Raw genomic sequence first — 115,343 nt, forward strand, 5'->3', positions numbered from 1 at the left:
CATGCTCCAGACCGCCGAGTACGCCCGCCACGTCTTCACCCGCTACGCCGATCTCCATCAGTCCGTCCGAGACACCGAGGAGGCTGTCCGGGCCCACCTCTTCCAGCTCACACTCCGCCTTCTCCGCGATGATGTTGCGGACGGTCTTCAGTGCTTCTTCAAAGCTCATCTCTGCCATGAGCCGGAAGCTAACCGAAGCACCCCCTACCCCGCAGGGCCTTCAATCGATCTTCCCCCGAACGAGGATCCAGCCCGATCCGAACCAGCCATCACCTCCCCCTGCATCACAACGAACTCCGGCTTGAATCTGAAGGATTCCCCGTACGGCAAGCACGTCGACCACTGCGCTACCCGGCGCCCCCATCATGCACAAGCCACCCCTACCACGGCCCACCAGGGATTCCACACCCGCTGCCCCCAGGTGCCATCACAGTGCATCTCATCATCGACTGTGCTGTGTAGCATCCAGGGAAAAACCCACACCCCGGAACGGCATGTGAGCCTGATCCGCTCTGACGGACATTCGAGATCTGGGGTTCTGCCCCGGGAGGATGTCCATCATGGAGAGCATGGGGAAGAAGAAGCCTCGCCGCCCTCGCCGTTCGTTCACGTCGGAGTTCAAGGCCGAGATCGTCGGGCTGTGCCGACGCGGTGACCGCTCGGTCGGCTAGGTCGCCAGAGACTTCGAACTGACCGAGACCGCGGTGCGGGACCGGGTGAAGCAGGCCGAGGTCGACGCGGGCGAGCGCAGCGGGCTGACCAGCAGTGAGCGCGAGGAACTGGCCGCGTTGCGGCGGGAGAACCGACGGCTGCGCGAGGACGTCGACATCCTCAAGCGGGCCACAGCTTTCTTCACGAAGGAGACCCGGTGACGGTCCACCCGTTCATCGAGGCGGAGAAACGCGCAGGTCACAGCGTCAAACGGGCGTGTGAGCCGATGAAGGTCTCCCGGTCCGCCTTCTATGCCCGTCGCTCCGACCTACCCGGCCCCGGGCGGTGCGGGATGCCGAGCTGACCGAGCAGATCATCGAGGTCCATGCGCGATCGCGCGGGACCTACGGAGCCCCGCGCGTGCATGCCGTGCTCACGCGCGAGGGCGCCGGATGCGGGCGCCGTCGTGTCGCACGACTGATGCAGGCCGCCGGACTGCAAGGCAGGCACCGCCGCCGACGGCAGGTAACCACGATCGCCGGTCCTGAGGCTGTCCACCGTCCCGACCTCATCGTCCGGGACTTTCAGCCCGGCCGCGTCGGGCTCGATGCCCGCTGGTACGGTGACATCACGTACATCCCGACCGACGAGGGCTGGCTCTATCTGGCCACGGTCATCGACATCGCCTCCCGGCGAGTAGTCGGCTGGGCAACCGCCGATCACCTGCGGACCGAGCTGGTGGCCGATGCGCTCACAGCCCCCTGCCGGCAGCGGCGCCCCACCCGTTCCGTGATCTTCCCCTCGGATCGCGGCTGCCAACACACCAGTCAGCAATTCGCCTCCCTGGCCACCGAGTTCGGGGTTCGACTGTCGGTTGGCCGCACCGGTCAATGCTGGGACAACGCGCGCGCCGAGTCGTTCTTCTCGACCATCAAACGCGAACTGCTCGGCACCTCCGCCCGGCCCAGCCGGGCCGCCGCCCACACCGCGATCTTCGATTTCATCGAAGGCTGGTACAACTTGCACCGACTGCACAACACCCTCGGCTACCTCAGCCCCGCCGAATACGAGACCGCACTCGCAGCCTGACCACCACACCAAAGGTGTCTGTCAAAGCGGAACAAGCTCACCCCAAGATCCGTGCCAGAACCGAGTTTTGAGAGCACCTGGATGCTTGCTTCGGGCCTGCCGCCCTGCGCCGTGGGCGTCGGCTGCGACTGCAATCAGCGCGGGTACCCGAAGAGCCAACTCTGGTAGCGGTTGTCGCGGCTCTGGGGGTTGAGGTACACGTTCCCCTTCGTGTCCGAGTCCAGGGCGCTGGAGTTGTTGAGCAGGGCGTTGGTGCGGGCGTCTGTGTTCTGCGCCCAGCTCTGGGGCCCGTAGCCGGAGGCGCAGTCCATGGCGCGGACCGCTGTGTCGCTGATGCGGGTCAGGCACAGTCCGGTGGCGGCGTTCTTAATCATCCAGGACCAGCCACCATTCGGGGTCGAGGAAATCCACTGTTGATAGGTGTTGTTGCTGGTGCAGGGCTTCGTGTAGACCTTGCCCTGAGGATCGGAGTCCAGGCAGAGCGCGGTCTGCTCGTTGCGGATGCTCTGCTTCCTTTCCGGGACGGGATCGGAGGCGTGGGCGGCGGGAGCCGCGAACGTGCCGACCGCCAGGGCCGCCAGGAGACCGGCGGTGCCCAGTCGTACTCTCATCATTGACCTTTCTCGGGTGTGCTGCCGGGCGTTCTTCGGCCTCGGCGACAGGGGCGCGGGTGTCAGGCGCGGTAGAACAGCCAGTTCTGGTACCGGTTGTTCGCAGTGGGCGGCCGCAGGTACACCTTGCCCTTGGCGTCGGAGTCCAGGGTCGTGGTCCCGGTCCACCAGGCGTCGCTACTGTGGTTGTTGCCCCGGGTCCATTGCATGGGGCCGTACCAGCTCGCGGGGCACGGGATCGTACGAACCGACGTCTCGGTGGATTTGATCAGGCACCGAGCCGTCTGAACATTGCGGAGTCGGTACCCCGCCCAGTTGGAGCTGCGCTCGGGCACCCACTGCTGGTAGGTGTTGCCCCAGCGGCACTCCTTCGCATAGACGTTTCCGTCGGTGTCCGAGTCGAGGCAGAGTCCGGTCTCCTCGTTCACGACCACGTTGGGCTGACCGGGGGAGGGCTCGGCGGCCTGGGCCGCGGACGCCAGCGCGATGGTGGCGCATACCGCGGTCAGGACGGCCGCGATGCCGGTTCGCATTCTCATGGGCTGACCTTCTCTCGCCCGGCGGCTGCCGGGGATGTGCTGTTCGATGTGCCCTCAGCCAACCGGCAGCAGCGTGCACAGGCCATGCAGTTCCACCGGCAAAAGACGCGACCAGCTCACTTTTGCGGGCAGGCACCGTGATGACGCGCCGGCCAAGTGTTCTCGTCAGTTCGCGAAGGACCATCGATGGCGTCAGGCAAGCGGCACTTCTCATGACGACTTGGGGACGACTTTCCCGAGGCGTGACCGTTCTCGACGGCGGCGAGGGCGGCCGGGGCTTCGGAGAGCGAATGGACCGCGGTGATGACGGGTGTGAGGACTCCGTCGTGGGCGAGGCGGGCCCCGGCTCCCCACCGTGCGGGGCGAGCCGGGGCCCGTGGGATATCCGGCCGGACTGAACACGTGCACTGCGGCGGCGATCAGTCGGTGGCGCCCGGGGCCGCGAAGGAGGTCATGCACTCCCCGCACAGGATCTTGCGGCTGACGAGCGTGCGTGAGGAGACCCGGATGACGGCCGGCGGATCGCAGGCCGTGCGCGTACTCCTCCCACCCATCGTCGGCGGCCTGGCCTGCGATCCGGTCCGCCGCCCACCCCGCGCCCACCGAGCCCCGCAACGCGGCCCGCACCGACTCGACGTCGGCCGCCTCGACCACCACCCTCGACCACACCCCCTCGCCGACGTCCGCCGGGTGAACCAACCCCGTACCGACCGCCCAGCGCCAGGCCGCGACCGGCACCTTCAACCGGCCCGCCGCCTCGTACACGTCGAACACCTCACCCCGCCGCACCACCATGAAACACACCCCGAACGCACACCGAGCCCGACCCTCGGACACGGGACGAAAAATCATGAAGAGCCTCAAAACCTGTCAAATTCTCAACCGTTGGGGAGAGTTGGGGGCGGACCGCACAAGTCGCGTACGCGTAGGCGGGGCCCGAATTCACCCCGCCGGGTGCACCGGCGGGGCATCCGCCCCGCGCCCCCGACCTGGAGGCACGCGGGCCGCCGGGAAGGGCGGCCCGGGTACCCGCGCGGGGGCGGTCAGGTGTGCGGGCGCCCGCCTCGGCCTCGACCTCGGCGCAGCCCGGCCGTGGCTGTGCGGCCACCGCCAGGACCCGCGCCACGTCGGCCCACTCGGGCGCCCACGCGCTCACCGCGGCCTCCACGATCGCGCGGGCCACCTCGCGGGCCGCCTCACGGGCGACCTGGCAGGCGATCACGCGGGCCGGGGGCGTGCCGGCTGCGTGCCCTCGCGGGGGCGGGCCGGCTCCCGGCCGGACTCCGCACCCATCCGGGGCCAAAAAGGTCGTTGCCAAATTCCTACTCGGCACCCGCCCGGAGGCGCTGACCCACTGAGGTCTATTCCCGAGTTGACGCTCTACTGATCTCTTGTGATGGTTTAGGCCGATACTACAAAGCCTGGGGTGAGAAACGGCAGGAGACAGCCGGATGAGCAGAAGCCGCGACGACGACGCTGGACTCGACAAGCCGTGGAGCAGACCCGGACGTGCGCTATACGCAGTTGCCCGCCTTTCAGGCGTGATGAGGCCCAAGATCTCGGTCTATCGCGCAAACCCCGACAGGATCATTACCGAGAGTGATCAGCCTGTCGTCACGAGAGATGGCACCGTTCTTCGGGTCAACATCTACCGCCCCCGGAGCGACGAGCCTGTACCGGTGATTCTGGCTGCCCACCCCTACGGAAAAGACGACCTGCCGAAGTTCACCGCCTCCGGCCGCGCCAAGGTGTCCTTCCGGTACCGGATCCTGCGGCAGACCGGCCCGGTGAGGTTCTCGTCGCTCACCGGATGGGAGGCGCCGGACCCTGCATGGTGGGTCTCCCAGGGCTACGCCGTGATCAACTGCGACATCCGTGGTGCCGGAACGTCCGATGGAGTCGGGTCGCTGATGTCGCACCAGGAGGGTGAAGACATCTACGACGTCATCGAATGGGCTGCGGCTCAGCCGTGGAGCAGCGGGGCCGTCGGCATGTTGGGTGTCTCCTATCTGGCGATCTCGCAATGGCGCGCGGCCTCGACTCAGCCCCCCTCACTGAAGGCCATCGCGCCATGGGAGGGCTTCACCAATGCCTACCGAGGTTTGCTCCGTCCTGGTGGCGTACCTGAGACCGGCTTCCTCAAGCTATGGAACATCGGGCTCAAGGGTGTAAGGCAGACCTATTCGTTCAAGGAGGAAAGCGCGCGTCGGCCGGTGATCGACGACTGGTACCGGTCGTTGGACCCCGATCTGTCGAAGATCCACGTGCCGGCACTGATCTGCGGGAGCTTCTCCGACAACAACCTCCATGGCCGTGGGTCAGTTGCCGGGTTCGAGAAGATCAACTCCTCCGAGCGGCACCTCTACACCCACCGCAGCGGCAAGTGGGCGGCCTTCTACGACGCGGAGGCGAGCGCTGCCCAGCTACGGTTCTTCGATCGCCATCTGCGCGGGCGGGATGTCCCGCCGCTGCCGCGTGTGCGGCTGGAGGTCCGTGAACGCGGCGATCGCATCGCTGAAATTCGCGAAGAGTCGACTTGGCCTCTGACACGCACCGAGTGGACTCCCCGCTACCTCGATAGGCAGGGGCTCATGTCAGATGCGCCGAACCGACCTGGGTCTCTCTCCTTCAATATCCGCCGCAGCGGGGCTCGATTCGGATGGACGGTAACGGAGGACACCGAACTCACCGGCCCTATGGCCCTGCGCCTCTACCTTGAGGTGCAGGGAGCGAACGACATGGATCTGGTGGTGGGTGTGGAAAAGTGGAGCCAGGGTCGATACGTGCCCTTCGAGGGATCCTATGGCTACGGACGAGACCGCGTGACAACCGGCTGGCAGAATGTCGCACTGCGTGAACTCGACCCCGAGCAATCCCGGCCTTTCGAACCAGTTCCCGCCTGCCTCATCCCCAAGCCCGTCACGGCGGGAGAGATCGTTCCCGTCGACATCGCCCTCGGCTCCTCGTCTACTCTGTTCCGGGCAGGAGAGCAGGTACGTCTCGTCGTTGCCGGCCGCTGGCTTGCTCCTCGCAACCCTCTGACCGGGCAATTTCCGGCCTCGTACAAAACCCGCACGAAGGGCCGCTGCATCCTGCACTGGGGGCCGGAACAGCCCTCGCACCTTCTTCTGCCCGTCATCCCCAAGGCGGAGTAACTCAAAGCCAGGCCTTTTTCATGGTTCAGGCTGAACCATTCCGCCCGGGCTTTCAGCCCGGGCGGAATGGCCTCTACGTAGTTCGGGGTCGGGATCGCACGCGTGCCACACCGGGCGCGAGCGGCGGCCCGCCGCTGCAACCCCTTGAACGAACAGGCCGCCGACCTGCGGGTCCCTCACCACGACCTCGCCGTCCAGGACCATGCTGTGAGGGAGCTGCTCGGCCGCCGCGACCAGGCCGTGGAACGCTGCCTCGACCAGGCCGCGACGGGTCTGGAGCACCACCCGCCCGTTCGGGCCGTCCGGGGTGAAGACGAGCATCCGGTGCCCGTCGAACTTCTGCTCATAGGCCACCGCGGCGGCGCGGGCGCGTACGGGCGGGATCGCCTCGGAGGGCCTGCGCCAACATCGGCTCCACCGGTGGCCGCAACACCATCCCCGCGGCCCTCCCGACCATCGCACCGGGTCAGGTCCCCCGACCGTCCGCGTGCCGGCACCGGGATGCGGGTCCCACCGGATCCCACTCGTCACAGGACCCGGCCGGCATGCGTTCCGGGGCGCCGGCCGGATTGTGTGTGGGCTGTCCGCCGTCGTCGCCGGTTCCCACCCGCACCCTCACACGCCCGCACCCCCCGGCGCGGCCACCGACGGTGGGGCCGTGCCAGGACACCCACCGCCGGTCACACCCCCCGCCGCGCGGCGGGTCAGTGCGACCCGAGGCCCTCACGGAGGTCGAACAGCCCGTCATGTCCAACAGCTTCCGCAGTTGGCCCGGCATCGACCCCGCGAGCACCAGCCGCATGTCCGGCCGCCGGAGCGTCGAGCACCTGCCCGGGGAGGTCCACCGCACCGGGGTGTGGCCGGCCAAGCCCGGCATCCCGGGCGACAGGTCGAACGTTCGCCCAGGCCGCGCAGGATCAGCGTTCGCCGAAGGCTGCTGTTCGACGGGCTGCCCGTCTCCCCACACGAACAGGGCCGGTGCAACACCACCTGCCCTGCGCGCACTGGTGGCCGCCCGCACCTGGTCCGCCTCTACGAAGGTTGGCGGAACTGCTCGATCAGCGCCGTGTAACCGTCGCCACCGCGCCCTTCAGCGGCGGCCCGCTCCGCGAGTGTCTTGATGAACGTTGGGAGCGCGGTGTCGACGCCGAGGAGTTCGCTCTCCTCGACCAGGTGCGTCATGGCCGCCACATGGGTATCGATCGTGGCATCCACAGCGGAATGGGGACCGTTCTGCATCTGCCGGGCGTACTCGGGAAGCCAGCCGTTCACGGTTCCCGCCACCTGCTGGGCGAACGGGGCGAACGCCGAGGCGTCCACACCGGCGGCACCCAGCAGAGCCGCGCCATGGAGGAACCCGTTCAGAATGTTCCACATAAGGCCCAGACCGGCCGCGTCGTACAGCGAGGACAAGCCATGGTCCTCACCGAGGTGCGTCACCGATCCGGCCAGGCTCCCGAGCGCGGCCGCATGCTGGTCGAAGGCCGCGCGGGGCCCGCTGAGAATGACGGCCGCATCCGCCGTGCCGATGGCTGCCGGAGCGGCCATGACCGCGCCGTCCAGGTAGGCGGCGACGCCCCGCTCCGCCGCCAGGGCGGCGCTCTCGCGAGCCTCCTGCGACGTACCGGACGTGAGATTGACCAGCACCCGACCCCGGAGCACCTCGCCGAGAGGAACGAGAAGATCACCGACGGCCAGGTAGTCCGTGACACACAGCACCACAAGAGGCCCGGCGGCGACCGCCTCCTCGACTGAAGGGACGAACCGCGCCCCGAGGGCGACGAGTTCCGTGGCCTTTCCCGGCGTCCGGTTCCACACGGTCGTGGGATGACCGGCGCGCACAAAGGCCCCGGCCAAAGCTCGTCCCATCAGACCCAGGCCGATGACCGACACAGCGGATCGGCCCGTCTCATCGTGATTGTTCGTCATGTGCTCTCTCCGTGGAAGACCCGCGTGGGGTGGCGGGAATCGATGAACGAAGCGTCGACGTTCACACCGGTATGAAGGTCAAGGGGGATGGATTGTGCTGATCGGGGATCTGAGTCGGCGGACCGGAGTGCGCACGCACCAACTGCGCTACTACGAGTCCCAGGGACTGCTGACACCGCAACGCCGCTCCAGCGGCTACCGCGAGTACGGGAACGAAGCCGTCCTGACGGTCGCCCAGATCAGGAAGCTGCTCGATGCCGGACTCTCCACCCAGGAGATCGCATACCTCCTGCCCTGCGTCACCGGCGAGGCCCCGGACCTGGAGGCCTGCCCCGAGCTCTTGGAAACCCTGCGGACGCGCCTGCGCGGAATGGACGATCACATCAAGACCCTGAGCCGGACCCGTCAGGTACTCAACGGTTACATCAAGGCCACCGAACGCAACGTGCCCAAGCACGCGTAGGCGGCGAGGGTGGTCACCATGTCGGGGACGGCGAGGACGCGGGCGACCGAGTGACGCTCCCTGTACCGGGCCGCGGCCATCGGGTTGATCCCGTGGATGGGCCGGCCGGTTGCCCGGAGACAGGCGACCAGCAGTCCCTGGGAGGTCTCGATGGCCACCGGGATCGGCGTGCCCGCGGTGTCGCAGTGTGCGGTGAGCAGGTCGAGAAGTTGTTGCAGGCCCGTGGCGTCGTCGTCGATCCGGGTCCTGCCTATCGGGTTCATTCGTGATCTACCACTGCGACATCGTGATGGTCGCTGGCCCAGTCGATGCCGCAGAACACTTTCACCGGGTTCGGGTCCTCTCGGTCGGGGCGAGTTGCTGCTGGTCGCAGCCGTGGGGGCACGCGTCTCCCTAATGGAAGGGCTCGATGGCCCAGCAGACAATTAGCCGTTCGTGACCCCAGCAATCCGCAGGGCCCTCGGTCTCTGAGGAGCTCCGTCGGCTCCTGGCTCTTTAAGAGGTGACCCCTGTGGATGGCCTTGACCACGAACTTCAACGATTCGATCCTCGGCCTTGGTTCCCCGCGGGCACGGTCGTGGCAGCGGACAGCGCCGGGTGTCGGCTCTTGACCAAGGGATCAGGTCCCAGGGGTGTGTTAGGACTCTCCCGGTACCGACCGCTGCCACCACGAACGGGGTGTGAAGCCGGAGGCCTCGCTCTTTTTCAGGACCTCAAGGGCCGGGTAACGGGTAGCGATCCACCGGCTTCGCTGCCCATTGGGCAATGGGAGGCGCGGGCGAGCGCCCCGGCCGGGGCCGGGGCGCTCGGGGTGGGGATGCCGGTTACCAGGTCGCGAGACCCGGGGCCGCCGTGTCGATCTCCTCGACGATCTGGGCGGCGATCACCTCGATCCGGCCGTCCCAGTAGAAGTGGTTGCCCGGGTAGACGTGCTCGCCGAGCAGTTGGTCGGCCCCGTCGGACCAGGCCGCCAGCTGGGCCGGGGTCACCACGTGGTCCTCCTCCCCGCCGAAGAGCGAGCAGGGCACCGGGATCCGGGAGCGTCCGGCGGGGCGCGGGCGCCAACTCTCCACGAGCTGGAAGTCGGCGCGCAGGCGCGGCTCGTACAGGGCCCAGACGTCGTCGTCCTCCAGGATGGCCCGTGGCAATCCACCCATGGCAGCCAGCGCGGCCCGCAGGTCCGGGCCGGCCATGGTGTGGAGGGGCTCCCCGCCGCCGGGGAGCTCCTCCTCGAAGGGGGCCTCGCATGCGGAGATGCCCAGCCAGACCGGGGGTTCGAGGCCCCGCTCGACGGCCTGGAGCGTCAGTTCGTATCCGACGAGTGCGCCCATGCTGTGTCCGAAGAAGGCGAAAGGCGCGTCCAGCCAGGGGGACAGGTCCTCCAGCAGGTACGCGGCGAGGGCCTCGGTGCTCACCTGTGCCGGGACCCCGCTGAGGGGACCGCGACCGGGTGCCTCGACGAGGCACACGTCCCAGTCGGCGGGGAAGTGGGAAACCCACGGGATGTAGGCCAAGTGGGAACCGCCTGCGTGGTGCAGGACGAACAGGCGCAGGGCCGGATCGTCCACCGGGCGGGGCCGGATGACGGCGGAGACTCGGGTGTTCATCGGGCGGCCCTTTCGGTACGGATCGCACGCAGCATGCGGGTGAGGACGGTGCTGTCCCCCAGTTCCTCGAACACCGTGTCGGGGTCGGTGTCGAGCAGGGCCTCGACGCTCTGCCGCCACAGCACCGGGTGGTCGATCTGCTCCGTCAGTACCACGGCCAGATCCTCGGCGGAGTGCGGGCGGGCGGTGCGGTTCGCGAGGACGGGGAAGGCCGGAGCCTTGAGGGGGGTGCGTCCCAACAGTCGGCCGAACTCCTCGGCCGCGGCGGACATGTGGGCGGTGTGGAACGGAGCGCTGACCGGGAGCCGGCGTACGCTGCGGGCGCCCGCGTCCTTGAGCAGGGCGGCGGCCGTGTCGAGCTTGACGATCGGGCCGCCGATGATGGTCTGGTCGGCGGTGTTGTGGTTGGCCACCGCGACGGTTTCGAGGCCGGCCCGGCGCAGCAGCAGCCGGATCACCGCTTCGTCCATGCCGATGACCGCGCACATGCCGCCGTCGGTGACCCGGGACATGGCCTCGGCCCGGGCCGCGACCAGGCGCAGTCCTTCGGCGAAGCCGAACACCCCGGCCGCCTCAAGGGCGTTGTACTCGCCGAGGCTGTGGCCGACGGCCGCGGTCGGAGCGGGCCTGCCGTCGGCCCGCGCGGCGGCGTAGGAGAGCGCGTTGACCACGTAGACCGCGGGCTGGGTGAAGCTGGTCCGCCCCAGCCTCTCCTGCGGGTCCCGCAGGCACAGTTCGCTGACGGAGTACCCGAGCACCCGGTCGGCTTCGGCGACGCGCTCGGGGAAGCGGGCGAAGAGCTCGCCTCCCATGCCAACGCGCTGCGAGCCCTGGCCCGGAAACATGTACACGAGGGTCACGGCCGGCCCTCCCTCGGAGTGAAGGCGCTGTCGGCGAAGGTGAGCGCGGGTCCGTCGGAGAGCACGCCGAAGGACTCGACGCGGCCCACCAGCAGGGTGTGGTCCCCGGCACGGCGGGCTTCCTCCACGGCGCAGTCGAAGTAGCCGATCCCGTCGAGGAGGATGGGCGCGCCCGAGTACGGGGCAGGCCGCCATGGCCGGCCGGTGAAGGCGTCGGCGCCGGCCGGGCGGGCCGGGTCGGCGAACCAGCGCGCGTCGTCCTCCTGCGTCTCGGCGAGCACGCTGACGGTGAAGGCCGATGAGGCAAGGATCTTGTCGTGCAGCCGGGACCTGTGCCCGAGGGCGACGAGGACCAGCGGGGGGTCCATCGAGACGGTCGTGAAGGAGTTCACGGTCGTGCCGTGGGGCCGGCCCCGGTCGAGCGTGGTGACGACGGTGACTCCGGTCGGGAACCGGCCTGCGGTGCGCCGGAATCGGCGGCCGGGCGCCTCGGAGTCGGGACCGGGCGCTCCGGTTCCCGACGGCGTGGGGCCCGACGGGGCGGGGCCGGATGCGTTCGGGTGCTTGTCGGCCACCGCCGAGAGCGGTCCGTGTGCGCTCATGCGGTGGTCCTCCGGAGTTCGTCGAGAGTGGTGAGCCCGTCGAGGACGACCTTGGCGGGCAGCCCGAAGTCGATGAGGCAGGCGATCTCGTCCACCCCGAGGTCCTTCAGCCGGTCCACGAGCCGTACGGCCTTGGGGACGGTGCCCAGCAGCGCGCCGTCCTCGTAGTAGCGGTCGAAGGCCCGTGCGGCGAGGAAGTCGAGGTCCTTGTCGCGCAGTTTGGCCGGGTCGACGCGGCGGGCACTGCCGTGTGCCTGGGAGCCGAGGAGCAGGTTGACGGAGGTCCGCAGGTAGGCCGTGAGCGGATCGCGTACGAGGAGGCGAGCGGCTTCCTCGTCCTGATCCAGATAGGTGTGGGCCATGACCACCACGTGCCCGGTGGAGCCGTCCGCGCCGGGGCGGGCGGCGTACGCCTCACGGTATGCGGCGATCTTGCCGGCGAGTTCGTCGATGTCCTGGCCCAGGAGGTGGGTCAGGACTCCCGCGCCCAGGGCCCCCGCGTTGCGGAAGGTCTCGACCCCGCCCGCGCTGGTGATCCACACGGGCAGCTCGGGCTGCACCGCGCGGGGGAAGGAGCGCACCCGCTGCGGAGCTCCACTGCCGTCGAGCACCTCCACTTCCTCTCCGCGCCACAGTTCGCGAACCGTGCGGACGCTGTCGAGGAGCACCTCGCGGCGATTCTCGTAGGCCTCGGGGCGCAGGGCGAAGTCGGTGGCGTGCCAGCCGGAGGCGAAGGCGAGGCCCACGCGACCGCCGGAGATGTTGTCGACGACCGACCATTCCTCCGCGATGCGCAGGGGGTGGTGGAGCGGGGCGACGACGCTGCCGGCGCGGATGGCGACGCGGCTGGTGACGGCGGCGATGGCCGCGGAGGTCACGGCCGGGTTGGGGTAGAGGCCGCCGAAGGCGTGGAAGTGCCGTTCGGGCGTCCACACGGCGGTGAAATCGTGGGTGTCGGCGAACCGGGCGCCTTCGAGGACCAGGTCGTACCGGTTCCCGTCGTCGGGTGCCGTGCTGTCATTGCCGAAGTAGAAAAGGCTGAAGTCCATGTTTCTCTCTCTGTACGGGGGCCCGCGCCGGACGCGGTCACCCCCGGGGAGGCTCGGTCAGGCCGGGGAGGGCGCCGACTGCGACGTCTCTTTCGCGGGCTGCGGATCGGGCTGGGATCCGGGCTCGGTGACGCGGGTGCTCTGCGCCCAGCGCGCCACGGCCGGCGTGGCCAGGCCGCCGGCCAACAGGACGGCGCCGAAGAGGACCCATCCCGGCCAGCCCCAGCCGATGATCACGACGGTGGTCAGGCCGGGCGTGACGGCGCCGCCGACGCGCTGGGCCAGGTTGAACATGCCCTGGTACTGGCCGTGGGCGTTCGAGGGCGAGAGCTCGTACGACAGGGCCCAGGATCCGGCCGAGTGCAGCATCTCCCCACATACATGGACCACGGCGCCGACGACCAGGCAGACGGCCGCGACCCAGGCGGGCTGCCCGGCGGACAACGCGAAGCAGGCGCAGCAGACGGCCAGCAGGATGCCGGCCCTGCGCATCGCGCGGGCTCCGCCCGGGACGTCCTCGGAGCCCCGGCTCATGCGCACCTGGAACAGCACGCACATCGCGGTGTTGATGAAGATCAGGGCGGCGAAGAGCGAGACCGGCGCGTCGGTGCGCTCCGCGATCCACAGGGGCAGCGCCACCGTCAGCAGCGCGTCGGTGCCCAGGACCAGTACGGCGTTGAGCACGGCGACCACCACGAAGGGGACGTCGCGCAGGACGTTGCGGCGCTCCTCCCCCTGCTTTCCGCTGCCGGCCCGGGTCCGGGGCAGCGGCAGGCACATCAGCCCGGCGGCGACGAACAGCACGCCGGCGGCGGCGAGCAGGACGCGGTAGAGCGCGGCCGAGTCGGCGGCAAGGGCGGTACCGCCGAGCAGGGTGCCCAGGGACAGGCCGACGTTGATGACGGATTGCAGGTAGGCCCGGGCCGGGACCCGCTCGGCCGGTGGCAGGGCCTCGGCGATCAGCGCGCCGCGGGCGGCGGCCCCGCCGGCATCGGCCATCGAGGCCAGCGCGACGACGACGAGGAATCCGGAGAACCCGCCGGTCAGGGCGTAGCAGCAGACGATGGCGCCCTGGAGCACACCGAACACGACGGAGGTGGTGCGCGAGCCGAACCGGTCGGAGAGCCGGCCCGCCGGGATGCTGACGAGCATGGCCAGCACGGCGGCCACGGTCATGCCGAGGCCGACGCTCGCCGCGGGGATGCCCACGGCGCGCATGAAGTACAGCACGGTGACGGAGAGCAGGAAGCCGTTCGCCACGGTCCGGGCGAGGTTGCTGACGGCCAATACCTTGACCACGGGCGAGGGCGGCTTGAGGTCACGCAGCAGGGTGGAGAGGGACAGGGCCATGGCGGGTCACCGGGTCCCTTCGGGGGTGGCGCGGGTCAATTCCCGGTTCAGGGCCGGGCGGTCGATCTTGCCGTTGGGGTTGAGCGGCATCGTGTCGAGGTGCTCGTAGCGGCGCGGAACCATGTGGACGGGTACCCGCTTGCGCAGCCAGAGCATGACGTCGGTGCCCTTGAGCCGTTCTCCGGTGTAGCAGGCGACGAGTTCGGTCTCGTCGGGGCCGGGGACCGCCAGGACGACGACGTCGCCCAGGGCGGGGTGGCGGCGAAGGGCGGACTCGATCTCGCCGAGCTCGATGCGGTAGCCGCGCACCTTGACCTGGTTGTCGAGCCGTCCGAGGTGGGTGAGGGCACCGTGTTCCAGGCGCACCCGGTCGCCGGTGCGGTACCAGTGGGCCGGGGTGAGCGGGGTCCCGCCCCGGTAGACCTCGGCGGGGCGGCCGTCGGCCTCGTCGTACGCGAGGAACCTGCCGTGGTCGTCGGCCGGGTCGAGGTAGCCGTCGAAGCGCTGCGGGCCGCGGACGCACAGCTCGCCCTCCTCGGCGGGTCGGCCGTCCTCGCCGAGCACGACGTGGTCGAGGAAGCCGTAGACCGGGCCGATGGGGATCGTGCCGTTCGAGGTGGCGGGCCACTGGCCGCTGTCGTCGGCGAGCCTGAACTCGGTGCAGGCAACGGTGAGTTCGGTCGGTCCGTAAACGTTCTCGATACGGGCCTTGGGTGCGGCCCCGGCCCAGAGTCGGGCCTGCCGCTCCGTCAGCTGCTCCCCGATGAAGATCCCGTACCGCAGGTCGGGCGCCGCGCCCTCCGGCAGCTTGCCCAGGCTCGCGGCGACCGAGACGACCGAGGGCACCGAGAACCAGTGGGTGACGGACCGCTCGGCAACGTACCGGACGGGTTCCAGCAGTTCGGTGCGTTGCGGGACCACCAGGGTCGCGCCGCCGCCCCAGGTGACGAACAGGTCGAAGACGGAGGGGTCGAAGGTCAGGTCGAAGGTGTGCGAGACCCGGCAGCCCGGACCCACCTCGAACCGCTCGATGTTGTGCGCGATGTACGGGGCGAGGTTGCGGTGCTTGATAGGCACGCCCTTGGGGCGGCCGGTGGAGCCGGAGGTGAACAGGATGTAGGCGGTGTCCGCGGGCGTGGCGGTGCGCGGCGGCAGCGCGGACACGTCGGCTTCCAGGGCCTCGGTGTCGGCGTCGGTGAGGCGCAGCAGGACCGGACCGGGGGCGGACTCGTCGGCGGCCGCGAGGTCGCCCCCCAGCTGGACCGATCCCCCCTCGTCCGCGAGCAGGACCTCGGCCCGGGCGAGCTCCCACACGGATCGGTTTCGGCTCACCGGATAGCCGGGGTTGAGCGGGGTGAGGGTGGCGCCCAGGCGCAGGGCGGCCAGGTATCCGGCGAAGGCCGTGAGGCTGCGGGAGGCGAGCAGGGCGATCCGGGCGGGCGCGCTGCCGCCGTTGGCGCGCAGCACGGTGGCCGCGACGGCCGCCGCGCGCTCGTCCAGCGAGCGGTAGCTGTAGGTCCTTCCGAGGACCTCAAGGGCGGGTTCGTCGGGGTAGGAGGCCAGCGAGCGAGCGAACCAGTCGTACAGGGTGTGCTCGTGGGGCGGGAGTTCGGTCAGGTCGTTCATCGGGATCCTTGGGACGTGCCGAGCAGGTCCGCGTAGGCGGAGTGGTGGGCGGAGGCGAAGTCGAGGCTGCTGAGGAGGGATCGGGCGGAGGGCTTGGGGTCGTGGCCGCCCCGGCGCAGCCACGACTGCCACGCCTGCGCCTCGACGCTGCCCGTGCCGAGGGTCAGCCGGCCCAAACCCCGCGGTGCCAACGGGTCGAGGGCTTCGTTCTCCCGGTTGAGGGCGCGCAGCGAGACCTCACGCTGCCACTGGCGTTCGGTGACGGCCCGCGTCGGCCGGTCAGCCGCCGTGAGCAGGTCGAACAGGTGCTGCGTGGTGACGGTCTCCTCCCCCACCAGGTGGTAGGCGCGGCCCTCCGAGGAGGGTGAGAAGGCGAGTTGGGCGATGGCGCGGGCCGCGAGGTCCACGGGGCTTACGGCCAGGGGGCGTTCGTCGCGCGGATGCGTGCCGACGGCGAGTCCGCCCGCGATGAGCCGCCACAGCGGGTGCTGGGGGTCGCAGGCTCCGGAGGCGGCGCTGCCGAGCAGCAGGCCCGTACGGAAGACCCGTACCCGCATGCCCTCCTGTTCGGCGCGCTCCACCAGCCGTTCGGCGACCCAGGCGGCGACCGCGCCGCCCGGCATGCCGGGGCGGAGCGGCTGTTCCCGCGTCTCCTCGATGCGCGCTCCGGCACCGAGGCCGGAGCCGCAGGCGCTGAGGGTGGAGAGCAGGGTGAGGTCGTCGACGCCCTCGCCGCGCATCCACGCGAGCAGTCGGGCGAGCGGCAGGACGGTGTCCTCGCGCAGTTGCTCGTAGGAGCCGGTCAGGCCGAACGGCGCCGGGGTGTGGATGACGCGGGCGATCCGGGCGCCGAGGGACACGTCGCGGTGGGCGAGGTCCACGGGGTCCCCGGAGGCCCCGACGGGCAGCACCCGGATCCGCCGCGGGTCGGGTTCGGGCAGGGCGCAGGCGGCGGCGTTGGAGCGCAGCAGTTCCCGGCCCTCGGCTTCGTCGTCGACGGGTACGAGGCAGTGGACGGTGCCGGTGGAGTTCAGCAGCAGTTCGTGCAGGACGAAGGTGTCGAGGAAGCGGGTCACCCCGGTCATCAGGGTGTCAGTGGCCCCCGTACGGGTCCTCGCCGCGACCGGGGTTCCGAGGTCGAGCGCCAGGTCGGTGCCGACGAGGTCCGCTTCGGCCGGCGCCGCCCGGTCCGGGGCTCGCGTGGACGCGGAGCGGACGACGGCCGCCATGCGGCGTACGGTCGCCTCGGCCCCGCCTGCGCGGTAGACGTCGGCGGCGACGCCGAAGGCCTTCTGGACGGCGCCCTCGATCCGCATGGCGGACAGCGATTCGCCGCCGTGCGGTCCGAATTCGTCGTCCAGCCCGAGGCCGGCGTGACCGAGCACCCGACGCCACACCGCGAGGATCTCGCCCTCGAACCGGTCGGCGCCGGCCGGCACTTGTTCCTCGACCGCGTCGGCTCCCTGCGCCGGCTCGGCCGGGGCCGTAGGCGCGGGAGCGGCGGGGGGTGCGGCGAGCGGGGGCAGGGAGTCCAGGGCCCAGTAGCGGTCCCGGGTGAAGGGGTAGGTGGGCAGGGCCGTGCGGCGGCCCGTGTCCCCGGCCACCGCCTCCCAGTCCGCTTCGGCTCCGTGCAGCCAGGCCGCGGTTACGGCCTCCTCGATCCGCTCGGCCTCGTCCGCGGGGCCGTCCAGCGGCAGTACGTGGCGGCCCTCGCCGGGTTCGCCGTGGCCGATCAGGATGGTGAAGCGGTCCGGGCGGGGCGGCTGCGCCGGGTCGGGGGCCATCTCGACGCGCCCCCGGAAGGCCGCGCCGAGCCGGGCGGTGACCGGCAGGTCGGCGCCGCCCGGGGGCGGTACGAGGACGACCCTGCGGCGCGGCGTGGGCGGTGTCCCGGCGGGTGCGCGCAGGGCCGCGGCCAGGGCCCGCGGGTCGCCCGCGGGGGCCGTCACCACGCGCCGGTGGGGCTGCCCGGTGCGGCCGACCCTCAGCGTGTGGGCCGCGTCGGCGGCGGCGGGTGCTCCCGGCGCCTCCAGGGCCGCGGCCAGTTCCGCGGCGACGGAGTCCAGTTCCGAGTCGGTGCGGGCCGACAGGACGAGCCGTACCGTGTCACGGGCCGGGGCCTCGGCCCGGGTGGGCGCCGGCGGCGGTCCGAGCACCGCGGTGGCGTTGGTGCCGCCGAGTCCCATCGAGTTGACCAGGACGTAGGCCGGGTCCCCGCCCGCGTCGGCGCCCTCGGAGGTGATGGTGAAGGGGCTTTCGGCCAGCACGCCGGGGTTGCGCGGCCGCTCGAACAGCGGGTGCGGGGGCAGGGCGCCGGTACGGGCCACGTGGACGGCCTTGATCAGCCCGGCGATGCCCGCGGCGGGGCCGGCGTGCCCGATGTTCGCCTTGACCGAACCCAGGGCGCAGTAGCCGGCCGGTGCGGCGGCCGAGCGGGAGAGTCCCGCCCGGATGCCCGCCGTCAGGCCGCGCAGCTCGATCTGGTCGCCCAGCGGGGTGCCTGAGCCGTGGGCCTCCACGTAGCGCAGTTGTTCGCCCCGGATCCCCGCGACGTCCAGCGCGGCGGCGACGACGTCGGCGAGGCCGCCGGGGCTGGGTGCGGTGAATCCGGAGCGGGCCGATCCGTCGTTGCCCACGGCGGTGCCGTGCAGTACCGCGAGGACCGGGTCCCCGTCGTGCAGGGCGTCGGCGAGACGGCGCAGGACCACCACGCCGACCCCGGAACTGAACGAGGTGCCGGTGGAGCGGGCGTCGAAGGGGCGGCAGTAGCCGTCCCGGGACTGGAGGCCTCCCGCGTGGTAGCGGTAGCCGACCATCGGTTCGTTGACGGAGGCGCCCCCCGCGAGCGCCATGTCGCATTCACCGGACAGCAGGCTGAGGACCGCGTAGTGCACGGCCGTCAGGGAGGAGGAGCAGGCGGTCTGCACCCCGATCGACGGCCCGCGCAACCCGAGCTTGTAGGCGACGCGGGAGGGCAGGAAGTCGCCCAGGCCGCCCAAGTGGAGGGCGACGTCGTCGACGGCGCCCATGACCCCGTCCGCCCATGCCCGGGAGGCCTGGAGGGCGGCCATGTAGGTGCTGGGGCTGCCGCCCGCGAAGACGCCGGTGACCAGGTGGCCGCCGCGGGGCGCGTGGCCCGCCGACTCCAGGGCCTGCCAGCAGGCTTCCAGGAAGATCCGCTGCTGGGGGTCGATGACCGCGGCCTCGGCCGGCGAGTAGCCGAAGAACTCCGCCGCGAAGTCCCCCGCGGCGGGGATGCCCGCCGCCCGCTTCACGTACTCGGGCGAGTCCAGAGCCTCGCGGCTCAGGCCCGCCGCGGTGAGCCGGTCGGTGTCGAGGTCCCTGATGGAGACCCGCCCGTCAGCGATGTTGGCCCAGTACTCCTGGGGGCTCCAGGCGTCGGGGAACCGGCAGCCGGTCCCGATGACGGCGATCGCGTCCTCGCCGCTCACGCGGAGCCCTCCTCGGAGACGACTGCCGGGGCCTGTGCCTGGCCGGTGCCACGGCCCCGGCCGCGCAGTCCGGTGCGGGCGCGAACCACCGGGGCGGGCTGTTCGGAGGCGGGCGCGGCGGTGCCGGTCCCGGCGGTGGCCCCTTCGGCGGGTGCATGCGCGTCCGCCGCGGTGAGGAACTCGGTCTGGGCGTCGATCGTGCTGTGCTCGAAGAGGTCGGCGGCGTCCAGCTCACGGCCTGTGAGCTCGGACAGCCGCTCCATGAGGACGATGAGAAGCAGCGAGTCGCCGCCCGCGTCGAAGAAGTTGACGTCGTGCGCGAGGTCGCCGATTTCGAGCACCTCGCTCCACAGGACCGCGATCCGGTCGGCGAGGTCCGCGGAAGGAACGGTCTCGGTGGGCTGGGTCTGCACGGTGGTCGTGAGCACGGAATTCTCCAGGTCTGCGATGAGGTCGGTGGCGGCCTGCGCCACGTCGGTGAGGAGCCCGTCGACGGTGTCCGCGTCGAACAGGGCCGTGAGGTAGGTGAATGACAGGGCGAACCGGTCCGGACCCGCCGTGACGGTCAGTTCCAGTTCGTACTTGGACTTCAGCCGCGGCGGCGTCGCGAACCTCGTCCGGGTCCGCGCGTCGAGTGCGGGCGGCCGGGCCGCCTCGCTCGCGGCGTTGAGGTACACCGGGGTCACTGCGGGACGGCTGAGGCCACGGTCGGGATGGAGGGCGGCGGCCAGCGTGTCGAACGGCGTGTCGGGGTGCCGGTAGGCGGCCAGCGCCGAGGCGCGGACCCGGGTCAGTGCCTCCCGCCAGCCTGGGTCGCCGCGCAGGTCCGCCCGGACGAGCAGGGTGTTGACGAACATGCCGACCGTGTGGGCCCGGTCCGCGCCGTCGCGGCCCGCCCACGGGAAGGTGAACAGGAAGTCACGCTGGTCCCCGCGTCGCGCGAGCGCCGTGGCGAGCAGCACGGCCGCGACCATGAAGGCGGTGCAGCGTTCCCCGGCGGCGACCTCGGACAGCCGTGCGGCCAGCGCGGGCTCCAGTTCGCGGGTGCGCGTGTCCGCCTCCACGGACTGGCTCTTCCCGCGCGGCCGGTCGTACGGCAGCGCGATGTCGGTGGGTGCGCCACGCAGGCCCGCGAGCAGTTCTTCCAGGGCCGCCTCGTCCAGGGCGTCGGCGTACCGCACCGCGGCCGGGTGTCCGGGGAGGGACAACCCTTCCGGGTCCGCACCCTTGGGGTCGGTCACACCGTCAGGAGCCGTCCCGACCGCGCCGACCGCACCGGTCAGCGACCGGTACAGCGCGGCGACATCACGCAGGACCAGGTCCAGCGACCATCCGTCGGAGACGATGTGGTGCACTCCGTAGACGAGCAGGGTGCGTTCGGGACCCAGCGCGATCACCGCGCCGCGCGCCGGGGCCTCGCGTGCCAGGTCGAACGGCGACCAGCAGAGCTCGGAAAGCCGCTCCTCGCGTTCTTCGGCGCTCCATCCGGTGCCGTCGGCGTGGACCACCTGGGGAGCCGGGCCGTCGGTCCGGTAGAACACCCGGCGGGCCTTCGCGTCCAGCCGGAAGCGGGAGCGCAGCCCCGGATGCCGCTCCAGTGCCCGGGCGAAAGCCGTGCGCAGGGCCTGCCGGTCCACGGGTCCGTCGATCTCGACGATGCTGGGCGCCAGGTAGGAGGTACGCAGGCTCCGGATCCGGTCGATGGCCCACATGCGCTGCTGCACGGGACTGGCCGGGTGCTCGCCCTGTGGGTCGACCTGCTGGGCCGGGGTGGCGGCCGGCTCCGTCCGCGCCTCTTCCAGACAGCGGGCGAGCCCGGCCACAGTGGGGTCGGCGAGGAAGCCGCGCAGGGGTACCGGGATGCCCCAGCGGCGTTCGGCCTCCGCGAGCATCCGTACCGCCAGCAGCGAGTGGCCGCCCAGGGTGAAGAAGTCGGTGTCGGGTCCGAGGGCGTCCGCGTCAATGCGCTGCTCAGGGCCTTGGGGGCCTTGGCTGTGCGGCGGCCGGGCGACGATGTCGGCCATCAGCGCGGCGGCCCGGCGTTGGGCTCCCGTCAGCTCCGCCGGCCGGTCCTCGGCCAGGGTCAGCGGGCGGTCCCGTAGCGCTGACAGGGCGGCGAAGTCGACCTTGTCGTTGGTGGTGCGGGGTACGGAGTCGACGACGTACACCGCTGTCGGGAGCACGGCCGCGGGCAGCCATCGCAGGAGCGGGCGCAGGAGTTCCCCGTGGGACGGCGGTTCGGATCCGGCGGCCTCGCTCAGAGTGACGTAGGCAACGAGCGCCGGCGGGGTTCCGGTGGCGTGGACGGCGGCCGCCGCGACCGCCGGGTCCTCCTCCAACAGGCGCGTGACCTCGCCGGGTTCGATACGGTTGCCGAGGATCTTCACCTGGTCATCGGCGCGGCCCAGGTAGCCGATCCGGCCGTCCTCGCGCAGGACCACGCGGTCGCCCGTCCGGTACATCCGGGCCCCGGCACCCTCGTGGAAGCGGGTGGCGTGCGGATCGGGCAGGAAGGCGGCTTGCGTCAGGTCGGGGCGGCCGAGGTAGCCGATGGCCACACCTGCGCCGGCCACGTACAGCTCGCCGGGAACCCCCGGGGGCAGTTCCTCGCCGTGCGGCCCGAGGATGTAGGCGCGGGTGCCGGGCAGCGGGACACCGATGGCGGGTGCCTGCTCGTCGGCGGGGTCGATGTGGGCGTAGGTGCTGTTGCAGGAGCCCTCGGTGGGGCCGTACACGTTGATGACCTCGGTGCCCCAGCGGTTCGCGCACTGCGCGGCGAGCCGGCGCGCGAGTGCTTCGCCGCCCGAGTACAGGGCCCGCAGGGTGGTGCCCTCGTGGGGTTCCGGGTCCGCCTCAAGCATCGCGTGCAGCAGGCTGGGCGTGAGCGAACCGGCGACGGTTGCTCCGTGCGGGCCGCGCACCAGGCCCAGCAGGGCTCGCGGGTCCCGGCGCTCGACGTCGTCGGCGATGATCAGCCGGGCGCCGGCCAGCAGGGCCTCGACCACGTTGAAGGCGGCCGGGTCGAAGGCCGTTCCGGCGGTGAGCAGCAGCCGGTCCGCCGGTCCGAGGCCGCAGTCGCGGCTCCACCACAGAGCGGTGTTGAGCAGCCCGCGCTGCGGCACGAGCACGCCCTTGGGGCGGCCGGTGGTGCCGGAGGTGTAGATGACCGCCGCGGGGTCGCCCGGCCCGGCCGCGGACCACGAGGCCGCATCGAACTCACCTGGCCACGCGGACAGTTCGTTCAGGGCGAGCGGCTTCGCCGCCGTGTCGATCCCGGCGAGCAGTGCGGCGCCCTCGGGGCACACCAGGACCGCATCGGGCTCGGTCTGCCCGAGGACGTACGCGATCCGGGCGGCCGGGGTGTCCATCGCGAGCGGCACGAAGGCCGCGCCGGCCCGCAGGACGCCGACCCAGGCGGCCACGAGGGCCGGACCCCGGGCTGCCAACACCGGCACGAAGGAACCGGGGCCGGTCCCCGCACCGCGCAGCCGGGCCGCCACGGCCGCGGACCAGCAGTCCAGTTCGCCCCAGGTCAGCCGGGCACCCGCGCATTCGACGGCGACGGTGCCGGGATCGGCGGCGGCCAGTACCCGCTCCAGCGCCTCGGAGGCGGTGTCCGCCGGGTAGGACCCGGGCTCGGCTCCGACGAGCACGCCGTGCGGCGGGGCGGTGTCGGGGCGGGAGGTGACCGGGAGGTCCTTCAGCCGGGTGCCGGGGCGGGCCACCGCCTCGGTGAGCAGGGCCACGTAGCTCTCGGCGAGGTGGCGGGCTGTGTCGGCCGTGTACCGGCCGGTGTCGTACTCGACGGTGGCCCGCAGGCCGCCGCCCGGTTCGCTCTCCAGTACGAGGGACAGGTCCTGCTTGGCGGTTCCGGTCGGCAGCAGTTCGGGCGGCGCCCAGCGGCCCGACACGCCCGCGGCCGGAGCGTTCTGCAGGACGAACCCGATATCGGCGAGCCCGGCGAGGCCGAGCCGGGCGGCCAGCCGGTCGAACGGGAGCCTCTGGTGGGTCAGTACCCGGAAGGACTCGGCCCGGGAAGCGGTGCACAGTGCGTCGAACCCGGCTTCGGGGTCGGGTGCGCAGAGCAGCGGAACCGTGTTCACGAAGAAGCCGACCAGCCCTGCGACGGAGGGGTGCGGACGGTTCGCGGCGACCGTGCCGAGCAGGAACTCCTCGCGCCCGCTCCACCTCTGCACCACCGCTTGGAAGGCGGCGAACAGAACCACGAACGGGGTGACCTTGAGGTTGCGGGCGAGCTCCGCGACGGCCGACTCCACCTCGGCGTCCAGGGCGAAGCGGTGCTGTTCGCCGCGGCGGTCCCCCTCCATGACGCGTTCGCGGGGGGCCGCCGGGGCGAGCACGAGCTCCTCGCCTGCCGCGCGGGCGAGGAGCTCGGCGCGGGAGTCGAGCTGCGTGTCGAGCGCCGGGTCGAGGGAATTCGCCACATCCCAGACCGCAAAGTCGGCGTACTGCACGGGGAGTTGTGGCAGCTCCAGGTCGGGGCCGCCGGCCAGTGCCCGTTCGTAGGCGTGTGCGAGACCGTCGTAGAGCGCGGGCAGTGACCAGCCGTCGACGGCGATGTGGTGGATGTTCAGGAGCAGGGTGCCCGGGTGGCCCGCGCCCCCCGGCCAGATGGTGGCGCGCAGTGGCGGCTCGTCGGTCAGCGCGAACGGCGTCCGGGCGTGGCGCGCCAGTTCGGCCTCGTCGGGTGCGCGGCTCGCGTGGACGACCTCCACGCGGACCGGGCCGGGCTCCGCCACCAGTTGTACCGGCCTGCCGTCCTGGGACGCGTAGGTGGTGCGGAGCACTTCGTGCTGGGCGGTGAGCGCTTCGAGGGCACGGGTCAGGGCGGGTACGTCGATCGGCTCGTGCCACCGGGTGAGGAGGGGAACGTTGTAGACGGGCGAGGTGGGGGCGGTCTGGTGGATGAACCAGAGCCGTTCCTGCGCCGGTGAGAGGGGTGCCGTGGTGGCTCCCCCGCGTGCGGGGGCGGGCGGGCGCGGTGGCGCCATGGGTGACTCTCCTTGCGGGTCTTTCACAGCTGGTTTCACGGCCGGGGGCTTCACGGCCGGAGGTTCGGCACCGGGCGGTTCGACACCGGGTGATCGACTGCCGGGGTGTTCACGGCCGAGGTGTTCGTGGCCGATGGCTTCAGGGAAGGGTCGAGGACTTCCGGACCGGGTCTTGCGGACCGGGGGTTCAGGACCGGGGGTTGGTGCCGCCCGGCTCGGTACGGAGCTGTCCGGCCAGGTCGGCGAGGCTCGGGGCGAGCAGGATGTCGGTCGGGTCAAGCGGGGTGCCGAGCTGTTCGGTGAGCCGGAACGCCGCCTGGGTGGCGAGGATCGAATTGCCACCGAGGCCGATGAAATCGTCGGTGTCCTCGATCGAGGCACCCGGAACTCCGAGAAGTTCGGCCCAGGTCTCGATGATCCGCAGCGTCACCGGATCGTCCCCTCCAGCCCCGTTGAGCGCACCGGCTTCGACGGGGTTCGCAGCGCCGCCGTCCGCCGGGGACGCCGGGGACGCTGCGAACTCGGCCAGCAGTTGCTTGATCCGGGAGCGGTCGGCCTTGCCCGTGGAGCCGTAGGGGATCCCCGTCAAAGGCAGCCAGCGCGCGGGCAGCATGTACGAGGGCAGACGCTCCGCCAAGGCCTCGGCCAGCTCCCGGGCCGGGTCGGAGGCGGAGTCGGAACCGGTTGCGGCGGCAGCGGCCGGCGGCGGAACAAGGAAGGCGCCGACGAGCCTGGCGGTGTGGCTCTCACCATGTTTCTCCACGAACGCGGCCTCGGTCCGGCCCGTGGCGAGGGCCGCCTGCTCCACCTCCTCCAGCTCGATGCGGAAGCCCCGCAGCTTGATCTGCCGATCGGCCCGGCCGACGACCTCGTACGAGCCGTCGGGAAGCAGGCGGACGAGGTCCCCGGTGCGGTAGACCGTCCCGGCGAACCCGGCGCCGTCCTCGTACCGGACGTAGGACCGGTCCGTGCGCTCGGGCTGGTTCAGGTAGCCGCTCGTCACGGAGGGCCCACCCACGCAGAGTTCGGCGGTTTCGCCGGGAGCCGCGGGCCGCAGGGTCTCGTCCAACAGGAACAGCCTGGCCCGGCGCACCGGGCGACCGATCGGGACGCGGGTGCGTCCGGCGAGGGACTCCTCGGTGCACTCGAAGCAGGTGGCGAAGACGGTGGTCTCGGTGGGGCCGTAGATGTTCACCAACTTCCGCGGGCCGCCGGCGGCGAGTACCCGCAGGGTGGCGGCCAGATCCAGCTGTTCGCCGCCGACCAGGAGCTCGCGCAGCGTGCCGAGGGCGGCCGGCGCCTCACGGGCCACCATGTGGAAGAGCGAGGTGGTGAGCAGGGCGGTGCTGACGCGCTCGCTGACGAGCAGGTTCGTCCAGCTCTCCAGATCGACCTCGACGACGGAGGGCATCACGACGAGCGGGGCGCCGGCGGTGAGTGCGCCCCAGACCTCCCAGGTGAAGGCGTCGAAGGCGGGGTTGGCCAGCTGGGCGACCCGGGCCGTGGCGGTGATGGCTCCGTAGCCGGCGTCGGTGACGAGGTCGCGGACGGCGCGGTGCGGTACGACCACGCCCTTGGGGAGCCCGGTCGAGCCCGAGGTGTAGCCGACGCAGAGCGCACTCTCCTCGTCCACCTGGGCGTCCGGGTACCCGTCGTCCGCGGCGGCTCCGGTCGCGCCGGGGCCCTCGTCGGCTTCCGGGACCGTCAGTACGAAGGTGGCCGCGTCGGTGTCGAGCAGGCGGGCCCGGCGGTCGGCGCCCCGGCCCACGAACACGGCCTGGGCCCCGGAGTCCTCAAGGACGCCGGTGACCCGGTCGGCCGGGGCGTGACCGTCGATGGGTAGGTAGGCGGCGCCCGCACGGACGACGCCGAGGATAGCGACGATCAGTTCGGCGCCGCGGTTCAGGTCCACGGCCACCAGTCCGCCCTCGCCGATGCCGTGTCCGGCGAGGAGGGCGGCCGTCCGGCCGGCCCTGTCCCAGAGCTGTCGATACGTCAGCTCCCGTCCGGTACCGGCTTCCCGGACGGCGCAGGCGTGCGGAGAATCCTGGACGCGCTCGGCGACAAGGCGGTGGACTCCCCCGATGCCACGCGACGATGTATCGACGGGCGACGAACCCATGAATCTCCCCCAGTGTTCTCGTACCTGATACCCGAATTTTCCGGGTGCGAAGTAGCAACGAAACGCCCCGGCAGGACCAGGGGAAAGCCATCCGAGAGCGCAGAGATAAATTCGGACATAGTATCCCGACACACGCGCTATGGAGGCTTCGTTTCCACAATGCGGAACTTTTGTTCCGCCTAGCGGTAGACTATGATCGTTTTCCGGATCTTGTCAACGAGCACATCCCCAAGGGGGCTGCAATGAGTGAGAATCGCGTCGCACTGATCACCGGTTCGTCATCGGGAATCGGCGCCGCCATTGCCCGCCGATTCGCCTCGGAAGGAATACGGGTCGTCATCAATTCGAGCCGTAGCGAAGCGACCGGAAAGGCACTGGCCGCGGAACTCCGGGAAGCCGTGTACGTACAGGGAGACGTGGCCGACGCACAGGACGCGAAGCGGATCGTCCAGAACACGGTCGACGCCTATGGACGACTCGACATCCTGGTGAACAACGCCGGCACCACCCGGTTCATCCCGCTCGACGACCTCGAAGGGGCCGACGCCGACGCCTGGCGGGACATCTTCGAGGTCAACGTGATCGGCGCGTGGCAGATGATCACCGCGGCCACCCCGCACCTGCGGGCCTCCGGAGCCGCTTCCATCGTCAACATCAGCTCCGTTTCGGCCACTCGGGCGCTGGGGAGCTCCATCCCCTACGCCGTCAGCAAGGCCTCCGTCAACCACATGACGCGGCTGCTGGCCTCACAGCTCGGCCCCGCGATCCGGGTCAACGCCGTCGCCCCCGGGCTCATCGACACGCCTTGGTACCAGGAGGCGGAGGAGGTCTGGGAGAGCTCGCGCGACTGGATCACCGCCAACACCCCGCTGCGCCGTGTGGGAACTCCGCAGGACGTGGCGGAGGCCACGCTTTATCTGGTGAATGCGGCCTATACAACCGGCGACGTCCTCACCGTCGACGGTGGACGTCACATCGTCTGACATTCCACCAGCCGGTCTCCCGAAAAAGGGGCTGCTCCTTTCGCGTGCATACGCGAGAGGGGTAGCCCCTTTTCTCGCGTTGTGAACATCTCGTGAACGCCGTGAGACACTGATTCGGAGTTCAACATTCCGCACGATGCACGCACATCGGCCATCCGAAATAGCCGGATCAAGCCATTCTCGACACCCATCGATACACCAAAGGGGCTGATGGGATGGTTGGGTGAATTCCGGCCGCGACGGAACGGTCGGCACATCCGTCACCGGACGCAGTCCGCATATGTTCTGCCACCCCGCCCCACATCGGGAGACTTCCGGACAAGCACTCATCGGCCACTCCGGGACCCACGCGGCGACGAGGGTCGCGATGCGTGGCGTACGGCGATCGAGGCCGAGGCCCGGATCGACGACCGCGGTCGAGGTTCGCCACCTCGCCAACCCAATGGCCCCGGAGCAACTTGCAAGACTTCTGGACGAGACAGCTCGCGAACGCGGGCTGCTGCGGCGAGGTTGAGGGTGTGCGCAGCCTCACATCCGGGATCTCAGTACGTCGACCTCGCACCCCGGTGAGAAGGGGTCGAAGCCGTGCTCGGTCAGCCAGCGAACCGCGAGCAGGCTGCGCAACGACCACCACCCCTGGATCACGTCGCGGTCGATGGCGGTGCCATAGCCCGTGATGCGTCGTCGAGGTGCTCCTCGTGTCCGAGGGTGAAGGTGGCGAGGTCGTACAGAGGATCGCCCCGGCCCGCCTCGGACCAGTCGATGATGCCGGTGACCTTGTCACCGTCGAGGAACAGGTGCGCGATCTGCAGGTCGCCGTGCGTGAACGCAGGAGTCCGGGGCCGGACTGCGGCTTGGGCGACCTGGCGGTTGCGGGCGACCAGGTCGGCGGGCAGGAGGCCGTGCCTCACGAGGAGCTCGCATTCGTCGTCGAGTTCCGCCGCCGGCGCGAGGACGTTCCGGCCGGCCCGGCCGAGCCGGGTGCCCCTCGTCGTCCGTCGGGTCCATGCCCTTTCGCTGTCAGGTTCCGCACAGCAGCTTTATGCCGGTCCCTGTCTCACCGGCGGCCCCGGCTCCAGCCTGGTCAGGCCGGCACCGCCGCCAAGGCTGCCGACCCCGCCACGTTCCGCGCTGCGACGCGCGAGCTCCCCTGCCAGAGGGCGGCTCGTGAGGTGGTGTCCGTTTCCGGGTGAGGCTGGTGCGGGTTACTGCTTCCTGGGGAAGCTGCCTGTGTCGGCTTCGGTGAGGATGTCGCGCTTGATCAGGCGTTTCAGCGCTGCGCGTGCCCTCGATGGTTTTTCGGCAGCAGGTCGTGGTCAAGGCTTCGCAGATGTTTCGGGCTCGTAGGGGGCCGGTCGCTGCTGCGCCGTCCGCTACTGACCTTGAAGTCGTCTTGTCGTAGGGGCTGACGGTTGGTGATCGTCGCGGTATGCCGGAGGTATGAGGTATCCGCAGGGTGGGGGGCTGACCGCGGAGAGGCAAGCGTTCCGCGAGCGGGTCCGGATGGAAGCAGTCGCCATGTTTGCCGACGGGCGGGGCAGTACGGAGGTCGCGAAGGAGTTACGGGTCAGCGTCCGGTCGGTGCAGCGGTGGCGGCGGGCCTGGCTGGAGGCCGGTCGGGACGCGGTTCGTTCCCGCGGCCCGGCGTCCCGGCCGAAGCTCAATGACCGGCTGTTCTCGGTGCTGGAGGAGGAGTTGGCCAAGGGCCCGGCCGCTCACGGCCGGCCGGATCAGCGGTGGACGCTCGCCCGGATCAAGACGCTGATCGGCCGACGGTTCCACAAGTCCATGACGTTGTCGGGGATCTCGCAGATGCTGCGCAGGCACGGCTGGAGCCACCAGGTCCCGGCCCGTCGTGCGATCGAGCGTGACGAGGTGGCGGTGGTCGGCCGGGTGAAGGAGGTGTGGCCTCACCTGGCACCACCGCGGCGGCGCTCGGGGCCTGGCTCGTCTTCGAGGACGAGGCGGGGTTCTCGATGACGCCGCCGACCTCCCGCACGTGGTGCAGGCGCGGATCCACCCCGGTCATCCGAGTGAGAGGCCGTTCCCAGCACCGCTTCTCCGTGGCAGCTCTGTGCTGCTACAAGCCCGGCGAGCGATCCCGCCCGATCTGCCGGCCCAAACGGCATACCGACCACAGGAGCGGCGGCCGCAAGAGCTTCGCCTGGACCGAGTACCGCGACCTTCTCATCGCCGCCCACCGGCAGCTCGACGGACCCATCGTCCTCATATGGGACAACCTGAACGTCCACAAGGACCGCCGCATGCGGGCCTTCATCGAAGCACACGACTGGATCACCGCCTACCACCTGCCGCCCTACGCACCCGACTTCAACCCCGTCGAAGGCATCTGGTCGATACTCCGCCGGACCACCCAGGCCAACACCACCTTCACCGACCCTGACCACCTCATCCGCCGGCTACGACACAGCCTCCGCCAGATCCAATACCGCAGCGACATCATCGACGGATGCCTCACCGGGACCGGTCTCACACTGACGACACCACGCCTACAACGTCAGTAACGTGGCCGAGCTACTCATCCGGCTCCCCACAGCACGGTCCATAGGGGACTCGTCCACCGCCTCAGGGACGATCACGAACCGCTCCCAGTCAGCTTCGGCCTTCCGCACGTCGGCCCGCAGGCCCGTCCACGCGCTACCGAGCGGCAGGACGTTCACCGCCGGCCAGGGCCGGCCAGCCCTGGCTCGCGGGGGCGTAGCAGGGATTGCAGGCCCAGCCGAGCGGCCGGCTGGGGCACGGCCGGCAGGTGGTGGGCCTGATCACCGAGGCCGCGACGAGGGCCACGCCCCGACCGCGTAAGAACGTCCAGCCGGAGGCAGATCCCACTCCCTCGTACCGGTATAGCCGGGGCGACCCTACCCCTGAGCGGCTCAGTGGATCTGTGTCGTGGTCGGTTGGCCGCGGGACCGTCCGAAAGCACGGTGGGCCACCGCGTTTCGGCAGGAAGGAGCGCGTTCGCCGCAGCGTTCAATCGCGACGGCCCCTCCGATCCCCCTGCTGACCGGCTGCGCACCAATGGATCATGGAGACTCCCCCCCGACGGGCGCGATGCGCCACCGACCGGAGGGCCACCATCCTGGAACCACACCCTGGTGACCTGCAGCTATTCAGGGCGCAGGACGTTCAGTCGGCAGGCTGTTCCTTCGCCCCGTGCATCCGAACGAGGAGCGGCCAGGCTAGTCAACCGACAGATGACTCATCCGCCCTGTCGCCTGAATGGTTGACGTGGCACTCGGCCCCTCTTGCAAAGATCGAGCGGAAGGCCGGAGCGGAAACGGAGGAGGTGAAGGAGATGGAGCAGGCGGAACGCAATACGCAGCAGATTTTCAGCTGGGTCTACTGAACCTTCAGAGAACGGCATGAGGTGTCGCCCGGCTTCGAGCTTGGCGACACCCTGCAATCTCCTACTGAAGCGCGTGGAGAAAAATGCAACTTCCACAGTCCAGCGAGATCGACTTTTTTGATTCCGGGATCATGAACAATCCGACAGCCATGTATCAGAGGATGCACGCCGAGGGGTCGGTGACCTGGAACCGATCCGTGCAGGCGTGGACCGTTTCTCGGCATTCGGATTGCAGGAGGATTCTGCGGGACCACGAGGGATTCGCTACGGATCCGCGGCGGGCGGACAGGCCGGCACAAAAGGAGGCGGTAACTCTCCAGACGCTGGATCCTCCTGCGCAACAGGATGTCCGCTCATTGCTGTCGGATGGATTTCGCTCCCTCGAATTGGCCGACTTGGTGGAAGATACCGGGTCGTGGATTAAACAGCGACTGGCATCCATCAAAAGGGATGACTCGGTCGACTTCATCGCAGCAGTGGCCCGCCCGGCGTGCCTGCGTCTGAGCGCGCACGCCCTTGGAGTCCCCGAAGAACATGTTGCAGGGATATCCGGACCCTTGCAGGAAATCGACAAGAGCCTAGGATCCGCAGACCCCGATGTGCGTGCGGCAGCCGGGAGAGCCCGAGGCCTGGTAGGTTCCATGCTGGCGGAGTGGACAGCAAATACGGACCGAGGATTGCTCGGTTTCGTCAGAACCGACCCGCGCGCAACCAGAATACCGCCTGAAATCCTGGCAGGTTCCATTCGAGCCATACTCGGGGGCATAAGTACCATGGCTCGCTATTTCATGGGAAACGCCGTAGGTGCCGCACTCTCTCGGCAAGGAACTTTGCGGGAATTCGCACAGAGTGCACGACCCGACCTGGCCGTACAAGAGTTGGCACGCATGCACGGACCGATCCGGATGGTCAGTCGTTTGTGCGTGGAACCCCGCAAAGTCGCCGACTTCGCCATAGAAAAAGGGGACACGGTTCTGATCATGATCGGGGCCGCAAATCGAGATCCCAGGGTCTTCCAAGAACCCGATCGACTGCGTCTGGATCGCTCCCCGAACCCTCATATCGCATTCGGGTTCGGCCCTCACTCCTGTTTTCCGGGGCGCCTTGCTTCCCTCCTGGCGCGCCACACCCTCTCGTCTCTCGCCGACTGGAACGAGAATGCAACGGTAAGCCGCTTCACGAACGGCGAAAGCCTGGTGGCTCGTCACTATATCGACCTCATGATTACGCCAGGGCCTGTCCGGTGAAGACCCCACGGGTGGAGCAGGGCCAAGGGACGCTCGACGTCGTAGCGGAGAGGTGACGGGCAGGATTCCGCGTTGCCGCAGTTCACGGCGGTTGGGTTCGCTGTTGTAGCCCCTGTCGCGGAGCAGGGGTACGGGGGCTTGCGTGGGCGGCCGACGCGGTGGCGACCGGAGGCACGCCGGCGACCAGGGCCAGGATCTGGGTGAGGTTCGAAACGTTGGCTGTAGTGGTGGCATGGAGTGGGGTGCCGCCGCAGATCAGGGGGTACTTGCTGTTCTTGCGGCGGTCGCCGGACGGCGGGCCCGTCGTCGCGCCACTCTTTGCCGTGCAAACGTGGGAGGCGTCCACACGCGTGCGGGTCCAATCCGGCTCACCGACCGCGTCCAGCTCCGACAGCCGCACCCGCTGCAGCTGATCGAAAACGCCGACCGTCGTACGTTCCCCTCGCGGGATCCCAGCGGTTCTGACGAGTCGGCGGACGCCGTCTGGACGTGCCCAGACGAACGCGTGGACATCGGACAGCCAGGTGATGGTTCTCCGCAGGACTGGCCAGCACGGTGGGATTGCCCTCGCATGGAGCGGCGCTGCCGGTGCGCCGGTCGGGGGATTCTTCGAGTGTCCGGGGAGCATCAACCATCGGTACGCGGCCAGGATGGAGGCCTTCGCGCACGGTGACAGTCGGGAGTTGACGATGGGGCCGAATCCAACGGCTGCGAGTGCGGCACGCCTTGTGGCGGCCGGGCGCCGTACCGGTCCGTGGGCTCATCGGTTGAGCGTGCTCACGGCCGCATTCGTCGTCATGGGTCTGGCACCTGCACATGCGGCACCCTTCGTACGGCCGATGGCTCCGGTCACCGCCCCCTCCCTCCATGGTGATCACGACGGAGATGCGAGCCGTGCAGGGCATCACTACGCGGGCAACGCGGACGATGAGCCACGGATGTCACACGCCGAAGAGCATCGGCAGGTCGAGGCGCTGGTACGGGCGGCGGATCAGTACTCGCAGGCCCGCAGAACGGCAAGTCTCAAAGCACTCACCGATTCGCAGGAGAAGGAGAACGCGAAGTATCCAGCGAGGGAGTTCGGGCGTTTCACCGAGTACTTCCAGTCGCCCGACTTCGGTGTACACGCCGCCCAGCTCCCCACGGGAAAGATCCTTCTCTTCTCGTTCTTGAGAGTCGAGACGGACCCGCGCAAGGAGACCGGTCCCACGAACACCATCGGTCCCTCGAACGCCGGACGCGCCTTCCTTTGGGATCCCGCTGCCGGGACGTCACCAGCTGCGTTCAAGGAAGTGGGTCCGCCCAGCGTCCTGGTCCCGGACGGGACGGGCGTCGCACGGCCGGCGCCCTTCTTCTGCTCGGGTCACGCGTTCCTGCCCAACGGGATACTTGCCGTGTTCGGGGGCAACGGCGGCGGCAAGGGCGGCACCGGAGCGAAGTTCTCCTTCGTTTTCGACCCCTGGAAGGAAACCTGGTACCGCAACAAGGACATGGTCGTCGGCCGGTGGTATCCCACGGCCACCGAGGGGCCTGACGGGCGCCTGCTCATCCTGTCGGGGCAGTCCGAGCTGGGCAGCGGAAACCCGACCCCGGTGGTGGAGCTCTTCCCCGAGAAGTCACACCCCGTCCCCGTACGCACGACAGATGTCCCCGAAGGCATCGCGACGCAGCGCCTCAAGGCAGAGGGGCCCTACCGGAACGACTATCCCCATCTGTTCTCCTTGCGCGACGGCCGGTTCTACGGACTGGGCCGTGACGCCGACCAGCAGTGGGTCTTCGATTCCGTACGCGAGACACGATCCGCCCTGCCCCGCAGACCGGGCGACTGGCGCGGCTACGGCTCGGCCGTACCGCTGCCCGCCGGGAAGCGCGGCCCCGACTCGGTCCTCGTCATGGGTGGCGATGCGCGCGACCCCAGCACGTTCCGCTTCTCCCCGAAGGGTTGGGCGAAGGAGCAGCCACGTACCTTCGGCCGGACGCAGGACAACGCCGTCCTGCTCCCCGACGGCCGGCTGCTGACCGTCAACGGATCGGTGGACTCGCGGAACTACGGCAACGGCGCGTTCAACCCGGAAGCCGACCTCAAGTTCCGTCAGATCGAGACACGCGACGCGGGCGGCCGATGGACCTTGGGACCTGCGCAGAGACTGCCGCGGGGCTATCACTCCAACGCCCTGCTGATGCCCGACGGCCGAGTCCTCATCACTGGCGACGACCTGCAGCAGGTGGCCAACGATCCCGACATCGAAGACAATCTGGATGGCAGCATCGAACTGTACGAGCCAGCCTACCTGCACCGCGGCGAACGCCCGGCACTCGACACGATCCGGTCCGGCACCGTCGCATACGGCACCTCGTTCGTCACCACGAGCACAACGGCCGGCAAGATCACTCGCGTGGTCGCCGTGGCCCCGACCGCGGTCACCCACTCGGTGAACACGACGCAGCGGTACCTGGACCTGGAGATCACATCCCGATCCCGGACAGCCCTGACGGTCCTGGCACCACCCACGGCCGCTGACGCACCGCCCGGCTACTACATGATCTTCGCTCTCGACATGAACGGCACACCGAGTCAGGCTCGGTGGGTCCGCTTCGGGGAGAAGGAACCGCTCGACTTCCTCCACGCTCGCTGAGGACAGATCGGATCCGGTGTGCCGCCCTTCGGGAGAGGTGGCCGGCGGTGTGTGGGCTTCCCCGCCCGAGGAGATGAGCACGGCCCCTGTTATCGTGCGCCGATGTCAATGATCAAGCAGTTCCAAGTGACCTTCGACTGCGCGGAGCCTGCGCGCCTCGCCGCCTTCTGGTGCGAGGTTCTGGGGTACGTCGTGCCGCCGGTACCGGAGGGCTTCGCCACGTGGGACGAGTACCACCGTTCGCTGCCGCCCGAGGATGAGATCTACTTCGCGTGTGCTGATCCCTCCGGTGTGGGCCCGCGCGTGCTCTTCCAGCGCGTTCCCGAAGGCAAGGTCGCCAAGAACCGGCTGCATCTCGATGTGCGGGTCGGTACAGGCCTCGTGGGTGACGAGCGCCTGGCCACGCTTGAGGCCGAATGCGCACGGCTGATGGCGCTCGGCGCGACGCACGTACTGACGCAGCGCGCCGATGGGGTCAACGAGTCGTGCATCTCGATGCAGGACATCGAGGGCAACGAGTTCTGCATCGACTGAATCCTGCGGTGCGAGGCCTTGCCTTCCTCCTTCCAGGACGTGACGTCAGGCGGGTTTCGCGGCAATGAGGCTGAGTAGGCCGGCCGCGGTACCCGCCGTCCCCGATCACCGTGGTCTTCCCGACTGCGGCCTTCGCCCGCCGCCGTGGTCACACCAGCCACCGTTTGATCATTCCACTGCTTGAGGTTCTCCCTGCTCGAACGCGATGCGGCAGGGTTCAACCTGGTCGGCCGGCTGTTCCATGAACCAGGGCATGATCTCGTAGGGCAGCACGCGTTCGTCAGGGCTGTGGACATGGACGGTCGGTTCCGGATTCGGGTCCTCGTCCGGGACGAGCGCTACCAGGCAGGCAGGGCCCCCGCCCTCCTGGGCCGTTGTGGACCCCCGAGCCGCTGCGGTGGCGCCTCCTGTTCACGGGATCGCCTCGGCGGACCCGGCCGGGCTCACGCCACCCTCCGTTTCGGACGACGATGCGGAAGGCATGTTGCTCCACCCTGAACAACATGTGGCGCGCCGGTGCTGAGTACGCCTCCAAGACGGCTTCGAGATGTTAGAACCTTTTCGACTTATACCGAAAAAGAGAGGTATCCGATGCGTACACGACTTCTCCGTGTCACTGCCGTGTTCGGCGCCGCCGCGGTGCTTGGCCTGGGTGGCGCCGGCCTGGCCAGCGCCGACGGTATCGGCAGTTCCGGCGTAGGCAACCACGGCGTGGGCAACCACGGTGTGGCGAACGAGGGGCTCGGCAACGCGGGCGCTCTCAACAGCGGCATCGGCAACGCGGGCGTCCTCAACAGCGGCATCGGCAACGCCGGCTTCGCGAACACCGGTTTGGGCTCGGCCGGCATCGGCAACTCGGGCATCGGAACCGCCGGCATCGGAAACTGATCCGGTCTCCTCTGCCACGTCCGCGGGGAGGGAGTCCCTCCCCGCGGGCGGGTCCCGGTCGAGCCGCTGCCTACGTGTGCCCCCGGCTGCAGGTCCCTCGATGGGGCGGTACCCCAAGCCAATCGGTGTCCGCGGGTGTGCTCCGGGCCGGAGGACGAAAATGGGGCCCCTTCCCGCTGTCCCATACGGTCGACGAGGCGTGTCCACCGTGTTCACGGAGCAACCGAATCGAGCCGTGGTGTCTGTCGGGGCGGAACGGACCCGCTCTGTGCGCCGATACCGTCGGGTTCGCTGACGACCCCAGACAGCACTCACCACGGAGGTTGTCCGAGGCATCCGCTGAGGCAAGGGTCTGCGAGGCATAGCTGTCGCGCCGACCGCCACCGGCTGTACCCCGGGGACCTCGACCGACGGACAAGGAACGAGCTCGCAAATGAAGATGAAAATCCAGCTGTTACTGGGCAGCGCACTGGTGCTGACGGCCGCCATGACGTCCATCAGCAGCTCTGCGGCAGCCCAACCGCCGGCGGCAACCGCCCCGGCCGCACACGAGGCCCGGCCGGCAGGTGAATGGACCGAAGCCGTCGACAGGAACAGGCCCGGCATCACCCATTACATCGAGAAGCTGACCCTCACCGCCGACGGCCGCTTCGAGCAGATCAACAACGTGATCTGCAACCTGGACGACTGCCCCGCATTCAAGATCGGTGTCAACAAGGGCACCTACCGCATCGCGGGAAAGACCATCCGCCTCGACGGGAATCTCTCGGACCTCCGCGGCACCGTCCGATCCGGCAACACCATCGTTCTCGGCAAACACGTCCTGCACCGCGCGGTTTCCGACACCTGGCAATAGCCCCCAAGGACCGGCGTACCACGCACCGAGCGTGGGCAAGCCGGTCCTCGGCGCTGTCGGGAGCCGCGGTAAATCCGCGTGCGGGGTTGCGCCGGCTCCTCGGCGATCAGGGAAGGCAAGGCTCGGAGTTGCGGAAGCCTTTGCCGGCCTGCAGCGGGGCATTTTCGTCGGCGCGTCCGCACCGACGTCTTCAACAGCGGCCCCGGGAACCGTCTCCGAGGTCGAGTACGCCGCCGCCTGCTGGGTCGACAGATCGACAACCGACGCCTGAAGTCGAGTCCGGGCACGATCGGCCCTGCCGAGTTCGAGGCGGCCCACGGCACTGACACAGAAGCACGAGCCGACCGATCGCGGGCCGGTAAACACCGGCAGGAAAGTCGGAACGGTTCATGCCTGGGACACCTGGGGCCCGGCCGCGCCTGGGCGCGGGCCGGAGTGCTCTGGCCGTGCCGCGTCTGCCCGGCACGGCACTGGCCGACCAAGCCTCCGCCCCCGCACGCATGGTCGCCGACGGGGGCGGAACCGGGCCCCGGCTTGCTCACCGGGGCCTCGGGCACAGCCCTGGCCCCGGCCGAACACCCGGGCCTGCCGGTCCTGGCGTCCGGGAGGGCTTCCGGCGGATGCCTGCTGCTGACGGCTTAGGAGAGGAGTTCCACCTGCAGCTGGGGGGCGACGTTCTGCGCGGGGTCCGCGCCCCTACCGGGGTAGAGCTCCGCCTCATACCCGGTCGTCTGGAAGACGCTGAGGGAGACGGCGTCGCCCTCGTCGAGCTGCAGGATGGTGGAGACTTCCTGGGTGGGGGTCGTGTAGGTGCCGATGGGCTGGTCGTCCTCGGCGTAGATGCCACCGTTGACGTTGATGCGCACGGACCGGAAGGCGTTGGCCTGGACCCCTTGGGTGACGACGTTCCACAGGACGCGGCTCTTGATGAGGTAGCGGCCGGGCGTGTCGATCGTGAGCGTCGAGTTGGCCGGGTCGAACGTCACGCCGGTGGTGTACACGGACGTGTTGAGGTTGACCTTGGTGGAGGCCGCATGGGGGATGTTCTGGATGGTCGTGTTGAAGACGCTCGCGCCGACCGGGTCGGTGTCACCGATCGGTCCGCCAGGGCCGTTGGGGTGACCGGGGCCCGGGTCCACGCTGTGCGCGGCGACGACGGACCCGTGCGGGGCGGCGACCGCCGAAGCCCCGTTCATGACGGGCAGGGTTACGAACAGCGACGCCACGGCGCAGCCGACGAGCCAGTTTCTCCTTCCGGTGCGCGATCCGAACGCCCGTCGGTGGGTTACTACCGAAGACATGACTCCACCTTTCGTTCACGTGGGGTGACAACTCGTACACCCGTGCTCAGGTGTCATCGGCTGGGGCGATGGTCGGCTTGACGGATCGCGCGCCATTTCATCCGACTGGGCCCGTGCCCCGCCCGGCGAACACGCTCTGCTTCCGCATCGTCGGTCCTAATGACGGTGGCGCGCCCCGTGAGCCGACCCGAACCTGGTCGTCGTCCTCTCCTGATGAACCAGCCGGCGGCGCCGCCGCCCAGCCGAACAGGACACCCCGAAGTCAGTGAGCGGCTTCGGCCGCTGCGTCCGGCAAGACCTCGACGTCAACGACCGCGCAGGCCGCGCGGATGGCGCGGGTGTGTCCTGCCGGAGCTTTCAGACCTGTCCGGCCCGGTGGACGAGCAGGGCGATCCGGACCCGGTTGTTCAGTCCTAGCTTGCTGAAGATGTGGGAGATGTGGGCCTTGACGGTGGGGACGCTCATGTGGAGGGCTTTCGTAATCTGGGCGTTGGTCCTGCCCTCGCCCGCCGCCCGGGCCACTTCCCGCTCCCGACTGCCGAGCAGCCCCAGCTGCGCGAGGGCAGCCGGCGCACCGGCGGGGCCGGGCCGCCGGGTCGTATCGGTGGCCGGGGCCGTCACGGCCCCGCTCAGTTGGCCGAGGGCCTCGGGGGGAGGTGAAGGTCGTCAGCATGACGGCCTCGGGCGCATCGGCGCGGGCGCGGAGCAGACGGGTGGCTTCCAGCCCATCGACGCCCGGCATGCGGATGTCCATCAGTGCTACGCCACGGGCGTCGGGGCGCCCGTGGCACGGTGAGGCCATTCCCACGGGAGGCTTGCCCAGGCTGGACTGAGGCCTGCCCGGGCTGTCAGGCCCGCAACTACTTCAGCAGGGTGCGGAATTCCTCGAAGTCGAGGACCCCGTCCTGGTTCGCGTCGGCCACCATGGCCTTCTTGACCTCTTCAGAGAGGTGCCCCTGGGCGCCCTCCGCCTTGAACCTCTCCGCCAATTCCACGATGCTGATCCGCCCGTCACCATCCGTGTCTATCTCGGCGAAAAGCGCCCTGAGCTCGGCCTCGTTCATGACATACCCATCTCACGTTCTCAGGCCCAAGGGCCACATGCCCCACCACCTTGCCACACCACCAACATCACAACAGCGGCGGAACCTTGGACCTACTGCCGCGCTCTCGTCCGGACGGGAGCAGGCCGCCGGTGCCTCCTTCGCGTGGATGCCGGCACTCCCGCACCCAGAAGGAAGGGAGGCGGTCGAGGGTGAGGCCGAGCAGGTGATCGCGACGCTCGGCGTAGGGATCTCCAACACCACCCCGGAAGCGCGAGAACTCATATGCATGGAGTGCCAGGCTCTGCTCGGCCGCCCCGGGTGTCCGGGGGTGGGTACCCGGGGTACCCACCCCCGGACACCCGGGGCGGCTCTCAAAACGCCGGTCACTCCGGGTCAGCGAAGTGGTCCGATGCGGATTGGCGGGTGACGCCGAGGGCGTCGCCGATACCGGCCGAGGCGATGCCGCGTCGGCACAACTCCCCCATCCAGGGGTGCGGTTCGGCCTGGCACTGGTCAACGTGTGCCGCGATGCACGGGATGTCGCCCAGTAGCTCTTCGTCGGCCATGGGCCCCGGATGGGCACGCGCGGTCCGTTGGCGTCGATGTCGAGGTCGCCGTCGACGATTCGCCCCGCGAACGTCGTGACCCCGGGTTTCGTCGCGTCTCCTGGTGCTGAACGGTGAACGGAGACGTGTGTCGGCGCCGCGACGGACAGGGACCTCCGGTCGTGGTCAGCGCGAGCGCTGACCGGTGACGAGGCGGTAGAGCAGGAGCACGATCACCGAGCCGACGATCGCGGCGATCCACGTGGAAAGGTGGAAGAACCCGTTGATGGAGTGCACGCCGAAGATCACCTTGCCGAGCCAGCCGCCGAGCAGACCACCGACGATGCCGATGAGGATGGTGACGAGGCAGCCCCCAGGGTCCTTCCCGGGCGTGAGTGCCTTGGCGATGGCACCCGCGATGAGGCCGATGAGAATCCAGGCGATGATGCCCACGATGTATGTTCCTTGCTGTAGTCGGTGCTGTGACGAGGCCGACGGATACCAGGCCTGAGCAGCGCGGCGGGTTCTCCGTGCGAACGATCGATGACGTACGGATATCCGCTCGGGAGCGCACCACGCGGGACCAAGGTCCCGTTCCTCCGACTGGCTCATCCGACCTGTTCCGACGGCCGGTCCGATCGACGGCGAGCGGGCCTCTGGCGCGCTCTCATGGCAGTCGGTCCGGGCACGCCGTCGCAGGCCGGTCCCAGCCGGTCGCGGAGGTGGGCCCTGACCCGGACCCCGTGCGCGTGCGCCTCATCGGGCGCAGCGTCGGGCGCAGCGGTTGGCGGAGCGGGCCGCCGCGGTCCACACCCGGTCCGCGCCGACCTCCGTGACCTGTCGGGTCCGGCCGGCAGGAAACGGCCTGCTTGTGGGTTTGCCCGCAGCCTCATCGGCGTTCGAGCCTTCTCGGATTCATCCTCGCCTTCGCGGCGGCTCACGCGGTGGGCGCCCGTACCACGAACTTGCCCCTGTTGTACGCCACTCGGACGGTCGCCGCGCTCACGAACGCAGGATTCCTTGCGGTCGCTCTCACGGCCGCCGCCGCGTTGGTCCCGCCCGACAAGAAGGGCCGCGCGCTGGCCGTGTTGCTGTCGGGCACGACGGTGGCCACGATCGCCGGCGTCCCCGGTGGGTCGGTACTCGGTGCCTTGCTCGGCTGGCGCGCCACGTTCTGGGCCGTCGCCGCTCTCTGCCTGCCTGCGGCTCTGGGCATCCTGAAAGGGATCCCTGCGGGACCTGCGGGAGAAGGGGCGACGGGTGTGCGGGCCTTGCGAGCGGAGCTCGCCCAACTCGCCGGGCCTCGATTGATCGTGATGATGCTGCTCGGTGCGCTGGTGAACGCGGCAACGTTCGCCGGCTTCACCTTCCTCTCCCCCGTGGTGACCGAAATCGCCGCACTGGACGCGATGTGGGTCCCGGTCGTCCTGGTGCTGTTCGGGGCCGGCTTCTTCGTCGGCGTCACCGTCGCCGGCCGATTCTCCGACCAGCGGCCCGGTCTGCTCATCGCGGTCGGTGGTCCGCCTCTGCTCATCGGCCGGCCGATGCTGGCGATGCCGGCCGACGAGCCGTTCGCCCTGTTCATCCTCGTGTTCGTGCAGGGCGCGTTGTCGTTCGCGCTGGGCAGCACACTGATCACGCGGGTTCTGCACGGGCCGCGGGAGCCCCCACCATGGCCGGCTCCTATGCGACCGCGGCATTCAACGTCGGCGCCGTCGTCGGCCCCCTCCTGGCCGCGCTCGCCCTCGGCACGACGTTCGGAACGCTCGGCCCCTTGTGGGTCAGTGGTCTCCTGGTCTCAGTCGCGCTGCTCATCGCGGTTTCCGTCCGCAGTTCACTTGTGGTCGACCGAAGCGTCGAGGTGCTGCTTCAGTGACGCATGCGGATGCTCTGCCGCGAGGACAGGGGCTTCCCCTACCTGCTGCGTACACGGCCGACGCGCCGGCCGCCGGGCATGCGGGCTTGATACGACGATCTTGATCGACTCCGGCTACCAGGCGGTAGATTCTGCCGCGACACTGCCATCCCTGGGGGTTTCCGCCATGCGTCACAGCATCATCCGTCGCACCGTCATGACCGGCACCGCCGTGTCGCTGGTGCTGCTGGCCGCCGCCTGCAGCTCGGACGAGCCGGCAGCCAAGAAGGACGAGTCGAAGGCCGCCGCGTCGTCGTCGGCCCCCGCCGCCGCGCCCGCGGCCAAGGGGAGGACCGACGCCGAGCTCGCCAAGCTGATCGTCACCCAGGCCGACGTGCACGACCGCATGGTCACGGAGGTCACCCCGACTGAGGTCGCCGCCGCCTCCACGATCACCAGCGACAAGCCCGAGTGCAAGGTCCTCGCCCAGGCACAAACCCTGGGCGCCGTCGGGACGCCGACCGGTGCCGCCCGTACCAAGGTCAGCACCCCGGAGAGCGCCGGTGTGGCCGGCCTGGGCCTCACCGGCCTCACCCTCACCTCGTACGACGGGAAGGGTGCCGAGGAGGCACTCGCCTCGGTCAAGGCCGCAGGCACCGCCTGCGCCGGTGGTTACGCGCTGCCCCAGGCGGACGAGAAGATCACCAAGGTTGCTCCCGGGCCCGCGGTCAGGGGCGCCGACGAATCCGTGACCCTCACCCTCACCAGCGACGACATCAACTCCCGGCTGGTCGTCATCCGCAAGGGCAACACCCTGGCCACCGCCTACACCGTCGGCCTCAAGCCCGAGCTGGCGCTGGACGTCCTCGACATCCAGCTCACCAAGCTCGGCTGACCTGCACCGACGCATCAGCGAGCGTGTCATGGGATGCGTCCCGGTGCCTCGATGGTGGCCGGCGCGGGCCCGGACGGCCCGCTCTCGTCAGTCCGGGCCCGCGCCGTGTGATGCGCGATCAAGGAGAAGCGGCACCACCGTTCCAGTGCATCCCGACGGTCGTGCGGCACTTGTCATCCGTCCGGCCGACCCGCAGGAGGAACGCCCTCGTGGGGTGCTGCGGGCCGCACGCCCGATTCCTGGGGCGCCGGACCGGTGGCGAGGGGATTTCGGGGGCGCGGGGGTCGGGGGCAGCCCCGCGTACGTCGCTCTGAGCGCCGGCACCGAGACGGCCCGGCCCCGGCGGTGTGCGCCGGGGCCGGGCGGTCGTGGGGAGGACGGTCATGGAGGGACGGTCAGGAGGTGAAGCAGAGGGTTTGGGCGCCGAAGCCGTAGCAGTCGATGCGGCGCGCCGCCGTCGAGCTGAGGCCACTGTTGTCCGTCACGGTCAGCTCGGCGGTGTAGCTGCGCTGACCCGCCGGGTAGCGGTGGGTGGTGGTGCGGCCGGTGCCGGCCGTGGTGTCCCCGTACTTCCAGCTGTACGAGGCGATCGTGCCGTCGCTGTCGGTGGAGGCCGAGGCGTCGAAGGAGCAGTCCTGGTACCAACACGACACCGTGAACGAGGCGGTCGGCGGGGTGCCCGTCGGCGGCTGTGTGGTCCCCGCGGTCACCTGCTTGGTGGTCGTTCCCGTGCGGCCGCCGTCGTCCGTGACGGTCAGCTTGACGGAGTAGGTGCCGGCCTTCGCGTAGTCGTGGGAGGGCCGCACGCCCTCGCCCTTGGTGCCGTCCCCGAACTCCCAGGCGTACGAGGCGATCGTGCCGTCGGGGTCCTTGGAGGCCGAGGCGTCGAAGGCGCAGGTCGCGGCGGAGGTGGAGCACTGGGCGGTGAAGTCGGCGGTGGGCGAGCCGGGTTGGGTGGGGCCACCCAGCTTGGTGACGTTCAGGAACTTGTTGGGCGAGCCCGAACCGGCGCCCGTGACCACGCCCGACTGTGCGTTGTTCACGAGGGCGTCGCGGACCTGGACGGGGGTGGCGTCGGGGTGGGCGGAGAGGTGGAGCGCCGCTGCTCCGGCGGCGTGCGGTGTCGCCATGGAGGTGCCGCTCATGGTCTGGGTGCCACCGCCCATCTTCGTCGAGACGATGGAGCCGCCGGGGGCGAAGAGGTCGAGGCAGGAGCCGTAGTTGGAGAAGCTGGAGCGGGCGTCGTTGCTGTCGGTGGAGCCCAGGGTGATGGCCGCGGGCAGTCGGGCCGGGCTGGTGGAGCAGGCGTCCTTGCTGTCGTTGCCGGCCGCGACGGCGACCGGTATGCCGGCGTTGATCACCCCCGCGACGGCGTCGTCCAGGGCTCGGTCGGCGCTCCCGCCGAGCGACATGTTGACCACGGCGGGCTTCTTGGCGTTGCGCGCGATCCAGTCCATGCCGGCGGCGATCTGCTCGGTGGTGCCGGAGCCCTGGCAGTTCAGGACGCGTACGCCGACGAGGGCTACGTTCTTCGCCACGCCGTGGTCCTTGCCGCCCACCGTTCCGGCGACGTGCGTGCCGTGGCCGTGGCAGTCGGCGGAGTCGGCGTCGTTGTCGATGAAGTCGTAGCCCGAGGCGGCACGGCCTTCGAAGCCTGGGTGCTGCTTGTACAGACCGGTGTCGGCCACGTAGACCGTCACGCCGCTCGCGTCGTTGGGGTAGGCGTAGGAGGAGTCCTTGGCGCCGTCGATCCGGTCGATGCCCCAGGACGGCGGGTTCGGCTGCGTGCCGATGGCCCGGAAGACCCCGTTCGCCTGGACGTAGCGGACGCCCGGGGCCGCGGCCAACCGGCGGGCCTGCTCGGGGCTCGCCGTGACGGCGAAGCCGCGGAACGCGGCGCTGTAGACCTGACGGACCGCCCCTCCGTGGCGGTCCGTCAGGCTCTTCGCCGCCCCCGAGGTCTCGGCCGTGGCGGTGGCGCGCAGGGAGGGGGCTCCGTCGAGGGCGACGAGGTACTGGCCGGCGACCGTGTCCACCGCGCCCTCCCCGAGGACCCGGCCCTGCGCCGGGTCGGCGTGGGCGGGTACCGTCCCCGCGACCAACCCCAGTACGGTCGCGGCGGCGGCGCCGAGACACAACGCTCCGAGCCGTGTGCTTGCAGCACGTTGTACACGCATCCAAGTGCTCCTACTGTTCGGATTCCTGAGCGCCGCGGCGTGGGGACCGGGGCGCAGGGACCACCCTGGGAGCGGGGGCGGTGCGGAACAATCCGTAGCGGCATCCGTAGGCGTTACCTATTCGCGGAGCTCTCCTCGGTCCCCGTCGCGCCGGCCGTACGTACTTCGGTGCGGGAGGACACCTTGAGCTTGCGCAGCACCTTCGCCACGTGTTGCTCGACCGTGCGCGGCGAAAGGAACAGCAACTCGGCGATCTCGCGGTTGGTCCGCCCCGACGCGACGAGGCCGGCGACCTCCGATTCACGTGGGGACAGCGCGCCGCCGTAGCCGCGCCTGCCGCGCGCCGGTTCGACCGGCACACCGCGCTCACGCAGTGCGCGGCGACACCTGGCGGCGTCCCGTACCGCGCCGAGACGCTCGAATTCCGTTGCCAGGGCGAAAAGTTGGTCGGCGCCTGCGGTCCCTGCGGGATCGCAGGCGAGGCCGGCAGCGGCCGCCCGCGCGGCGGTGTAGGGCCGGCGCAGGGCGGTCAACGCCCCCGCCGCCTCGCCGTACCGGGCGGCTGCCACCGCCCGGCGGCCGTCCGCCCGGGCCAGGAGCCCCGCGCACAGGGGCAGAGCGGCGGCGGCGAGGGGCAGGTCGCGTGCCTCTACCGCCCGGGCGTACGTCTCGACCACCTCGCGGGCCTGCGGGGCGCGGCCGTCGCGCAGGTACGCGGCCACGGCAGCCGGGACGAGGTCTGCGGCCCAACCCCAGAGACCCTTGCGTCGGACCCGCAGGAGGCTCCGGTCCGCCTCCTCCCGGGCTGCGATCACGTCACCCCGCGCCAGGTGGATGCGTATCACCGCAGCCGACGCGGTCGCCAGCACGGGTGTGGCGGCGTTGGCCGGGTCCCGGAGCCCCGACGCGTCCAGGTGCCCGCGGGCGTCCTCCCAGTCGGCGTGGACCGCGGCGAGCAGCCCCAGCACCAGTCGTGCCTCCGATTCGATGCCCGATGCGCCTTGGGCGGCCTCCAGGACCTGCCGGGCACGGTCGGCCAGTCCCTCCCACCGTCCCTGGCTCCAGTCGAGCCGCAGGGCCGTGGCGTCGATGATCCCCCGCAGGAAGGGGGCGCCGCAGTCCGCCGCGATCCGGCCCCCCTCCCGGTGGAAGGACTCGGCGACGGTGTCCTTGCCGAGCCACGCCGCCGCGTCGGCGAGGTTGCCGCACATCCGGGCGAGTTCGAGGCGCACGGCGGGCTCGGTCGTCGCGGCGTCGAGCAGGGCCTGCGCCTCGGGTGCGGCGCACGGGTCGCCCTCGTTCATGCGGAGCACCAGGTGGTTGCCCCGGACGGCGAGGCGCAGGGCCGCGTCTCCGTGTTCCGCGGCCAGCGCCTCGGCGCGTTCGATCCAGGTCCGGTAGCCGGCCAGGGTGTCGTCGCCCCAGGTCGGCATCGCCAGGCCCGCCATGCCGCGGGCGGCGCGGGCGGGGCGGTCCCGCAGCTCGGCCACGGCGCGGACGGTGTCGGTGCGGCCCTGCAGGTGGTCGCCTCCCTGATTGTTGAGGAGCAGCCCGAGGTTCAGCCGGATGTCGCCGCGTACGGCGTCCGGCAGGTCTCCCTCGTCGACGACGCGTCGCAACAGCCGGGCGGTGCGGCGGTGTGTCAGGCCGATGACCGCGGCCCGGCTCAGTTGGAGTGCGAGCCGGGCCCGGTCCGTGGCCGGCAGGCCGGGGTCGTCCAGCAGTCCTTCCAGGAGTTCCACGGCCAGGGCGGTGTCCCCGACCTCCCGGGCCTGCCCGGCGGCCTCCTCGGCGTGCCGGCGCCACCGGTCGAGGTCTCCCGCCTGTCGGGCGTGGTAGGCGAGGCGCACCAACGGCGGAGCGGGAGCGGCCGCGAGGGCGTCGACGGCCCTTCGGTGCAGCCTGCGGCGGTGCGGCCCGAGCAGCAGCGCGTGGACGGCCTGTTGGGCAAGTCCGTGGCGCAGCCCGTAGCGGTCGGCGCCCCAGTCGTGCAGGACGCCCGCGCGCAGCGCCTGCCCGATCGCGTCGGCCGCGGCGTCCTCCGCGATGGACGCCACGGCGGCGATCAGCGATTCGCCCGCGGGGTCCCGCAACACCGCCGCGGCGTGCACCACGGCGAGGGCGTCCGCGCCGAGCGTCGCCGTCCGGTCGGCGATGGCTTCCTGGAGAAGGGCGGGTACCGCTCCGTGGGTGCTCGGTGTCCGGACGAACTCCTCCAGCACGAAAGGGATTCCGGCGGTGCGGCGGTGCAGTTCCGCCGCCCGTCGGTCGGGGATCGGGGCGCCGGTGAGGGCGGCGGCCAGGGTGGCGACCCCGGTGGCGTCGAGGGGGCCCAGGCGCATCATCAGGGAGGTGCTGCCCGGTGGGCGGCGCGAGGCCCGGCCCAACGGCAGGCCGGGTGGGGAGAGGTCCTCCGGTCGGTAGGTGAGGATGACGGCCAGTCCTGCGGGTGCGTCCTCGATGAGGAACCGCACGAGGTCCCGGGTGCCGTCGTCGGCCCAGTGGAGGTCTTCGACGACCAGGACCGCCGGGCCGACCGCGGCCACCAGCGAGCCGACGGCACGGAACAGCCGGTGGGTGGCCGCCGCGTGGTCGTGCAGCGGCTCGCAGGACGGCGGCAGCCACTGCACGAGTTCCGGGAGGTAGGGACGCAGGGCCCCGCACACGGGGTTGAGGCCTGCGGGGACGCTCCCGGCGAGGGTGCGCAGGACGTCGAAGAGCGGTCCGTAGGGGAAGGGCTCCCGCAACGGTGGGCAGGAGCCGGACAGCACCCGCGGGCCACCGGTCCGCGGGAGGCCCGCGAGGGCCTCGCGGACCAGCCGCGTCTTGCCGATGCCCGCCTCGCCTTCGAGGAGCACCACGGAGGGGCGTCCGTTGATCGCCCCCAGCAGCATGCGCAGTTCGTCGTCCCGCCCGACCAGCCTCGCCGCACCCGCTCGTGCCGTCATGCGGCCGGATTCTACGCAGCGCGCCCGGACCCCGAACACCCGTCGTGGGCAGGCGGATGCCCCGCGCGCCGTCCGGAGAGCACCGGTGCGCGCGCTCCCCCGGCGCACACCGGCGAGGGGGGTGGGCTCGTGGCGGGTGGGGGCGGGAAGGCGGGCGGGAACGATTCGGCCGGGACGGTGGTCAGGACGACGGGGACCTCGTCCGTGCCCGTGTCGGACGGCTCACGCAGCGGCCGGCCGCCGGGCCCGTGGCCGGGTGCTCCCGAGTGCCTCGACGTCGGCAGCGAGCGACCGGTTTGCCGCACGGGCCATCGCCGTATGCTCGATCGGGCCGCGGCTGGTCCGATCCGCCGGTCAGCGCCTACTCTCCCGGCATGGCACTCACCGTTGATCAACTGGCCGGATACATCGAGCGGGACCTGGACGCGGACCTCGCGCGCTGGTTCCCCGACGCGCAGCGGACCGCCGTTCCCGATGCCCGCCCGATCGGCCCGTTCCTCGCCCGGCTCCCCCACGCGGCCGCGAGCGCGCTCGCGGCCTTCGACCGCCGGGTCCGCGCGGGGACACTGCCCGCCCTCCTCGACGTCGCCGACTGGTCGTACGCCTTCGAGTTCGCCGCCAACGACTGCCGGATCCTGGACACCGACCACGAGAACGAGCTCTCGGACGAAGACGTCTGGTCCCTCGGCGCCGACGGCGGGGGCAACTACTTCGTCGTACTGGCCGACGGACGCGTCGCGCTCTGGTTCCACGAGGAGGAGGCCATCGAGGCGCACACGCAGTTCGACGACCCCGATGTCTTCCTCTGGACGCTGGTGCGCCACCACGCCATACGGACCGGAGTCCTCGACCCGGACACGATCGAGTCGGACGTCCGGAGCCTGGCCCAGGCCGGCGCGCTCGCCCCCGAGGTCGGACTGCTGGCCGACCTGGGCTGAACGAGGTCCGCCGCCCTGCCGGCCCAGTCCTCGCCTTCGCCGTGCGTCCGATCCCGTTCCTCCTTCCGGCGTTTGGGCCGTCCCGCCATGACGCGGCGCGGGCTGCGTCCCCCCGGGGGGGCGGCGGCCGATCGTGTGCACGGGGTTCGGGTTCGGCGCATCCCCCGTGCGAGCTACGGGCATTGCCCCGGCGCGGGTGATCCGCCGGCGGCGCACGGTTCCTAGCGTGGGGTCCAGGTCGCCGCGGGTGCGGCCGAACCCGGGAGGGCCCACGATGGAAGCGCCGTTCGATGCCACGTACGCGGGGGACAGCGGTCCGGACCGCGGCCCTGCCCCGGGGTCCGATCCCGGTGGCCGGGTGCGGCGGATATCGCGGGCTCCGCTGGGGTGGATGGCGGCCGGGCTGGTCGGCGTCGGTCTGGTCTCCGGTCCGACCGCCTCCGGTCCCGGGCCGGTTCCGCTGCTCGGTGCGGCTGCCGCGGTCGTCGTGTACTGGCTGGTGATGCGCCGACTCGCGCGGCGTGCGACGCCGGAGCTCGCCTGGCGCGGGGCCGGCCGTGAGGTGTTGCTCGGCTGCGCGGTCGGTCTGGGCTTCGTGCTGGTCTCGACGCTGCTGATCGTGTTGTTCGGGGGGTACTCGTTCTCCTGGGCCGGCCACGGCTTCTTCACCGTCCTCCTCGGCACGTTCGTGGTGCAGGCCGCAGCGGCGGTGACGGAGGAGCTCATGTTCCGCGGCCTGGCACTGCAGGCGCTGGAGGAGCTGTGGGGCAGCCGGGTCGCCTTGGTGATCACCGGCCTGTTCTTCGGCGTCGCCCACTGGAGCGCCCCGAACGCGACCCTGTGGAGTTCGGTGGCGATCGCCCTGGAGGCGGGCGTGATGCTGGGTGCGGCGTTCCTGTGGCGGCGCAGCGTCTGGTTCGTCGTGGGGGTGCACTTCGCCTGGAACCTGATCGTGGGGCTGCTCGGCATTCCGGTGTCCGGGCACGCCTCGGAGGGACTGTTCAGCGTCGACGTGCGGGGCGGAACCTGGCTGACCGGCGGTGGCTTCGGCCTTGAGGCGGGTCTGCTGAGCGTGCTGGTGGGTGTGCTGATCGCCGCCCGGCTGTTCTCCCTCGCCGGGGCGAGTGGCAGACTCCTGCCGCGCCGGTCCGCACCCACCCGCGGGCGGTGACCCGAGGAGACAGAAATGACGTTCCGTCAGGCAACCTGGAGACCGGACCTGTTCGTGGCGCCGCGTGGGTTCCGGCGACAGCGTCAGCAGGACGTCCTCGTCACGGACGGCGCCTTGGCCCTCATGGGCGGCCTGCTGGCGCTTCTCGTACCGACCCTCTCCACCGTCGGCGCGCAGATCGGTGACCTTCCACCACGCCCCGTCGGTCCGCTGGGAACCTGTCTGGTCCTGGCCCAGACGTTGCCGCTGACCGTCCGGCGATCGAACCCGGTCGTCTGTCTGACCGTCGTGTCCTGCGCGTTCGCCGTGCACCAGGCGCTCGGTTTCCCGACGACGTTCGCCGGCCTGGGGCTGTACCTGGCCCTGTACTCGGCCGGGGCCCACCAGCGCCACGGTCGTCGCAGCCTGCTGGGGGTGGTGAGTGCGGGCTACGCCGTCCTGGTGGTGGTGTTGGCGGGACGCGGTTCACCGCAGGGCACTGCGGACTTCGCCGCGTTCTACGTGGCCCTGGCCGCCTTCTGGATCGTGGGGAGCACGGTGCGCACACGACGAGCGCGGGAGGAGCGGCGCCACCGCCTGGCCGGTGAAGCGGCCACGGCGGCCGAGCGCGCCCGGATCGCCCGCGAACTGCACGACGTGGTCACCCACCATGTGACGGCCATGGTCATCCAGGCCGACGCCGCGCAGTTCCTCCTCGCGCGCGCGCCCGACAAGGCGGGCGACGGTCTCTCGTCCATCAGTGGGACGGGCCGCCAGGCGCTCACCGAGCTGCGCCACCTCCTCGGTGTCCTGGAGGCGACCGGCGACGCCGCGTCCGTCCGTCCGGAAGAGCCGCACCGGGCGCCCACCCTGGGCCGGGTAGAGGACCTGGTCGCGCAGGCCCGACGGTCCGGTCAGCCCGTCCGCTTCCATGAGCGGGGCACCCCTCGGGGACGGTCCGTCGACGTGGACCCGGCCGCCTACCGGGTCGTCCAGGAGGCCCTCACCAACGCGCTCAAGCACGCGCCCGGATCACCCACCGACGTCGTGGTCGAGCATCACGAGGAACACCTCGACGTCACGGTGACGACGGCCGGACCGACCCGCACCCCGACCGGCGCCCCTCCCCCACCCGGGGCGGACCCGAAGGGCGGCCGCGGACTCGCCGGGATGCGCACGCGGGTACAGCTGGCCGGTGGTCGGCTGCGGGCGGCAGCCCGTCCGGACGGCGGGTTCGAAGTCCACGCCGTCATCCCGTCCAAGGCCGCCCAGGAGTAGACCGTGCCCGAAACGCCCTCCCCCATCCGCGTGCTGGTCTGCGACGACCAGGCGCTCGTACGCACCGGCTACGTCACCATCTTCTCCGCGCAGCCCGACCTCGAAGTCGTCGGCGAGGCCGAGAACGGGCACGAAGCGGTCCGAGCGGCTCGGCTTCTGCGCCCCGACGTGGTGGTGATGGACATCAGGATGCCCCTCCTCGACGGCATCCGGGCAACCCGGCAACTGGCGGGTCCCGACGCCGAGGACCCGCCGAAAGTACTGGTCGTCACCACCTTCAACGTCGATGCCCACGTCTACGACGCCCTGCACGCCGGAGCCAGCGGCTTCCTCCTCAAGGACGCGCCGCCCGCCGAGATGATCCACGGCATCCGGACCGTCGCCCGCGGCGATGCCCTGCTGGCCCCCGCCGTCACCCGCCACCTCATCGGCCATTACGCCTCCCACCTCCGCCCGGCCGGCAGCCACCGCGCGGCCCGGGAGACCGTCGTCGGCTCCCTCACACCGCGCGAGCTCGACGTCCTGCGCCGGCTCGCGGAGGGACTGTCGAACACCGAGATCGCCGAAGCGCTGTTCATCGCTCCCGAGACGGTCAAGACGTACGTGTCCCGGATCCTGACCAAACTGGCCCTGCGCGACCGCGTCCAGGCCGTCGTCCTCGCCCACCGCATCGGACTCGCGCCGAGCGCGGGTTGACGCGTGGTGACCTGCCGGCCCCGCGGACCGGAGTGTCAGCGGTCGTAGGTGAGGCGCAGGATGACCGGGTCCGTGGTGTCCCGTGTGGTGAACGCGGCCTCACCCGTCACCAGAAGGTCCGGCTTGGCCCTGAGTTCGAAGTTCAGGGTTCATTCCCGGTCTGCCCTCGATGCCGAGGTGATCTCCAACGTAGACGGGACGACCAGTCCGTTGCGCGACACGCCGGCCAACACCGTGTCCCTGTCGGCCTCGGAGAGTTGCCGATGATGGACCCGTGCGGTCCCGTCCATCCGACCCGAGCCGGGGTCGATGACGGAAAGGGGGCTGTAGGTGAAGCCGTCCGGTTACCGGGCCCCGCCCGGGAACCAACGCTCAGCCCCGGGGTGGGCCGGATCCGCGGCCAACGTGAGGAAGGAGACGAGCTGCTCACGCAAGGCGACGGCCTCGGGCGGTGGTGACGCCATCGCGGTCGGGGTGGGGGCCCAGGGCGGCGCACCTACGAGCGGCATCAGCTTCCGGGGCGGCTCGTCGACCGCGGCCGTCCCCGGCCCGGTCGCTGTTGCGTCGTCGTTCCGGTGCCGCGTTCAGCTCGGTATGAGTGCGTTCCACTGATCACGTGTCGGACCGTCATGAGCTGGGGTGAAGTCCGGGCGGACGGCGAGCCATCGGGTGACGGCTCGGTCCACTTCGTCGGTGCCGTAGGCATCGCCGGCCGGTTCCAGCAGATGGCGCGCCCGTGCGCGGGCCCGCATGACGACGGGATCGTCGAAGGCACACGCGGCCAGGGCGGCGGCCCGTCGATCCGGGGGTGGCGCGCCCTCCCGGAGGCGTCGCTCATTGGCGCGATCGGCCGCCACCTGCGTGTCGAACAAGGGGCGGAGGTGCTGTGCTGTCCAGGCGTGGTAGCCGGCGGGGTCCGCGGCGATCCGTTCGACGTGGGCGGCGAGGTACTGGGCGGCGCGCAGGCCGAGGGCGACGCCATGGCCCGAGGTGGGGTTGGTGTGGATGAGGCTGTCACCGACGTTGACCAGGCCGGTGACGACAGGTCCGGCATCGTCGGAGAGGGAGGTCCAACGGTTGTCCAGGCCGGCCATCGCCAGGACGGCCGTCTGCGGTTCGGGGGCCAGGTCGAGCCAGGCGGCGGTGGCGGGGAAGAGGCGGGCGATCGCCTCGAACACGGCCGGGTCGGTGAGCGCGCCGCGGGTGGGATCGCTCGTGGGGAGCACCAGGTGCGCCGCGAAGACGTCGTTGTCGGAAGGGAAGACCCCGGCGAGGGCGAAGGGTGCCGCCGAGCCGGTCCTCACCCGTCCGGGGTCGCGTGGGCCGTCGGCGCGCAGGCGGTACCAGCGGCACAGGTAGGCGATCCCGGTGCGGTGGCTGTCGACGACGGGCGGGCGGCAGCCGGCGGCGGTCAGCCAGGCGGGGACCCGTGAGCGGCGGCCGGCCGCGTCGACGACGAGGTCCGCGTGCTGCGTCTCCTGGCCCACTCGCACCCCCGTGACCCGGGTGGGGCTGCCCTCGGCGAAGGTGAGGGCGTCCACCCGGCAGCCTTGCCGCATCTCGACCGAGGGTTCCCGCCTCACGGCGGCGCTCAGGGCGGCCTCCAGCACGATGCGGCGGGTACGCAGGGTCACCAGGTCCTCGTCGCCGGTCCGCTGCGGCGGATGCTCATCGAACCAGTCGAAGTCGTGGTACTCCCGGGCGCCGCGTGCAAGCAGGTCCGAGAAGACATCGGGGGTCTCGGCACGCAGCACGGTACGAACGGGCGCGAGGAACGAGTGGGGATGGTTGGCCTGTGGGACCCGGGGCCTGTTCCAGTGGAAGAAGTCCTCGTCCAAGTCGTCCCGGGCTTGACGTGCGGCCTGCTCGAACAGCGTGACCGCATGGCCTCGTCTGCCCAGCATGAGCGCTGTCCCCAGCCCGCTGATTCCCCCACCGACCACCGCAACCCGCGCCACCGCGTTCCCCCTCGCGTCGTGTTGCGGACGGAGCCTACAGGCGGACGATCTTCAGTTCGACATCGGAGCCGCCCGTTCGAGGGCCGGCTGCGGACACTCCGGCGCCGTCAGGAGTCGGTCTGCTCCCGCCCGGGCCGGCGTGCGGGGCCGACTCGGTGAGCGGTCAACTCGGCGGCCACGGTGCGCAGGAGCGTCAGGAAGGCTGTCGTGGCGGGAGCGGGAGCAGAACCGCGGGGGGTCGCCGCGTACACCGCGCGGCGCGGGGAGTCCTGTGCCCGCAGCGGGACCAGGACGATGTCGGAGCGGGCCGAGGAGGCCGCCAGCTCGGGTACCAGGGTGACGCCCAGGCCGGCCGCCACGAAGCCCTGCTTCGCGATCCAATCGGCGGCCAGAAATCCCATCCGGGGCTGGAAGTCCTCAGCCGGGACACCGGCCATCAAGGTTTCCTCGGGGCGAACGCTCGCCGCGATCCACTCCTCCCCCGCGAACTCGGCCATCCGGGCCGAGCGCCGCCCGGCCAGCGCGTGGCCGCGGTGGACCGCCACGTACATCCGCTCGTCCAGCAGGTGGTGCAGTGCGCACCCCTCCAACGGTCGGCCACAGGCCGTCCCGACCACGCCGAGATCCAGCTCCCCGGCTGCCAGGAGGGCCAGTTGCCGGGCGGATCCTCCCTCGGTACGGGTCACCCGCACGGCGGGGTGCCGCCTCCGGAACGCCGCGAGGGTCCGGGGCAGCAGGGCGGCGTCGGCCGTGGAGAACGAACCGATCCGCAGCCGGCCGCCGTCCAGGGCGCGCAGCGCGTCCAGCTCGGCGCGGGCGGTGCGGAGCCGCTCGTCGATGGCCTCGGCGTGCGGCAGCAGGGCCCGACCGGCTTCGGTGAGCCGGACCCCGCGCGGCAGCCGGTCGAAGAGTGGGGTGCCCCACTCCTCTTCGAGCGTCTGTATCTGACGGGACACCGCGGACTGGGTGTAGCCCAGGACCCCGGCCGCGGCGGTGAAGGATCCGTGGCTCGCCACGCTGCGGAAGACCTCGTAGAGGTCATGCGGTATCGGCATGGCTACCATGCTATTCATTCGCTTGTCGCATGACCGGGGTGGTCCTAGCGTCGATGCCATGGACACCACCACCGGCGACTCGCCGCACATCGCCTTCCTCGGCCTGGGGAGCATGGGCACCCCGATGGCCCGCCGACTGCTCGCCGCCGGCCATCGGCTGACCGTTTGGAACCGCTCCCCGGTCAAGGCCCGCGCGCTCGTCGACGCCGGCGCGGTCCCTGCCGCCACCCCCGCCGAGGCGGTCCGTGAGGCGGACGTCGTGGTCACGATGCTCGCCGACCCGGCGGCCCTGCGCGCAGTCGCCGAGGACCTGCTGCCAACCCTGCGGCCCGGCGTCCACTGGATCGACACCTCCACCGTCGGCCCGGAGGCCGTACGTGACTTGGCGGAGCGGTTGCCCTCCGGGGTCCTGTTCACCGACGCCCCGGTCATGGGCAGCGTGGACCGGGCCGCATCCGGCGAGCTGTGGGTGCTGGCCGGTGGCCCGTTGCCCGGACCGGTCCGGTCGGTCCTGGACACCCTCGGCGAGGTGACCGAGTGCGGTCCGGTGGGCTCCGGCGCCGCGCTCAAGCTGGTACTGATCAACGCGGCCATCGGCGGGGTCGCCCTGGTCACCGAAGTTCTCCGGCTCGGCGCCTCGTTGGGCCTGCCCGAGGAGTTGCTGCGCTCGGAGCTGGCCCGCGGTCCGCTGGCCGGTGCGGTGGCCCGGGCCTACGCCGAGGGCTCCCACTTCCCTGTGGCGCTGGCCGCCAAGGACGTGGCGCTGGCCCTCGACCACGCCGTACTGCCGGTCCTGGAAGCGGTACACACCTCCCTGGCCTCGCGCCCCGAACTCGCCGCCCGCGACCTGGCCGCCCTGCGTCCGGTCCGCTGACGTCGCTGATGGTGCCGACCGGGGTCGGTGCCGCGGCACCGAGACGCGCGGGTCAGCGCCTGCCGACTCCGGTGAGCCGGCGGGCCCGGATGGTGCGGTCCACCCACACGGATCGGCCCCCGTCGCGGGCTGCCCGGGTTGTGGCACACCCGCCCGCAAGAAGTGGGGGATGCAGGGCTACAGTGCGGGGCGGATCATGCTGATCCGTTCGTTCCGGGGGGATCCACATGTTCAGGCGTCGTATGTCTGCCGTTGCGGTGGCCGTCGGCTGCCTCGTCGTCTCCGGGTGCTCCGGTGTCCCGAGCACCGAAGGTGGCGGCTCACCGTCCACGGGGACGCGGGCATCCGGCGCCCCGTCCTCCTCGCAGGCGATGCCACCGTCCTCGCCCCCCGTTGCGGTGGCCCTCCCCACACCCGGGGCTGCGGGCGAGATTCCCGACACCGCCCGACTGCGTCAGCTGGCACTGCAGCCGGGCGAGATCCCCGGGGTGGCGGAGGGGGACCACGGAAGCACCGAACGGCACCCCGGCGAGCTGACGCCACTGTCACCGGCTGAGTTGTCCGCCCCTTGTACCGCCGTATGGGCCCTGTCGAGCCAGCGGGGCGCCCGGGCCGCCGTCACGCAGAGTTTCACCAACACGGAGCCGGGCTCACCGAACGTGAACTTCCTCGCGTCCCATGAGACGGCGGAGACGACGTTCGCCCAACTCCGCTCGGCGGTCGCGGGCTGCCCCACCATCCATGACAACGGCACTCTGACGACCCTGCGGTACGAGGAACTCGACGGTGCCGGCTTTCCCGAGGACACGATCCGCATCCGCTTGACCACCCTCGACGATGGTTCCACAGAGCCCGCCCACGTCATCGACCGCATCGTCACCCGGGTCGGATCGTGCATCTCCGACCTGTCCGGCGCGGGTCCGGAGCCGTACCCGCGTTTGTCCGAAGCGGCCTCCCTCCGGCAGATCGAGCGCCTCCGGGCCGCGCAGGGGCTCCGAGAGGGAAGCACGTGAGTCTTTGAGTTCCCTCGAACGTCCCAAGCGCCGACGAACCGATATCCGATCGGGCGCCGCCCGGCGCCGAGGACGCCCGGTGGGCGGCGCGGCGGCGCTCCGTGTTCGAGGCCATTACGCCGGCCCGCGCCACCGCCCGGTCGAGCCGAACGGCGGCGCGGTCCCTCGGCTTCATCCGGTCCCGGCTGGTCCGGGCAGGTCCTGAGGGGACGGCCTAGACGCGCGAGTTGCGCAGTGACTGCCGCACGGCGCCGGCCAGCGCGCGCGTCGCCCTCAGGACGGACAGTTGCTCGTGCTCGCGGTACAGCGACCAGTTGTACTTGACCAGGGACATCTTGTTGGAGGACAGCGATCCCGCCTGGTGGGCCCGGTACACGGCGAGCGGCTCGACGAGACCCCGGGCATCAGCGCCGTCCCGCATGATCGACAGCCACAGCGCGTAGTCCTGGCGCTTGCGCATCTCCGGCATCAGCCTGGTGCCCAGGACGTTGCGGTCGTACATGGCGGTGAGAGCGCCGATGTGGTCCTGGATCAGCATCGCGCGGTAGTCCACGTGCTCCCGCGCACGGATGACCCGACCGTTGGGGACCCAGTCGGTGCTCTCGCCGTCGTGGTCGGCGTCCATCTTGAAGTACGAGGTGAACGTCAGGGGTGCGGTGCCCTCCCTGGCGAAGGCGAGCTGCTTCTCGGTCTTCTCCGGGAGCCACATGTCGTCGCTGTCGAGGAAGGCGATGTAGTCGCCGCGGGCCCGCTCGATCGCGAGGTTGCGGGCCCGGCCGGCGCCGCCCTGCTCGGGTGCCGACCGGGGCAGGACCCGCTCGTCCTGCTCGGCGAACGCACGGAGCAGGTCCATGGAGTCATCGGTGGACCGGTCGTCGGTGACCAACAGTTCCAGATCGACGTGGGTCTGTGTGAGCACCGAACGGACGGCTGCGCCGAGGGTGGCGGCCGAGTTGTACACGGGCATCACGACAGACACCAGGGGCACGATGCTTCTCCTTGCGGGACCAGGAACGACGGTCCATTCAAGCACCGCGACCGAGGTGGAGTCGCCACGCAAGGGTAATTTGTCGCTTTTCAGGGCTTACGCACCGCGGGGTGTGGGATTCGAGGAGGACTCCGTTACATAGGGGAGGCCGAAGGCTCGGGCGCCGGTGAGGCCGGCGAAGCGGCGGCAGAACCCGGCGCGGGCCCGCCTGCGGGGAATGACCGCCCGCAGTGCCCGGTTGCAGCCGAACGTGTCCCTTCCGCATGAGCCGTCCAGCGGCATACACCCCCTGCTCGCAGAGCGCTTCAGTCCCTCGCGGTTCGACCCGTCGTCGGTCGTCGACGACCACACCCTCGACCTGCTCCTGGAAGCCGCGCGATGGGCACCCTCGGCCGGCAACTCCCAGCCCTGGGGGTTCTTCACCGGCAGGCCCACCGAGCGCGCGCACGAACGGCTGGTCCCCCATCTGGCGCCGAGCTCGGCCCGCTGGGCCCTGGATGCCGCCCTCCTCGTCGTCGCACTGACGCGCCGCCACGTCGACGGCACCCAACTGCCCTACTCCGAGTTCGCGGACTACGACCTCGGCCAGGCCATCGCCCACATGACCGTCCAGGCCCAGGCGATGGAACTGGCCGCACACCAATTCCGCGCCTTCGACCTCGAAGGACTCACCAAGGAACTGGCCCCGAACCCCGGATGGGCGATCGTCTGCATGGTCGCGATCGGCAAAGCCGCCGACGAACGCCCCGAGCGACGAACCCGGCACGCCATCGCCCACCTGCGCTCCGCGCCCTGGTCGCCGGAGGCGTGAGCCGGGTGCTCCGGGTCGGGGATCGGGCAGGGTTCAGTGGGCCGCTCGTTCCTGCAATGTGGTGCGCCAGGCCGGGAGGGGCTCCTCGCGTTCGGGTTCCGTGCGGTGGCCGCCGCGGGCGAAGAAGTCGGCGAGCGGCAGGATTCCCGCGCCGACGGTGACGGCGTCGGGGCCGAACGTGCCGAGGTCGATGCGGACGTTGGCCGCCGGATGGGACAGGGCGTAGGACGTGGCGTAGGACCGTACGGAGTCCAGGAAGCGAGTGCCGAGCTGGAGTCCGGCCCAGCCGCCGACGAGGATGCGTTCGGGCTGGAACAGGTTGATCAGGTCGGCGAATCCCGCGCCCAGGTACTCGGCGGTCTCCTCCAGGACGGCCAGGGCCGTCATGTCGGCCTGCGGGGTGGAGCCGTCGGCGCCCATGGAGGGGTACGCGGCGGCGAGCATGGCGGTCAGGGCGGTCTCCTCGTCCGCGCCGGCCGGGGGGCGGCCACCGGCCTCGGCCCAGCGTTCCAGGAGCGCTTCGGCTCCCGCGTACGCCTCCAGGCAGCCCTGGGCGCCGCAGCGGCAGCGGCGCCCGCGGACGCGCACCGTCAGGTGGCCCCACTCGATGGCACGGCCGGTGCGGGTGTCGTCGCTGACCACGCAGGCGCCGACGCCCGAACCGAAGAGCACGACGACGGCGTTGCTCGCCCCGCGCCCGGCGCCGAACCACATTTCGGCCTGGCCGAGGGTCTTGGCCCCGTTGTCGACGTAGTACGGGACGGTTTCGGGCAGCAGGTGGGAGTCGCGCAGCATGCGCTCCAGGTGAACCGCGTCCCATCCGATGGTCTGGCCGTGGACGACGGCGCCGTCGTCGGTCCTGGCCACGATGCCGGGAACGCCGATGCCGACGCCGAGCAGCCGCTCGGGGGCGATGCCGGCCGCGCGCAGGACCTCGGCGATGCCTTCGCGCAGGTGCTGCACGACGACGGCGACGTCGTAACGGTCGATGCGGCGGGGTCCCGCCGCCTCCAGGGGCCGCTCCACGCGTGCGAGTTCGGTCAGGGTCAGGTCGAAGAGCTCGACCCGGACACGGGTCTCCCCCACGTCCACGCCGATCATGTAACCGCTGTCCGGGCTGACGCGGAGCAGGGTCCGGGGGCGTCCGCCCGCGGACTCGACGCTCCCGGCCTCCTCGACCAGGCCGTCGCCGACCAGCTCCGCGACGACGTTGCTGATCGATCCGGAACTCAGCCCGGTGGCGGGTCCCAACGAGAACCGGCTCAGGGGGCCGTCGAAGTACAACTGTTCCAGTACGGCGGTCCGGTTCTCCCGCCGCAGGTCACGCACTGTTCGGCCGCTACGCACTCGCACTCTGCCCCCTGACTCCGATGCCCATGACTGCAAGATACCTGCGTGAACGCTCTTGACGAGTCCTTCGCTTGAGGTTTAACTCACATCCTAAATTAAGCCATGCGGTTTTGGGGGCGCGCCGCGGAACGTCCGCTCCCGGTCCGCAGCAGGCATCCCGTCCCTTCCTGAAAGGCCCATGGAGCCATGCGCAGAATCAGAGTCGCAGCGGTCGGCGCCATCACCCTCTCCCTCGCCCTCGGGGCCGTCGGCTGCGGTGGCGGTTCCACCGGCGGGAGCGGGTCCAACGAGCAGCCGAAGACGCTGACCTACTGGGCCTCCAACCAGGGTTCGAGCATCGAGGTCGACAAGCAGGTCCTCCAGCCGGAGCTCGACAAGTTCGAGAAGCTGACGGGCATCAAGGTCAAGCTGGAGGTCGTGCCGTGGGGTGACCTCCTCACCCGCATCCTGACCGCGACCACCTCCGGTCAGGGCCCCGACGTCCTCAACATCGGCAACACCTGGAGCGCCTCGCTGCAAGCGAGCGGTGCGCTGCTCCCGTGGGACGCGAAGAACTTCGAGAAGATCGGCGGCAAGGACAGGTTCGTGGAGTCGGCCCTGGGCTCCACCGGGGCCCAGGGCCAGGACCCGGCGGCCGTCCCGCTGTACTCCATGGCCTACGCGCTCTACTACAACAAGAAGGCGTTCGCCGACGCGGGCGTCGCCCAGCCGCCGACCACCTGGGACGAGTTGGTGGCCACGGGCAAGCAGCTGACCAAGGACGGCAAGGCCGGGTTCGGTGTCGAGGGCTCCAACCTGTCCAACAACATCCACCAGGTCTACGTCCTGGGCAAGCAGCACGGCGCGGACTTCTTCACCGCGGACGGCAAGGCCGACTTCGCCTCCGACGGCGCGGTCAAGGCCGTCAAGCAGTACGTGGACCTGATGGCCGACGCGCAGATCGTCGCCAAGGGCAACGCCGAGTACGCGCAGAACCAGTCGTTGAGCGACTTCGCCAAGGGCAGGACCGCCATGCTGCTGTGGCAGACCGCGTCGGCCACCTTCGCCGCACAGGGCATGAAGGAGGACGAGTGGGGCGTCGTCCCCGCGCCCGTGCAGTCCGGCGCACCGGGGACGGGTACGTCCACCAACTCGATGGTCGCCGGCATCAACATGGCCGTCTTCAAGAACACCAAGAACATCGACGGCGCGACGAAGTTCGTCGACTTCATGACCGGCGACGAGGAGCAGAAGATCCTCAACAAGGCCTACGGCTCCATCCCGCCGGTCAAGTCCGCGCAGACGGACCCCGCGTTCAACACCCCGGCCTTGGCGGTCCTGCGCGACACCCTCACCAAGAGCGCCTCCGCCCTTCCGCAGGTCCCCGAGGAATCGCAGTTCGAGACCGTGGTGGGCACCGCGGTCAAGGAGCTGTTCGCCGACGCGGCGGCCGGCCGGCCGGTGACGACGGGGTCGGTGAAGGCCAAGCTGGAGAAGGCCCAGCAGCAGATGTCCACGAAGTAGGTTGGGTACGGGATATCCGATGACCACCACCGCACCCCCCGAAGCGGGCAGGCGGACGGTACGGAAGGACACCCCCGGGGCGGCGCCCCGCACGCGCCGCCCCGGGTGGCTCCGCCGCATCTCCCTGCCGTACCTGCTGCTGCTCCCCGCTCTGGTTCTTGAGCTCCTGGTCCACCTGATCCCGATGCTGATCGGTATCGCCGCCAGTTTCCGGGAACTCACGCAGTTCCATCTCCGCAACTGGTCCGGCGCGCCCTGGGCGGGCCTGGACAACTACTCCCTGACCGTCGACTTCGACGCACCGGTCGGCCGGGCACTGCTCGGTTCGTTCCTCACCACGTGCCTGTTCACCCTCTTCTCGGTGGGGCTGTGCTGGCTGATCGGCGCGGCGGCCGCGATCTTCATGCAGGAGACGTTCAAGGGCCGGGGCGTCCTGCGCACCATCTTCCTGGTGCCGTACGCGCTGCCCGTCTACGCCGCCGTGATCACCTGGGCCTTCATGTTCCAGCGCGACAACGGCATGGTCAACCACGTCATCCACGACCAGCTCGGACTCACCGACAGCCCACCGTTCTGGCTCATCGGCGACAACGCCTTCGTCACCCTGCTCGTCGTCTCCGTCTGGAAGGGCTGGCCCTTCGCCTTCCTCATCATGATGGCCGGCCTGCAGAACATCCCGCGCGAGATCTACGAGGCTGCGGCCCTGGACGGGGCGGGCGTCTGGCAGCAGATCCGCCGCATCACGCTCCCGTCACTGCGCCCGGTCAACCAGGTCCTGGTCCTGGTGCTGTTCCTGTGGACGTTCAACGACTTCAACACGCCGTTCGTCCTCTTCGGCAAGTCGGCGCCGGCCTCGGCCGACCTGATCTCCCTCCACATCTACCAGTCCTCGTTCCAGACCTGGAACTTCGGCACCGGCTCGGCGATGTCCGTCCTGCTGCTGCTGTTCCTGCTCCTGGTGACGAGCCTGTACCTGCTGTTCACCTCCCGAGGAAGGAGCGCCTCCGATGCCTGACCACACCCGGGCAGTGCGGCCCCGGTCGCCCATGGCACCGCCCAGGTCGTTCCTCGTGAGCCGACTGGTGTTCCTGACGCTGCTCACCGGGTTCGTCCTGCTGCCCGTGTACGTCATGATCTCCAGTTCCCTCAAGCCGCTCCAGGACGTCTCGGGGAAGTTCCAGTGGATCCCCTCGAACCTCACGATCGGGCCATACTTCGACATCTGGAAGACGGTCCCCCTGGGCGACTACTTCGTGAACTCGCTGATCGTGGCCGGCTCCGCGACCGTGTTCTCGGTCGTCATCGCGATCTTCGCGGCCTACGCCGTCAGCCGCTACTCCTTCCGGGGCAAGCGGGTCTTCACCGTCACGGTGCTGTCGACGCAGATGTTCCCCGGCATCCTCTTCCTGCTGCCGCTGTTCCTCATCTACGTCAACCTCGGCGATGTCACCGGGATCGCGCTGTTCGGTTCGCGGTTCGGACTGATCCTGACGTACATGACGTTCTCGCTGCCGTTCTCGATCTGGATGCTGATCGGGTACTTCGACTCGGTCCCCCGGGACCTCGACGAGGCCGCCAAGGTCGACGGGTGCGGTCCGCTCGGCGCCCTCTTCCGCGTCATCGTGCCCGCCGCGATCCCGGGCATCGTCGCCGTCGCCGTCTACGCCTTCATGACCGCCTGGGGGGAAGTGCTCTTCGCCTCGGTCATGACCAACGACGAGACCCGCACCCTCGCGGTGGGCCTGCAGGGCTACTCGACGCTGAACGACGTGTACTGGAACCAGATCATGGCAGCCTCGCTCGTCGTGAGCCTGCCGGTGGTCGGTGGCTTCCTCCTCCTCCAGCGCTACCTCGTCACCGGACTGACCGCCGGCGCCGTCAAATAGCCCTCCGAACAGCCCTTCCCGCCCTCGTCCGGCGCCGTCCCGTCGGCGGACCGACCGACGGCGCCTCCGGGCAGCCCTCGTCAACTCTCCTCCATCGCCGCCCCGGCTCCGGGCTGACCGCCGGCGCCGTCGCGCGGCCCTGCTCACACGTCTCTCCGAAAGGTCTGCTGTGTCGGATTCCATTGACCTCGGCGCCTTCCCTCAGGACTTCACCTGGGGCACGGCCACTTCCGCCTATCAAATAGAGGGAGCCGTCAAGGAGGACGGCCGCGGACCGTCCATCTGGGACACGTTCTCCCACACCCCCGGCAAGGTCGACAACGGTGACACCGGGGACGAGGCCTGCGACCACTACCACCGCTGGCCGCAGGACATCGCCCTCATGAAGGAGCTCGGCACCGACGCCTACCGCATGTCGATCGCCTGGCCCCGCATCGTTCCCGACGGCTCCGGACCGGTCAACGCCCGTGGTCTCGACTTCTACGACAAGGTGATCGACGGGCTCCTGGAAGCCGGCATCACCCCCTCGGTGACCCTCTACCACTGGGACCTCCCCCAGGCCCTCCAGGACCGCGGCGGCTGGACCGTCCGCGAGACCGCCGAACACCTCGCCACCTACACGACCGTGGTCGCGGAGCGCCTCGGCGACCGCGTCACCCAGTGGGCCACCCTCAACGAACCGCTCTGCTCCGGCTGGATCGGCCACCTGGAAGGCCGCATGGCCCCTGGCCTGACCGACCTGACCGCCGCCGTCCGCGCCTCCTACCACCTGTTGCTCGGCCATGGCCTGTCCACCCAGGCCCTGCGCGCGGCGGCACCCGGCGCGCGGATCGGCCTCGTCACCAACCACTCCACGGTGGTACCCGCCACGGACCGCCCCAAGGACCTCGCCGCGGCCGTCCGCATGGACGGACACACCAACCGCTGGTGGCTCGACCCCGTCCACGGCCGCGGATTCCCCGCCGACATGCGAGAGCTGTACGGCGTGGAACTGCCCGAGCACGCCGGCGACCTGGAGACCATTGCCTCGCCCCTCGACTGGCACGGCCTCAACTACTACTTCCCCGCGACCGTCACCGACGACCCGGACGGCCCGGTTCCCTTCGCCCGCGAGGTCCGTCTCCCGGACGTGCCGCGCACCGGCCTGGACTGGCAGATCGACGCCAACGGCCTCGAATCCCTGCTGCTGCGCCTCACCGACGACTACGGGGTGCGCAAGCTCTACGTCACCGAGAACGGCTCCGCGTTCCCCGACACCGTCGGCCCCGACGGCGCGGTGGACGACCCGGAGCGCACCGCCTACCTCGAACAGCACCTGGCAGCCTGTGCCCGCGCCGTCCGCCGGGGTGCTCCGTTGGCCGGTTACTACGCCTGGTCCCTGCTCGACAACTTCGAGTGGGCCTACGGCTACGACAAGCGCTTCGGTCTCGTCCACGTCGACTACGGGACCCAGAAGCGCACCGTGAAGACCAGCGGCCGCCGCTACGCCGACATCGTCCGCGCGCACCGCGGGCTCCACGCGTAGGTCCGGCGAACGGGCCCGCACCCCGGCCGGTTTCGCACCCGGCGGGCACGGGCGCCCGCCCCACACGCCGGACGCCCGGCCGGGATCCCCGGCCGGGCGTCCGGCCCACCCGCGCGCGGCGGCCCCGGCCGCCTGCTCGGTCGCGCCACATCGGCTGCTTCGTCGGGAAGCGGGTCAGGCCGAGTCGCGTACGACCAACTCCGGCTCGAAGATGACCGAGGCGGGTTCCGTGCGCGCGCCGCCGACGTGTTCCGCCAGGAGGCGTGCCATCTCCGCGGCCATCTTCTCCACGGGCTGACGGATCGTCGTCAACGCGGGCCGGCAGGTCTCGGCCACGCTGGAATCGTCGAAGCCGACGACGGCGACGTCCTCGGGCACCCGTTTGCCCTGTTCGCGCAGGACCTGGCAAGCGCCCTGGGCCATCAGGTCGTTCGCGGCGAACACGCCGTCCACGTCCGGATGCTCGACCAGCAGCCCGGCCATGGCCGCCGCGCCGCTGTCCACCGTGAAGGTTCCCTCGGCGACCGGAACCTCCCCGATGCCCGCCGAGGCCAGGGCTGCCAGGAATCCGTCGAGCCTGTCCTTGGCCGCCGGGATCGATTGGGGAGCGGAGATCGTCGCGATCCGCCGGCATCCGCGGGCCAGGAGGTGTTCGGCGGCCAGCCGGGCGCCGTCGGCATGGGCCAGGTCGACGTAGCTCACCGCCTGCTCGGGGTCCGGACGGGCGAAGAGCACCACGGGGATCCGTGCGGCGAGGAGCATCGCGGGCAGCGGATCGCCGGATTGGATCGATACGACCAGGGCGCCGTCCACGGTGCCCTGGCTCAGATAGTCCACCGCCTGTTCCCTGGCCACCTCGGACTCGGCGACCAGGATGACCGGGTGCATCGCGTGCGCCCGCAGGTGGCCCACGACTCCACTGACCACCCGCCCGAAGAACGGGTCTGCGAACACGCGCGCGGCAAAGGTGTCCCCGGCACCGGAGATGATCAGCGCGACCGTTTCGGTCCGCCGGGTGACCAGGGACCGAGCCGCCCGGTTCGGCCTGTACCCCGTCTGCTCGACCGCGATCCGGACGAGTTCCTGGATGTCCGGGTCCACATTGCGGACCCCGTTGACCACCCGCGACACCGTCGCCCGGGACACCCCCGCCTTGCGTGCCACGTCTTCCAGCGTCGGCCCCCGATTGCTCATAGCCCGAACCCTACGCGCTGCTCCCCACGCGCTCCGGGGGAAGCCCACCCACTCCCACCTCCCTACTTAATGAAAGGCAAAAGAAAAGCGGTCGGCAGCCTTGACCGGTCCATCGCGTTACGGGCAAGGTCTGGAGAGCGCTCTCCCATTTCAGGTTCGTTAAGGAGCACCCATGCCAACTGGCATACCCATCGACGTGTTGCCCCGGAGGCGACGGCGTCCTCCGTCCACCCGGCGGGGGATCGCGGGGGCCGTCACGACCGCCCTCTTCGGCAGCCTCCTCGCGATGGCACCGTCCTCACCGGCCGCTTCCGCCGAGACGCCGCCGCTCTCCCAGGGCAGGACGGTGACGGCCTCCAGCCAGGAGCACTACGGCACTCCCGCGGCCGGCGCCGTCGACGGCGACAACGGATCACGCTGGTCCAGTGCCGCCTCCGACGCCCAGTGGCTCCAGGTCGACCTCGGCGCCGCGGCCGAGCTGAGCAAGGTCGTCCTGCAATGGGAGGCCGCGTACGCGAAGGCCTACCGGATCGAACTGTCGACGAACGGCACCGACTGGTCCACGGCCTACTCCACGGCCACCGGCTCCGGCGGCACCGAAACCGTGAACATCACCGGAACCGCCCGCTACGTCCGCATGCAGGGCGTCACCAGGGCCACCGGCTACGGATACTCGCTCTGGGAGTTCAAGGTGTTCGGAGCCACGGGCGGCGACGACGGCGGCCCGACCCTGCCGGGCGGCGGCGACCTCGGACCCAACGTGCACGTCATCGACCCCGCGACGCCCGGTATCCAGGACAAGCTGGACCAGGTCTTCCGCGAGCAGGAGTCGGCCCAGTTCGGCAGCGGCCGGCACGCCTTCCTGTTCAAGCCGGGCACCTACAACAACATCAACGCGCAGATCGGCTTCTACACCCAGATCGCCGGCCTCGGGCTGAACCCGGACGACACCACCTTCAACGGTGACGTGACCGTGGACGCCGGCTGGTTCGGCGGCAACGCCACCCAGAACTTCTGGCGCGCGGCGGAGAACTTCGCCGTCAAGCCGGTCAGCGGAACGAACCGTTGGGCGGTGTCCCAGGCGGCTTCCTTCCGCCGGATGCACGTGAAGGGCGACCTCAACCTCGCCCCCGCCGGATACGGATGGGCCAGCGGCGGCTACATCGCCGACAGCAAGGTCGACGGCACGGTCGGCCCGTACTCGCAGCAGCAGTGGTACACCCGCGACAGCACGATCGGCGGCTGGACCAACAGCGTGTGGAACATGACCTTCTCGGGCGTCGAGGGCGCTCCCGCCAACGCGTTCCCCGAGCCCCGCTACACCACCCTCGACACCACCCCCGTCTCACGCGAGAAGCCCTTCCTCTACTTGGACGGCGACGAGTACAAGGTCTTCGCGCCGGCCAAGCGCACCAACGCCCGCGGCACCACCTGGGCGGGCGGTGCGCCGCAGGGCGAATCCGTCCCGCTGAGCAAGTTCTACGTGGTCAAGCCCGGAGCCACGGCCGCGACCATCAACCGCGCGCTCGCCCAGGGCCTGCACCTGCTGTTCACGCCCGGCATCCACCACGTCGACCGGACCATCAATGTCGACCGGCCCGGCACGATCGTGCTGGGGCTGGGCCTGGCCACCATCATCCCGGACAACGGGGTGACGGCCATGAAGGTCGCCGACGTGGACGGGGTCAGGCTCGCCGGTTTCCTCATCGACGCCGGACCGGTCAACTCGCCGACCCTCCTGGAAATCGGCCCGGCCGGCGCCTCCGCCGACCACGCAGCGAACCCGACGACCGTCCAGGACGTATACATCCGCGTCGGTGGGGCGGGCGCCGGCAAGGCGACCACCAGCATGGTCGTCAACAGTGACGACACCATCGTCGACCACACCTGGGTGTGGCGTGCCGACCACGGCGAGGGCGTCGGCTGGGAGACCAACCGCGCCGACTACGGGGTCCGGGTGAACGGTGACGACGTCCTGGCCACGGGCCTGTTCGTCGAGCACTTCAACAAGTACGACGTGGAGTGGTTCGGCGAACGCGGCAGGACGATCTTCTACCAGAACGAGAAGGCGTACGACGCCCCGAACCAGGCCGCGATCCAGAACGGCGCCACCAAGGGCTACGCGGCCTACCGGGTCGACGATTCGGTGACCACCCACGAGGCCTGGGGCCTGGGCAGCTACTGCAACTACAACGTCGACCCGAGCATCCGCCAGGACCACGGGTTCAAGGCCCCCGTCACACCGGGCGTCAAGTTCCACAGCCTCCTGACGGTGTCGCTCGGCGGCAACGGCCACTACGAGCACGTCATCAACGGGACCGGGGCGTCGACGGTCCCGGCCGGCACCTCGACGGTCCCCTCCTCGGTGGTCTCGTACCCCTGAGCCGTCCGGCCTCCCCCACCGGTTCCGGCGCCCCACCGGAACCGGACCACACTCCCCGGGCCCGGTTTCCGCCCTGCCGCCGCGGCCCGGGGGCTCCACCGCTCGAACGGTCCCGCCGACCCGACGGGGCCGCGCCCGACTCCCCCGGGCCGGGTGAACCGACTTCCGCACCCCGGCCCGGGGGCTCCGAACACCCATCGACCAGCCCGCCCTTTCGCGTCCGTCCGGAGCAGGGCCCGGGCATCGGGCGCGGCCGTGCCCGTCGCAACGGAGAGCGCCGTCCCACGGGCGGGACTCCCCCGACGGGAGACCTGGTCGGTCCTCACCGCCATTGACTCCAGGAGCCGTGATGTTCCCCCCTCCCACCACGGGAAGCACGCTGCGCAGCAAGCGCGGCGTCGCCGCCCTCGCCACACTGGGCGCGCTCTTCGCGTCCTCCCTGACGCTCGTCTCGCCTCCCGCCGCGGTCGCTGCCGAGACCCTGCTCTCCCAGGGGAAGCCGGCCACGGCCTCCTCCCAGGAGGGCGAGGGCTATTCCGCGGCCGCCGCCTTTGACGGAAACCTCACCGGCACCCGATGGGCCAGTCAGTGGCGCGACGCCGAATGGATCCAGGTCGACCTCGGCGCGAGCCGCGACCTCAGCCGTGTCGTCCTCAGCTGGGAGGGCGCTTTCGGCAAGAACTACGAGATCCAGGTCTCGGACGACGGTACGAACTGGCGCACCGCCGGGTCCGTCACCGGCGGCGACGGCGGCACCGACGAGATCTCCGTCTCCGGCAGGGGCCGTTACGTGCGGATGAACGGCCTGGTCCGCTCCGGCGGTTACGGCTACTCCCTGTGGGAGTTCCAGGTGTACGGCTCGGCCCAGGTGGATCCTCCGGGCCCCGGGGGCGCGGTGCGCGTGGCCGGCTCCCAGGGCAACTGGGGGCTGACCGTCGGCGGGCAGCCGTACACGGTCAAGGGCCTCACCTGGGGGCCGTCCTTCGCCGACGCCCCGAAGTACATGCCCGACGTGAAGTCCATGGGCGTCAACACCATCCGCACGTGGGGCACGGACGCGTCGAGCAAGCCGCTGCTCGACACGGCCGCGGCGAACGGCGTGCGGGTGATCAACGGGTTCTGGCTGCAACCGGGCGGCGGCCCCGGCTCGGGCGGCTGCGTCAACTACGTCACCGACGCCGGTTACAAGAGCACCATGCTGACCGAGTTCGCGAAGTGGGTGGACACCTACAAGTCGCACCCGGCCACGCTCATGTGGAACGTCGGCAACGAATCCGTCCTCGGCCTGCAGAACTGCTACAGCGGCAGCGAACTGGAGGCGCAGCGCAACGCGTACACCACGTTCGTCAACGACGTGGCCAAGAAGATACACAGCATCGACCCGGACCATCCGGTCACCTCGACCGACGCCTGGACCGGCGCGTGGCCGTACTACAAGCGCAACGCCCCCGACCTCGACCTGTACTCGATGAACTCGTACGGCGACATCTGCGGGGTGAGGCAGGACTGGGTGGACGGCGGCTACGACAAGCCGTACATCATCACCGAGACGGGCCCGGCCGGCGAGTGGGAGGTCCCGAACGACGCGAACGGCATCCCCGACCAGAAGACCGACGTCCAGAAGGCCGAGGGCTACACCCAGGCCTGGAACTGCATCACCGCTCACCAGGGCGTGGCCCTGGGCGCCACGATGTTCCACTACGGCATCGAGCACGACTTCGGCGGGATCTGGTTCAACCTGCTGCCCGACGGCCTCAGGACGTTGGCGTACTACGCGGTGAAGAAGGCCTACACCGGGTCGACCGCGGGCGACAACACACCGCCGGTCATCAGCGACATGGTCGTCGACCAGGCCTCGCGGGCCCCGGCCGGCGGTGAGTTCACCGTCCGCGCCGACATCAGGGACCCGCAGAACGACCCCCTGACGTACAAGATCTTCCTGAGCGGCAACTACGCGAACGGCGACAAGCGTCTGGTCGAGGCCCGGTGGCGCGCGACGGGCAACGGGACCTTCGCGGTGACCGCTCCCGAGAAGCTCGGCGTGTGGAAGGTGTACGTCCAGGCCGAGGACGGACGTGGCAACGCGGGCATCGAGACCAAGTCCGTCAAGGTCGTCGCTCCGCCGGTCACCGGCACCAACGTCGCCCTGAACAAGCCCACCACCGCGTCCTCCTCACAAGCCGGCTACGGTGACTGCCCGTGCCCGGCGGGCAACGCCACCGACGGCAACACCGGCACCCGGTGGGCCAGCGACTGGAGCGACCCGCAGTGGATCAAGGTCGATCTCGGTGCCCCCACGGCGATCCGCAAGCTCCAACTGGTCTGGGATCCCGCCTACGCCAAGTCCTACGAGGTTCAGGTGTCCGACGACGGCACCACGTGGCGCACGGTCCACACCACCACGACGGGCAACGGTGACGTCGACACGGTCGACGTGGCGACCACGGCCCGCCACGTGCGGTTGTACCTGACCGCACGCGGCACCGGGTGGGGCTACTCGCTCCACGAGTTCGGCATCTACGGCTGACCCGAGCCCTCGGGACGGCCCGACCGGCCGTCCCTTCCGCGGCGGACGTCCGTCGCGGCGCCGACTTCGGCCGCACCCGACGGCCGGACCGTGGGTGGCGGGAGCGAGCCACCTCCCGCCACCCACGCACGCACGACAGCACCGGAACACGACAGCACGACACCAACCTCCACCTCTCCGTCAGGAGATCTTCATGAGACTGACCTCCAAACGGCTCTCCGGGGTCCTCCTCGGCACCGCGCTCGTCGCCGGTGCCCTGGGCATCGGCACGATCGCCAACGCGGGGGACCCGGGTGGTGCCTCTCCCCCGGCGGTCGGCGTCCACAGCGGGCATTCCATGGCCGCGTCCACCCAGGCGTCGGGCGACGACCCCGACGGGGACGGCTACATCCCGGCCGTGCCCCAGGTCACCGGTGTCACCCCGTCCACGGACACCCCGCCCCCGGCCTATCACCACGAGTTCCAGGCCGGCTGCGCCGTCACCCACACGGCACCGGACGACCCGATCGTCTACCCGGGCCAGTTCGGCAAGTCCCACGACCACACGTTCATGGGCAACACCTCCACCAACGCCGCGAGCACCACCGGCTCGCTCCACGGCGGGAACACGACGTGCAAGGCGCCCGCGGATGCCTCGGCGTACTGGATGCCCTCGCTGTACAAGGGCGACCAGAAGATCCTGCCCGTCGGCCCGCAGGTCATCTACTACAAGGCGGGCGTGACCGACTACCGGAGCGTGCGGCCCTTCCCCAAGGGTCTGCGCTACGTCGTCGGCAATCCGCTGCAGAGCGCGCAGGAGTTCCGCGGCCACAAGGGTTTCGTCGAGGGCTGGGAATGCGGTGACAGCTTCTTCAACACCGACATCCCGGCGAGCTGCCCGAGCCGACCCGACGTGCAGCTCAACCTGCGCATGCAGGCCCCCAGTTGCTGGAACGGCCTGTACCTCGACACACCCGACCACAAGAGCCACATGGCCTACCCGGTCGTCAAGCCCGGCACCAACGACAACATGTGCCCGGCCTCCCACCCCGTCGCCCTGCCGATGATCGAGTTCAAGATGGCGTGGCCGGTGAACGGCGACATGTCGCAGGTCCGGCTGGCCAGCGGTCGCGGCTACTCCTTCCACTACGACTTCTTCAACGCGTGGGAGGAGCGCACCCTCAAGGCCCTGGTCGACCACTGCATCGTCGGCGGCCTGCAGTGCGACACCCGCGGCTTCGACCTGTACCGGCCCGAACGCGGCACCGTGTTGAACGCCGACCACCGTCTGCCCTGAGTCCGGGGGTACGGCGCAGGGCCCGGTCGCCTCGTCCCGTACGCGGGGCGACCGGGCCTTCCCGCGTGCGCCGGTGTCGGCCGGCCGAGGGGGCTTGACGTGGACCTCCTCGCGGAGAAAAGTTCGGAGAGCGCTCTCCCTCGTGGTGGGCGATCGATGTGACCGGGGTGGGAATGACCGATGTGACCGGGGTGGGAATGACCGACGACGACGTGATCGAACTGTTGCTGGGAAAGCTCGATCTGCGGCAGAAGGTACGGCTGCTGAGCGGTGCCACCACCTGGCGCACCGCCGAGGAGCCGGCCGTCGAGCTGCGTCGGATGGTCATGTCCGACGGTCCCGCCGGCGTACGAGGAGAGGCTTGGGACGAACGGCGCACCTCCGCCCTGCTGCCCTCGCCCTCCGCGATCGGCGCCTTGTGGGACGACGGCGTGACCGAGGAGCTGGGGGGTCTGCTCGCATCCGAGGCGGTCCGCAAGGGCGTGGACGTCGTCCTGGCGCCCGCACTGAACCTGCACCGCACGCCATTGGGCGGGCGGCACTTCGAGTGCTTCTCGGAGGATCCCGTACTGACGGGCCGTACGGGCGCGGCGCTGATCCGGGGCATCCAGGGGGCGGGAGTCGGAGCCACGGCCAAGCACTACGTGGCGAACGACTCGGAGACCGGGCGGATGTTCGTGGACGTACGGGTTTCCGAACGGGCGCTGCGGGAGGTGTACCTGGCTCCCTTCGAGGCCGCCGTGGAGGCGGGCGTCTGGTTGGTGATGGCCGGCTACAACGGGGTGAACGGCACGACCATGACGGCCGGCGCGCTGCTGTCCGACCCCCTCAAGGACCACTGGGGCTTCGACGGGGTGGTGGTCTCCGACTGGGGCGCCGTGCGCTCGTCCAGGGAACCGGCCCTCGCCGCACTCGACCTGGCGATGCCCGGACCGCAGGGCCCGTGGGAAGCCTCCCTCGTCCAGGACGTGGAGGACGGCCACGTCCCCGAGGGGGCCGTGGACGAGAAGGTGCGGCGCCTGCTGCGGCTGGCCGGACGCGTGGGAGCCCTCGCCGCGAATCGGCGCCCCAGGACCGCGGCCTTCGGGCCGGATGACACACGGAGGCTGTTGCGGCGCACCGTGGCCGCCGGATCGGTCCTGCTGAGCAACCGCGGGGTGCTCCCGTTGGACCCGTCGTCCTTGGCGAAGGTCGCCGTCATCGGCGTGCACGCCGCCTCGCCGCGGGTTCAGGGCGGGGGCAGCGCGGGAGTCTTCCCCCCGCACGTGGTCACCCCCCTCGAAGGGATCCGCGGCCGTTTGGAGGGCCTCGCCCAGGTCACGTACGTCCCCGGCCCGGGGCTCGGCGTGCCCCCCGCGCCGCTCGGCACCGACTGGTGCAGCGATCCCCGTTCGGGAGCGCCCGGTGTGCTGCTGCGCGTCCTGGACGAGGCAGGCCGCGAGCTCCACGCGGAACACCGTTCGTCCGGCGCGCAGTTGGAGCCGCCGGTGGCCCCCGGGGCCCGGACGGTGGAGATCAGCGCCCTCGTCCGGCCCCGGGCGACGGGGGAATGGACCTTCGGCGTGGGCGGCTTCGGCCGTATGAGCGTCACCCTCGGCGGACGCGTCCTGCTGGACGGCGCGTTCCCGTGCACCACCGACGACCCGGCCGTCGTCCACGTGAACCCGCCCCTGCACACGGTCCGGGCGACCCTGCACACCACGGAACCCGTCCTGTTGACGGCCCGGCGTGAACTGGTCCCCGGTGCGGGGCGCGCCACCATCGTCGCCGCGGCGCCGCCGGAGCCCGATGCGGCGACCGCGCTCGCCGCCGCGGTGCGGGCCGCCCGCGAAGCGGACGCCGTCATCGTGGTCGTCGGCACCACCGAACACACCGAGACCGAGGGCCACGACCGCGACGACCTCTCCTTGGGCGGCCACCAGGACGCGCTGGTGGGCGCCGTGGCGGAGGTCAACCGGCGCACGATCGCCGTGGTCAACAGCGGCGGCCCGGTGGAGTTGCCCTGGCGCGAGGAGGTGGGCGCGGTCCTGCTGGGCTGGTTCCCGGGGCAGGAGGCCGGAGCCGGGCTCGCCGACGTCCTCTTCGGGGACGTCGAGCCGGGCGGCCGGCTCCCCACCACCTGGGCGGCCCGCCTGGCCGACGCACCCGTCACCCACGTACACCCCGTCGACGGCCGGCTCGTGTACGGCGAGGGCCTGCACGTCGGCCACCGGGCCTGGCTCCTGTCCGCCCGGGCACCCGCCTACTGGTTCGGGCACGGCCTGGGCTACACCACGTGGGAGTACGGGACGGTGCGAGCCCCGGCCGAGGTCGGGGAAGGATCCACGTTCACGGTCCGCGTGCCGGTGCGCAACACGGGCTCCCGGCCGGGCCGGGAGGTCGTGCAGGTGTATCTGAGCGGCCCGCCGGCCCCGGTCGACCGTCCGGTCCGATGGTTCGCCGGCTACGCCGCTGTCCACGCGGAACCCGGAGCCTCGGTCACGGCGGTCGTGGAGGTCCCCGCCCGCGCCCTGCGGTACTGGTCGGAACCCGACGGCGCCTGGCGCACGGAGCCCGGGACCTACCGGATCATGGTGGGCCGCTCGGCCGGCGCCATGGAGTGGAGCGGGACGCTGTCCCTCCGGAGCCGGCCACGGTAGGGATCGCGAGAGAGGACGGCGACCTGTCGGCTGCACGTCACCCGGTGGCGGCACCGGTCGCCGTCCCGCCGACATGATCGCCGCGCAGGGGTGGCGGACCGGTGACCGGCGAGCCGGACCTGCCGGCCTTCGTGAGGCCCAGCCGGTCGGGCGCCCTGGGTGGACCTCAGGATCGGAAGAGCTCGTTCCCGTCCGCGTCCACCACGATGCACGTCCCGCCGTTGGGCCAGACCACCAACATGTCCGGGTAGTAGTCCACATGGAACGGTTCGAGCGGGTCGCGGGAACCGGACCACGGCCGGTTCGGGTCCTCGGAGGATCCCAGGGTGATCACCGTGACCCGCTGGTCCGCCTCCAGCGGCTCGCTGAAGCAGTACGGCTCGATGAACAGCTCCATCGGCCGCTCCCCGCCGTTGTGGACCGGCAGCCGCGCGCACGGCAGATCCGGATCCCACGGCTCGGGCGGACGCAGCTCCACCGGCTCGACGTCCGTGACGGGGTCGGCCGACACGCATGCCGCCACGGCCCCAGCGCCTGCCCCGCGTGCCACACCCGAAGCCGTCGGTTCCCCGAGCCGTTTCCAGAACATCCCGGCAGCCCAACCCCCGCGGACGCGGGCCCCGGAGCGGCTACGGGTGCGCGGTGGCCCGCCCCGGGCCCGTGCCGGGACGGGTCCGGGGCGGGTCCGGGGCGGGCCACCTCAAGGGGTCAACCGCAGAACGGGATGTCGCCCAGGTTCCTGGCGTAGCGGGCGGCGATCCCGCCGCGCCCGTCCGCGAGGCGGTACCAGAGCTGGTTGTCGCCGACGAGTTCGCCCTTCACCTTGCAGGTGACGGCCACGACCGTCCCCGACTGGACGGTGGCGACGGTCTTGTTGGTGCGGTGCGGGCCGAAGTGGACGGGGAGCGGTCCGTGGGAAACGACCTTGGCCTTGTGGTGGTGAGCGCACTTCTCGCACACCCCGGCGTCGCCCTTCTCGCCCTTCTCGCCCCTGTTTCCCTTGTCGCCCTTGTCGCCCTTGTCGCCCTGGTCGCCTCGGAGTCCGGGCTCGCCGAGCTCGCCCTTCGGGCCCGCGGGACCGGCGGGGCCGGCGGGTCCCGGTTCGCCGTCCGCACCGGTCGACCCGGCCGGGCCGACCGGGCCGACCGGGCCGTCGGGTCCTGCCTGGCCGGTGAGGCCCTGCTCTCCCCGGGCGCCGGGTTCGCCCTACTCTCCCTTTGGGCCGACCGGTCCTTGGACCCCGGCCGGGCCCTGCGGTCCGGCGTCGCCCCGGTCACCGAGGTCGCCCTACAAACCGGGGTCGCCCTGCTCCCCCTTGGCACCCGCCGGACCGGCGGGTCCGGCCGGGCCCATCACGCCGGGTTCGCCGTCGTCGCCCTTCGATCCGGCCGGACCATGGCTGCCGGCAACACCCTGCGGCCCGGCCGGGCCCTGAGCTCCGGCCGGTCCTTGCGCGCCCGCCGAACCGGTCTCACCCTGATCACCGCGCCGACCTTGCGGGCCGACCCGGCCCGCCTCACCCTGCTCGCCCTTGGCTCCGGCCTGCCCGGCGGGACCCGCCGGGCCATCGTCTCCACTCGGTCCGGGAATGCCCTGCGGCCCGGCCGCACCCTGCTCGCCTCGGGGCCCGGAGGGCCCAGCCACCCCGTCAGCACCCGTGTGTCCCTGCGGCCCTTGGGCTCCTGGGCTCCTGGGCTCCTTCAGGACCTTGCGGACCGGTCTCGCCACGCTCGCCCTGGCGGCCAGGGGTTCCGTTGTCGCCCTTGGGCCCAGCCTGGCCGGTGGCACCGTTCTGGCCGTTGACACCGGCCAGGCCTTGCTCGCCCTGAGGGCCACGGGCTCCGGCAGGGCCCTGGAGGCCCATCTCGCCTCGTGCCCCGGCCAGGCCGGTGCTGCCGGTGTCACCCTTGGGGCCTGCGGCGCCCGTCGCTCCGGCCTCACCCCGGGCACCCTGGAGCCCCTGAACACCCGGATCACCCTTGGCGCCGGTAGCCCCCACCTCGCCCTGCGGCCCACGAGGACCGGCAACACCCGGCGCCCCCGTATCACCCTTCACACCCGGCGCACCCGCCTCTCCCGCAGCACCCGTCGCACCAGGAGCACCAGGAGCACCAGGAGCACCAGCGGCACCGACCGGTCCGCGCTCGCCCGTCTCACCCCTGGGACCGACCGAACCAGCAGGCCCTTGCGCGCCGGTGGCGCCGGTGTCGCCCTTCGCCCCGGTCTGGCCCGGGTCCCCCTTGTCCCCCTTCGCGCCTGCCGCGCCGGTGGCGCCGGCCGCGCCCGGGTCGTCCTTCGCGCCCGGCGGGCCGGTCGCGCCCCGGGGCGCCGTTGCTCCCGTTCGTCCCCGGGTCGCCCTTGGCGCCCTTGGCGCCCTTGGCCCCGGTGTCACCCTTCGCACCGGGGTCGCCCTTGTCGCCCTTCAGCGGTGCGGCCGGTGTGTTCACGGCGTACAGGGCCGGGGATGCCGGGTAGTTGTTCTCCACCACCCATTGGCCGCCCTCCAGGGTCGTGGCCGCAGGCGCGTCCGCGTCCACCTTGAGGACGACCGACAGTCGGGTACGGGAATTCGCCGGGAAATTGAAACTGGACGCGGCTCCCGCGTCGCAGGTCAGCAGGCGGCTGTTCGGCGATGCCGTGCAGGGGATCGAGCCCTGCGAGTCGGTGAAGTGTAGTACCGCGGCTCGGCGAACGTCGTACGGTTCGGGGCGGTGATCCGGAATGCGTTGACGAACGCGGCACCTGTACCGTTGGCCGCCACGATCGTGGCGCGCCCGGTCGCGCCCGGTGCGATCGTCGGCACGTACGGCCGGGAGAAACGTCATGTTCCCCGCGTCGGCGAACGCCGGGAGTGGGGCCAGGAGCGTGCCGGTGGCGAGTGCGGCGACCATCGCGGCGCGCAGGTGTCTGCGGGACATCGGTTCCTCATCCGGGGGCAGGCCAGAGCCGTCAACGAGCACTGACGGTGAGCCGACGATCAGCAAGGCGCGCACCCCGTATCCCACCGCCGCGCCCTGCGCCACCGCAACATGAGCCGACCGGCCCACTGCCGTCCCCCGCCGAGCACGCGTCGGAGTAGCCCCCGCGGACGGCCCGCCGGGCACCCTGACCTCGAAGGTGCTTGGAAAACATGGGAGTTGGGGGCCGGTGGGCCGATCGGGGCTCCTTCCGTCGCGCTGCGCCGGTTGCGCCCGACTCGCTCGAACCGCTGCCGCCCCCAGCCCGTGGGGGCGTAGGCGGGCCACGGCGACCCTCGCCGGTCGACCGGTCCGGGGTCGCGGCGCCCCGCCGTCACGCGGAGCACGGGCGGGGCGACGTGCGGCGGCGCGTCACGGGGGGCTCCACCCGGACGGGTCGGTCAGGGTCGGGGGCCGTGCCAGTCCAGGCACAGGACGGTCGCGTCGTCGCGCGGGGGGCGCCCGTCGTAGGCGTCACTGACCGCGGTGACCAGGGCGCGTACGACCTCTCGGGGATGCTCGGCCGCGGTCTTGCGGAGTATCCCGGGCAGGTCGACGTCCGAGGCCTCGCGATCCTGCATGCCATCGGTGTACAGGAGGAGACGGTCCCCGGGGCTCAGTTCGATGTTCTGGACGCGGAAAGCGCCGTGGGGGGCGATGCCGAACGGCATGTTGATGGCGAGGCGTACCTCCTCGACGGCGCCGTCGCGCAGACGGAGCGGCCAGGGGTGGCCGGCGTTCACCAATTGGGCGGTGCCGCCGTCGAGGGGGATGCGCAGGAGTTGCCCGGTGGCGAAGGTGCGTCTGCCGTGTTCGACGAGGGCCTGGTGGGTTTGCCTGGCCTGCTCGGCGAGGGGTTCTCCGGCGCGGCGGGCTCCGCGGGAGGCATTGACCAGGAGGGTGGCCATGAGCGAGGCGTTGACGTCGTGGCCCATGGCGTCGGTGACGGACAGGTGCAGGGTGTCATTGTCGAGGCTGTAGTCGTAGGTGTCGCCGGCGATGTCGGACGCGGGAACGAGCGCTCCCGCGAGGGTGAACTGCGGGGCTTCGCAGGAGGCCGCCGAGGGCAGGAGCTGACGCTGGATCTCGGCGGCCAGGCTCACCTTGGTGGTGCGGTTGCCCCAGTGGTAGAGGTCGGTGAAGCGGCGGTCGGTGACGATGATGTACGCCAGCGCGTGCGCGGCCTCCTCGACCTGGACCAGCACCTCGTCGGTGACATCGGCGAGGAAGAGTTCCAGGACCCCGATGCTGTCGCCGCGGTGGGTGACCGGGACCAGCACGCGCTGCCCCTGCCCGTCCTCGACCGCCAGTACGGGCTCCTGCGTGCGCAGGACCTCGTCGTAGGAAGAGCTGCCCGCCAGGGGGACCTGCTCGGCGCGCTCCGTCCGGTAGGTCTCCTCGGTGTCGTTGACGCGCAGGAGACGTTGACCCACGACGTCGACGAAGAGGAAGGACACGTACCGGGCGCCGAACCGGTCGCGCAGGTTCCGGGCCACGACGGCGAGCGACTCCACCGGTGCGGCGGCCTCCGCCGCCCCCAGTACCTCCGCCAACCCGATCCGATCAAGCGACACGACTACCTCCCATGGTTGTCGACTCTCGTGCCCCGGAAATCCCGAACCTCACCACCCCGAGCCGCCGACCGCCTCTGACCTGGTCCGACAGCCCCTCGGACGACGCGTAGGGCAGGGAGGTGTGCCCCGTCGTCCCCCAGGGAAGCAGGTGCTGCCCCGGTTGCCGGGAGGCGCGTCGGCCGGTGGGGAAACCAGGGCGCGGTGGAGGTCTGTCCGCGCGACGCATCGTGGCGGCTGCCCGACCGGTGGGGACTGGTCAGGCTACGGCGGGTTCGGGGCGGCGCAGTTCCGCCCGTCCGAAGAGGAGGGCCCAGCCGTCGGGGAGCCGGCTGAGGATGCGGGCGAGGAGGTCGGGGCCGGCGAGGCGGGCGACGGTGGTGAGGACGGCGCCGGCTTCCCAGCGGGCCGTTGCCAGGGTGGCACCGGTGCGGGCGGTGGCGAGATCCTTGACGAAGCCCCACCCGGTGAGCGGTACGCCGTCCGGCAGCACGGCGGTGAGAGCGAGGCCGGCTTCGAGGGGCAGACGCCGGGCGAGGTCGGTGCGTTCGTCGCCATCGAGTTGACGGCCGAGGGCGGCGAGGACCCGGTGGACGGCCTCGGCGGCACGTTCCCGAGTGGGGTAGGCACCTTCGTACCGCACGCGTTCCAGCATCTGCTCGAACGTCATGGACACCTGGGGGTACTGGGTTCGTGGCCGGTCGTACATGGTGTGTCGCATGCCTTTCTCCGCGAGGGAATCCGGTTGTCGTGCGGTGATGGTCAGGTGGCCAAGGGGCGGCCGAAGAGGATGTCGTAGCCGTGCGGGAGTTGGAGCAGGATGTCGCGGGTGAGGTCATCGCCCGCCGCGGCGGCGGTCGTTGACAGGACAGCGCCGATGTCCCACAGGGCGGTCTTCTCCGTGGCGCCCTCGATCCAGGCCGCGGTCGCACGGACGAAACGTTCCGGTGAGAGCGGTTCGGCGGCGCGCAGCGGGTTCAGAAGGATCAAGGCGTAGGTTTCGGGGAGGCGAGCGGCGAGCTCGGACCGTACGCCGCCCACCAGATGGGCCCCGAGCAGGGCCAGGACGACCCGGGCGACCCTGTCGGCCTCGTCGGTCGTCGCGTACTCGCCTCGGTCCTGGACGTGGGCCAGGAATGATTCCGTGCGCATCCACATCACGTCACCTCCGAAGGGGAGCGAGCGGTGAGGGGCGGAGGGCGGGACGTCGAGGGGTGAGCGTCCCGCCTCCGCTGCCCGTCGGTGCCGGCGGGGATCAGCCGGGGATCTGCTTGCGGCCGGCGCCGCCGCCGATGCTGATCCTGCGGGGCTTGGCGCGCTCGGCGATCGGGATGCGCAGGGTCAGGACACCCGCGTCGTAGTCGGCCCGGATCCGCTCGGTGTCCAGGGTGTCGGCCAGCATCACCTGGCGGGAGAACACGCCCAGGGGTCGCTCGGAAAGCTCCATCTTCACGGATTCGGCCTTGGCGACCGGACGTCGCTCGGCCTTCACGGTCAGCATGTTCCGCTCGACGTCGATGTCGATGGCATCGGCGCTCACCCCCGGCAGGTCGAGGGCGATCACGTAGTCGTCGCCCTCGCGGTAGGCGTCCATCGGCATCACCGACGGCTTCGACCAGGTTCCCGACGCTCCCGACAGCTGCTGGACGATCCGGTCCATCTCGCGGAACGGGTCAGTGCGCATCAACATCGCGAAACACCTCCAGTTGGTTCGGGCAGAAACTGCCAATGCGCTTCAACGTGTCTCCGTTGTAGCATGTCATCCAGATGACGACAAGCAGGATGTCGCCCCTAGGATGACTAGGGTGATGTCATGCAAAGGGCGACACCGTGGATGTCGCTCGGAGGATGACCGAATCGAAGGGAAGGCGACATGCCGGAGCAGGACCCTGTCAGCCTCGACGCTGCCCTGGCGGCGCTGGAGACCATCGACCGGGCGTTGGCGGAAGCCCCCTCAAGCCCGGCCTTCGCCCCCCTCCACGCCACGGAGGCCGGTCCGCATCCGGCTCTGGACGCGCTGACGATGCTGCGCGAGATCCGGGAGCGGCTCGCCGGGTGGGAGAGCGGGCTGGTCGAGGCGGCCCGGGGAGGTGGTGCGAGCTGGGCCGACCTCGCCGGACCGCTGGGCGTCGCCAGCCGCCAGGCCGCGGAACGCCGCTACCTGCGTCTACGTCCCGGAGCCGCCGGCAGTACCGGTGAGCAGCGGGTCGCGGCGACCCGGGATTCGCGGGCCGCGGACCGCAGCGTCGCCGCATGGGCCCGCGACAATGCGGCGGACCTGCGCCGACTGGCCGGGCAGGTCAGTTCCCTCTCCGACCTGCCGTCGGACGCCACCGCCTCCATGACCGAGCTGGACCGGGCACTGGCGGACAACGACGTCGCGCGGCTCGTGGGACCGCTGAGCGGAGCCCGCGCACACCTGCGACCGCAGGACGCGGAACTCGCCGAGCGCATCGACGCGATGGCACGCCACACCGACAGGCTGCGCAAGGACAGCCACGACCAGCGCAACGCCGCCGGCTGATCGCCGGCAGGAACCGCGTCCCCCGCGGCGCGGTCGCACGAAAGGGAGCCCACCATGACCGCAAATCCGTCCGGGGCCGCCGGTGAGGGCGGTGTGAGCGTGGACGTTCTGGACCGGACCGTGACGGTGCGGCCCGTCGGCGACATCGACATCACGACCGGCCCGCACCTGAGCCGCGCGCTGACCGAAGCGCTCCGACACGCCACTCCCGCCAAGCCGCTCGTCGTCGACTGCAGCCACGTCACCTTCTGCGACTCGGCGGGCCTCAACGCCCTCCTCCTCGCCAGGAAGGCCGCCCGACGGGCGGGTGTCGACCTCCTCCTGGGCTCCCCCAACCGTCAGATGCAACGGCTCCTGGACGTCACCGGCACCCTCCCCTTCTTCCCCTTCCACACCCCCTCCTCCCACGGGGGTCCCACATGAGCCCGGCCGTCCACGGCCTCGATCCGGACCTCGGCGAAGAGCACGGCACCGGCCGTTCCCTTCTCGACCGGGCGGACAGCGGCCTCCGCCCGGGGACCGCGGCCCTGCTCACCACGTGGGGAGCCACCGGTCAGGACCGTCCGGGAGTCATCCCGGTCGGCGTGCCTCCGACCCGGTCACCGGGTCCCCCGCACGTACCCCGTGGAGCACGTGGGCGAGGACCTCGGCGCCGCGGACCACGCGGGGGCCCGGCCGGTTGAAGTAGGCGGGGCCGTCCAGCACCCACACCTCGCCGGCGCGCACGGCGGGCAGGTCGTGCCAGCCGGGGAGCGACGTGAGCAGGTCGAGTTCCGTCAGGGTCCGCTCGGGCGGGAAGCCGCACGGCATCACGAGGATCACGTCGGGCCGCGCCTCGCGCACCGCCTCCCACGTCATCGGCTCGGTGTGCTCGCCCGGCTCGGCCAACAGCGGTGCGCCGCCCGCCGCGGTGATCTGTTCGGGTACCCAGTGGCCGGCGGGCCACAGCGGGTCGAGCCACTCGATGGCCACCACCCGGGGCCGCGGCCGGCCCTCCGTCAGGCGCCGGACCTCGGCGAGCCGGTCCCGCAGCTCGGCTCGGCGCCGTTCGGCCCGTTCCCGTACGCCCAGCAGATCGCCCACGGTGACCAGGCAGTCCAGTACGTCGTCGAGGGTCTTGGGTTCCAGGCTGAGAACCCGGGGGCCGGTGTCCATGACGCGTACCGCCCGGGTGACGTTCTCGTAGGAGACCGCGCACACCTTGCAGAGGTCCTGTGTGAGCAGCACCTCCGGTGCGAGTTCGGCAAGGGCTTCGGTGTCCAGGGTGTAGAGCGAGGAGCCGGAGTGCGCGGAGCCGCCCACCGCCTTCGAGATCTCCCGGCTGCTGAGGGCGTCCGCGTCGAATTCGGCGCGGGTGACGACGGGTACGGAGGCCACCGCGGTGGGCGGCCAGTCGCATTCGTGGGTGCGCCCGACCAGGTCGGCGGCGAGCCCGAGTTCGGCGACGATGTCGGTGGCCGCCGGGAGCAGGGAGACGATGCGCATGCTCCGACTCTAGGCCGTTTCCCCCTCCGGGTCGCTCCTGCCCCGGGTGGCGTTCTCGGATCCTCGGATCGCCGGTTGCTGGGCTGCGGTCAGGACGTCGAGGCGTTGGTCGGGGCGGTCGGCGAATGCGGTGAAGCACCGACGGGTGACGCAGGAGCCGGCGACGAGGAGACCGTGCCGTAGGCCCGTAGGGATGCGGCCGGGTCGCCCGGGCGGCCTCTTAGGGTGACGTCCAGGAAGGCGAGGGTGGCCCCGGCGACGACGCGCGGGCTCTCGGTACGGCCCAGGGTGCCCACGATCGAGGGCACCGGCGGCAGGTAGAGCGGGCCGTCCATGAAGGTGAGGTGGCCGGCGCCGGGAACGGTGAGCCGGTGGCTCGGCGCGGTGCTGCGCCCGAGGGCCTCGGTGAGCCGGGGCAGGTAGCGCGGATCGGTACCGCCGGTGATCTCCTGGGTGAGCGCGAGCGCCGGCTGCGTGAGGTCGGGCGTGGTGGGGCCGTGGGGGTAGCCGTCCAGGTCTATGACGGCGTCGAACCGCCGGTCCTGCCGGGCCGCCTGCAGGGCGGCGGCTCCGCCCAGGGAGTGGCCGGCGACGGCGGCGCGGCCGGTGTCCAGGCGTCCGGTCAGCGGATCGGAGGTGTCACCGCGGTCCAGGCGTTCCAGTTGGGCGAGGGCGAAGCCGAGGTCCGCTGCCCGGACCGCGGTCCATCCGGCGGCGAGTTCCTCGTCCTTGTCGCGGTCCCCGGAGGAGGCGGTGGTCGCGCGGATCGTGCGGCCGTCGGCGAGGACGACGACGGCGGAGTCGTACGGGTGGTCGAGGGCCGCGACGAGGTAGCCGTGGCCGGCGAGTTCCTCGGCCCAGGCAGTGTTCTGGGACCGCACTCCGCCCGACCCGGGGGAGAAGAGCACGACCGGGAACCGCTCTCCCCCATCGGCCGGCGGGGCGTCGACGACCGCGTGGCTGCGGGCCCTCGGGACCCCGTCGATCAGGAAGGCGGGCAGGCCGACCCCGTCGGCGAGGGCTGAGGCGACGGTCCGCGCCTCAGCCTCCGTACGACCGAGGTACTGGGCCCGGGGCACGCCCGCGGGGCTCTTCCGCGCCGGGTACCAGAGCTGGGCCACGACGGTGCGCCGGTCGTCCGGATCGGCGGTGAAGATCTCCGGGCGGAGCGGGTCGGTCCACTGCACCACCTTGGTGCCGACCGCGAAGGGGCCGGTCGGCTCGGGGAAGACCGGCACGGGGAAGGCCCAGGCGGCCACCGGCCCGACGGAGATCAGGCCGGCGCAGGCCAGGGATCCCAGCAGGGGCGGCCACCGGCGGGCCCGGCGTGCCGGTCGCCCGGTGCGGCGCCGCAGCAGGGGCGGGAGGGCGAGCACCGAGGCCACGGCGGCGCCGGCCAGAACCGGCAGCAGCTGCCAGCGGATCCCCACGATGCCCAGTACGCACGCCGACGGCAAGAGAACCGCCCCGGCGGCGACGGTACCGGGCCGGCGGGCGGCAGGGGGGAGCCAACGCGCCACCAGCAGTGCGACGGCGCCCAGCAGGACGAGGAGTTCCGGAAGGGACAGGGGCAGTCCCGGGATGGTTTCGGTCACCCGCCGATACTCGGCGCCGGGCCCGCGCCGCCGCATCGCCCCCGGGGCGCCGCCGACCACGACCGGGGTGGCAACGGGGACGTGCCGCGATGCGACCGGGGTGGCAACCGGGCACTCCGGGCCGGTGGCCGGCCTGCGACCGTGGGGGGTGGCGGTCTCCTCCTGTGGTCGCACCCACTCCCCCGTGCGATGCGACGCCGGGCTCATGTGCGGCGTGGACCCGCCGCCTACGCTGCGGCTGTACGCGGTGGCGGCCCCGCCGGGCCACCATTTCGACCGATGAGCGGAACCGATGAACGGAGAGGTGTGACGGTGCGCCACCGGGACCGGATACCAGCGCCGGTGTGGGACTCGGCGCTGCCGGCGCTGCTCATGCTCCACGTCGTGACGACCTACCCGGCCCGGGAACTACCGGTGGCGGCGGCGCTCACCGCCGCCTTGGCGCTGCCCTTGACGGTGCGACGCCGGGCCCCGCTCCCGGTGTTCGCGGCCGTCGTGGCCGCGGCTTTCGTCCAGTGGCTGGCGGACGTCCAACTGACGGCTGACATAGCACTGTTGGTGGCCCTGTACACGGCGGCAGCGCACTCGGGGCGGCGCGGGACGCTGCTCGCCGCGGCCGTCGTGGAGGGCGGCGCCGTGCTGGCCTGCCTGCGCTGGACACCGGACGGCGCGTTCCTGACCCCGTTCGTCGCGCTCACCGCGATGGTGGTCGCCGCCGCCGTCCTGGGGGTGAACGTGCGGACCGGCCGGGCCTACCTCGCCGCCGTTCAGGATCGGGCCGAGCGGCTGGCGCTGCACCACGAGCAGCAGGCGTTGCTGGCCGTCGCCGCGGAACGGGCCCGGATCACCCGCGAGATGCACGACATCGTCACCCACAACCTGTCCGTCATGGTCGCGCTCACCGACGCCGCCGTGTACGCGCAGCACAGGTCCCCGGACCGGGCCACCGCCGCGATGCTGCGGATCTCGGAGACGGGCCGGCAGGCCCTCACCGACATGAGGCGCTCGTTGGGCGTCCTGCGGCCCGACGAGCCGGATGCCGAACGTCATCCCCCGCCGGGCATGGCCCAGTTGGAGGCCCTCGCGAACCGGATGGCCGCGGCCGGGTTGCCGACCGGCCTGGAGGTCCGCGGCAGCTACGCGCATGTGCCGGCCTCCGCGCAACTCACCGTCCACCGCCTGGTGCAGGAAGCATTGACGAACACCCTCAAGCACGCCCCCGCCGGCACGCGCGCGACGGTCCTGGTCGAGTGCTCGGCCGGGAGCGTCGGCGTGGAGGTCACCGACAGCGGCCCCCGGCCGGCGCTTCCCGCCGCCGCTGCACCGTCCGGGCACGGCATCCTCGGCATGCGCGAACGTGCGGCCGCGTACGGGGGGACGTTGCGGGCCGGACCTCTTCCGACAGGCGGTTGGGGTGTGCGGACCCGGCTCCTGCTCAACAGTGGTGGGACGGGGTCCGTATGACGATCCGCATCGTGATCGCCGACGACGAGGCGCTGCTCCGGATGGCCTTCGGGACGGTCCTGGAGGCCCAGCCCGACATGACGCCGGTCGGGGAGGCCGCGGACGGAGCCGAGGCCGTCCGTCTCGCCCGGGAGCTGCGTCCCGACGTCGTGCTGATGGACGTCCGGATGCCCGGAACGGATGGGATCGAGGCGACCCGGCAGGTCGTCGCGGTCTCCCCGGGGAGCAGGGTGCTGATCCTGACCACCTTCGACCTGGACGCGTACGCGTTCGCCGCGATCGGCGCCGGGGCCTCGGGCTTCCTGCTGAAGAACACCCGGCCCGAGGAGCTGCTCGCGGCGATCCGCAACGTGGCGGCGGGCGACGCGGTGCTCTCCCCGCGGATCACCCGGCGTCTGCTGGAGGACTTTCGTCCGCACCTGACCGACAAGGTCACCGCCGTCCGCGACGACCGGCTGGACCGGCTCAGCGCCCGGGAGCGCGAGGTGCTCGTCGAGGTCGGTCGCGGTCTGTCGAACGCCGAGATCGCGGCGGTCCTGCGCCTCGCGGAGGCGACGGTGAAGTCCCATCTGGGACGGGTCCTGGTCAAGCTGGGACTCCGCGACCGGATCCAGGCGGTGGTCTTCGCCCACGAGAACCGCCTGCTGCCCCGGGCCTGACCCGGGCCCGGTTCGTGCGGGTTCTTGGACCGCTGGGGGGGGTGGGCAGGTGTACGGGTGGGCCGTTCGTCCCTCCGTCAGAAGGGAGGTTCCAGGTCGCCACGGCCATCACTGTGCGGCCCGCAGTACGACGGCTCGTCCTGAACCGGTTCGATGCCCGTGATGTCGTGGCCCCATGTTTCGAGGGCCTTTCGGGCGACGCGCCGGCTGTGGTCGTCGCTGCCGGTGTCCAGGATGCGGCGCGCGTGCTCGGTGAGGTCCTCACGGTGCTGGGCGAGCGCCGGATGTTCGGCGAGGATGAGCGCCGCGAGGCAGGCGGCTTCGCGCACGTCCTCGTGGCCGTCCTGGAGGAAGGGCGCGACGGCTCTATGGAGCATCGGGCGCAGGTCCCGAAAGGCCGCCACGGCGGTGCCGGGGGTGCGGACGCCGGAGAAGTACCGCTCGGTGCGGGCGACGATCTCGTCGGAGGCGTCGTAGGAAGTGGAAGCCAGCCAGTTCAACAGTGCCGCGCGGAAGGGGACGTTGCGATACGGCCGGGGGGTCATGGCCGCCGGGTGGGCGAGGATGCCGGCGACGTACACGGCGGCGGGGGCGGTGGCCTCGTAGATGCTGTTCTGGTGGCCGACCAGCTCTGCCAGTTCCGACAGAGCGGTCACCTGCACCCCGGGATCGGGCTCCAACAGCCGTCCCAGGACTTCGGGAAGGTACTCGCCGTTCCCGAAAGGCGTCCCGAGCGAACCCCAATCGGTCTCCGCCAGGACCACTCGGTAAGGCGGCACGTCGGGTTCCCGGGGCGCCCCGGCCGCGGAGCTGATGTGATTCACGGGCCAAACCTAGACCGGACTTCCGACCCGCCCTACGGGGTGTGCGACCTGACTCTCGCGCACGGCGGCCGTCCACTGCGGATCCGGCCGACCGTTCGCCTCCGGTGTCCTCCCCCGAAGCAGCCGGGCGCGTGCGGCCGGTTGGGCCGGGCGGGTTCGGCGGCCTCGGCTCCGTGCCGCCTCGTTGTCCTCGTCCCTCCCCCGCGTCCACGATGGCAGGAGAGCAATCCATCGAACGGGGGGCCGATGCCCAGGATCCAACTTTCGTCCGGTTCCATCGACTACCAGGACACCGGCGGCGACGGGCCGGTGTTGGTCTTCGGACACGGGATGCCGATGAACGAGACCCAGTGGCGCAAGGTGGTCCCGCTGCTGGGCGGATACCGCTGTGTCCTGCCCACGCTTCCCCTCGGTGGGCACCGGCGGCCGATGAACCGCGATGCCGATCTGTCGCAGCGCGGTGTCGCCCTCCTGCTGGGCGAGTTCATCGAGCGGCTCGGCCTCGACCGGGTGACGCTCGTGCTCAACGACTGGGGCGGGGGCCAGTTCCTGGTGTCGGAGGGCCGGGACCAGCGCATCGCCCGCCTGGTGCTGGTGGCCTGCGAGGCGTTCGACAACTTTCCCCCCGGCCCCGCCAAGGCCATGGCGCAGGTGTGCAGGGTCCCGGGCGGCGTCAGGCTGCTGACGTCGCTCATGAGCGTTCGCGTCTTCCGCCACCACCGGGCCGGGTACGGTGGTATGAGCGTGCGCGGGATCCCCGACGAGATCCTGGACGACTGGTTCGCTCCCGCCACCCGCAACAGGGCGATTCGGAGGGACCTGGCCAAGTTCGCCACCGGAGCACCCGACCGCAGGACCCTGCCGGCCTGGAGCGAGCGACTGCGTACCTTCGACCGGCCGGTCCTGGTGGTCTGGGCGACCGAGGACAGGTTGATGCCACGTGAACACGGTCCCCGCTTGGCCGAGCTGTACCCGAAGGGCCGTCTCGTCGAGATCGCCGACTCGTCCACCCTCGTTCCCGAGGACCAGCCGGAACGGCTTGCCGAGGTACTGACCGCCTTCCTCGTCGAAACCGGAGCCGAGCCGACACGATGACCGGCGTCCGATCACAAGGCGGTCTCGATCACGAGGATGCGGAGGCGGGCGACCACGTCGGCACGGTGCGTCCGGGGCCCGGCAAAAGAACGTCGGCCGTACTTCTGCGGGTGGAATTGCCTGGGAACGTACCCGTCCACGGTGATCGACTGGTGCCACCGCAGGAGCGCTGCCCGGCAGCGGCGGACAACCCCACCGCCGACGCACAGGACTCCCGTCCGGACCCCCGCCCCCTTCGGTGGTCCGGGGTGAAGCGCGGAACACGCAGAGCAGATCGAAAGGCAAGAACCCAGCATGAAGCAGAAGATCATTTTGGTTGTCGGTGCCATGGCCCTGGCCGGCGGTGTCGTCGTCGGGGCCGCGGCCACCGGTCAGGCGTCCCCGGCGGAAAGCGGACGCCCCGTGTCCACCCCCGCCCCGCGCGCGACCGTGGCCATCGGTGACCAGTTGTCCGTGTCCGGTTCCGACCTGGTCTCGCCGCTCGGCGAATGGGGCGTGGGGCGCCGGACGCCGCGCGCCTGACGCGGGCCTCCCGGACGGACCCCCCACAGGCCGCCGTCCATCCGTGCCGCGCGCGGGTCACCACCCCTTTCGAACCGCGCGCGGCCCACCGACACCCCGCAGGGCGCTGTTGTCGGTGCCGCCTGGCAGTATCCCGGGGAACCACCACCTCAAGGGAGATCCATGGGCACCTGGGACGTCGGCCCCTTCGACAACGACGCCGCGGCGGACTTCTGTGCCTCCCTCGACGAGGCCTCCGAGGCCGACCGGCCCGGGGTCGTTCGCGACGCGCTCGTCCGCGTCCTCGACGCCGACGATCCCCTCGACCAACACCTGGCGGTCGAAGCCGTGGCCGCCGCGGCCCTCGTCGCCGCCCAGTGCCCCGGGGGCCGGCCGGTCACCAGCGTCTACGGGCCCGACCTGCCCGTCCCCGTACTTCCCGTCGACCTGCGGGGCATCGCCGCCCGGGTCCTGGAACGCGTCGATGCCGAACCCTCCGAGCTCCGGGAACTCTGGTCCCGGACGAACGAGTACGGCCACTGGTCCCGCACCCTGCTACGGCTGCGCAAGGTGCTCACCTTCCCCGCACCCCGGCCGGTCGCCCGTTCCTGGGCCAGGATCGACACCTGGATGCGGCAGCACGCCCCCGCCTCCTGCTCCCTGCTCGCACCGCCGGCCGACCCGGCCGAGGTCGAAGCCGCACAGCACACGATCGGCGTGCGCTTTCCCGCCGACCTCCTGGAATCCCTGGCCTGCCACAACGGACTCACGAAGTGGGCCAACCTGGTCCCCGGTCGCCCACCGATGTCCGTCGCGGGAATCGTCGACCACTGGCAGATGTGCGTCGATATCGCCGGCGACGACACCGACCTGACCGAACCCTCGGAACCGGGCGGTGAGCCCTGGTGGCACCCGCTGTGGATCCCCTGGGCCCAGAGCGACGGGGACTCCCAGGTCATCGACATGCGCGAGGGCCCCGACCGGGGCCGCCTGGGCAGTGCGGCACACGACGACACCGGTTGCTTCCACGAGGGCTGGCCCTCCCTCGCCACCTACCTGACCGCCGTCGCCGACTCCCTCGACCACGGCGGGGAGGTGGATGGACTCGTGCCGTACCTCACTCCTCGGCGGGAGTTGTGGTGGGCCTTCGCCGGCGAGACCGAGTTGAACGGGGACCCCCTCACACCGGCGCCCACCACCACGACGGGCAGTCCCCGTCCTCTCCCTTAGTGTCCCCCCGGGGTAGGACCGGCTCCGCGGCGCGTTGACCTCCCGGGGGCGATTCGGCGGCTCATGCGAGGATGGCCGGGTTCCGCATCACCCGATGTCCCTGAGGCCGCAGATGACCAGCAAGTTTCTCCCCTTCCGGCGCAAGCGCGGGACCAAGGTCACCTATGAGGTGACGGGCAGCGGTTCCTGCGAGGTGACCTATGCCGTCGGCGACCCGCTCAAGGGCGAGGAGAAGCAGGTCAAGGACGTCGTCACGCCGTGGAAGCAGGACGTCATGCTGTCGGGCATCGGCGCGATGCCCATGCTGACGATCGTCACTGCCGCCCCGGAGCATCCCGACGGCTGGCTCCAGTGCACGATCCGCATCGACGGTGAACTCGCCGTGGAGGGTGCGGTGTCCTCGCGGTCGGCCAGCGCGACCTTCACGGCGCTGCCCGGCGCGGCGGGCTGACCGCGCCGGGCAGCACCGTCCCCGCGTCGCGGGGACGGGTGACGGCCCTCCTCGTCGCCCGCCGTCGCGGCGGGCTCCCCGCACCGGCCGGTGTGGAGGGTGGGCCCGTGACCCGTGTCGTCATCACGACGCCACGCGTTCTCCCGTCGGCTCGGCGACCACCACCTGGACGTGGGACGGGGCGTACTTCCGTGCCTTGGTCACCATTCTCGCCAGGTCGAACTTCTCGCGCTGCACGGGCACGTGCAGCAGCGCCGGCATCGCCGGATGTGTCGCCCCGGCCCTCGTCCCGGCCGGCGCCCTCACCCCCTGGCGCAGCCGTGCGCCGATCAGCACGTGCTCACTGCCCTGGGGGGTGGCCACGACGAACTGGGTGACGTCGCTCCAGGGCAGCTGTACGTCGTCGATCCGGACGCCGGCCGCGTCGAACTGGAACAGGATGCGACGGGAATCGAACCAGGACGAGATGAAGGGGATCGCCGCGACGATCACCACACCGCCCTTCATGTCGAGGGCCCACCCGAGGAGGAGGGCGAGAGCGATCACGCCCAGGATCGAGCCCCACAGACCGGCCAGGTCCTGCGGCGAGAACGGGCGTGTCACCTTGAACCGCTCCCACCGGCCTCGGCGTGCGGGCGGGTTGCCCGACCTCGGATTCGACAGCGACATGCGTATCCCCTTGGTGTGACTGTGCGGATCGACTGCGTACTACAGGGACCATAGGGAGGGCACCGGCGGTCCCGCTTGGACAAATTTGCTCTCGCCGCTCATGGTCGGCCTGTCGAGGCCCGCCTGTCACAGCTCGTGGGCGCCCTCCACACGGCGTGCGATGGCCATTTCAGCGGGAGTGACGTCGGCCAGGGCGCGGAATTCGCGATTGAGGTGGGCCTGGTCGTAGAAGCCGCAGGTGGTGGCCAGTTCGCTGAGGTCCCTCCAACTCCCGGACAGCAGCTCCACCGACCGGTGGAAGCGCAGCACCCTGGCGGACGTCTTCGGTGTCAAGCCGACCTGCTGTGTGAAGCGGCGGATCAAGTGCCCATGGCTCCAGCCCACTTCGGCGGCGATCCGGGCGACGGGAATCGTCCCCGCCGACCGTGTGAGCAGCCGCCAGGCCTGCGCGACCTCGGGCGAGGGATCGGGGCCGCGGTCCAGCCGGGCCAGCAGCGCGGCGTCCAGCAGGTCGAACCGTTGCGCCCAGTCACGGGTCGCCGACATCCGCTCCACCAGCTCGTCCGCCCCGGCGCCGAGGACGTCCCGCAGCTCGAACACCGAGTTCGTCAGCTCCTTCATGGGCAGGGCGAAGAGTCGGTACGCACCGAGCGGAGTCAGTTCGAGTCTGATCGCTTCCTGGCCACCCGGGTGATCGCACACGCGCGGCCCGTCTTCGAGCCCCGCGATCAGTGAGCCCACCACGCGTACGGCGGGTCCCGTGTCCCTCAGCCGGAACACCTGGGCGAACGGCTCCCCGAGATTGATCACTACGACGGCTCGTCCCCTGGGCACCAGCCGAACCCGGTAGGAAATCGCCGCGGGCACCCGGTATCCGTCGTAGCTGTGCAGGTACGGCCGCAGCGCTCGCGGCCAGGGCCGGGTCACCTGCACCCGATCACTGAACCGAGTCGTCACGGTCCCCGGGTCGGCCGCTCCTTCGTGGCCAACTCCTCTCATATCGCGCCTCCTTCTTCTTCGGGACCACTCCGATTCCATCCGTCGTCCCTCGGTTCCGAGGCGTGCATGATGACATGCCCACCCCAACAACGAGTTGGCGGTGGGCGTGGGGGCTCCTGTACGGGGCCGGTCCAGGGCCGGGCGCGAGGGCCCCTCCGGTGTCAGGGCGCGCCCGTGACCGCCTCGCAGGTGCCCGGCGCCGCCCGAACCCGCCCCGGCAGCCTCGTCGCGGACGGCCCGACTACACCCTGCGCCCGAGGAAATTGAGCAACCTGGTCTGGGCGTCCGCATCGGCGGCCGAAGCGAGCTTGGCGCCGAACGCCCTCGGCATGCGGATGTCCCCGTCCTCCGGCAGCAGGATCTCCGTAGCGATGGCCACGGCTTCGGGATCCAGTGCCTCGTCCTGACCCGTCGCCCGCGCCAGGTCCCATCCGTGGATCAAGGTATCGGCACACGCCATCCGCCTCACGAACTCCTCGAACGGCATGGAACCGAACTCCTCTCCCAGAAGGGCACGAGCCCTGACCGGGTCATGCAGGGCCTCCTTGATCTCCCCGGATGCCGTGTCCCATGCCCGAGCCAGGTCCTCGCCCCGCCCCGGCGCGGAATAGTCCGATCCGTCCAGCCCGGCGACGGCCCGCCGGTGGTTCGAGACCACGTGGGCCGCAACGTCCCGAGCCGTCCATCCGGGACACGGGGACGGCTCCTCCCAGCGTTCCGGCGGGCAACCGAGGATCAGTTCTCCGAAACGCTCCGCGATCCGTCCGTAAAGCTCCGGCACCGAAGATCCCACTTCATTCCTCTTCTCCCGATCAGGCCGACGGAACGGCCACCCGTCCGAGGCACGGTAACGATCCTCCGCCCTCGGCAGCCGCATGGACCCGCCCGTCCCGGACACCTAGACACCCTGCCACCGACTCCAGCGGGTCCCACCTCTCCACCTCCGGGTCGGACCCCCTCTTCCGCAAGTGACGTGAGGCTCACGCCCGGGCCGATCGAACGGCCCCCGAGGGCCGAACAGGCGTCAGCAGAGCCCTTGTTCCGGAAAATGTACGGTTCGACACCCTCGTGCCGACATTCCTTGCGGTAATCCGTTGACCGAGGTCAAGGCGCCCGGATAGAAAGATCGTCATCAGGGCCGTGATCACCAATCCGGTCCATACAGCTCTGCCCGGGGGATTTCGCTTTGCCGCACACAGATGTACTTCGTCCTGCCCGCGTACTCGTGGTGGAACCCGCCTCCTCCGGAGGCGCCACACTGATCGCTGTCGCCGCCGAGATGGGACTGCGGGTCGTCGTCGCCACCGCCGACTCCGGCGACCGCCGGCTCTCCGACGCCGTGCGCGCGGCGGCCGACTCGGTGCTGACGGTCGAGACCAACGACCAGGCCGCGCTCGAAGCCGCCGCGCTCGAACTGCACCGGGCCGAACCGTTCGAGGCCGTGCTGCCGGGGTCCGACATCTACGTGACGGCGACCGCGCGCGTCGCCGCCGCACTGGGCCTGCCCGGCCTGCCCGTGGAGACCGTCGACCGGGTCCGGGACAAGAGCGTCATGCGGGCCGCCGTGGCGGACGCCGGGCTGCGCACCCCGCGTTTCGCCCAGGCGACCACGGAGACCGAACTGCGCGCGGCTGCCGAACGGGTCGGATTCCCGGCCGTGTTGAAGCCCGTCGCCTGCTCCGGCAGCATCCACGTCAGCCGCGCCGACGACCTCGACCGGCTCACCGCCGCGTTCCGGCGGCTCGTGACGGACCCGGAGCCCGACATGGGCAAGTTGCACGAGCACCGGGTGCTCGTCGAGGAGTACGTCCAGGGACCCGAGTTCAGCGCCGACGGCTACGTCCTGGAGGACGGCGAGGTCACCGTCGTCGCCCTCAGCCGTACGCTGCTCGGCCCAGAGCCCGACTTCGTGGAGCTGGGCCACCTCACCCCGGCCCTCGTCGACGACGCCACCCTGAAGAGCGTCGAGGCGTACGTCGGTGACGTCGTGCGCGCCGTCGGCATCACCAGCGGCCCCTTCCATTGCGAACTGCGCCTGCCCGCCGAGGGTCCGGTGCTCATCGAGATCGGTGCCCGGCTGCCGGGCGACCGGATCGTGGAGCTACTGCGGCTCGTGACGGGCGTCAGCCTGCCCAGGGTGGCCGTCGCCATGGCGCTCGGCATCGCCCCGGAGGCGGCCGGGGCCTTCGCGAAGCCGCAGGCCGAGAGCGCCGGCATCCGCTTCTTCTCCGCCGCCGGCCGCTCCTCCTACCAGGAGCTCACGGGATGGTCGGAGCTGGAGGCACTGCCGGAAGTCACCGAGACCTCGGTGTACTTCGCGCCGGGCGAAGTCATCCCGGGTGTCCAGGACTGCCGCTCGCGCCTCGGCCATGCCCTGTTCACCGCCGACTCGCCGCAGGGCGCCCTCGACCGCTGGCAGGCGCTCGGCGACCTCGTCGTCCCCGCCTGAGCCGGCGGATCCCACCATGAACACTGACGTACTCGACTACGCGGCCGTCGGCGTCGGCCCGGCCAACATGAGCCTCGCCGCCCTCGCGCATCCGGTCGAAGGACTGCGCGGCGTCCACCTGGAACGCCGTGAGAGCTTCTCCTGGCACCCCGGGCTCCTGCTGCCCGAGGCCACCCTCCAGGTCTCGCTGCTCAAGGACCTGGTGACACTGGTCGATCCGACCAATCCCTTCTCGTTCCTGTCGTTCCTCGCCGACGAGGGTCGGCTCTACCGTTTCCTGGCGGCGGACTTCCCGGCCGTCCTGCGCGCCGAGTTCAACCAGTACCTCCAATGGGTCGCCGGGCGGCTGCCGAGCCTGACGTTCGGGGCGGACGTACAGAGCGTGGACTTCCACGACGGCGCCTTCCACCTCCGCACCGGTCACGACGTCATGACGGCCCGTCATCTCGTGCTCGGTACCGGGCTGACCCCGTCCGTCCCCGAGCCTTTCCGCCCCTTCCTCGGGCCCACCGTCTTCCACTCCGGGGAGTTCCTCCTGCGGGCCCCCGAGGTGGCGGGACGCCGGGTCGTCGTGATCGGCGGCGGCCAGAGCGGCGCGGAGATCGTGCGCCACCTGGCGGTCGGCGGGGCTCCGGAGACCATCACCTGGGTCAGCCGGCGCACGTCGTTCCTGCCGATGGACGACTCGCCGTTCGCCAACGACCTGTACACGCCGGAGTACGTACGTCGTTTCCACGCGATGCCCACCGACCACAAGGTCCGGTTGTTGGAGCGGCAGAAGTACACCAGCGACGGCATCGACCTCCAAGTCCTGCAGGAAATCTACCGGTTGGGCTACCGCGACGAGTTCATCGAGCACAGGCCCGGCAGGCTTCGCTTCCTCTCGGACTGTGCGGTCACCGCGATCGACGGCGGCCCCGACGAATGGAAGCTCGTCGTCGAGTCGTCCGGCCCGGACGCGCCCGACGTGCTCGCCGCCGACGTCGTGATCCTGAGCACCGGATATGCCTATCGGCTACCCGAGTTCATGGCTCCGCTGGACGCGCGGCTCCGGAGGGACGGCGGGGACCTCGTCGTCGGTGACGACTTCTCGGTCGCCTGGGACGGGCCCGCGGAGAACCGGATCCACCTCCAGAACGGCGCCCGGCACTCATGGGGCGTCGCCGACCCCAATCTCAGTCTGCTCGCCTGGCGCAGCGCGGTCATCCTCAACAGCATCCTGGGCGAGACGAGGTACCCGGTATGACGACGCGTCGGAGTGCGGAAGCGACTCAGGTCCCGCAGTTCCAGGCCGAGGCGGGCGGAGCCCTGGTCCCCTTCGGACCGACCGAGGTCGAGTCCGACGGGGTGACCGTGGCCGAGGCGGACTTCGCCCGTTCCGTCTTCCCCCACGTGCCGTTCGAGACGGCCCGCTTCACTGTGCCGCCCGGCGGGACCAGCTCCCCCGACCAGCACGCGGTCCAGGAGATCTGGCTGGTCCACGCCGGATCCGGCACCCTGGAGGTGGACGGCGAACGGTCGCTGGTCGGGCCCGGTTCGATGGTGGGCTTCGCCTCGCAGGCCCGCCACGAGATCTTCGCCGACCGGGGCGAGGAACTGGTCGTCCACTCCTTCTGGTGGTCGGCTCCCGATGAGTGAGCGCACCACCGGAACCGGTGAGGTACCGCACTACGACCTCGCGGTCGTCGGCGCGGGCGCGGTCGGCGCCCTCGTGGCGTACTACGCCGTCCGCCGGAACCCGGAGCGCCGCGTCGCCGTGATCACGCATGCCGGGCGGGGGGCGGGCGCGACCCGTTTCTCGGCCGGGTTCGACACGCCCACGGGGCACAACCCGGCCCAGCGCGCGCTGGCCGCCCGCAGCACAGCGCTCTTCGCCGAGCTCGCCGCCGGACTCGGCGACGCCGGGCGCGTTCCCGTCGAGGTCCGCTGGTTGGTGGCGCGGGAGAACCGGGCCGCGCTCGACGCGACCATGGCCGACGGCGGCCGTACCCGTCCGGTCACGGAGGAGCAGCGGGCGGTGCTCGACCGGACGTTCCCCGGGCTCGCCCACAGCGGTGACGAAGTCCTGTTGTCCAGCACTTCCATGACCGCGGGGCAGCCCCAACGGCTCACCGACCGGCTTCTCGACGAGGTGGTCGGCAGTCCCGGCAACACCCTCCTGGAGGGCTTCCGGGTGACCGAGGTACGCCGTGCGGGCGGCCATGTCGAACTGGTCGCCGCCGACGGCAGCCGGATCACCGCCGCCGGAACGGTTCTCGCTCCGGGCCCCTGGGTCCTGGACGGCCCGGTGGCGGACGCGGCTCGCGAGTGCGGGGCCCGGGTCAAGAAGGTGGTGGCGTTCCACGTCATGACGCCGCCCCCGCCGGGTGCCCCGGCACTCGTCATGGAGGACGCCGACGCCTTCCTGTTGCCCCACCGGCCCGGCGGCCACTGGATCCTCAGCATCACCTCGCCCGACTGGGACCGGGGCCCCGACGAACCGCTCGCCATCGACGCCCGCGACCGGGACCTCGCCCGGGCCCTGCTCGCCCGGCACGTACCGGGATTCCTGCCGCACCTGATCGGCGGCCGGGTGTTCAGCGACTGCTTCACCCCCGGCCATCTGCCGGTCGTGGCCGCGGTCGGCGGCGACGACGTCGTCATGGCCATCGGCGGCTCCGGATCCGGCTACCGACTCGCCCCGGCCATGGCCGAGGACGCACTGAACCTGCTCGACGGGAGAACGCGAACATGAGCCTGCTGACCGGGGACGCGCGCCCACCCCGTCACTACCTGCTCGTGCCGCCGGAGGCCACGCCCAACGGCCCCCTGCACCTCGGCCACATCGGCGGCCCCTTCCTGTGGTCGGACATGATCGCGCGGCATCTTCGGGTCTGCGGTGACCTGCCGTTGGTGATCACCGGCAGTGATGTGTACGAGTCGTACGTGGAGCTGAGGGCGCACGCCGAGCACTCCGCTCCCGGCGAGGTCGCCGCCCGCTACGGGCGGCGCATCCAGGACGACCTGGCCGCGCTGCGCATCGGCGTCGACGCGTTCATCGTTCCCGATCAGGAGCCCTGGAAGGAGCAGTTCGAGCAGGAGGTGACCGCCTCCGTCGAACGGTTGACGGCTCGGGGCGCGGTGATCGCGCGCACCGAGCGCGTGCCCCACTGCGCGGCGTCGGACCGCTGGGTGGTGGGCGGCTGGCTCCGGGGGCGCTGCCCGGAGTGCGGGGCCGGCATCACCAGCTACTTCTGTGAGGAGTGCAGTGCGCACTTCCTGCCCGAGTCGGTCGTCGAGCCGCGCCCCCTGCTCGACGAGGGGCCGCTGACCTGGCGGGAGATATCCAGCCTCTTCCTGCGGCTACCGGACCGCGATGTCCTGGACCGCACGCTCGTCGACCTGGGCGTCGCCGACCGCTACCGGGCGACCGTGGCGCGTTTCCTGGAGCGTGACGGACTGACCGTACGCCTGAGCGCCCCGCAGACGTGGGGTCTTCCGCTCCCCTCCGCCGAGCCGGACGTGCCCCGCGCCCTGTTCCCCTATGCCGGGATCTTCATGTTCGCCCGCCTCGCCGGTGCCGTCCACGGCCGGCTCTCCGGCACCGGCGTGAACGCCTTCGACCCGGACTCCGGGGTCACCACCATCACCACCCTGGGTATCGACAACGTCATCCCGACCCTGGTCTCGATCGTCGGCACCAGCCTGCTGCACGGCGACATGAAGCCGTACGACCGGTGCCTGGTCAACCACTTCTACCAACTGGCCGGGCGGAAGTTCTCCACCAGTGCCCGGCACGCCATCTGGGCGGCGGACATCGCCGCGTCGCCGGCCATCGGCGTGGACACCGTCCGGTACCACCTCGCGGGGGCCGATCTGGAGTCCGGGGCGGCGAGCTTCGAGGCGGCGGACTTCCTGCACACCGCGAACGCCACGTTGGCCGACGGCCTCGACAAGCAGATCGACGCCGCCTGGAGCCGGCTGCCCGAGGGGCCGCCGCAGGCGCCCGCCCCGGCCGTGGCCGACCTCCTGGAACTGCTGCTCGCCGAGCAGTCCGCGGCGCTCGACGGCGCCCGCGTATCCACCCGGCGCGCGGTCGCGGCGCTCGACCGCTGGTGCGCCGACGACGCGATCGCCCACGCTGCCGAGGACGGCGCCTACTGGTGGCTCAAGGGCCTGGCCCTACTGGCGTTCCCGGTGATGCCGGACCTCGCCGAACTCCTGTGGCAGCGCCTCGGCGGCGCCGGGGAGCCCCGCGCGGCGGCCTTCCTCACCAGGACCCCCGCTCACCGGGATCGCCCCGCGCCCGGCTTCGACCGGGTGAGCGCCGCCGATCTGGACGCCTGCCTGCCCGACACCCTGCGACCGGGAGCGAACGCGTGACCGACCCGACCACACCCCTGTACGTCGTCCTCAACCGCTCCGGCGACGAGTTCGGCGAATACCACCGTTTCCTCGACGGCCACCCCTGCCGGATGGTGTACCTCACCACGCCGGGCGGGTTGCCCGCGCTCGACCAGGACGGGGCGACCGAGGTCCATGTGTGCGACAGCCTCGCCCACGACGACCTGCTGCCCCTGGTACGGGGGATCGCGGACCGGCACGGCACGCCCGAGGTCGTCTTCGGCCAGTCCGAGTACGACATCCTGACGGCCGCCCGCCTCTCGGCGGCGCTCGGCGTCCGCGGCGGCCACGGTCTCGACCTCGTCGAACGGTTCAAGGACAAACCCGCCATGAAGAGCGCGGTGGGCGCGGCCGGGCTGTGGGTTCCCCGGTTCCGGCACCTCGACGACGCGCCCTCGGCGGAAGCGGTCGTCGAGGCCCTCGGCGGTCTGCCCCTGGTCCTCAAGCCGCGCGCGGCGGCGGGCTCCCAGGGCGTCACGATCGCCCGCAGTACCGACGAACTGCGCGACGCGCTCGCGCGCGTCGACGTCGAGGCGTACGAGTGCGAGGAGTACGTCGCCGGCGACATCCTCCACGTGGACGGCGTCCGCCGCTCCGGCCGCCTCCACTTCGTCACCGCTTCCCAGTACGTCAACACCTGCCTGGACTACGCGCACGGCAGCCCGCTCGGATCGGTCCTGCTCGACCCGGGCCCCGAGCACGACGAACTCACCGAGTTCGCCGACCTGTGTCTGGAGGCGCTCGGGCTGCGGGACGGCGCCTTCCACCTGGAGGCGATCCGGCGGCCGGGCGGCGAGCTGGTGTTCCTGGAGGTCGGGCTGCGGCCGGGCGGCGCGCAGGTGCCGTTCCTGCACGTCGACCTCCACGGCATCGACCTGTTCGCCGAGGCCTTCCGGGCGGCCCTGGGCCTGCCCCCGTTGTGGCAGCCGTCGGAACCGGTGGAACCCCGGGCGGGGGGTTGGCTCATCTACCCCGCTCCGCGCGAGCTGCCGGGCCGGGTCGTCGCGCGGACCTCGCCCCGCTCGACCGTCCCCGAGGTCTACCACGAGGAACTGCCGGAGATCGGCCGGATCATGACCGGGCCCGGCAGCTACGACGAGGGCTGCGGCATCTTCCGGTTCCGAGGGCGCAGCGCCGCCGAGGTCCGGGCCGCCGTGCACGCCTCGATGGAGGTGTACGGGCTGCGGACCGAACGGGCCGAGGGAGCGGCGCCGCATGGCTGAGGGCCGCCGGTACGGCGCGGTACTGCGCGCCTGGTTCCGGGAGACGGTCCCGGCCGCCGGCAACGCGCGCAAACTCGGCGTCCTCACACTCATCCAGTCCCTGGGACTCGGGGTGTTCCTCACCGCCAGTGCCGTGTTCTTCACCCGGACCATCGGGATCCCCGCCCAGCGCGTCGGCCTCGCCCTGTCGGTCGCCGGACTCTGCGGTCTGATCTGCACGGTGCCCATCGGGCGGCTCGCGGACCGGCTGGGCGCGGGCCGGGTGCTCACCGTCAACTTCCTGCTCGCGGCCGTCGGCTTCACCGCGTACTGCCTGGTGGACGGCTTCGTCGCGTTCCTCGCGGTCGCCTGCGCCATCGCGGTCCTGGAGACCTCGGCGGGCGCGCTCCAGGCGTCGCTCACCGACGCGCTGGTGGGCGAGAGCGAGCGGGTCAGGGTGAGCGCGCAGATGCGCAGCCTGTTCAACCTGGGCTTCCTCGGCGGCGCCGCCCTGGCCGGAGCCGCCATCGCGGCCGGCACCTCTACGGCCCTGTACGCGACGGTCCTCGCCAACGCCGTCCTCCAGTTGGTGTGCGTCGGCCTGCTGCTCGGGATGCGGCTGCCGGCGGGCCCGGGGCCCCGGACCTCCTCGGCCGACTCGGACGGGGTGCTGCGCAGCGGCGCCCTGCGGGACGTGCGGTACGTGGCGGTCGCGCTGGTGTGCGGCGCTCTGGAGCTGTACCACCCGTTGCTGACGGTCGGTCTGCCGCTGTGGATCGTCACCTCCACGGACGCCTCCGCGCTGCTGGTGTCGGGGCTGTTGATCCTGGACACCGTCCTGGTGCTGTTGTTCCAGGTCGCGGTCAGCAGGGGTGCGCGTACCCCTGCGGGATCGGCACGTATGCTGCGCTGGGCGGGGTGGGCGCTGGGGGCTTCCTGCCTGGTCTTCGCGGCGAGCGGGGGCCACGGGGCGCTCCTGGACAGCGCGGCCCTGCTGGGCGGCGCGTTGGTGCTCGTCCTCGGCGAGCTGTTCCAGGCGTCGGCGAGCTGGGGCCTGGCCTTCGGGCTCGCCCCCGCGGGCCGGCAGGGCGAGTACCAGGCGGTGTTCTCCCTGGGGCGCGGGTTCCAGCAGTTCGCCGGGCCGTGGCTGATGACCTCCCTGGTCGTCGGCGCGGCGTCGACCGGTTGGCTGGTCCTCGCGGTGCTCTTCGCCGTCCTGGGATGCGCCGCGCCGCCGATGGTGCGCGGCCTGGAGAAGGCCCGCGCGCGGACGCGACCCGAGCCGGCGCCCGTCTGAGCGGACCGACCGGCGGGCGCCCGTCCGAACGCACCACATCCGTCACACCGTTACGACCGAACCAAGTGAGCGAGCAGCGAGCACCATGACCGTACAACGACGACACGACCCGGACGAGCGCGGCTTCGCCAGCGACAACTACGCGGGGGTGCACCCCGAGGTCCTCGCGGCGATCGCCCTGGCCAACGGTGGCCACCAGGTCAGTTACGGCGCGGACGTCTACACCGAGCGCCTCCAGGACGTGGTGCGCGGCCACTTCGGACCCACCGCGCACACGTACCCGGTCTTCAACGGAACCGGCGCGAACGTGGTCGCGCTCCAGACGATGCTCGACCGCTGGGATGCCGTGGTCTGCGCCGAGTCGGCCCACGTCAACGTCGACGAGGGCGGCGCGCCGGAGAAGGTCGCCGGCATCAAGCTCCTGACGGTGCCCGCATGGGACGGCAAGCTCACCCCCGAGCTGATCGACCGCCAGGCATGGGGCTTCGAGGACGAGCACCGGGCGCGGCCCAAGGTCGTCTCGATCGCCCAGTCCACCGAGCTCGGCACCTGTTACACGCCGGACGAGATCCGCGCGATCTGCGACCACGCGCACGACCTCGGCATGCTCGTCCACCTGGACGGCGCCCGGCTCGCCAACGCCGCCGCCACCCTCGGCGCGTCCCTGCGCGAGATGACCACCGACGTCGGGGTGGACGTCCTCTCGCTCGGCGGCACCAAGAACGGGCTGCTCTTCGGCGAGGCGGTGATCGTGCTCAACGAGGACGCGGTGCGCGGCATGGCCCACCTGCGCAAGACGAGCATGCAGCTGGGCTCCAAGATGCGCTTCATGTCCGTCCAGTTCGAGGCGCTGCTCGGCGGCGACCTGTGGCTGCGCTCGGCGGCCCGCTCCAACGCGATGACCCGGCGACTGTACGAGGCGGTGCGCGGCCTGCCGGGTGTGGAGATCTCCCGCCCGGTGCAGGCCAACCAGATATTCGCCGTCCTGCCCCCGGCCGTCACCGAGCGTCTGCAGAAGCGTTTCCGCTTCTACACCTGGGACGAGCAGACCGGCGAGGTCCGCTGGATGACCTCCTTCGACACCACCGAGGACGACGTGGACGCGTTCGCGGCGGCGGTCGCGGACGAGCTGGCGGCGGAGCGGGGCCAGGGGCCGGCGGGCGCGCTGACCGGGTCCGAGCGCGAGGAACTGGTTCTGCTGCGCCGTAGGGTCCGCGAGATGGAGGAGGCCATCGAAGCGCTGGGGAAGGCCACGACGAAGTAGCCGTGGGTGAAGGTCCGGCGTCGTGCGTTTCCCGACCCCCGGGCGGGAAACGCACGACGCCGGAACCGGTGAGGGTCAGGCCGCGATGAGCTCCTGCTCGCGGTTCGGCGTCGTGGCCTTGGGCTTCTTGTTCGGCAGCGAGAGCCGGAAGACCTTGTGCCACGCGGAGAACACCTGCTTGGGCAGGGGCCCGGTGACGTACTCCAGCTCGTACTTCTCGAACAGCGCGCGCACCTTCACCGCGACCTCGGCGTACCGGTTGCTCGGCAGGTCCGGGAACAGGTGGTGCTCGATCTGGTGCGACAGGTTGCCGGTCATGAAGTGCATGGCCTTGCTGCCGCTGATGTTCGCCGAGCCCATCATCTGGCGCAGGTACCACTGGCCGCGCGTCTCACCCTTGATCGACCGCCGCTCGAAGACCTGCACGCCCTCGGGGAAGTGTCCGCACATGATCACCGAGTGGGTCCAGATGTTGCGGACCAGGTTGGCGGTGAAGGTGGCGGCGAGCGTGGGGAGGAAGGACGGGCCCGAGAGGAGCGGGTGGATCACGTAGTCCTTGAGCACCTGCTTGCGGATCTTGCGGCCCACGGCCCTGGCCCGCGCGCGGAACTCCGGGTTCTTGCGGCGGCGCTTGTGCAGGTTCTTGCCGAGTTCCAGGTCGTAGGCGGCGATGCCGTACTCGAAGAAGCAGGCGTTGAGGAAGTTCCACAGCGGCTGGCCGAGGTGGAACGGGTGCCACCGCTGGTCCTCGTCGACGCGCATGATGCCGTAGCCGAGGTCGTTGTCCTTGCCGATCACGTTGGTGTACGTGTGGTGCAGCTCGTTGTGGGAGTGCTTCCACTGGTCGGCGGGCGAGACGTGGTCCCACTCCCAGGTGGTGGAGTGGATCTTCGGGTCCCGCATCCAGTCCCACTGGCCGTGCAGGATGTTGTGGCCGATCTCCATGTTGTCCATGATCTTGGCCACGGACAGGCCGGCGGTTCCGATCAGCCATGCGGGCGGGAAGATCGAGAACAGCAGGACGCCCCTGCTGACCAGTTCGAGCTTGCGCTGCGCCGAGATGACCTTGCGGATGTAGGCGGCGTCCTTCTCACCCCGGTCGGCGATCACCTCGTCGCGGATCGCGTCCAGCTCGCGGCCGAGCTCCTCGATCTGCTCCGCGCTCAGGTGGGCGGTGGGGTCGATGGCGGTCAAGGTGTTCCTACCGTTCGATGTCGCAGGGGCCCGCCGCGGCGGACACGCAGGTCTGGATGAGGACGCCCGGCCCGGCTTCGGTGATCTCCCCGGTGCGCAGGTCGCGGACGGCGCCCGCCGTGAGCGGCGTGACGCAGCCGAAGCAGATGCCCATGCGGCACCCGGACGGCATGAGGACCCCGGCCTCCTCGCCGACGTCCAGCAGCGGCGTGGCGCCGTCCGCGTCGACGGTCCTGCCGGTGGTGCCGAACGTGACCTCGCCGCCGTCGCCCGCGACGACGGCATTGACGCGGAAGCGTTCGGTGTGCAGGCGCTCGGGGATGCCGTGCCCGCTCCAGTGCTCCTCGGCGGCGTCGAGGAGGCCCACGGGCCCGCACGCCCAGGTCTCGCGCTCGGCCCAGTCGGGCACGAGCTCGCCGATGCGGGCGATGTCGAGCATGCCGTCGGTCGCGGTGTGCACCTCGGTGAGGCGCAGCTTGCCGTCCGCGACCAGGTCGTGCAGATCGTTGCGGAAGAGCACGTCCTGTGCCTGTGGTGCGGAGTGGACCATGACGACGTCGTCGAGATCGTTGTCGCGCAGCATGCCCATCACCGGCGTGATGCCACTGCCGGCCGTCAGGTAGAGCACCTTGGCCGGCTTGGTCTTCGGCAGGACGAAATCACCGGTGGCCTGGTCGAGCTGGATCAGCGTGCCGGGTTTCGCCGCGCGGACCAGATGGTTGCTGACCTTGCCCTCCGGGATCGTCTTCACGGTGATCGTGATCCGGCCGTCCCGGCGGTTCGTCGGCGAGGTGACCGAGTAGGCACGCCACAGGCGCACCCCGTCGACGTCGACCCCGATCCGCACGTACTGACCGGCCGTGTGGCCGCGCCAGCCCCGGCCCGGTCTGATCACGATGGTCGCGGCGTCACCCGTCTCGGGGTGCACGGCCTCGATGCGCCCCCGCAGGTCGGCACCCGCACGCAGCGGGACGACCATGTCGAGGTAGTCCGACGGCAGCAGCGGCGTCGTGACCATCTCCAGCAGTTTCCACGCCCTACTGCGGAGGGCTGCACTCGTCATGACCCCAGCTTGATGCGCTGCCGGGGGTAAAGTCCTGTCCGTAGGACGTGAATCTGATCAGTGGAATTGTTCGCAGGGAACAAAAACGTGAGCCATGCAACCCGGAGGGCCAGTGAGCTGGTCCTGGATGAGACGACGGTCACGGCGCTCAGGGCCGCGCTGAGGACCACCGCCGACGAGGTCGTCCAGGCGATCATCGACGAAGTCCCTCCCTACGCCAACGCCCTTTCCGGCCGAATGGGCGCCACCATCCGGCGAGCCGTCCGCACCGCCCTGGGCCTCTACCTGGACCTCGCCAGCGGAAACGCCACGGGCGGCGACGCCGGCGCGGCTGCCTACGAGCTGGGCCGCGGCGAGGTCCGCGACGGACGCTCGATGGACGCCCTGCTGAGCGCATACCGGGTAGGCGCCCGCGTGGCCTGGCGAGGCCTGGCCGCAGGTGCCGTACCCGCGGGACTGCCCGCCGCCGAGGTCGCCAAGTTCGCCGAGCTCACCTTCGCCTACATCGACGAGCTGTCCGCCGCGAGCGCCGCGGGTCACGCCGACGAGCTGGCCGCCCGCGGCCGCGCCCACGAACGCCACCTGGAACAACTGGCACGCGATCTCCTTGCCGGCGCGAGCCCGGACGCGCTCCTGGCCGCTGCTCAACGGGCGAGGTGGCAGCCGCCGGTATCCCTGACCGCGGTCCTGCTGCCCGCCGCCCAGGCCCGGCCGACCTACCGCGTGCTCGATCCGGGCACCCTCGTCCTCGACGACCTGCCGGAGGCCTCCGGCGTGCTGCTCGTCCCCGATGCCGACCGGGCGCATCTTCTGAGGCAGCTGCCCGACCTCACCGCTGTGGTCGGCCCGGCCCGGCCATGGACGCGTGCGTCCGCCTCCTACGCACGCGCCGTGCGCGCGCGCTCCCTCTCCCCCGACATCCGCGACACCGAGGACCACCTGCCCGAGTTGGTGCTGAGCGCCGACGCGGACGCGTTCGCAGACCTTCGAACCCGAGCCCTGGCGCCGCTGCGGGCCCTGCCCGACGCGACCTCGCGGCGGCTTGAGGAGACGCTGCGGGCGTGGCTGCTGCACCAGGGCAGGCGGGACGAGGTGGCGGCGGCGCTGTTCGTCCATCCCCAGACCGTCCGGTACCGGATGTCGCAGTTGCGGGAGCTGTTCCCCGATCTCGGATCGCCGCAGGGCGTCCTCGAACTGACGCTGGCGGTCGGCGTAGGGGGACGCCGACGTCCCGGCGGCCCGGGGACGGGGTCGCTTCGCGCGGGGCCGCAGTGAGGCGTGGCGAGCCCCGGTCGGACGGACGCGACGCGACCGGCTGTCGGACCACCTCGGCGCCGGGCACGAGCGCTCAGTGGTCTGCGGCGAGGAGTTGCGCCGTGAGTTCCATGCACCGCATCCGGGCGGGGGAGAAGTCGTACGGCATCTTGGTGATCGCTTCGAAGGCACTCATCCGGGTGTCCTCCTCCCCCTTCAGGTCGGCGTCGTAGATCTCGAAGAGCTTCTCCTCGGCCTCGTCCAACCCGGCTGCCTCGCCGGCCTGCTCCAGAGCCCTTTGATGGGCGCACCGCTGGACGGCGAGTTCTTCGACGCGTGGGTCGTGGGGGTCGACGCCGTCGTCGAGGGCGGCCTCGGCCGCGTCGAGTCGGTCGTCCTCGGCCCTCAGCTCGGGGTGGGTGGCCAGCACGATGAACACGCCGGCTTGGATGGCGGCGCCCAGCGGGCCGAAGATCCGTTCCGTGACCAGCAGGGTGTCCAGGTCGGAGGGGCGCAGTGACCCCGGGGGCAGCCGGCTGAGGCGGTCCGTGACCAGTTCGGAGAGCAGCCCCAGCGGGTTGCCCACCGCCTGCAGGCGGTGGATGGCCGCGCGCTGACGCGCGATTTCGATCTCCCGCGCCGCCAGGGTCTCCTCCAGTCCGCTCAGGATGTCCTCGATGTCCCGGGCATCGTCGAAGGCGGCCCGCATGTCGTCGAGGCTGATGCCGACCTCCGCGGCCTTGCGGATCCAGAGCAGGCGGATCATGTCGTCGTAGCCGTAGCGGCGACGGCCGTCCCCGCCTCGCTCCGGCTCCGGCAGCAGGCCGATGTGGTGGTAGTGGCGGATGGCGCGCGGGGTGGTCCCGGCGAACGCGGCGGCATCACCGATCTTGACCATGCGGGGAGGTGTGATGGAGGGGTACATGGGACGGGGCCTTTCGTTCGGTGATGCCCCGACCACACCACATGCCGCTACGGCATGTGCAACACGACCATCCGGGTTCCATCAGAGCCGCGACAAGCCTTCACGCACCATCGGTCCGCACGCTCCCGTGCAGGGCGAGCGACTCACCGTGTCGCGGCCCGCCTGAATCTTCTGTCGAAGTCCTCGGCCACCGCTTTCGGGACAGGATCCTTGTACTGGGTGATGACACCGCCCGTCCGGACGAACGTGATCGTCCTGCCAGGTTCCTGAAGGGGACCCGGTCCCATGGGAAGGTGAGATCCGGCCAACGCAACGTCTCCGGGCGGCGGTTCGAGCATCCGGTAGCTGACCGTCTCATCCCCCACACGGTACGGGGACTCCGTCGGCCGCAGGCCGTGGCGCGAGTACAGGTCCGCATAGTAGGAGTTGTAGTGCGCACAGCTCGGTACGGCCGCGCGTATCCGCCCCATGATCCGTGCGGCGTCGTCCTTCGTGTAGCTGTAGAACGCGATGTCGTGCCGCGCCTTCTCCTGCCCCACCGGCGTGAGAGCCACCTCGGCCGCACCCAGGGGCCGGTGGTGACGGGTGAACAGCGCGGACTCCACGGCACCACACGGGTGCTCCTGGGAGGGGCCCAAGGACAGGTCCGCAACGGCTCGGCGCGCGTGATGGCCCGGCACCTCCTTCCCGCTCGGCAGGGCATCGATCAGCTGACGTTCGCCGAGCGGTTCGGGCGACGGATCGAACGGTCCTCCGAACGTCAGGCACGCCCCGAGGACGGCCACCGCGCCCACCCCGCCCGCGCGCAGCAGGATCCGGACCGGACGGGGACTCATGTGGTGCTCCTTCTTCTCGACGATGGCGCCTCGTGAGTGACGCGGAGCCGGCCGGCGGTGAACGTCACCACGCGATGGTCACACGGAGGGTCGGAGTGTCACATGTGACTGGTCTCGTGATAGAGCCGCCAGTGCCACCAACCACCCCTGCGATGCGCCTGCCGATACGCGAACGGGTCCGGGAGGGTTCTACGCCACAGTTCCTCATCCATTCGAGCCAGCAGCCGTTCCAGTTCCTGACGCGGACGCGGCGGAAGCCTGAATACGGCCACTTCGAGGAGGTCCCGTGCCGCCGCGACGTTGTCCAGGAAATCGTGGTCATTACAACCGCATATGGACCACCTCAGGTACCGGTACTTGCCCGGTCGCGCGAGGAAGCTCCGGTAGACGGCGAGCGCATCCCCGGTCGCTCCGGGCCACAACCCTTCGTGAGGGCGTCGGTACTCTTCGCGATGGATCAGGGAGACGGTCCGTGGAGAGAGACGCCAGCGCCTGGGATACCCCTTGCCTTGATGGCGGGCGGCTCCATGGACCTGTTGGGGCACCGGTCGTTGCGCGCGCAGCACGCTGGGCCGTTTACGCGGCATGGGCCTTTCGGAAGTCAATCATGCAACTGATCATCACAGTGGCACGGGAGCATGTCCAGAGCCACCTGACGATCCGGTGGGACGCGCAACCCACGCGCTGCGCCGATGAGCGGCTTCACCAGCCGCGGAAGCGCACGTGCTTCGACCGGACCTCCCGGCCGGGGTGGTGGCGATCGATCCGCTCCACGGCTGAACCCACGACGGAGACGGCCCGGGCTGCGGGCGTGGCGTCGGGAGTTGTACGGGTTACCGGGTGATGATCCCGCAGTGAAACTTGATCACGTGTCCTATGCGGTGGCCCGCGACAGCTTCGTGTCGACCGTCCAGTGGATCGGATCGGCCCTCGGCGCCGGGTTCGTCGACGGGGGTGTGCACCCGCGATTCGGCACCCGCAATTTCATTCTCCCGCTGAGCGGCGGCACCTACGTCGAGGTCGTCACGACACTCGACCACCCCGCCGCCGACCGCGCACCCTTCGGCCAGGCGGTCGCGCGTCGCGCCGCCGAGGGTGGCGGCTGGCTCGGTTGGGTGGTGTCCGTCGATGACATCTCCCCGGTCGAGGCCCGCCTCGGCCGCACCTCGGCCGAGGGCCACCGTGTCCGCCCCGACGGGTTCGACCTGAGGTGGAAGCAGATCGGTGTGCTGGAACTGATGGAGGACCCACAATTGCCCTACTTCCTCCAATGGTTGGTTCCCACCGAGGAACGCCCGAGCTCCGACCCGCGCACCTCGACCACCATCCACGGGGTCTCCATCGCCGGCGATGCCGCGTCCATCGCCGAATTCCTCGGCGAACCGGCCGATCACCCCCTCGACCAGATCGACGTCACCTGGGTCGCGGACGAGGAACCGGGCCTGGTCACCGTCGAGTTCGCCACCGCCCACGGCACGGTCACGATCTGACCCGTCACGCCTGTCCGCCGGCTTGCCCGGGTCGGTCGGGCAGTTCGGTCAGCCAGTGGTGGACGGCGTCGGCGGTGGAGCGCGCGTGTCCCTCCAGGAGGGTGAAGTGGTCACCGGGGACGGTGGTCTCGGCGTGCGGAAGGGGCCAGGCGGGCGCGGGGGCGGTGCCGGGCAGCGGTTCCCCGGCGCGGACGAAGAGGGTCGGTGCCGCCGACCGCTTGGGGCGCCACCCCGAGTACAGGCTGAAGTAGCCGGCCATGGCGGTCAGCCGGTCGGGGTCGGATGACGCGAACCGGGATGCCCGGAGCAGCATGTCGACCGTCATCGGGGCGAGGGCCTCATCGGCGTCGGCGCGGGCTGCTGGATAGGTGTCCAGCAGGACGACGGCGATCGGGGCGGCGTCCTCGGCCGCCAGCCGCTCCGCCACGGCCTGGGCCACCCATCCGCCGGCCGAACGGCCGAGGAGGGCGAAGGGTTCGCCGTGCGCGGCTGTGAGAACGGCGGCGGCCTGGGCGGTGACGAAGGCGTCGAGCGTGGCGGGCAGCCGTTCCCCGCGCCGGAACCCCGGATGTGGCAGGGCCGTGACCGGCCTCAGGCCGGCCAGTCCCCGGCCGAGGCGGGCGTACTCCTGCGGTCCGGACAGTGCGCTGAGCGCCGGGAAGCAGAGCAGCCGGGCTTCCGTTCCGCCCGCGGCGAGCGGGACCGCCTCCGTTGCCGCCCCCGGCGCCTCGCCGCGGTCGAAGACCGGGCGGAGCCGCGCGGTGAGGGTGAGGAGCCCCATGGCCTCGATGCTGCGTCCGCGCTCACAGGCGGTACGGAAGAGCCCGGCCAGCGAGTCGGGCAACTCCGCGTCGTGCGCCGGTTCGCCCGCCGCGGTGGTGGTGGCCGGTGTCGCGGGCGGCTGCGTCGGGCGCGTCCCGCCCTGCTGCGCCAGGTGGGCGGCGACCGCGCGGGGGGTCGGGAAGTCGAACAGCAGGGTGGGCGGGAGGACGGTGTCCGTCGCGGACGCGAGGCGGTTGCGCAGCTCGACCGCGGCCAGGGAGTCGAGTCCCCGATCGGCCAGCAGGTCGTCCGGGTGGATCGCCTCGTCGTCCTCGGTGTGACCGAGCACCTCGGCCGCCAGCGTCCGCACCTCGGCGAGCAGCAGCCCGCTGCGCTCACCGGGCGGCGCGGCGGCGAGCCGACGGACGAGCGGGTCGGCGGCCGGGACATCAACCCGATGGCCCGGTAGGGCGGTTGCGGTCCGACCGGTGTTCCCGGTTCGCTCCTCCGAGCCGGTCGGTCGGGTCGCGGTCGGGCGGGATGGCGCGCCGGGTGCGAGGGTCGGATCGAGACGGGCCGCCACCGGAGCCGGTTCGGCCCCGCGGACGGCCGCGTCGAACAGGGCGAGGCCCTCGTCCGGTGCGAGCGGGGCGAATCCGGCGCGGGCCATCCGTCGGAGGTCCCGGTCCGTGAGGTGCGCCATCATGCCGCCGCTCTGCTGCCAGGGTCCCCAGGCGATCGATGTGCCCGGCAGGGCGAGCCGTCGGCGCTCGCGGGCCAGGGCGTCCAGGACGCAGTTGGCCGCCGCGTAGCCGGCCTGACCGGCGGAGCCGAACGCCCCGGCCACCGAGGAGAAGAGGACGAACAGGGCGAGTTCGCGGTCCGCGGTCAGCTCGTGCAGCGCGAGGGCGGCGTCCGCCTTCGGCCGCAGCACACGGTCGAGCCGGGTTCCGTCGAGCGCCGCGAGGATGCCGTCGTCGAGCACCCCCGCGGTGTGCACCACCCCGGTCAGCGGGTGGGTTGCCGGTACCTCGTCGAGCAGGGCGGCGAGTGCCCGCCGGTCGGCGACGTCGCACGCCCGCACCGTGACCCGGGCACCCAGTTCTCCGAGCTCTGCGCACAGCTCGGTCATTCCGGGGGCGTCGGAGCCGCGTCGCGCGACGAGCAGCAGATGCCGGACGCCGTACGTCGTGGCGAGGTGGCGCGCCACCGTCATGGCCAGGGAACCGGTCGCCCCGGTGATCAGGACGGTGCCCTCCGGGTCGAGCCCGCGTACGGGGTGCGGCGCGTCCGCCGTCGTCGCCGGTTCCGGTACGCGGACGATCGCGGGTACGTGGGCCACGCCGCGCCGTACGGCCGTCTCGGGCCGGGCGTCCGCCAGGAGTGCGGGCAACACGGTCGCGGATTCGGGGTCGTCGTCGAGATCGACCAGGGCGAAGCGGTCCGGGTTCTCCCGCTGCGCCGAGCGGACCAGTCCCCACACGGCTGCCTGGGCGGTGGCGGTCCGGGTACCGGCGCCCGTGCCGGTACGGGTATCGATATCAACGGTATCGACGGCGCCGGTATCGACGGCGCCGGTGGTGACGACGACGAGGCGTGAGTCGGCGAGCCCCGGTTCCGCGAGCCACGCCTGCACCAGGGCGAGGGCCCAACGCGCCGTCCGGTGCACCTGCCCGGCAGGATCCACGGCGCCTTCGGCCGCCGAGGGGGGCGGGCAGAGGGCGACGACGACCTCCGGTGCGTCGGCGGCGGCCGACGCGAGGTCGGTGTGGAGCGGGATCCCGTCACGCGCGTGCGGCAGGACGTCGTACGGCTGGGCGACCGCACGGGTGTCGGCACCGGCGTCGGCGCCGGCGAGAACCCCCCACCTCGGCACCGGGCCGTCCGAGGGCTGCTGCGGCGACCGCGTCCAGTCCACCCGGAACAGCGAGGCGACCGGATGTCGCGTCGTGCCGGAGCCGGTGGGCGGCAGGGGCCGCAGGGTCAGTCGACGGATCGTCGCCACGGGGGCGCCCGCCTCGTCGGTCAACTCCAGCCGGATCCCCGCCGCCACCTCGGGGGCCGCTCGGCCGGGATGCGTCATGCGTACCCGCAGCCGCCGCGCGCCGAAGGCGTGCAGACGTACCCCGGCGAAGGCGAACGGCAGGGCCACCGCTCCCCCGCCCGGTGCGGTCACGTGCCGGTCCTCGCCCTCCCCCGGGGGGAGTTCGGCGAGCGCCACGGTGTGCAGCGCGGCGTCGAGGAGTGCCGGATGGAGGGCGAAGCGCGCCGTCCCCTCCCCCGTCGCGGGAGCGGCGTCGGGCTCGGGCAGGGTCACCTCGGCGTACACCTCGTCACCGAGGCGCCAGGCGGCGCGCAGTCCCCGGAAGGTCGGGCCGTAGCGGAGTCCGGCACGGGCCAGGCGCGCGTACGCGCCGTCGGGCGCTCCGGCCGCCGGGTCCCCGTCGAGGTCGATCGGGACCGCCCCCGACGGGGGCCAGGGGTGTTCGGACGCCGGGGCGTCGGACGTTTCCCGGGCCGTTGCGCCCTCCGGTACGAGGGTTGCGGTCGCATGCCGGCGCCAAGGGCCCGGGGTCCCCGCGGGGTCGTGGGGACGGGCGTGGACCGTGAGGGTCCGTCGGCCCGCGCCGTCCGGGCCCGCCACCTTCGTCTGGACCTCGACGCTCCCGTCCGGGGGCAGCGGCAGGGGCGCGGTCAGGGTGAGTTCGTCGAGGACAGGCGTTCCCACCTGCTCGCCCGCGTACAGGGCCATCTCCACGAACGCTGTCCCGGGTACCAGGACGTTCCCGCCCACGGTGTGGTCGGCCAGCCAGTGCTGGTCGCGCAGGGAGAGGAGCCCTCCCAGCAGCAGACCGTCGTCGTCGGCCGTGGCCGTCCGGGACCGCAGGAGCGGATGGGGCGGACCGGCCGGTGCGGGCGCCGGCGTCCGCGGGGGGTCCGCGTCGAGCCAGTACCGGCGGCGCTGGAACGCGTACGTGGGCAGCGCGGTGCATGCCGCGCCGTGGCCGGTGAAAACGGCTCGCCAGTCGACCGGAACGCCGTGCGCGTGCAGCGCGGCCACCGTGTCGAGCAACGCGCCCGCCTCCGGCCGTGCGCCGCGCAGCGTCGGGAGGATCAGCGGGGCGGGTGCACCGTCCTGTGAGGTGTCGGCGGTCGGGGGCGGCGGTCCCGTCGTGGGCCGTGGCTCCGGTGTGGTGAGGCAGGTGCGTGCCAGGCCGGTGAGCACGGCGTCCGGGCCCAGCTCGACGAGGTGGGCCGCTCCGCGTGCTCGGAGGTGGGCGGGCGCGTCGGCGAACCGGACCGGTCGGCGCACGTGGTCCACCCAGAACTCCGGTGTGCTCAGCTCCTCATCGGTGGCCTGCCGCCCCTCCACCGGGGAGACGAACGCAAGCGCGGGGGCGGCGAAGGACAGGCCCTTCACCACCTCGGCGAACTCGGCCAGCATGGGATCCATGTGAGCGGAGTGGAAGGCGTGGCTCACGCGCAGCGGCGTGGTGGAGCGGCCCAGGTCACGGAAGTACGCGACGGTCTCGCGCACCGCGACCTCGTCCCCGGAGACGACCACCGCGGCCGGGCCGTTGACGGCGGCGATCTCCACCGGCCACCCCGTCTGCGCCAGATGGGCGGCGACCTCGTCCTCGCCGGCCGCCACGGAGGCCATCGCGCCGCCCGGCAGAGCGTCCATCAACCGGCCCCGGGCGGCCACGAGGGTGCAGGCGTCCTCAAGGGACAGCACCCCGGCGGCATGGGCCGCGGCCACCTCGCCGATCGAGTGCCCGGCGACCAGGCCGGGACGCACGCCCCAGGATTCCAGCAGCCGGAACAGGGCCGTCTCCAGGGCGAAGATCGCCGGTTGCGCGAACCGGGTCGTGCGCAGGAGGGCGTCGGCCTCGGTGGCGTCGGAGGCGAACACCACGTCCCGCAGGGGCTTGGGCAACAGGGGGTCGAACAGCGCGCAGGTCTCGTCGAAGGAGCGGGCGAAGGCGGCGTGCGTCGACCGCAGACCGTACAACTGCACTCCCATGCCGAGGCGTTGGCTGCCCTGCCCGGTGAAGAGGAAGGCCAGGGGGCCGGATCGGCGGGCCGCACCGGTGTGGACGCCCGGTCGGCGTCCTCCCCCGGCCAGTGCCCGGAGCGAGGCGATCAGTTCCGCCCGGTCCCGGGCCACGAGCACGGTCCGGTGTTCGAAGGAGGCGCGGGTGGTGGCGAGCGAGTAGCCGATGTCGACCGGATCCGCACCGGGCACGGCGGACAGGTGCTCGTGCAGCCGCCGGGCCTGGTCCCGCAGCCCGGACCGGCTCCGGGCCGACAGTACGAACGGTACGGGGACGGCACCGGGGGCCGGTTCGGGGCGGGGGGCTCGGGGCCGGTCCTCGGGCGGGGGTTCCTCCAGGACGACGTGCGCGTTGGTTCCGCTGATTCCGAACGAGGAGACACCGGCCCTGCGCGGGCGGTCGCCGGCGGGCCACGGCACCGCCCGGGTCAGCAGCGCCACCCGCCCCGCCGGCCAGTCCACAGCCGGATTCGGCTCGTCCGCGTGCAGCGTGCGCGGCAGTACGCCGTGCTCCATCGCCTGGACCATCTTGATCACGCCGGCCACGCCGGAAGCGGCCTGGGTGTGGCCGATGTTCGACTTGATCGAGCCGAGCCAGAGCGGTCGTTGCCGTGACGGGCGCCCGTGGACGGCCAGGAACGACTCCGCCTCGATGACGTCGCCCAGCCGGGTGCCGGTGCCGTGGGCCTCGACCGCGTCGATGTCCG

Annotated in this window: 88 protein-coding genes and 3 pseudogenes (1 of these 91 running past the window's edge); 46 read left to right on the top strand and 45 right to left on the bottom strand. The window is 71.2% G+C overall.

Going from position 1 to position 115,343, the window contains the following annotated elements:
- Window positions 1–716 precede the first annotated feature (716 nt).
- Together ACZ58N_RS18815 and ACZ58N_RS18820 are read left to right on the top strand one after the other, a co-directional pair.
- Window positions 717–872: a hypothetical protein gene (locus tag ACZ58N_RS18815; RefSeq protein WP_471160842.1), complete on the top strand. Its 156-nt coding sequence runs from the start codon at window positions 717–719 to the stop codon at window positions 870–872.
- A gap of 124 nt (window positions 873–996) precedes the next feature.
- Window positions 997–1,740, top strand: a complete 744-nt coding sequence (locus ACZ58N_RS18820; RefSeq protein ID WP_471160844.1) for an IS3 family transposase — start codon at window positions 997–999, stop codon at window positions 1,738–1,740.
- Window positions 1,741–1,874: 134 nt separating this feature from the next.
- Here the strand turns inward: ACZ58N_RS18820 and ACZ58N_RS18825 are convergent, their stop codons facing one another.
- The 3 genes from ACZ58N_RS18825 to ACZ58N_RS18835 form a co-directional block, all read right to left on the bottom strand.
- Window positions 1,875–2,354 (bottom strand): RICIN domain-containing protein, encoded by a 480-nt coding sequence (locus ACZ58N_RS18825; RefSeq protein ID WP_471160847.1) that lies wholly within the window; start codon window positions 2,352–2,354, stop codon window positions 1,875–1,877.
- A 59-nt stretch (window positions 2,355–2,413) separates the two neighbouring features.
- Entirely contained in the window at window positions 2,414–2,890 is a 477-nt protein-coding gene (locus tag ACZ58N_RS18830; RefSeq protein ID WP_471160849.1) for an RICIN domain-containing protein, read from the bottom strand.
- Window positions 2,891–3,309: 419 nt separating this feature from the next.
- Window positions 3,310–3,444, bottom strand: a complete 135-nt coding sequence (locus tag ACZ58N_RS18835) for a hypothetical protein (RefSeq protein WP_471160852.1) — start codon at window positions 3,442–3,444, stop codon at window positions 3,310–3,312.
- 897 nt (window positions 3,445–4,341) lie between these two features.
- On the opposite strand from ACZ58N_RS18835, the gene ACZ58N_RS18840 reads away from it, so the two are divergent.
- Window positions 4,342–6,045 carry a CocE/NonD family hydrolase gene (locus tag ACZ58N_RS18840; protein ID WP_471160854.1) on the top strand — a complete coding sequence of 568 codons (1,704 nt, stop codon included), beginning with the start codon at window positions 4,342–4,344 and terminating at the stop codon, window positions 6,043–6,045.
- An 18-nt stretch (window positions 6,046–6,063) separates the two neighbouring features.
- Here ACZ58N_RS18840 and ACZ58N_RS18845 read toward each other — a convergent pair whose 3' ends face one another.
- Both ACZ58N_RS18845 and ACZ58N_RS18850 read right to left on the bottom strand, forming a co-directional pair.
- Window positions 6,064–6,399 (bottom strand): hypothetical protein, encoded by a 336-nt coding sequence (locus ACZ58N_RS18845; protein ID WP_471160857.1) that lies wholly within the window; start codon window positions 6,397–6,399, stop codon window positions 6,064–6,066.
- A gap of 678 nt (window positions 6,400–7,077) precedes the next feature.
- On the bottom strand, window positions 7,078–7,974 hold the full coding sequence (locus ACZ58N_RS18850) for an NAD(P)-dependent oxidoreductase (protein WP_471160860.1): 897 nt from the start codon (window positions 7,972–7,974) through the stop codon (window positions 7,078–7,080).
- Window positions 7,975–8,068: 94 nt separating this feature from the next.
- Between ACZ58N_RS18850 and ACZ58N_RS18855 the strand changes: the two genes are divergently transcribed.
- Window positions 8,069–8,437, top strand: coding sequence for a MerR family transcriptional regulator (locus ACZ58N_RS18855; protein WP_471160863.1), 369 nt, complete (start codon window positions 8,069–8,071; stop codon window positions 8,435–8,437).
- Between the two features lie 38 nt (window positions 8,438–8,475).
- On the opposite strand, the pseudogene ACZ58N_RS18860 reads toward ACZ58N_RS18855, so the two are convergent.
- The 10 genes and pseudogenes from ACZ58N_RS18860 to ACZ58N_RS18905 all read right to left on the bottom strand — a co-directional run.
- Window positions 8,476–8,765 (bottom strand): annotated as a pseudogene (locus ACZ58N_RS18860) (IS110 family transposase); the annotation flags it as partial.
- A gap of 496 nt (window positions 8,766–9,261) precedes the next feature.
- Window positions 9,262–10,044, bottom strand: coding sequence for a thioesterase II family protein (locus ACZ58N_RS18865; protein WP_471160865.1), 783 nt, complete (start codon window positions 10,042–10,044; stop codon window positions 9,262–9,264).
- Window positions 10,041–10,904 (bottom strand): ACP S-malonyltransferase, encoded by an 864-nt coding sequence (locus ACZ58N_RS18870; protein ID WP_471160868.1) that lies wholly within the window; start codon window positions 10,902–10,904, stop codon window positions 10,041–10,043. Before ACZ58N_RS18870 ends, ACZ58N_RS18865 begins: the two co-directional genes overlap by 4 nt.
- Window positions 10,901–11,506 carry a flavin reductase family protein gene (locus tag ACZ58N_RS18875; protein ID WP_471160871.1) on the bottom strand — a complete coding sequence of 202 codons (606 nt, stop codon included), beginning with the start codon at window positions 11,504–11,506 and terminating at the stop codon, window positions 10,901–10,903. Before ACZ58N_RS18875 ends, ACZ58N_RS18870 begins: the two co-directional genes overlap by 4 nt.
- Window positions 11,503–12,555 (bottom strand): MupA/Atu3671 family FMN-dependent luciferase-like monooxygenase, encoded by a 1,053-nt coding sequence (locus ACZ58N_RS18880; protein WP_471160873.1) that lies wholly within the window; start codon window positions 12,553–12,555, stop codon window positions 11,503–11,505. The genes ACZ58N_RS18875 and ACZ58N_RS18880 overlap by 4 nt, the downstream gene beginning before the upstream one ends.
- Window positions 12,556–12,612: 57 nt before the next feature.
- Window positions 12,613–13,905 (bottom strand): MFS transporter, encoded by a 1,293-nt coding sequence (locus ACZ58N_RS18885; protein ID WP_471160876.1) that lies wholly within the window; start codon window positions 13,903–13,905, stop codon window positions 12,613–12,615.
- Window positions 13,906–13,911: 6 nt separating this feature from the next.
- Complete coding sequence (locus ACZ58N_RS18890) at window positions 13,912–15,531, bottom strand: AMP-binding protein (RefSeq protein WP_471160878.1); 1,620 nt, start codon at window positions 15,529–15,531, stop codon at window positions 13,912–13,914.
- The gene (locus ACZ58N_RS18895; protein WP_471160881.1) at window positions 15,528–18,983 is read right to left on the bottom strand and encodes a beta-ketoacyl synthase N-terminal-like domain-containing protein; all 3,456 of its coding nucleotides are present in this window, start codon (window positions 18,981–18,983) and stop codon (window positions 15,528–15,530) included. The genes ACZ58N_RS18890 and ACZ58N_RS18895 overlap by 4 nt, the downstream gene beginning before the upstream one ends.
- Window positions 18,980–23,995 carry an amino acid adenylation domain-containing protein gene (locus ACZ58N_RS18900; protein ID WP_471160883.1) on the bottom strand — a complete coding sequence of 1,672 codons (5,016 nt, stop codon included), beginning with the start codon at window positions 23,993–23,995 and terminating at the stop codon, window positions 18,980–18,982. Before ACZ58N_RS18900 ends, ACZ58N_RS18895 begins: the two co-directional genes overlap by 4 nt.
- Before the next feature lie 187 nt (window positions 23,996–24,182).
- Window positions 24,183–26,117, bottom strand: coding sequence for a non-ribosomal peptide synthetase (locus ACZ58N_RS18905; RefSeq protein ID WP_471160886.1), 1,935 nt, complete (start codon window positions 26,115–26,117; stop codon window positions 24,183–24,185).
- A gap of 242 nt (window positions 26,118–26,359) precedes the next feature.
- Here ACZ58N_RS18905 and ACZ58N_RS18910 point away from each other — a divergent pair, with 242 nt between their 5' ends.
- Window positions 26,360–27,100, top strand: coding sequence for an SDR family NAD(P)-dependent oxidoreductase (locus tag ACZ58N_RS18910; RefSeq protein ID WP_471160889.1), 741 nt, complete (start codon window positions 26,360–26,362; stop codon window positions 27,098–27,100).
- A 528-nt stretch (window positions 27,101–27,628) separates the two neighbouring features.
- On the opposite strand, the pseudogene ACZ58N_RS18915 reads toward ACZ58N_RS18910, so the two are convergent.
- Window positions 27,629–28,074 (bottom strand): annotated as a pseudogene (locus tag ACZ58N_RS18915) (phosphotransferase family protein); the annotation flags it as partial.
- A 466-nt stretch (window positions 28,075–28,540) separates the two neighbouring features.
- On the opposite strand from ACZ58N_RS18915, the gene ACZ58N_RS18920 reads away from it, so the two are divergent.
- The 6 genes from ACZ58N_RS18920 (at window position 28,541) to ACZ58N_RS18945 (ending at window position 36,628) form a co-directional block, all read left to right on the top strand.
- A protein-coding gene (locus ACZ58N_RS18920) for an IS630 family transposase (protein WP_471160892.1) occupies window positions 28,541–29,625 on the top strand; the annotation gives its coding sequence in 2 pieces (ribosomal slippage) (window positions 28,541–29,066 and window positions 29,066–29,625; 1,086 coding nt in all).
- A 925-nt stretch (window positions 29,626–30,550) separates the two neighbouring features.
- Window positions 30,551–31,714, top strand: a complete 1,164-nt coding sequence (locus ACZ58N_RS18925) for a cytochrome P450 (protein ID WP_471160895.1) — start codon at window positions 30,551–30,553, stop codon at window positions 31,712–31,714.
- A 773-nt stretch (window positions 31,715–32,487) separates the two neighbouring features.
- Window positions 32,488–34,350, top strand: a complete 1,863-nt coding sequence (locus ACZ58N_RS18930) for a galactose oxidase-like domain-containing protein (protein ID WP_471161430.1) — start codon at window positions 32,488–32,490, stop codon at window positions 34,348–34,350.
- 102 nt (window positions 34,351–34,452) lie between these two features.
- Window positions 34,453–34,884 (top strand): VOC family protein, encoded by a 432-nt coding sequence (locus ACZ58N_RS18935; RefSeq protein ID WP_471160898.1) that lies wholly within the window; start codon window positions 34,453–34,455, stop codon window positions 34,882–34,884.
- A 591-nt stretch (window positions 34,885–35,475) separates the two neighbouring features.
- Window positions 35,476–35,772, top strand: coding sequence for a hypothetical protein (locus ACZ58N_RS18940; protein ID WP_471160900.1), 297 nt, complete (start codon window positions 35,476–35,478; stop codon window positions 35,770–35,772).
- A gap of 433 nt (window positions 35,773–36,205) precedes the next feature.
- Window positions 36,206–36,628, top strand: a complete 423-nt coding sequence (locus ACZ58N_RS18945; protein WP_471160902.1) for a hypothetical protein — start codon at window positions 36,206–36,208, stop codon at window positions 36,626–36,628.
- 638 nt (window positions 36,629–37,266) lie between these two features.
- Here ACZ58N_RS18945 and ACZ58N_RS18950 read toward each other — a convergent pair.
- The 5 genes from ACZ58N_RS18950 to ACZ58N_RS18970 all read right to left on the bottom strand — a co-directional run bounded on the left by ACZ58N_RS18950 (window position 37,267) and on the right by ACZ58N_RS18970 (window position 39,973).
- Window positions 37,267–37,929: a hypothetical protein gene (locus ACZ58N_RS18950; protein WP_471160905.1), complete on the bottom strand. Its 663-nt coding sequence runs from the start codon at window positions 37,927–37,929 to the stop codon at window positions 37,267–37,269.
- A 357-nt stretch (window positions 37,930–38,286) separates the two neighbouring features.
- A complete protein-coding gene (locus ACZ58N_RS18955; protein ID WP_471160908.1) occupies window positions 38,287–38,550 on the bottom strand; it encodes a response regulator transcription factor in 264 nt (87 codons plus the stop codon).
- A gap of 239 nt (window positions 38,551–38,789) precedes the next feature.
- Window positions 38,790–38,993 carry an EF-hand domain-containing protein gene (locus ACZ58N_RS18960; RefSeq protein ID WP_471160910.1) on the bottom strand — a complete coding sequence of 68 codons (204 nt, stop codon included), beginning with the start codon at window positions 38,991–38,993 and terminating at the stop codon, window positions 38,790–38,792.
- A gap of 365 nt (window positions 38,994–39,358) precedes the next feature.
- Window positions 39,359–39,541 carry a hypothetical protein gene (locus tag ACZ58N_RS18965; protein WP_471160912.1) on the bottom strand — a complete coding sequence of 61 codons (183 nt, stop codon included), beginning with the start codon at window positions 39,539–39,541 and terminating at the stop codon, window positions 39,359–39,361.
- A gap of 165 nt (window positions 39,542–39,706) precedes the next feature.
- Window positions 39,707–39,973, bottom strand: a complete 267-nt coding sequence (locus ACZ58N_RS18970) for a GlsB/YeaQ/YmgE family stress response membrane protein (RefSeq protein WP_471160914.1) — start codon at window positions 39,971–39,973, stop codon at window positions 39,707–39,709.
- 440 nt (window positions 39,974–40,413) lie between these two features.
- Here ACZ58N_RS18970 and ACZ58N_RS18975 point away from each other — a divergent pair.
- A pseudogene (locus tag ACZ58N_RS18975) lies at window positions 40,414–41,396 on the top strand (MFS transporter); the annotation flags it as partial.
- A 166-nt stretch (window positions 41,397–41,562) separates the two neighbouring features.
- Window positions 41,563–42,270: a hypothetical protein gene (locus ACZ58N_RS18980; RefSeq protein WP_471160916.1), complete on the top strand. Its 708-nt coding sequence runs from the start codon at window positions 41,563–41,565 to the stop codon at window positions 42,268–42,270.
- 395 nt (window positions 42,271–42,665) lie between these two features.
- On the opposite strand, the gene ACZ58N_RS18985 is transcribed toward ACZ58N_RS18980, so the two are convergent.
- Complete coding sequence (locus ACZ58N_RS18985) at window positions 42,666–44,447, bottom strand: S8 family serine peptidase (protein ID WP_471160918.1); 1,782 nt, start codon at window positions 44,445–44,447, stop codon at window positions 42,666–42,668.
- A gap of 113 nt (window positions 44,448–44,560) precedes the next feature.
- Window positions 44,561–47,395 carry an ATP-binding protein gene (locus tag ACZ58N_RS18990; protein WP_471160921.1) on the bottom strand — a complete coding sequence of 945 codons (2,835 nt, stop codon included), beginning with the start codon at window positions 47,393–47,395 and terminating at the stop codon, window positions 44,561–44,563.
- A gap of 374 nt (window positions 47,396–47,769) precedes the next feature.
- Between ACZ58N_RS18990 and ACZ58N_RS18995 the strand changes: the two genes are divergently transcribed.
- From ACZ58N_RS18995 to ACZ58N_RS19010, 4 genes are all read left to right on the top strand, one after another.
- Window positions 47,770–48,333 (top strand): hypothetical protein, encoded by a 564-nt coding sequence (locus ACZ58N_RS18995; protein WP_471160923.1) that lies wholly within the window; start codon window positions 47,770–47,772, stop codon window positions 48,331–48,333.
- 391 nt (window positions 48,334–48,724) lie between these two features.
- Entirely contained in the window at window positions 48,725–49,504 is a 780-nt protein-coding gene (locus ACZ58N_RS19000) for a lysostaphin resistance A-like protein (RefSeq protein WP_471160925.1), read from the top strand.
- A 15-nt stretch (window positions 49,505–49,519) separates the two neighbouring features.
- Entirely contained in the window at window positions 49,520–50,761 is a 1,242-nt protein-coding gene (locus tag ACZ58N_RS19005; protein WP_471160928.1) for a sensor histidine kinase, read from the top strand.
- A 3-nt stretch (window positions 50,762–50,764) separates the two neighbouring features.
- Window positions 50,765–51,457, top strand: a complete 693-nt coding sequence (locus ACZ58N_RS19010; RefSeq protein ID WP_471160931.1) for a response regulator — start codon at window positions 50,765–50,767, stop codon at window positions 51,455–51,457.
- Window positions 51,458–52,041: 584 nt separating this feature from the next.
- On the opposite strand, the gene ACZ58N_RS19015 is transcribed toward ACZ58N_RS19010, so the two are convergent.
- Together ACZ58N_RS19015 and ACZ58N_RS19020 are read right to left on the bottom strand one after the other, a co-directional pair.
- Window positions 52,042–53,415, bottom strand: a complete 1,374-nt coding sequence (locus ACZ58N_RS19015; protein WP_471160934.1) for an FAD-dependent oxidoreductase — start codon at window positions 53,413–53,415, stop codon at window positions 52,042–52,044.
- Window positions 53,416–53,522: 107 nt separating this feature from the next.
- Window positions 53,523–54,470 carry a LysR family transcriptional regulator gene (locus tag ACZ58N_RS19020; RefSeq protein WP_471160937.1) on the bottom strand — a complete coding sequence of 316 codons (948 nt, stop codon included), beginning with the start codon at window positions 54,468–54,470 and terminating at the stop codon, window positions 53,523–53,525.
- Window positions 54,471–54,528: 58 nt separating this feature from the next.
- Here ACZ58N_RS19020 and ACZ58N_RS19025 point away from each other — a divergent pair, with 58 nt between their 5' ends.
- Both ACZ58N_RS19025 and ACZ58N_RS19030 read left to right on the top strand, forming a co-directional pair.
- Window positions 54,529–55,344 (top strand): NAD(P)-dependent oxidoreductase, encoded by an 816-nt coding sequence (locus ACZ58N_RS19025; RefSeq protein ID WP_471160940.1) that lies wholly within the window; start codon window positions 54,529–54,531, stop codon window positions 55,342–55,344.
- A 242-nt stretch (window positions 55,345–55,586) separates the two neighbouring features.
- A complete protein-coding gene (locus ACZ58N_RS19030) occupies window positions 55,587–56,357 on the top strand; it encodes a hypothetical protein (protein ID WP_471160943.1) in 771 nt (256 codons plus the stop codon).
- Between the two features lie 214 nt (window positions 56,358–56,571).
- On the opposite strand, the gene ACZ58N_RS19035 is transcribed toward ACZ58N_RS19030, so the two are convergent.
- Window positions 56,572–57,345, bottom strand: coding sequence for a glycosyltransferase family 2 protein (locus ACZ58N_RS19035; protein WP_471160946.1), 774 nt, complete (start codon window positions 57,343–57,345; stop codon window positions 56,572–56,574).
- Between the two features lie 217 nt (window positions 57,346–57,562).
- Here ACZ58N_RS19035 and ACZ58N_RS19040 point away from each other — a divergent pair, with 217 nt between their 5' ends.
- The gene (locus tag ACZ58N_RS19040) at window positions 57,563–58,156 is read left to right on the top strand and encodes a nitroreductase family protein (RefSeq protein WP_471160948.1); all 594 of its coding nucleotides are present in this window, start codon (window positions 57,563–57,565) and stop codon (window positions 58,154–58,156) included.
- A 33-nt stretch (window positions 58,157–58,189) separates the two neighbouring features.
- On the opposite strand, the gene ACZ58N_RS19045 is transcribed toward ACZ58N_RS19040, so the two are convergent.
- The gene (locus ACZ58N_RS19045; RefSeq protein ID WP_471160952.1) at window positions 58,190–59,509 is read right to left on the bottom strand and encodes an ROK family transcriptional regulator; all 1,320 of its coding nucleotides are present in this window, start codon (window positions 59,507–59,509) and stop codon (window positions 58,190–58,192) included.
- Between the two features lie 183 nt (window positions 59,510–59,692).
- Here ACZ58N_RS19045 and ACZ58N_RS19050 point away from each other — a divergent pair, with 183 nt between their 5' ends.
- The 4 genes from ACZ58N_RS19050 (at window position 59,693) to ACZ58N_RS19065 (ending at window position 64,420) form a co-directional block, all read left to right on the top strand.
- Window positions 59,693–61,009, top strand: a complete 1,317-nt coding sequence (locus tag ACZ58N_RS19050; protein ID WP_471160955.1) for an ABC transporter substrate-binding protein — start codon at window positions 59,693–59,695, stop codon at window positions 61,007–61,009.
- Between the two features lie 19 nt (window positions 61,010–61,028).
- Window positions 61,029–62,024: a carbohydrate ABC transporter permease gene (locus tag ACZ58N_RS19055; protein ID WP_471160958.1), complete on the top strand. Its 996-nt coding sequence runs from the start codon at window positions 61,029–61,031 to the stop codon at window positions 62,022–62,024.
- A gap of 31 nt (window positions 62,025–62,055) precedes the next feature.
- The gene (locus tag ACZ58N_RS19060) at window positions 62,056–62,895 is read left to right on the top strand and encodes a carbohydrate ABC transporter permease (protein ID WP_471161433.1); all 840 of its coding nucleotides are present in this window, start codon (window positions 62,056–62,058) and stop codon (window positions 62,893–62,895) included.
- A gap of 169 nt (window positions 62,896–63,064) precedes the next feature.
- Window positions 63,065–64,420: a GH1 family beta-glucosidase gene (locus ACZ58N_RS19065; protein WP_471160960.1), complete on the top strand. Its 1,356-nt coding sequence runs from the start codon at window positions 63,065–63,067 to the stop codon at window positions 64,418–64,420.
- 174 nt (window positions 64,421–64,594) lie between these two features.
- On the opposite strand, the gene ACZ58N_RS19070 is transcribed toward ACZ58N_RS19065, so the two are convergent.
- Window positions 64,595–65,614, bottom strand: a complete 1,020-nt coding sequence (locus ACZ58N_RS19070) for a LacI family DNA-binding transcriptional regulator (protein WP_471160963.1) — start codon at window positions 65,612–65,614, stop codon at window positions 64,595–64,597.
- A gap of 172 nt (window positions 65,615–65,786) precedes the next feature.
- On the opposite strand from ACZ58N_RS19070, the gene ACZ58N_RS19075 reads away from it, so the two are divergent.
- The 4 genes from ACZ58N_RS19075 (at window position 65,787) to ACZ58N_RS19090 (ending at window position 74,439) form a co-directional block, all read left to right on the top strand.
- Entirely contained in the window at window positions 65,787–67,997 is a 2,211-nt protein-coding gene (locus tag ACZ58N_RS19075; RefSeq protein ID WP_471160966.1) for a discoidin domain-containing protein, read from the top strand.
- 349 nt (window positions 67,998–68,346) lie between these two features.
- Complete coding sequence (locus ACZ58N_RS19080; protein WP_471160969.1) at window positions 68,347–70,524, top strand: discoidin domain-containing protein; 2,178 nt, start codon at window positions 68,347–68,349, stop codon at window positions 70,522–70,524.
- 193 nt (window positions 70,525–70,717) lie between these two features.
- Complete coding sequence (locus ACZ58N_RS19085) at window positions 70,718–71,800, top strand: DUF1996 domain-containing protein (RefSeq protein ID WP_471160972.1); 1,083 nt, start codon at window positions 70,718–70,720, stop codon at window positions 71,798–71,800.
- A 197-nt stretch (window positions 71,801–71,997) separates the two neighbouring features.
- Entirely contained in the window at window positions 71,998–74,439 is a 2,442-nt protein-coding gene (locus tag ACZ58N_RS19090) for a glycoside hydrolase family 3 C-terminal domain-containing protein (RefSeq protein ID WP_471161436.1), read from the top strand.
- Window positions 74,440–74,605: 166 nt separating this feature from the next.
- Here the strand turns inward: ACZ58N_RS19090 and ACZ58N_RS19095 are convergent, their stop codons facing one another.
- The 6 genes from ACZ58N_RS19095 to ACZ58N_RS19120 form a co-directional block, all read right to left on the bottom strand.
- Window positions 74,606–74,950, bottom strand: coding sequence for a hypothetical protein (locus ACZ58N_RS19095; RefSeq protein WP_471160974.1), 345 nt, complete (start codon window positions 74,948–74,950; stop codon window positions 74,606–74,608).
- A 197-nt stretch (window positions 74,951–75,147) separates the two neighbouring features.
- Window positions 75,148–75,399, bottom strand: a complete 252-nt coding sequence (locus ACZ58N_RS19100; protein ID WP_471160977.1) for an SH3 domain-containing protein — start codon at window positions 75,397–75,399, stop codon at window positions 75,148–75,150.
- Window positions 75,400–77,797: 2,398 nt separating this feature from the next.
- Complete coding sequence (locus ACZ58N_RS19105; protein WP_471160980.1) at window positions 77,798–78,970, bottom strand: PP2C family protein-serine/threonine phosphatase; 1,173 nt, start codon at window positions 78,968–78,970, stop codon at window positions 77,798–77,800.
- Between the two features lie 256 nt (window positions 78,971–79,226).
- On the bottom strand, window positions 79,227–79,676 hold the full coding sequence (locus ACZ58N_RS19110) for a DUF2267 domain-containing protein (protein ID WP_471161439.1): 450 nt from the start codon (window positions 79,674–79,676) through the stop codon (window positions 79,227–79,229).
- A 53-nt stretch (window positions 79,677–79,729) separates the two neighbouring features.
- On the bottom strand, window positions 79,730–80,125 hold the full coding sequence (locus ACZ58N_RS19115; protein ID WP_471160982.1) for a DUF2267 domain-containing protein: 396 nt from the start codon (window positions 80,123–80,125) through the stop codon (window positions 79,730–79,732).
- A gap of 97 nt (window positions 80,126–80,222) precedes the next feature.
- Entirely contained in the window at window positions 80,223–80,657 is a 435-nt protein-coding gene (locus tag ACZ58N_RS19120; RefSeq protein ID WP_471160985.1) for an Hsp20/alpha crystallin family protein, read from the bottom strand.
- A gap of 183 nt (window positions 80,658–80,840) precedes the next feature.
- Here ACZ58N_RS19120 and ACZ58N_RS19125 point away from each other — a divergent pair, with 183 nt between their 5' ends.
- Together ACZ58N_RS19125 and ACZ58N_RS19130 are read left to right on the top strand one after the other, a co-directional pair.
- Window positions 80,841–81,491, top strand: coding sequence for an HSP18 transcriptional regulator (locus tag ACZ58N_RS19125; RefSeq protein WP_471160987.1), 651 nt, complete (start codon window positions 80,841–80,843; stop codon window positions 81,489–81,491).
- A 54-nt stretch (window positions 81,492–81,545) separates the two neighbouring features.
- Window positions 81,546–81,914, top strand: a complete 369-nt coding sequence (locus ACZ58N_RS19130) for an STAS domain-containing protein (RefSeq protein ID WP_471160990.1) — start codon at window positions 81,546–81,548, stop codon at window positions 81,912–81,914.
- Window positions 81,915–82,061: 147 nt separating this feature from the next.
- Here the strand turns inward: ACZ58N_RS19130 and ACZ58N_RS19135 are convergent, their stop codons facing one another.
- Window positions 82,062–82,976 (bottom strand): cobalamin-binding protein, encoded by a 915-nt coding sequence (locus ACZ58N_RS19135; protein ID WP_471160993.1) that lies wholly within the window; start codon window positions 82,974–82,976, stop codon window positions 82,062–82,064.
- Window positions 82,977–83,065: 89 nt separating this feature from the next.
- The gene (locus tag ACZ58N_RS19140) at window positions 83,066–84,607 is read right to left on the bottom strand and encodes an alpha/beta hydrolase family protein (RefSeq protein WP_471161442.1); all 1,542 of its coding nucleotides are present in this window, start codon (window positions 84,605–84,607) and stop codon (window positions 83,066–83,068) included.
- A gap of 243 nt (window positions 84,608–84,850) precedes the next feature.
- Here ACZ58N_RS19140 and ACZ58N_RS19145 point away from each other — a divergent pair, with 243 nt between their 5' ends.
- Entirely contained in the window at window positions 84,851–86,035 is a 1,185-nt protein-coding gene (locus ACZ58N_RS19145) for a sensor histidine kinase (RefSeq protein WP_471160996.1), read from the top strand.
- The gene (locus tag ACZ58N_RS19150; protein WP_471160998.1) at window positions 86,032–86,694 is read left to right on the top strand and encodes a response regulator; all 663 of its coding nucleotides are present in this window, start codon (window positions 86,032–86,034) and stop codon (window positions 86,692–86,694) included. The genes ACZ58N_RS19145 and ACZ58N_RS19150 overlap by 4 nt, the downstream gene beginning before the upstream one ends.
- 77 nt (window positions 86,695–86,771) lie before the next feature.
- Here the strand turns inward: ACZ58N_RS19150 and ACZ58N_RS19155 are convergent, their stop codons facing one another.
- Complete coding sequence (locus ACZ58N_RS19155; protein ID WP_471161001.1) at window positions 86,772–87,518, bottom strand: hypothetical protein; 747 nt, start codon at window positions 87,516–87,518, stop codon at window positions 86,772–86,774.
- 246 nt (window positions 87,519–87,764) lie between these two features.
- On the opposite strand from ACZ58N_RS19155, the gene ACZ58N_RS19160 reads away from it, so the two are divergent.
- The 4 genes from ACZ58N_RS19160 to ACZ58N_RS19175 all read left to right on the top strand — a co-directional run bounded on the left by ACZ58N_RS19160 (window position 87,765) and on the right by ACZ58N_RS19175 (window position 90,795).
- Window positions 87,765–88,613 carry an alpha/beta fold hydrolase gene (locus tag ACZ58N_RS19160; RefSeq protein ID WP_471161004.1) on the top strand — a complete coding sequence of 283 codons (849 nt, stop codon included), beginning with the start codon at window positions 87,765–87,767 and terminating at the stop codon, window positions 88,611–88,613.
- Between the two features lie 294 nt (window positions 88,614–88,907).
- Window positions 88,908–89,135, top strand: coding sequence for a hypothetical protein (locus ACZ58N_RS19165; RefSeq protein ID WP_471161006.1), 228 nt, complete (start codon window positions 88,908–88,910; stop codon window positions 89,133–89,135).
- Between the two features lie 162 nt (window positions 89,136–89,297).
- Complete coding sequence (locus ACZ58N_RS19170) at window positions 89,298–90,344, top strand: DUF4259 domain-containing protein (protein WP_471161009.1); 1,047 nt, start codon at window positions 89,298–89,300, stop codon at window positions 90,342–90,344.
- A gap of 112 nt (window positions 90,345–90,456) precedes the next feature.
- Window positions 90,457–90,795, top strand: a complete 339-nt coding sequence (locus tag ACZ58N_RS19175; protein WP_471161012.1) for a hypothetical protein — start codon at window positions 90,457–90,459, stop codon at window positions 90,793–90,795.
- Window positions 90,796–90,918: 123 nt separating this feature from the next.
- On the opposite strand, the gene ACZ58N_RS19180 is transcribed toward ACZ58N_RS19175, so the two are convergent.
- From ACZ58N_RS19180 to ACZ58N_RS19190, 3 genes are all read right to left on the bottom strand, one after another.
- Complete coding sequence (locus tag ACZ58N_RS19180; protein ID WP_471161015.1) at window positions 90,919–91,464, bottom strand: hypothetical protein; 546 nt, start codon at window positions 91,462–91,464, stop codon at window positions 90,919–90,921.
- A gap of 126 nt (window positions 91,465–91,590) precedes the next feature.
- The gene (locus ACZ58N_RS19185; RefSeq protein WP_471161018.1) at window positions 91,591–92,463 is read right to left on the bottom strand and encodes a helix-turn-helix domain-containing protein; all 873 of its coding nucleotides are present in this window, start codon (window positions 92,461–92,463) and stop codon (window positions 91,591–91,593) included.
- 241 nt (window positions 92,464–92,704) lie between these two features.
- Window positions 92,705–93,340 (bottom strand): TIGR03086 family metal-binding protein, encoded by a 636-nt coding sequence (locus ACZ58N_RS19190; RefSeq protein WP_471161021.1) that lies wholly within the window; start codon window positions 93,338–93,340, stop codon window positions 92,705–92,707.
- 309 nt (window positions 93,341–93,649) lie between these two features.
- Here ACZ58N_RS19190 and ACZ58N_RS19195 point away from each other — a divergent pair, with 309 nt between their 5' ends.
- From ACZ58N_RS19195 to ACZ58N_RS19230, 8 genes are all read left to right on the top strand, one after another.
- Window positions 93,650–94,912, top strand: coding sequence for an ATP-grasp domain-containing protein (locus ACZ58N_RS19195; RefSeq protein WP_471161024.1), 1,263 nt, complete (start codon window positions 93,650–93,652; stop codon window positions 94,910–94,912).
- 16 nt (window positions 94,913–94,928) lie between these two features.
- Entirely contained in the window at window positions 94,929–96,158 is a 1,230-nt protein-coding gene (locus ACZ58N_RS19200) for a lysine N(6)-hydroxylase/L-ornithine N(5)-oxygenase family protein (RefSeq protein ID WP_471161027.1), read from the top strand.
- Window positions 96,155–96,550, top strand: a complete 396-nt coding sequence (locus tag ACZ58N_RS19205) for a cupin domain-containing protein (RefSeq protein WP_471161030.1) — start codon at window positions 96,155–96,157, stop codon at window positions 96,548–96,550. The genes ACZ58N_RS19200 and ACZ58N_RS19205 overlap by 4 nt, the downstream gene beginning before the upstream one ends.
- Window positions 96,543–97,646, top strand: a complete 1,104-nt coding sequence (locus ACZ58N_RS19210; RefSeq protein WP_471161033.1) for an NAD(P)/FAD-dependent oxidoreductase — start codon at window positions 96,543–96,545, stop codon at window positions 97,644–97,646. The genes ACZ58N_RS19205 and ACZ58N_RS19210 overlap by 8 nt, the downstream gene beginning before the upstream one ends.
- Window positions 97,643–99,274 carry a class I tRNA ligase family protein gene (locus tag ACZ58N_RS19215; protein WP_471161036.1) on the top strand — a complete coding sequence of 544 codons (1,632 nt, stop codon included), beginning with the start codon at window positions 97,643–97,645 and terminating at the stop codon, window positions 99,272–99,274. The genes ACZ58N_RS19210 and ACZ58N_RS19215 overlap by 4 nt, the downstream gene beginning before the upstream one ends.
- Window positions 99,271–100,518 carry an ATP-grasp domain-containing protein gene (locus ACZ58N_RS19220; protein ID WP_471161039.1) on the top strand — a complete coding sequence of 416 codons (1,248 nt, stop codon included), beginning with the start codon at window positions 99,271–99,273 and terminating at the stop codon, window positions 100,516–100,518. Before ACZ58N_RS19215 ends, ACZ58N_RS19220 begins: the two co-directional genes overlap by 4 nt.
- Window positions 100,511–101,794 carry an MFS transporter gene (locus tag ACZ58N_RS19225; protein WP_471161042.1) on the top strand — a complete coding sequence of 428 codons (1,284 nt, stop codon included), beginning with the start codon at window positions 100,511–100,513 and terminating at the stop codon, window positions 101,792–101,794. Before ACZ58N_RS19220 ends, ACZ58N_RS19225 begins: the two co-directional genes overlap by 8 nt.
- 85 nt (window positions 101,795–101,879) lie before the next feature.
- The gene (locus ACZ58N_RS19230) at window positions 101,880–103,058 is read left to right on the top strand and encodes a threonine aldolase family protein (protein WP_471161047.1); all 1,179 of its coding nucleotides are present in this window, start codon (window positions 101,880–101,882) and stop codon (window positions 103,056–103,058) included.
- 75 nt (window positions 103,059–103,133) lie between these two features.
- On the opposite strand, the gene ACZ58N_RS19235 is transcribed toward ACZ58N_RS19230, so the two are convergent.
- Window positions 103,134–104,252 carry a fatty acid desaturase family protein gene (locus ACZ58N_RS19235; protein ID WP_471161049.1) on the bottom strand — a complete coding sequence of 373 codons (1,119 nt, stop codon included), beginning with the start codon at window positions 104,250–104,252 and terminating at the stop codon, window positions 103,134–103,136.
- Between the two features lie 7 nt (window positions 104,253–104,259).
- Window positions 104,260–105,315 carry a ferredoxin reductase gene (locus ACZ58N_RS19240; protein WP_471161052.1) on the bottom strand — a complete coding sequence of 352 codons (1,056 nt, stop codon included), beginning with the start codon at window positions 105,313–105,315 and terminating at the stop codon, window positions 104,260–104,262.
- An 87-nt stretch (window positions 105,316–105,402) separates the two neighbouring features.
- Here ACZ58N_RS19240 and ACZ58N_RS19245 point away from each other — a divergent pair, with 87 nt between their 5' ends.
- A complete protein-coding gene (locus ACZ58N_RS19245) occupies window positions 105,403–106,590 on the top strand; it encodes a PucR family transcriptional regulator (protein ID WP_471161055.1) in 1,188 nt (395 codons plus the stop codon).
- Window positions 106,591–106,663: 73 nt separating this feature from the next.
- Here the strand turns inward: ACZ58N_RS19245 and ACZ58N_RS19250 are convergent, their stop codons facing one another.
- Together ACZ58N_RS19250 and ACZ58N_RS19255 are read right to left on the bottom strand one after the other, a co-directional pair.
- The gene (locus ACZ58N_RS19250) at window positions 106,664–107,494 is read right to left on the bottom strand and encodes a MerR family transcriptional regulator (protein WP_471161058.1); all 831 of its coding nucleotides are present in this window, start codon (window positions 107,492–107,494) and stop codon (window positions 106,664–106,666) included.
- Between the two features lie 143 nt (window positions 107,495–107,637).
- Window positions 107,638–108,330, bottom strand: coding sequence for a hypothetical protein (locus ACZ58N_RS19255; protein WP_471161061.1), 693 nt, complete (start codon window positions 108,328–108,330; stop codon window positions 107,638–107,640).
- An 854-nt stretch (window positions 108,331–109,184) separates the two neighbouring features.
- Between ACZ58N_RS19255 and ACZ58N_RS19260 the strand changes: the two genes are divergently transcribed.
- On the top strand, window positions 109,185–109,820 hold the full coding sequence (locus ACZ58N_RS19260; protein WP_471161064.1) for a VOC family protein: 636 nt from the start codon (window positions 109,185–109,187) through the stop codon (window positions 109,818–109,820).
- Window positions 109,821–109,824: 4 nt separating this feature from the next.
- Here the strand turns inward: ACZ58N_RS19260 and ACZ58N_RS19265 are convergent, their stop codons facing one another.
- Window positions 109,825–115,343: the 3' portion of a type I polyketide synthase gene (locus ACZ58N_RS19265; protein ID WP_471161068.1), read on the bottom strand. It continues 2,905 nt past the right edge of the window; 5,519 of the gene's 8,424 nt are visible here — the last part of the coding sequence; the start codon falls outside the window, past its right edge; the stop codon is at window positions 109,825–109,827.

The organism is Streptomyces sp. NPDC040432 (genome assembly GCF_055595445.1).

Excerpts from the sequence above, each read along its gene's own strand:
- ACZ58N_RS18825 (WP_471160847.1), bottom strand. The coding sequence starts at position 2,354 with ATGATGAGAGTACGACTGGGCACCGCCGGTCTCCTGGCGGCCCTGGCG.
- ACZ58N_RS18830 (WP_471160849.1), bottom strand. The coding sequence starts at position 2,890 with ATGAGAATGCGAACCGGCATCGCGGCCGTCCTGACCGCGGTATGCGCC.
- ACZ58N_RS18835 (WP_471160852.1), bottom strand. The coding sequence starts at position 3,444 with ATGGGTGGGAGGAGTACGCGCACGGCCTGCGATCCGCCGGCCGTCATC.
- ACZ58N_RS18840 (WP_471160854.1), top strand. The coding sequence starts at position 4,342 with ATGAGCAGAAGCCGCGACGACGACGCTGGACTCGACAAGCCGTGGAGC.
- ACZ58N_RS18850 (WP_471160860.1), bottom strand. The coding sequence starts at position 7,974 with ATGACGAACAATCACGATGAGACGGGCCGATCCGCTGTGTCGGTCATC.
- ACZ58N_RS18865 (WP_471160865.1), bottom strand. The coding sequence starts at position 10,044 with ATGAACACCCGAGTCTCCGCCGTCATCCGGCCCCGCCCGGTGGACGAT.
- ACZ58N_RS18875 (WP_471160871.1), bottom strand. The coding sequence starts at position 11,506 with ATGAGCGCACACGGACCGCTCTCGGCGGTGGCCGACAAGCACCCGAAC.
- ACZ58N_RS18880 (WP_471160873.1), bottom strand. The coding sequence starts at position 12,555 with ATGGACTTCAGCCTTTTCTACTTCGGCAATGACAGCACGGCACCCGAC.
- ACZ58N_RS18885 (WP_471160876.1), bottom strand. The coding sequence starts at position 13,905 with ATGGCCCTGTCCCTCTCCACCCTGCTGCGTGACCTCAAGCCGCCCTCG.
- ACZ58N_RS18890 (WP_471160878.1), bottom strand. The coding sequence starts at position 15,531 with ATGAACGACCTGACCGAACTCCCGCCCCACGAGCACACCCTGTACGAC.
- ACZ58N_RS18900 (WP_471160883.1), bottom strand. The coding sequence starts at position 23,995 with ATGGCGCCACCGCGCCCGCCCGCCCCCGCACGCGGGGGAGCCACCACG.
- ACZ58N_RS18905 (WP_471160886.1), bottom strand. The coding sequence starts at position 26,117 with ATGGGTTCGTCGCCCGTCGATACATCGTCGCGTGGCATCGGGGGAGTC.
- ACZ58N_RS18910 (WP_471160889.1), top strand. The coding sequence starts at position 26,360 with ATGAGTGAGAATCGCGTCGCACTGATCACCGGTTCGTCATCGGGAATC.
- ACZ58N_RS18925 (WP_471160895.1), top strand. The coding sequence starts at position 30,551 with ATGCAACTTCCACAGTCCAGCGAGATCGACTTTTTTGATTCCGGGATC.
- ACZ58N_RS18935 (WP_471160898.1), top strand. The coding sequence starts at position 34,453 with ATGTCAATGATCAAGCAGTTCCAAGTGACCTTCGACTGCGCGGAGCCT.
- ACZ58N_RS18940 (WP_471160900.1), top strand. The coding sequence starts at position 35,476 with ATGCGTACACGACTTCTCCGTGTCACTGCCGTGTTCGGCGCCGCCGCG.
- ACZ58N_RS18945 (WP_471160902.1), top strand. The coding sequence starts at position 36,206 with ATGAAGATGAAAATCCAGCTGTTACTGGGCAGCGCACTGGTGCTGACG.
- ACZ58N_RS18950 (WP_471160905.1), bottom strand. The coding sequence starts at position 37,929 with ATGTCTTCGGTAGTAACCCACCGACGGGCGTTCGGATCGCGCACCGGA.
- ACZ58N_RS18960 (WP_471160910.1), bottom strand. The coding sequence starts at position 38,993 with ATGAACGAGGCCGAGCTCAGGGCGCTTTTCGCCGAGATAGACACGGAT.
- ACZ58N_RS18965 (WP_471160912.1), bottom strand. The coding sequence starts at position 39,541 with ATGGCCGACGAAGAGCTACTGGGCGACATCCCGTGCATCGCGGCACAC.
- ACZ58N_RS18980 (WP_471160916.1), top strand. The coding sequence starts at position 41,563 with ATGCGTCACAGCATCATCCGTCGCACCGTCATGACCGGCACCGCCGTG.
- ACZ58N_RS18985 (WP_471160918.1), bottom strand. The coding sequence starts at position 44,447 with ATGCGTGTACAACGTGCTGCAAGCACACGGCTCGGAGCGTTGTGTCTC.
- ACZ58N_RS18990 (WP_471160921.1), bottom strand. The coding sequence starts at position 47,395 with ATGACGGCACGAGCGGGTGCGGCGAGGCTGGTCGGGCGGGACGACGAA.
- ACZ58N_RS18995 (WP_471160923.1), top strand. The coding sequence starts at position 47,770 with ATGGCACTCACCGTTGATCAACTGGCCGGATACATCGAGCGGGACCTG.
- ACZ58N_RS19000 (WP_471160925.1), top strand. The coding sequence starts at position 48,725 with ATGGCGGCCGGGCTGGTCGGCGTCGGTCTGGTCTCCGGTCCGACCGCC.
- ACZ58N_RS19005 (WP_471160928.1), top strand. The coding sequence starts at position 49,520 with ATGACGTTCCGTCAGGCAACCTGGAGACCGGACCTGTTCGTGGCGCCG.
- ACZ58N_RS19020 (WP_471160937.1), bottom strand. The coding sequence starts at position 54,470 with ATGCCGATACCGCATGACCTCTACGAGGTCTTCCGCAGCGTGGCGAGC.
- ACZ58N_RS19025 (WP_471160940.1), top strand. The coding sequence starts at position 54,529 with ATGGACACCACCACCGGCGACTCGCCGCACATCGCCTTCCTCGGCCTG.
- ACZ58N_RS19030 (WP_471160943.1), top strand. The coding sequence starts at position 55,587 with ATGTCTGCCGTTGCGGTGGCCGTCGGCTGCCTCGTCGTCTCCGGGTGC.
- ACZ58N_RS19040 (WP_471160948.1), top strand. The coding sequence starts at position 57,563 with ATGACCGCCCGCAGTGCCCGGTTGCAGCCGAACGTGTCCCTTCCGCAT.
- ACZ58N_RS19050 (WP_471160955.1), top strand. The coding sequence starts at position 59,693 with ATGCGCAGAATCAGAGTCGCAGCGGTCGGCGCCATCACCCTCTCCCTC.
- ACZ58N_RS19055 (WP_471160958.1), top strand. The coding sequence starts at position 61,029 with ATGACCACCACCGCACCCCCCGAAGCGGGCAGGCGGACGGTACGGAAG.
- ACZ58N_RS19060 (WP_471161433.1), top strand. The coding sequence starts at position 62,056 with ATGGCACCGCCCAGGTCGTTCCTCGTGAGCCGACTGGTGTTCCTGACG.
- ACZ58N_RS19070 (WP_471160963.1), bottom strand. The coding sequence starts at position 65,614 with ATGAGCAATCGGGGGCCGACGCTGGAAGACGTGGCACGCAAGGCGGGG.
- ACZ58N_RS19075 (WP_471160966.1), top strand. The coding sequence starts at position 65,787 with ATGCCAACTGGCATACCCATCGACGTGTTGCCCCGGAGGCGACGGCGT.
- ACZ58N_RS19080 (WP_471160969.1), top strand. The coding sequence starts at position 68,347 with ATGTTCCCCCCTCCCACCACGGGAAGCACGCTGCGCAGCAAGCGCGGC.
- ACZ58N_RS19085 (WP_471160972.1), top strand. The coding sequence starts at position 70,718 with ATGAGACTGACCTCCAAACGGCTCTCCGGGGTCCTCCTCGGCACCGCG.
- ACZ58N_RS19090 (WP_471161436.1), top strand. The coding sequence starts at position 71,998 with ATGACCGACGACGACGTGATCGAACTGTTGCTGGGAAAGCTCGATCTG.
- ACZ58N_RS19110 (WP_471161439.1), bottom strand. The coding sequence starts at position 79,676 with ATGTACGACCGGCCACGAACCCAGTACCCCCAGGTGTCCATGACGTTC.
- ACZ58N_RS19115 (WP_471160982.1), bottom strand. The coding sequence starts at position 80,125 with ATGTGGATGCGCACGGAATCATTCCTGGCCCACGTCCAGGACCGAGGC.
- ACZ58N_RS19120 (WP_471160985.1), bottom strand. The coding sequence starts at position 80,657 with ATGTTGATGCGCACTGACCCGTTCCGCGAGATGGACCGGATCGTCCAG.
- ACZ58N_RS19125 (WP_471160987.1), top strand. The coding sequence starts at position 80,841 with ATGCCGGAGCAGGACCCTGTCAGCCTCGACGCTGCCCTGGCGGCGCTG.
- ACZ58N_RS19130 (WP_471160990.1), top strand. The coding sequence starts at position 81,546 with ATGACCGCAAATCCGTCCGGGGCCGCCGGTGAGGGCGGTGTGAGCGTG.
- ACZ58N_RS19135 (WP_471160993.1), bottom strand. The coding sequence starts at position 82,976 with ATGCGCATCGTCTCCCTGCTCCCGGCGGCCACCGACATCGTCGCCGAA.
- ACZ58N_RS19140 (WP_471161442.1), bottom strand. The coding sequence starts at position 84,607 with ATGCGGCGGCGCGGGCCCGGCGCCGAGTATCGGCGGGTGACCGAAACC.
- ACZ58N_RS19145 (WP_471160996.1), top strand. The coding sequence starts at position 84,851 with ATGAGCGGAACCGATGAACGGAGAGGTGTGACGGTGCGCCACCGGGAC.
- ACZ58N_RS19150 (WP_471160998.1), top strand. The coding sequence starts at position 86,032 with ATGACGATCCGCATCGTGATCGCCGACGACGAGGCGCTGCTCCGGATG.
- ACZ58N_RS19160 (WP_471161004.1), top strand. The coding sequence starts at position 87,765 with ATGCCCAGGATCCAACTTTCGTCCGGTTCCATCGACTACCAGGACACC.
- ACZ58N_RS19165 (WP_471161006.1), top strand. The coding sequence starts at position 88,908 with ATGAAGCAGAAGATCATTTTGGTTGTCGGTGCCATGGCCCTGGCCGGC.
- ACZ58N_RS19170 (WP_471161009.1), top strand. The coding sequence starts at position 89,298 with ATGGGCACCTGGGACGTCGGCCCCTTCGACAACGACGCCGCGGCGGAC.
- ACZ58N_RS19175 (WP_471161012.1), top strand. The coding sequence starts at position 90,457 with ATGACCAGCAAGTTTCTCCCCTTCCGGCGCAAGCGCGGGACCAAGGTC.
- ACZ58N_RS19180 (WP_471161015.1), bottom strand. The coding sequence starts at position 91,464 with ATGTCGCTGTCGAATCCGAGGTCGGGCAACCCGCCCGCACGCCGAGGC.
- ACZ58N_RS19185 (WP_471161018.1), bottom strand. The coding sequence starts at position 92,463 with ATGAGAGGAGTTGGCCACGAAGGAGCGGCCGACCCGGGGACCGTGACG.
- ACZ58N_RS19190 (WP_471161021.1), bottom strand. The coding sequence starts at position 93,340 with ATGCGGCTGCCGAGGGCGGAGGATCGTTACCGTGCCTCGGACGGGTGG.
- ACZ58N_RS19200 (WP_471161027.1), top strand. The coding sequence starts at position 94,929 with ATGAACACTGACGTACTCGACTACGCGGCCGTCGGCGTCGGCCCGGCC.
- ACZ58N_RS19205 (WP_471161030.1), top strand. The coding sequence starts at position 96,155 with ATGACGACGCGTCGGAGTGCGGAAGCGACTCAGGTCCCGCAGTTCCAG.
- ACZ58N_RS19210 (WP_471161033.1), top strand. The coding sequence starts at position 96,543 with ATGAGTGAGCGCACCACCGGAACCGGTGAGGTACCGCACTACGACCTC.
- ACZ58N_RS19215 (WP_471161036.1), top strand. The coding sequence starts at position 97,643 with ATGAGCCTGCTGACCGGGGACGCGCGCCCACCCCGTCACTACCTGCTC.
- ACZ58N_RS19225 (WP_471161042.1), top strand. The coding sequence starts at position 100,511 with ATGGCTGAGGGCCGCCGGTACGGCGCGGTACTGCGCGCCTGGTTCCGG.
- ACZ58N_RS19230 (WP_471161047.1), top strand. The coding sequence starts at position 101,880 with ATGACCGTACAACGACGACACGACCCGGACGAGCGCGGCTTCGCCAGC.
- ACZ58N_RS19240 (WP_471161052.1), bottom strand. The coding sequence starts at position 105,315 with ATGACGAGTGCAGCCCTCCGCAGTAGGGCGTGGAAACTGCTGGAGATG.
- ACZ58N_RS19250 (WP_471161058.1), bottom strand. The coding sequence starts at position 107,494 with ATGTACCCCTCCATCACACCTCCCCGCATGGTCAAGATCGGTGATGCC.
- ACZ58N_RS19255 (WP_471161061.1), bottom strand. The coding sequence starts at position 108,330 with ATGAGTCCCCGTCCGGTCCGGATCCTGCTGCGCGCGGGCGGGGTGGGC.